Source organism: Paraburkholderia sp. Tr-20389 (assembly GCF_017104565.1).
Lineage (GTDB): Bacteria > Pseudomonadota > Gammaproteobacteria > Burkholderiales > Burkholderiaceae > Paraburkholderia.
In genome coordinates this window covers 1-108,130 of record NZ_JAAGPD010000040.1, presented here as the reverse complement: position 1 = coordinate 108,130, position 108,130 = coordinate 1, and the positions used below count along the sequence as shown (strand labels likewise).

General features: G+C 61.4%; 138 protein-coding genes and 2 tRNA genes (1 of these 140 cut by a window edge). 55 read left to right on the top strand and 85 right to left on the bottom strand.

Features of this window, described 5'->3' with window-relative positions; all coding sequences use genetic code 11:
- From G3N95_RS30380 to G3N95_RS30350, 7 genes are all read right to left on the bottom strand, one after another.
- Positions 1-485, bottom strand: the 5' end (the start) of a protein-coding gene (locus G3N95_RS30380; RefSeq protein WP_241019035.1) for an AMP-binding protein. 1,318 nt of this gene lie to the left of the window's left edge; only the first 485 of its 1,803 coding nucleotides appear in the window; its start codon is at positions 483-485; its stop codon lies beyond the left edge, outside the window.
- Between the two features lie 84 nt (positions 486-569).
- Positions 570-1,898: an acetyl-CoA C-acetyltransferase gene (locus G3N95_RS30375; RefSeq protein WP_205973798.1), complete on the bottom strand. Its 1,329-nt coding sequence runs from the start codon at positions 1,896-1,898 to the stop codon at positions 570-572.
- Positions 1,899-2,035: 137 nt separating this feature from the next.
- Positions 2,036-2,953, bottom strand: coding sequence for a MaoC/PaaZ C-terminal domain-containing protein (locus G3N95_RS30370; protein WP_205973797.1), 918 nt, complete (start codon positions 2,951-2,953; stop codon positions 2,036-2,038).
- A 4-nt stretch (positions 2,954-2,957) separates the two neighbouring features.
- Positions 2,958-4,373, bottom strand: coding sequence for a 3-oxoacyl-ACP reductase (locus G3N95_RS30365; RefSeq protein ID WP_205973796.1), 1,416 nt, complete (start codon positions 4,371-4,373; stop codon positions 2,958-2,960).
- A 130-nt stretch (positions 4,374-4,503) separates the two neighbouring features.
- Complete coding sequence (locus G3N95_RS30360) at positions 4,504-7,002, bottom strand: acyl-CoA dehydrogenase (protein WP_205973795.1); 2,499 nt, start codon at positions 7,000-7,002, stop codon at positions 4,504-4,506.
- Between the two features lie 225 nt (positions 7,003-7,227).
- Positions 7,228-8,118, bottom strand: a complete 891-nt coding sequence (locus G3N95_RS30355; RefSeq protein WP_205973794.1) for a TetR/AcrR family transcriptional regulator — start codon at positions 8,116-8,118, stop codon at positions 7,228-7,230.
- A 283-nt stretch (positions 8,119-8,401) separates the two neighbouring features.
- Positions 8,402-9,625, bottom strand: a complete 1,224-nt coding sequence (locus G3N95_RS30350) for an MFS transporter (protein WP_205973793.1) — start codon at positions 9,623-9,625, stop codon at positions 8,402-8,404.
- A gap of 313 nt (positions 9,626-9,938) precedes the next feature.
- On the opposite strand from G3N95_RS30350, the gene G3N95_RS30345 reads away from it, so the two are divergent.
- Positions 9,939-10,445 carry a GNAT family N-acetyltransferase gene (locus G3N95_RS30345; protein WP_205973792.1) on the top strand — a complete coding sequence of 169 codons (507 nt, stop codon included), beginning with the start codon at positions 9,939-9,941 and terminating at the stop codon, positions 10,443-10,445.
- Between the two features lie 91 nt (positions 10,446-10,536).
- Here G3N95_RS30345 and G3N95_RS30340 read toward each other — a convergent pair.
- A tRNA-Leu gene (locus tag G3N95_RS30340) sits at positions 10,537-10,623 on the bottom strand.
- A 185-nt stretch (positions 10,624-10,808) separates the two neighbouring features.
- Positions 10,809-10,895 (bottom strand) — tRNA-Leu (locus G3N95_RS30335).
- A gap of 481 nt (positions 10,896-11,376) precedes the next feature.
- Here G3N95_RS30335 and G3N95_RS30330 point away from each other — a divergent pair.
- Entirely contained in the window at positions 11,377-11,868 is a 492-nt protein-coding gene (locus G3N95_RS30330; protein ID WP_205973791.1) for an AP2 domain-containing protein, read from the top strand.
- 120 nt (positions 11,869-11,988) lie between these two features.
- On the opposite strand, the gene G3N95_RS30325 is transcribed toward G3N95_RS30330, so the two are convergent.
- From G3N95_RS30325 to G3N95_RS30270, 12 genes are all read right to left on the bottom strand, one after another.
- Positions 11,989-12,720, bottom strand: a complete 732-nt coding sequence (locus G3N95_RS30325; RefSeq protein WP_205973790.1) for a hypothetical protein — start codon at positions 12,718-12,720, stop codon at positions 11,989-11,991.
- The gene (locus G3N95_RS30320; protein WP_205973789.1) at positions 12,720-13,163 is read right to left on the bottom strand and encodes a hypothetical protein; all 444 of its coding nucleotides are present in this window, start codon (positions 13,161-13,163) and stop codon (positions 12,720-12,722) included. The genes G3N95_RS30325 and G3N95_RS30320 overlap by 1 nt, the downstream gene beginning before the upstream one ends.
- Before the next feature lie 11 nt (positions 13,164-13,174).
- A complete protein-coding gene (locus G3N95_RS30315) occupies positions 13,175-13,480 on the bottom strand; it encodes a hypothetical protein (RefSeq protein ID WP_205973788.1) in 306 nt (101 codons plus the stop codon).
- Positions 13,477-13,686 (bottom strand): hypothetical protein, encoded by a 210-nt coding sequence (locus G3N95_RS30310; RefSeq protein WP_205973787.1) that lies wholly within the window; start codon positions 13,684-13,686, stop codon positions 13,477-13,479. Before G3N95_RS30310 ends, G3N95_RS30315 begins: the two co-directional genes overlap by 4 nt.
- Positions 13,687-13,725: 39 nt before the next feature.
- On the bottom strand, positions 13,726-14,376 hold the full coding sequence (locus tag G3N95_RS30305; protein ID WP_205973786.1) for a hypothetical protein: 651 nt from the start codon (positions 14,374-14,376) through the stop codon (positions 13,726-13,728).
- Positions 14,377-14,559: 183 nt separating this feature from the next.
- The gene (locus tag G3N95_RS30300; RefSeq protein WP_205973785.1) at positions 14,560-14,853 is read right to left on the bottom strand and encodes a hypothetical protein; all 294 of its coding nucleotides are present in this window, start codon (positions 14,851-14,853) and stop codon (positions 14,560-14,562) included.
- Positions 14,854-14,889: 36 nt separating this feature from the next.
- Positions 14,890-15,246: an HNH endonuclease gene (locus G3N95_RS30295; RefSeq protein ID WP_205973784.1), complete on the bottom strand. Its 357-nt coding sequence runs from the start codon at positions 15,244-15,246 to the stop codon at positions 14,890-14,892.
- Between the two features lie 53 nt (positions 15,247-15,299).
- Positions 15,300-16,676 (bottom strand): SGNH/GDSL hydrolase family protein, encoded by a 1,377-nt coding sequence (locus tag G3N95_RS30290; protein WP_205973783.1) that lies wholly within the window; start codon positions 16,674-16,676, stop codon positions 15,300-15,302.
- A gap of 7 nt (positions 16,677-16,683) precedes the next feature.
- Entirely contained in the window at positions 16,684-17,082 is a 399-nt protein-coding gene (locus G3N95_RS30285) for a hypothetical protein (RefSeq protein WP_205973782.1), read from the bottom strand.
- A 63-nt stretch (positions 17,083-17,145) separates the two neighbouring features.
- A complete protein-coding gene (locus G3N95_RS30280) occupies positions 17,146-17,775 on the bottom strand; it encodes a glycoside hydrolase family 19 protein (protein WP_205973781.1) in 630 nt (209 codons plus the stop codon).
- Complete coding sequence (locus G3N95_RS30275; protein WP_205973780.1) at positions 17,772-18,095, bottom strand: hypothetical protein; 324 nt, start codon at positions 18,093-18,095, stop codon at positions 17,772-17,774. The genes G3N95_RS30280 and G3N95_RS30275 overlap by 4 nt, the downstream gene beginning before the upstream one ends.
- A 93-nt stretch (positions 18,096-18,188) precedes the next feature.
- A complete protein-coding gene (locus G3N95_RS30270; RefSeq protein WP_205973779.1) occupies positions 18,189-18,641 on the bottom strand; it encodes an Arc family DNA-binding protein in 453 nt (150 codons plus the stop codon).
- 113 nt (positions 18,642-18,754) lie between these two features.
- Between G3N95_RS30270 and G3N95_RS30265 the strand changes: the two genes are divergently transcribed.
- From G3N95_RS30265 to G3N95_RS30250, 3 genes are all read left to right on the top strand, one after another.
- The gene (locus G3N95_RS30265) at positions 18,755-18,913 is read left to right on the top strand and encodes an Arc family DNA-binding protein (protein WP_205973778.1); all 159 of its coding nucleotides are present in this window, start codon (positions 18,755-18,757) and stop codon (positions 18,911-18,913) included.
- Between the two features lie 53 nt (positions 18,914-18,966).
- A complete protein-coding gene (locus G3N95_RS30260) occupies positions 18,967-19,734 on the top strand; it encodes a Bro-N domain-containing protein (RefSeq protein ID WP_205973777.1) in 768 nt (255 codons plus the stop codon).
- Between the two features lie 102 nt (positions 19,735-19,836).
- Positions 19,837-20,580, top strand: coding sequence for an SGNH/GDSL hydrolase family protein (locus tag G3N95_RS30250; RefSeq protein WP_241019034.1), 744 nt, complete (start codon positions 19,837-19,839; stop codon positions 20,578-20,580).
- Between the two features lie 189 nt (positions 20,581-20,769).
- Here the strand turns inward: G3N95_RS30250 and G3N95_RS30245 are convergent, their stop codons facing one another.
- The 9 genes from G3N95_RS30245 to G3N95_RS30205 all read right to left on the bottom strand — a co-directional run bounded on the left by G3N95_RS30245 (position 20,770) and on the right by G3N95_RS30205 (position 29,850).
- Positions 20,770-21,258, bottom strand: coding sequence for a hypothetical protein (locus G3N95_RS30245; protein ID WP_205973774.1), 489 nt, complete (start codon positions 21,256-21,258; stop codon positions 20,770-20,772).
- Between the two features lie 11 nt (positions 21,259-21,269).
- Entirely contained in the window at positions 21,270-23,042 is a 1,773-nt protein-coding gene (locus G3N95_RS30240) for a hypothetical protein (RefSeq protein ID WP_205973773.1), read from the bottom strand.
- 60 nt (positions 23,043-23,102) lie between these two features.
- Positions 23,103-23,771 (bottom strand): hypothetical protein, encoded by a 669-nt coding sequence (locus G3N95_RS30235; protein ID WP_205973772.1) that lies wholly within the window; start codon positions 23,769-23,771, stop codon positions 23,103-23,105.
- Positions 23,771-24,883, bottom strand: coding sequence for a baseplate J/gp47 family protein (locus G3N95_RS30230; RefSeq protein WP_205973771.1), 1,113 nt, complete (start codon positions 24,881-24,883; stop codon positions 23,771-23,773). Before G3N95_RS30230 ends, G3N95_RS30235 begins: the two co-directional genes overlap by 1 nt.
- On the bottom strand, positions 24,884-25,288 hold the full coding sequence (locus G3N95_RS30225) for a phage tail protein (RefSeq protein WP_205973770.1): 405 nt from the start codon (positions 25,286-25,288) through the stop codon (positions 24,884-24,886). It abuts the gene before it with no gap.
- A complete protein-coding gene (locus tag G3N95_RS30220; protein WP_205973769.1) occupies positions 25,285-25,956 on the bottom strand; it encodes a phage baseplate assembly protein V in 672 nt (223 codons plus the stop codon). Before G3N95_RS30220 ends, G3N95_RS30225 begins: the two co-directional genes overlap by 4 nt.
- A gap of 5 nt (positions 25,957-25,961) precedes the next feature.
- Positions 25,962-26,912, bottom strand: a complete 951-nt coding sequence (locus tag G3N95_RS30215; protein ID WP_346778424.1) for a hypothetical protein — start codon at positions 26,910-26,912, stop codon at positions 25,962-25,964.
- A gap of 164 nt (positions 26,913-27,076) precedes the next feature.
- The gene (locus tag G3N95_RS30210) at positions 27,077-28,048 is read right to left on the bottom strand and encodes a hypothetical protein (protein ID WP_205973767.1); all 972 of its coding nucleotides are present in this window, start codon (positions 28,046-28,048) and stop codon (positions 27,077-27,079) included.
- On the bottom strand, positions 28,045-29,850 hold the full coding sequence (locus G3N95_RS30205; RefSeq protein ID WP_205973766.1) for a hypothetical protein: 1,806 nt from the start codon (positions 29,848-29,850) through the stop codon (positions 28,045-28,047). Before G3N95_RS30205 ends, G3N95_RS30210 begins: the two co-directional genes overlap by 4 nt.
- Between G3N95_RS30205 and G3N95_RS30200 the strand changes: the two genes are divergently transcribed.
- Positions 29,849-30,085, top strand: a complete 237-nt coding sequence (locus G3N95_RS30200) for a hypothetical protein (RefSeq protein WP_205973765.1) — start codon at positions 29,849-29,851, stop codon at positions 30,083-30,085. The genes G3N95_RS30205 and G3N95_RS30200 overlap by 2 nt on opposite strands.
- On the opposite strand, the gene G3N95_RS30195 is transcribed toward G3N95_RS30200, so the two are convergent.
- From G3N95_RS30195 to G3N95_RS29990, 43 genes are all read right to left on the bottom strand, one after another.
- Complete coding sequence (locus G3N95_RS30195; protein ID WP_205973764.1) at positions 30,082-30,576, bottom strand: phage virion morphogenesis protein; 495 nt, start codon at positions 30,574-30,576, stop codon at positions 30,082-30,084. The two genes, G3N95_RS30200 and G3N95_RS30195, sit on opposite strands and share 4 nt — an antisense overlap.
- Before the next feature lie 184 nt (positions 30,577-30,760).
- Positions 30,761-31,165 (bottom strand): hypothetical protein, encoded by a 405-nt coding sequence (locus G3N95_RS30190; RefSeq protein WP_205973763.1) that lies wholly within the window; start codon positions 31,163-31,165, stop codon positions 30,761-30,763.
- Positions 31,166-31,173: 8 nt separating this feature from the next.
- A complete protein-coding gene (locus G3N95_RS30185) occupies positions 31,174-31,608 on the bottom strand; it encodes a hypothetical protein (RefSeq protein ID WP_205973762.1) in 435 nt (144 codons plus the stop codon).
- A gap of 46 nt (positions 31,609-31,654) precedes the next feature.
- A complete protein-coding gene (locus G3N95_RS30180) occupies positions 31,655-33,517 on the bottom strand; it encodes a hypothetical protein (RefSeq protein WP_205973761.1) in 1,863 nt (620 codons plus the stop codon).
- A 179-nt stretch (positions 33,518-33,696) separates the two neighbouring features.
- Positions 33,697-33,867 (bottom strand): hypothetical protein, encoded by a 171-nt coding sequence (locus tag G3N95_RS30175; RefSeq protein WP_205973760.1) that lies wholly within the window; start codon positions 33,865-33,867, stop codon positions 33,697-33,699.
- Positions 33,868-33,875: 8 nt separating this feature from the next.
- Positions 33,876-34,718 carry a hypothetical protein gene (locus G3N95_RS30170; RefSeq protein WP_205973759.1) on the bottom strand — a complete coding sequence of 281 codons (843 nt, stop codon included), beginning with the start codon at positions 34,716-34,718 and terminating at the stop codon, positions 33,876-33,878.
- A gap of 1 nt (position 34,719) precedes the next feature.
- On the bottom strand, positions 34,720-35,067 hold the full coding sequence (locus tag G3N95_RS30165) for a hypothetical protein (RefSeq protein WP_205973758.1): 348 nt from the start codon (positions 35,065-35,067) through the stop codon (positions 34,720-34,722).
- Positions 35,064-35,996: a hypothetical protein gene (locus tag G3N95_RS30160; RefSeq protein ID WP_205973757.1), complete on the bottom strand. Its 933-nt coding sequence runs from the start codon at positions 35,994-35,996 to the stop codon at positions 35,064-35,066. Before G3N95_RS30160 ends, G3N95_RS30165 begins: the two co-directional genes overlap by 4 nt.
- Position 35,997: 1 nt before the next feature.
- Positions 35,998-36,282: a hypothetical protein gene (locus G3N95_RS30155; RefSeq protein WP_205973756.1), complete on the bottom strand. Its 285-nt coding sequence runs from the start codon at positions 36,280-36,282 to the stop codon at positions 35,998-36,000.
- A complete protein-coding gene (locus G3N95_RS30150) occupies positions 36,279-36,503 on the bottom strand; it encodes a hypothetical protein (protein WP_205973755.1) in 225 nt (74 codons plus the stop codon). The genes G3N95_RS30155 and G3N95_RS30150 overlap by 4 nt, the downstream gene beginning before the upstream one ends.
- A gap of 62 nt (positions 36,504-36,565) precedes the next feature.
- Entirely contained in the window at positions 36,566-37,561 is a 996-nt protein-coding gene (locus tag G3N95_RS30145) for a hypothetical protein (protein WP_205973754.1), read from the bottom strand.
- 66 nt (positions 37,562-37,627) lie between these two features.
- The gene (locus tag G3N95_RS30140; RefSeq protein WP_205973753.1) at positions 37,628-39,031 is read right to left on the bottom strand and encodes a DUF6582 domain-containing protein; all 1,404 of its coding nucleotides are present in this window, start codon (positions 39,029-39,031) and stop codon (positions 37,628-37,630) included.
- A gap of 8 nt (positions 39,032-39,039) precedes the next feature.
- Positions 39,040-39,276: a hypothetical protein gene (locus tag G3N95_RS30135; RefSeq protein WP_205973752.1), complete on the bottom strand. Its 237-nt coding sequence runs from the start codon at positions 39,274-39,276 to the stop codon at positions 39,040-39,042.
- 1 nt (position 39,277) lies between these two features.
- Positions 39,278-39,496 carry a hypothetical protein gene (locus G3N95_RS30130; RefSeq protein ID WP_205973751.1) on the bottom strand — a complete coding sequence of 73 codons (219 nt, stop codon included), beginning with the start codon at positions 39,494-39,496 and terminating at the stop codon, positions 39,278-39,280.
- Positions 39,497-39,499: 3 nt separating this feature from the next.
- The gene (locus tag G3N95_RS30125; RefSeq protein ID WP_205973750.1) at positions 39,500-39,715 is read right to left on the bottom strand and encodes a hypothetical protein; all 216 of its coding nucleotides are present in this window, start codon (positions 39,713-39,715) and stop codon (positions 39,500-39,502) included.
- Positions 39,716-39,723: 8 nt separating this feature from the next.
- Complete coding sequence (locus G3N95_RS30120; RefSeq protein WP_241019033.1) at positions 39,724-40,035, bottom strand: hypothetical protein; 312 nt, start codon at positions 40,033-40,035, stop codon at positions 39,724-39,726.
- Between the two features lie 2 nt (positions 40,036-40,037).
- Entirely contained in the window at positions 40,038-41,288 is a 1,251-nt protein-coding gene (locus G3N95_RS30115; RefSeq protein WP_241019032.1) for a phage portal protein, read from the bottom strand.
- A 99-nt stretch (positions 41,289-41,387) separates the two neighbouring features.
- On the bottom strand, positions 41,388-42,629 hold the full coding sequence (locus G3N95_RS30110) for a phage terminase large subunit (RefSeq protein ID WP_205973748.1): 1,242 nt from the start codon (positions 42,627-42,629) through the stop codon (positions 41,388-41,390).
- Positions 42,622-43,152: an HGGxSTG domain-containing protein gene (locus G3N95_RS30105; protein ID WP_277398045.1), complete on the bottom strand. Its 531-nt coding sequence runs from the start codon at positions 43,150-43,152 to the stop codon at positions 42,622-42,624. Before G3N95_RS30105 ends, G3N95_RS30110 begins: the two co-directional genes overlap by 8 nt.
- 175 nt (positions 43,153-43,327) lie before the next feature.
- Positions 43,328-43,690: a hypothetical protein gene (locus tag G3N95_RS30100; RefSeq protein WP_205973746.1), complete on the bottom strand. Its 363-nt coding sequence runs from the start codon at positions 43,688-43,690 to the stop codon at positions 43,328-43,330.
- The gene (locus G3N95_RS30095; RefSeq protein ID WP_205973745.1) at positions 43,687-44,850 is read right to left on the bottom strand and encodes a LysR family transcriptional regulator; all 1,164 of its coding nucleotides are present in this window, start codon (positions 44,848-44,850) and stop codon (positions 43,687-43,689) included. The genes G3N95_RS30100 and G3N95_RS30095 overlap by 4 nt, the downstream gene beginning before the upstream one ends.
- An 825-nt stretch (positions 44,851-45,675) precedes the next feature.
- Positions 45,676-45,909, bottom strand: a complete 234-nt coding sequence (locus G3N95_RS30090; RefSeq protein WP_346778423.1) for a hypothetical protein — start codon at positions 45,907-45,909, stop codon at positions 45,676-45,678.
- Between the two features lie 45 nt (positions 45,910-45,954).
- Complete coding sequence (locus tag G3N95_RS30085) at positions 45,955-46,137, bottom strand: hypothetical protein (RefSeq protein ID WP_205973744.1); 183 nt, start codon at positions 46,135-46,137, stop codon at positions 45,955-45,957.
- Complete coding sequence (locus G3N95_RS30080; RefSeq protein WP_205973743.1) at positions 46,134-46,397, bottom strand: hypothetical protein; 264 nt, start codon at positions 46,395-46,397, stop codon at positions 46,134-46,136. The genes G3N95_RS30085 and G3N95_RS30080 overlap by 4 nt, the downstream gene beginning before the upstream one ends.
- A gap of 40 nt (positions 46,398-46,437) precedes the next feature.
- The gene (locus G3N95_RS30075) at positions 46,438-46,914 is read right to left on the bottom strand and encodes an HNH endonuclease (RefSeq protein WP_205973742.1); all 477 of its coding nucleotides are present in this window, start codon (positions 46,912-46,914) and stop codon (positions 46,438-46,440) included.
- Positions 46,911-47,309, bottom strand: a complete 399-nt coding sequence (locus tag G3N95_RS30070) for a hypothetical protein (protein WP_205973741.1) — start codon at positions 47,307-47,309, stop codon at positions 46,911-46,913. The genes G3N95_RS30075 and G3N95_RS30070 overlap by 4 nt, the downstream gene beginning before the upstream one ends.
- A gap of 298 nt (positions 47,310-47,607) precedes the next feature.
- Complete coding sequence (locus tag G3N95_RS30065) at positions 47,608-47,784, bottom strand: hypothetical protein (RefSeq protein WP_205973740.1); 177 nt, start codon at positions 47,782-47,784, stop codon at positions 47,608-47,610.
- Positions 47,781-47,978 carry a hypothetical protein gene (locus G3N95_RS30060; RefSeq protein ID WP_205973739.1) on the bottom strand — a complete coding sequence of 66 codons (198 nt, stop codon included), beginning with the start codon at positions 47,976-47,978 and terminating at the stop codon, positions 47,781-47,783. Before G3N95_RS30060 ends, G3N95_RS30065 begins: the two co-directional genes overlap by 4 nt.
- On the bottom strand, positions 47,975-49,246 hold the full coding sequence (locus tag G3N95_RS30055) for a DNA cytosine methyltransferase (protein ID WP_205973738.1): 1,272 nt from the start codon (positions 49,244-49,246) through the stop codon (positions 47,975-47,977). Before G3N95_RS30055 ends, G3N95_RS30060 begins: the two co-directional genes overlap by 4 nt.
- Positions 49,243-49,845: a recombination protein NinG gene (locus tag G3N95_RS30050; protein ID WP_205973737.1), complete on the bottom strand. Its 603-nt coding sequence runs from the start codon at positions 49,843-49,845 to the stop codon at positions 49,243-49,245. The genes G3N95_RS30055 and G3N95_RS30050 overlap by 4 nt, the downstream gene beginning before the upstream one ends.
- A complete protein-coding gene (locus G3N95_RS40930; RefSeq protein ID WP_277398044.1) occupies positions 49,842-49,973 on the bottom strand; it encodes a hypothetical protein in 132 nt (43 codons plus the stop codon). The genes G3N95_RS30050 and G3N95_RS40930 overlap by 4 nt, the downstream gene beginning before the upstream one ends.
- Entirely contained in the window at positions 49,970-50,383 is a 414-nt protein-coding gene (locus tag G3N95_RS30045) for a recombination protein NinB (protein WP_205973736.1), read from the bottom strand. The genes G3N95_RS40930 and G3N95_RS30045 overlap by 4 nt, the downstream gene beginning before the upstream one ends.
- Positions 50,380-50,874 carry a dATP/dGTP diphosphohydrolase domain-containing protein gene (locus G3N95_RS30040; RefSeq protein ID WP_205973735.1) on the bottom strand — a complete coding sequence of 165 codons (495 nt, stop codon included), beginning with the start codon at positions 50,872-50,874 and terminating at the stop codon, positions 50,380-50,382. The genes G3N95_RS30045 and G3N95_RS30040 overlap by 4 nt, the downstream gene beginning before the upstream one ends.
- Complete coding sequence (locus tag G3N95_RS30035; RefSeq protein WP_241019031.1) at positions 50,871-51,203, bottom strand: DUF4406 domain-containing protein; 333 nt, start codon at positions 51,201-51,203, stop codon at positions 50,871-50,873. Before G3N95_RS30035 ends, G3N95_RS30040 begins: the two co-directional genes overlap by 4 nt.
- Complete coding sequence (locus G3N95_RS30030; protein ID WP_205973734.1) at positions 51,200-51,409, bottom strand: hypothetical protein; 210 nt, start codon at positions 51,407-51,409, stop codon at positions 51,200-51,202. The genes G3N95_RS30035 and G3N95_RS30030 overlap by 4 nt, the downstream gene beginning before the upstream one ends.
- Positions 51,406-52,137, bottom strand: coding sequence for a hypothetical protein (locus tag G3N95_RS30025; RefSeq protein ID WP_205973733.1), 732 nt, complete (start codon positions 52,135-52,137; stop codon positions 51,406-51,408). Before G3N95_RS30025 ends, G3N95_RS30030 begins: the two co-directional genes overlap by 4 nt.
- A complete protein-coding gene (locus G3N95_RS30020; RefSeq protein ID WP_205973732.1) occupies positions 52,134-52,622 on the bottom strand; it encodes a hypothetical protein in 489 nt (162 codons plus the stop codon). Before G3N95_RS30020 ends, G3N95_RS30025 begins: the two co-directional genes overlap by 4 nt.
- A gap of 2 nt (positions 52,623-52,624) precedes the next feature.
- A complete protein-coding gene (locus tag G3N95_RS30015) occupies positions 52,625-53,347 on the bottom strand; it encodes a site-specific DNA-methyltransferase (protein WP_205973731.1) in 723 nt (240 codons plus the stop codon).
- 13 nt (positions 53,348-53,360) lie between these two features.
- Entirely contained in the window at positions 53,361-53,516 is a 156-nt protein-coding gene (locus G3N95_RS30010; protein ID WP_205973730.1) for a hypothetical protein, read from the bottom strand.
- Positions 53,513-53,785 carry a hypothetical protein gene (locus G3N95_RS30005; protein ID WP_205973729.1) on the bottom strand — a complete coding sequence of 91 codons (273 nt, stop codon included), beginning with the start codon at positions 53,783-53,785 and terminating at the stop codon, positions 53,513-53,515. The genes G3N95_RS30010 and G3N95_RS30005 overlap by 4 nt, the downstream gene beginning before the upstream one ends.
- Positions 53,782-54,444, bottom strand: a complete 663-nt coding sequence (locus G3N95_RS30000) for a replication protein P (protein WP_205973728.1) — start codon at positions 54,442-54,444, stop codon at positions 53,782-53,784. The genes G3N95_RS30005 and G3N95_RS30000 overlap by 4 nt, the downstream gene beginning before the upstream one ends.
- 46 nt (positions 54,445-54,490) lie before the next feature.
- Entirely contained in the window at positions 54,491-55,330 is an 840-nt protein-coding gene (locus G3N95_RS29995) for a hypothetical protein (RefSeq protein WP_205973727.1), read from the bottom strand.
- A gap of 443 nt (positions 55,331-55,773) precedes the next feature.
- A complete protein-coding gene (locus tag G3N95_RS29990) occupies positions 55,774-56,121 on the bottom strand; it encodes an XRE family transcriptional regulator (protein WP_205973726.1) in 348 nt (115 codons plus the stop codon).
- Positions 56,122-56,230: 109 nt separating this feature from the next.
- On the opposite strand from G3N95_RS29990, the gene G3N95_RS40710 reads away from it, so the two are divergent.
- From G3N95_RS40710 to G3N95_RS29830, 33 genes are all read left to right on the top strand, one after another.
- On the top strand, positions 56,231-56,692 hold the full coding sequence (locus G3N95_RS40710; RefSeq protein ID WP_241019030.1) for a hypothetical protein: 462 nt from the start codon (positions 56,231-56,233) through the stop codon (positions 56,690-56,692).
- A 35-nt stretch (positions 56,693-56,727) separates the two neighbouring features.
- Positions 56,728-57,492, top strand: coding sequence for a LexA family transcriptional regulator (locus G3N95_RS29980; protein ID WP_205973724.1), 765 nt, complete (start codon positions 56,728-56,730; stop codon positions 57,490-57,492).
- A gap of 330 nt (positions 57,493-57,822) precedes the next feature.
- On the top strand, positions 57,823-57,987 hold the full coding sequence (locus G3N95_RS29975) for a hypothetical protein (RefSeq protein WP_205973723.1): 165 nt from the start codon (positions 57,823-57,825) through the stop codon (positions 57,985-57,987).
- A gap of 497 nt (positions 57,988-58,484) precedes the next feature.
- Complete coding sequence (locus G3N95_RS29970) at positions 58,485-58,670, top strand: PASTA domain-containing protein (RefSeq protein ID WP_205973722.1); 186 nt, start codon at positions 58,485-58,487, stop codon at positions 58,668-58,670.
- A 63-nt stretch (positions 58,671-58,733) separates the two neighbouring features.
- A complete protein-coding gene (locus G3N95_RS29965; protein WP_205973721.1) occupies positions 58,734-59,297 on the top strand; it encodes a hypothetical protein in 564 nt (187 codons plus the stop codon).
- A 98-nt stretch (positions 59,298-59,395) separates the two neighbouring features.
- The gene (locus G3N95_RS29960; protein ID WP_205973720.1) at positions 59,396-59,536 is read left to right on the top strand and encodes a hypothetical protein; all 141 of its coding nucleotides are present in this window, start codon (positions 59,396-59,398) and stop codon (positions 59,534-59,536) included.
- A 2-nt stretch (positions 59,537-59,538) separates the two neighbouring features.
- Positions 59,539-59,670, top strand: a complete 132-nt coding sequence (locus G3N95_RS40925) for a hypothetical protein (protein WP_277398043.1) — start codon at positions 59,539-59,541, stop codon at positions 59,668-59,670.
- Positions 59,670-60,575: a hypothetical protein gene (locus tag G3N95_RS29955; protein ID WP_205973719.1), complete on the top strand. Its 906-nt coding sequence runs from the start codon at positions 59,670-59,672 to the stop codon at positions 60,573-60,575. The genes G3N95_RS40925 and G3N95_RS29955 overlap by 1 nt, the downstream gene beginning before the upstream one ends.
- A 339-nt stretch (positions 60,576-60,914) precedes the next feature.
- Positions 60,915-61,148 (top strand): hypothetical protein, encoded by a 234-nt coding sequence (locus G3N95_RS29950; protein ID WP_205973718.1) that lies wholly within the window; start codon positions 60,915-60,917, stop codon positions 61,146-61,148.
- 85 nt (positions 61,149-61,233) lie between these two features.
- Positions 61,234-61,416, top strand: a complete 183-nt coding sequence (locus G3N95_RS29945) for a hypothetical protein (RefSeq protein WP_205973717.1) — start codon at positions 61,234-61,236, stop codon at positions 61,414-61,416.
- 1 nt (position 61,417) lies between these two features.
- Positions 61,418-61,654, top strand: coding sequence for an acyl carrier protein (locus tag G3N95_RS29940; RefSeq protein ID WP_205973716.1), 237 nt, complete (start codon positions 61,418-61,420; stop codon positions 61,652-61,654).
- Between the two features lie 192 nt (positions 61,655-61,846).
- Positions 61,847-62,017 carry a hypothetical protein gene (locus G3N95_RS29935; protein ID WP_205973715.1) on the top strand — a complete coding sequence of 57 codons (171 nt, stop codon included), beginning with the start codon at positions 61,847-61,849 and terminating at the stop codon, positions 62,015-62,017.
- Positions 62,017-62,211 (top strand): hypothetical protein, encoded by a 195-nt coding sequence (locus G3N95_RS29930; RefSeq protein ID WP_205973714.1) that lies wholly within the window; start codon positions 62,017-62,019, stop codon positions 62,209-62,211. The genes G3N95_RS29935 and G3N95_RS29930 overlap by 1 nt, the downstream gene beginning before the upstream one ends.
- Positions 62,208-62,552 carry a hypothetical protein gene (locus tag G3N95_RS29925; protein ID WP_205973713.1) on the top strand — a complete coding sequence of 115 codons (345 nt, stop codon included), beginning with the start codon at positions 62,208-62,210 and terminating at the stop codon, positions 62,550-62,552. The genes G3N95_RS29930 and G3N95_RS29925 overlap by 4 nt, the downstream gene beginning before the upstream one ends.
- A complete protein-coding gene (locus G3N95_RS29920) occupies positions 62,552-62,827 on the top strand; it encodes a hypothetical protein (protein WP_205973712.1) in 276 nt (91 codons plus the stop codon). Before G3N95_RS29925 ends, G3N95_RS29920 begins: the two co-directional genes overlap by 1 nt.
- 11 nt (positions 62,828-62,838) lie before the next feature.
- Positions 62,839-63,159: a hypothetical protein gene (locus tag G3N95_RS29915; RefSeq protein ID WP_205973711.1), complete on the top strand. Its 321-nt coding sequence runs from the start codon at positions 62,839-62,841 to the stop codon at positions 63,157-63,159.
- Complete coding sequence (locus G3N95_RS29910) at positions 63,156-63,674, top strand: HNH endonuclease signature motif containing protein (protein WP_205973710.1); 519 nt, start codon at positions 63,156-63,158, stop codon at positions 63,672-63,674. The genes G3N95_RS29915 and G3N95_RS29910 overlap by 4 nt, the downstream gene beginning before the upstream one ends.
- 43 nt (positions 63,675-63,717) lie before the next feature.
- A complete protein-coding gene (locus tag G3N95_RS29905; RefSeq protein ID WP_205973709.1) occupies positions 63,718-64,230 on the top strand; it encodes a hypothetical protein in 513 nt (170 codons plus the stop codon).
- Positions 64,223-64,855: a hypothetical protein gene (locus tag G3N95_RS29900; RefSeq protein ID WP_205973708.1), complete on the top strand. Its 633-nt coding sequence runs from the start codon at positions 64,223-64,225 to the stop codon at positions 64,853-64,855. The genes G3N95_RS29905 and G3N95_RS29900 overlap by 8 nt, the downstream gene beginning before the upstream one ends.
- 157 nt (positions 64,856-65,012) lie before the next feature.
- Positions 65,013-65,852, top strand: coding sequence for a prohibitin family protein (locus G3N95_RS29895; RefSeq protein WP_205973707.1), 840 nt, complete (start codon positions 65,013-65,015; stop codon positions 65,850-65,852).
- The gene (locus G3N95_RS29890; protein WP_205973706.1) at positions 65,849-66,418 is read left to right on the top strand and encodes an HNH endonuclease; all 570 of its coding nucleotides are present in this window, start codon (positions 65,849-65,851) and stop codon (positions 66,416-66,418) included. Before G3N95_RS29895 ends, G3N95_RS29890 begins: the two co-directional genes overlap by 4 nt.
- Before the next feature lie 37 nt (positions 66,419-66,455).
- Entirely contained in the window at positions 66,456-67,619 is a 1,164-nt protein-coding gene (locus G3N95_RS29885; RefSeq protein WP_205973705.1) for a hypothetical protein, read from the top strand.
- Positions 67,616-67,933 carry a hypothetical protein gene (locus G3N95_RS29880; RefSeq protein ID WP_205973704.1) on the top strand — a complete coding sequence of 106 codons (318 nt, stop codon included), beginning with the start codon at positions 67,616-67,618 and terminating at the stop codon, positions 67,931-67,933. Before G3N95_RS29885 ends, G3N95_RS29880 begins: the two co-directional genes overlap by 4 nt.
- Positions 67,926-68,519: a hypothetical protein gene (locus G3N95_RS29875; protein ID WP_205973703.1), complete on the top strand. Its 594-nt coding sequence runs from the start codon at positions 67,926-67,928 to the stop codon at positions 68,517-68,519. Before G3N95_RS29880 ends, G3N95_RS29875 begins: the two co-directional genes overlap by 8 nt.
- A gap of 214 nt (positions 68,520-68,733) precedes the next feature.
- Positions 68,734-68,964 carry a hypothetical protein gene (locus G3N95_RS29865; RefSeq protein ID WP_205973701.1) on the top strand — a complete coding sequence of 77 codons (231 nt, stop codon included), beginning with the start codon at positions 68,734-68,736 and terminating at the stop codon, positions 68,962-68,964.
- The gene (locus G3N95_RS29860; protein ID WP_205973700.1) at positions 68,961-69,260 is read left to right on the top strand and encodes a hypothetical protein; all 300 of its coding nucleotides are present in this window, start codon (positions 68,961-68,963) and stop codon (positions 69,258-69,260) included. The genes G3N95_RS29865 and G3N95_RS29860 overlap by 4 nt, the downstream gene beginning before the upstream one ends.
- Positions 69,257-69,505 (top strand): hypothetical protein, encoded by a 249-nt coding sequence (locus tag G3N95_RS29855; protein WP_205973699.1) that lies wholly within the window; start codon positions 69,257-69,259, stop codon positions 69,503-69,505. The genes G3N95_RS29860 and G3N95_RS29855 overlap by 4 nt, the downstream gene beginning before the upstream one ends.
- Entirely contained in the window at positions 69,502-69,789 is a 288-nt protein-coding gene (locus G3N95_RS29850) for a hypothetical protein (protein ID WP_205973698.1), read from the top strand. The genes G3N95_RS29855 and G3N95_RS29850 overlap by 4 nt, the downstream gene beginning before the upstream one ends.
- Positions 69,786-69,935: a hypothetical protein gene (locus G3N95_RS29845; protein WP_205973697.1), complete on the top strand. Its 150-nt coding sequence runs from the start codon at positions 69,786-69,788 to the stop codon at positions 69,933-69,935. Before G3N95_RS29850 ends, G3N95_RS29845 begins: the two co-directional genes overlap by 4 nt.
- Positions 69,932-70,060 (top strand): hypothetical protein, encoded by a 129-nt coding sequence (locus tag G3N95_RS40920; protein WP_277398042.1) that lies wholly within the window; start codon positions 69,932-69,934, stop codon positions 70,058-70,060. Before G3N95_RS29845 ends, G3N95_RS40920 begins: the two co-directional genes overlap by 4 nt.
- A 41-nt stretch (positions 70,061-70,101) precedes the next feature.
- Positions 70,102-70,698 (top strand): hypothetical protein, encoded by a 597-nt coding sequence (locus G3N95_RS29840; RefSeq protein ID WP_205973696.1) that lies wholly within the window; start codon positions 70,102-70,104, stop codon positions 70,696-70,698.
- A 343-nt stretch (positions 70,699-71,041) separates the two neighbouring features.
- Positions 71,042-71,308, top strand: a complete 267-nt coding sequence (locus tag G3N95_RS29835) for a pyocin activator PrtN family protein (RefSeq protein WP_205973695.1) — start codon at positions 71,042-71,044, stop codon at positions 71,306-71,308.
- Positions 71,305-71,859 (top strand): HNH endonuclease, encoded by a 555-nt coding sequence (locus G3N95_RS29830; protein WP_205973694.1) that lies wholly within the window; start codon positions 71,305-71,307, stop codon positions 71,857-71,859. Before G3N95_RS29835 ends, G3N95_RS29830 begins: the two co-directional genes overlap by 4 nt.
- Here G3N95_RS29830 and G3N95_RS29825 read toward each other — a convergent pair.
- On the bottom strand, positions 71,802-72,878 hold the full coding sequence (locus G3N95_RS29825; protein ID WP_205973693.1) for a site-specific integrase: 1,077 nt from the start codon (positions 72,876-72,878) through the stop codon (positions 71,802-71,804). The genes G3N95_RS29830 and G3N95_RS29825 overlap by 58 nt on opposite strands.
- 143 nt (positions 72,879-73,021) lie before the next feature.
- On the opposite strand from G3N95_RS29825, the gene rnr reads away from it, so the two are divergent.
- The 5 genes from rnr to G3N95_RS29800 all read left to right on the top strand — a co-directional run bounded on the left by rnr (position 73,022) and on the right by G3N95_RS29800 (position 79,836).
- A complete protein-coding gene (gene rnr / locus G3N95_RS29820; RefSeq protein ID WP_205973692.1) occupies positions 73,022-75,529 on the top strand; it encodes a ribonuclease R in 2,508 nt (835 codons plus the stop codon).
- Between the two features lie 119 nt (positions 75,530-75,648).
- Positions 75,649-76,392 (top strand): 23S rRNA (guanosine(2251)-2'-O)-methyltransferase RlmB, encoded by a 744-nt coding sequence (gene rlmB, locus G3N95_RS29815; protein ID WP_205973691.1) that lies wholly within the window; start codon positions 75,649-75,651, stop codon positions 76,390-76,392.
- Positions 76,393-77,129: 737 nt separating this feature from the next.
- Positions 77,130-78,017, top strand: coding sequence for an N-acetylmuramoyl-L-alanine amidase (locus G3N95_RS29810; RefSeq protein ID WP_205973690.1), 888 nt, complete (start codon positions 77,130-77,132; stop codon positions 78,015-78,017).
- Between the two features lie 94 nt (positions 78,018-78,111).
- Positions 78,112-78,807: a ribose-5-phosphate isomerase RpiA gene (rpiA, locus tag G3N95_RS29805; protein WP_205973689.1), complete on the top strand. Its 696-nt coding sequence runs from the start codon at positions 78,112-78,114 to the stop codon at positions 78,805-78,807.
- A 297-nt stretch (positions 78,808-79,104) separates the two neighbouring features.
- On the top strand, positions 79,105-79,836 hold the full coding sequence (locus G3N95_RS29800; protein WP_205973688.1) for a class I SAM-dependent methyltransferase: 732 nt from the start codon (positions 79,105-79,107) through the stop codon (positions 79,834-79,836).
- Positions 79,837-79,934: 98 nt separating this feature from the next.
- On the opposite strand, the gene G3N95_RS29795 is transcribed toward G3N95_RS29800, so the two are convergent.
- The gene (locus G3N95_RS29795) at positions 79,935-81,203 is read right to left on the bottom strand and encodes a glycosyltransferase family 4 protein (RefSeq protein ID WP_205973687.1); all 1,269 of its coding nucleotides are present in this window, start codon (positions 81,201-81,203) and stop codon (positions 79,935-79,937) included.
- A 196-nt stretch (positions 81,204-81,399) separates the two neighbouring features.
- On the opposite strand from G3N95_RS29795, the gene G3N95_RS29790 reads away from it, so the two are divergent.
- Entirely contained in the window at positions 81,400-82,596 is a 1,197-nt protein-coding gene (locus G3N95_RS29790) for a glycosyltransferase family 4 protein (RefSeq protein WP_205973686.1), read from the top strand.
- Positions 82,597-82,916: 320 nt separating this feature from the next.
- Here the strand turns inward: G3N95_RS29790 and G3N95_RS29785 are convergent, their stop codons facing one another.
- Genes G3N95_RS29785 through G3N95_RS29765 form a run of 5 tightly spaced genes read right to left on the bottom strand, consistent with a single transcriptional unit; the run spans position 82,917 to position 89,704 of the window.
- Complete coding sequence (locus tag G3N95_RS29785; protein WP_241019029.1) at positions 82,917-85,286, bottom strand: polysaccharide biosynthesis tyrosine autokinase; 2,370 nt, start codon at positions 85,284-85,286, stop codon at positions 82,917-82,919.
- Between the two features lie 40 nt (positions 85,287-85,326).
- A complete protein-coding gene (locus G3N95_RS29780; protein WP_205973684.1) occupies positions 85,327-86,565 on the bottom strand; it encodes a polysaccharide biosynthesis/export family protein in 1,239 nt (412 codons plus the stop codon).
- Positions 86,566-86,606: 41 nt separating this feature from the next.
- Positions 86,607-87,545 carry a glycosyltransferase gene (locus tag G3N95_RS29775; protein ID WP_205973683.1) on the bottom strand — a complete coding sequence of 313 codons (939 nt, stop codon included), beginning with the start codon at positions 87,543-87,545 and terminating at the stop codon, positions 86,607-86,609.
- A gap of 15 nt (positions 87,546-87,560) precedes the next feature.
- Entirely contained in the window at positions 87,561-88,958 is a 1,398-nt protein-coding gene (locus G3N95_RS29770) for an undecaprenyl-phosphate glucose phosphotransferase (RefSeq protein ID WP_205973682.1), read from the bottom strand.
- Positions 88,959-88,972: 14 nt separating this feature from the next.
- Positions 88,973-89,704: a Crp/Fnr family transcriptional regulator gene (locus G3N95_RS29765; protein ID WP_205973681.1), complete on the bottom strand. Its 732-nt coding sequence runs from the start codon at positions 89,702-89,704 to the stop codon at positions 88,973-88,975.
- On the opposite strand from G3N95_RS29765, the gene G3N95_RS29760 reads away from it, so the two are divergent.
- A complete protein-coding gene (locus tag G3N95_RS29760) occupies positions 89,669-90,295 on the top strand; it encodes a hypothetical protein (RefSeq protein ID WP_205973680.1) in 627 nt (208 codons plus the stop codon). The two genes, G3N95_RS29765 and G3N95_RS29760, sit on opposite strands and share 36 nt — an antisense overlap.
- Positions 90,296-90,331: 36 nt before the next feature.
- Here G3N95_RS29760 and G3N95_RS29755 read toward each other — a convergent pair whose 3' ends face one another.
- The 5 genes from G3N95_RS29755 to G3N95_RS29735 form a co-directional block, all read right to left on the bottom strand.
- Positions 90,332-92,854 carry a glycoside hydrolase family 2 protein gene (locus tag G3N95_RS29755; RefSeq protein WP_241019037.1) on the bottom strand — a complete coding sequence of 841 codons (2,523 nt, stop codon included), beginning with the start codon at positions 92,852-92,854 and terminating at the stop codon, positions 90,332-90,334.
- 142 nt (positions 92,855-92,996) lie between these two features.
- Positions 92,997-93,950 carry a DUF1839 family protein gene (locus tag G3N95_RS29750; RefSeq protein ID WP_241019036.1) on the bottom strand — a complete coding sequence of 318 codons (954 nt, stop codon included), beginning with the start codon at positions 93,948-93,950 and terminating at the stop codon, positions 92,997-92,999.
- 71 nt (positions 93,951-94,021) lie between these two features.
- Positions 94,022-95,062 carry an amino acid--[acyl-carrier-protein] ligase gene (locus tag G3N95_RS29745; RefSeq protein WP_205973677.1) on the bottom strand — a complete coding sequence of 347 codons (1,041 nt, stop codon included), beginning with the start codon at positions 95,060-95,062 and terminating at the stop codon, positions 94,022-94,024.
- A gap of 1 nt (position 95,063) precedes the next feature.
- Positions 95,064-96,323, bottom strand: coding sequence for an acyl-CoA dehydrogenase family protein (locus tag G3N95_RS29740; RefSeq protein ID WP_205973676.1), 1,260 nt, complete (start codon positions 96,321-96,323; stop codon positions 95,064-95,066).
- Positions 96,320-96,571 (bottom strand): acyl carrier protein, encoded by a 252-nt coding sequence (locus G3N95_RS29735; RefSeq protein ID WP_205973675.1) that lies wholly within the window; start codon positions 96,569-96,571, stop codon positions 96,320-96,322. Before G3N95_RS29735 ends, G3N95_RS29740 begins: the two co-directional genes overlap by 4 nt.
- A 260-nt stretch (positions 96,572-96,831) precedes the next feature.
- Between G3N95_RS29735 and G3N95_RS29730 the strand changes: the two genes are divergently transcribed.
- From G3N95_RS29730 to G3N95_RS29690, 9 genes are all read left to right on the top strand, one after another.
- Positions 96,832-97,365: a GNAT family N-acetyltransferase gene (locus G3N95_RS29730; RefSeq protein WP_205973674.1), complete on the top strand. Its 534-nt coding sequence runs from the start codon at positions 96,832-96,834 to the stop codon at positions 97,363-97,365.
- 124 nt (positions 97,366-97,489) lie between these two features.
- Positions 97,490-99,076: a hypothetical protein gene (locus G3N95_RS29725; RefSeq protein ID WP_205973673.1), complete on the top strand. Its 1,587-nt coding sequence runs from the start codon at positions 97,490-97,492 to the stop codon at positions 99,074-99,076.
- A gap of 11 nt (positions 99,077-99,087) precedes the next feature.
- Positions 99,088-100,266, top strand: a complete 1,179-nt coding sequence (locus G3N95_RS29720) for a glycosyltransferase family 4 protein (protein ID WP_205973803.1) — start codon at positions 99,088-99,090, stop codon at positions 100,264-100,266.
- An 8-nt stretch (positions 100,267-100,274) separates the two neighbouring features.
- A complete protein-coding gene (locus G3N95_RS29715; protein ID WP_205973672.1) occupies positions 100,275-101,429 on the top strand; it encodes a glycosyltransferase family 4 protein in 1,155 nt (384 codons plus the stop codon).
- Between the two features lie 15 nt (positions 101,430-101,444).
- On the top strand, positions 101,445-103,874 hold the full coding sequence (locus G3N95_RS29710) for a hypothetical protein (RefSeq protein WP_205973671.1): 2,430 nt from the start codon (positions 101,445-101,447) through the stop codon (positions 103,872-103,874).
- The gene (locus G3N95_RS29705) at positions 103,871-104,998 is read left to right on the top strand and encodes a glycosyltransferase family 4 protein (RefSeq protein ID WP_205973670.1); all 1,128 of its coding nucleotides are present in this window, start codon (positions 103,871-103,873) and stop codon (positions 104,996-104,998) included. Before G3N95_RS29710 ends, G3N95_RS29705 begins: the two co-directional genes overlap by 4 nt.
- Positions 104,995-105,948 carry a glycosyltransferase gene (locus G3N95_RS29700; RefSeq protein WP_205973669.1) on the top strand — a complete coding sequence of 318 codons (954 nt, stop codon included), beginning with the start codon at positions 104,995-104,997 and terminating at the stop codon, positions 105,946-105,948. The genes G3N95_RS29705 and G3N95_RS29700 overlap by 4 nt, the downstream gene beginning before the upstream one ends.
- A 49-nt stretch (positions 105,949-105,997) precedes the next feature.
- Positions 105,998-107,155: a glycosyltransferase family 4 protein gene (locus G3N95_RS29695; RefSeq protein WP_205973668.1), complete on the top strand. Its 1,158-nt coding sequence runs from the start codon at positions 105,998-106,000 to the stop codon at positions 107,153-107,155.
- Between the two features lie 56 nt (positions 107,156-107,211).
- Positions 107,212-107,922: an FkbM family methyltransferase gene (locus tag G3N95_RS29690; protein ID WP_205973667.1), complete on the top strand. Its 711-nt coding sequence runs from the start codon at positions 107,212-107,214 to the stop codon at positions 107,920-107,922.
- Positions 107,923-108,130 lie beyond the last annotated feature (208 nt).

The following is a 108,130-nucleotide window of genomic DNA, read 5'->3' as shown; positions in this document are numbered from 1 at the left end:
TCGAACACGACGATGGTTTGCGCACCGCTGTCCTTCAGTTGATGCGACAGTTCGCGCACGGTGTAGAGCGGATTCACGTTGACGACGATCGCGCCCGTCTTCAACACGCCGAACAGCGCGATCGGGTACTGGAACGTGTTGGGCAGCATGATCGCGACGCGGTCGCCGGGCTTCACGCCGATGCTCTGCAGATACCCGGCGAACGCCGTCGCCTTGCGCGCCAGTTCGCCATACGTGAGGCTTTCGCCGACGCTCACATAGGCGACGCGCTCGCGAAACCGCGTCGTGCATTCGTCGAAGAACGCGACCACGGACGCGTACTGCGACGTGTCGATCTCGCGTGGCACGTCGGGTGCGTAGGACGCGTACCAGATGCCGTCGGTGTTGGGTGCGCGCTGCGGTTGTGTCTGCATCTGTGTTTGAGTTTGCGTCTGCTGCTGTGTTTGCGTTTGCGTCGCGGCGTGCGATGCAGTGGGCTCGGTCATCGTTTGTCTCCCTCTCCCAGCATTGTCGTTGTATGTGTCGTGTGCATGAATCGTGCAAAGTGCGATCTGCGATGGCGCGCGATTCTACCGTTCCAGTATCGCGACGACACCCTGGCCGCCCGCCGCGCAGATCGAAATCAGTCCGCGCGCGGTGCCTGCCGGCTTGTCGAGTTGCGCGAGCAGCTTCGCGAGCCCCGCGACGATGCGTCCGCCCGTCGCGGCAAACGGATGACCCGTCGCGAGCGATCCGCCGTTCACGTTCATCTTCGTACGGTCGATGCCGCCCAGCGCGCCTTCCAGTCCCAGTTGCGTGCGGCAGTACTCGTCGTCCTGCCAGGCCGCGAGCGTGCACAGCACCTGCGCCGCGAATGCCTCGTGAATCTCGTAGAAGTCGAAGTCCTGCAGCGTCAGCCCCGCGCGCGCCAGCATGCGCGGCACGGCGTACGCGGGCGCCATCAGCAAGCCTTCTTTTTTCTCGAAGAAATCGACGGCGGCCGTCTCGTGCCACGTCAGCCACGCGAGCACGGGCAGATTGCGCGCGGCCGCCCATTCCTCGCTTGCGAGCAGCACGGCCGATGCGCCGTCCGTCAAAGGCGTCGAGTTGCCGGCCGTCATCGTGCCCGCGTCGCGGTCGAACACGGGTTTCAGCGATGCGAGCTTGTCGAGCGTCAGATCGCTGCGCAGATTGTTGTCGCGCGACAGGCCGCGATAGGGCGTCATCAGGTCGTTGAGGAAGCCGCGCGCATACGCCTCCGTCAGCTTGCGATGGCTGTCGTACGCGAGCACGTCCTGAGCTTCGCGCGAAATCGCCCAGCGCTTGGCCATCAGTTCGCAATGCTCGCCCATCGACAGCCCCGTGCGCGGTTCGCTGTTGCGCGGCAGCAGCGGTTTGAAGAACATGCCGGGCCGCAGCTTCGCGAGCGCGCCGGCACGCTGTCCCGCCGACTTGCCGCGATTCGCTTCGAGCAGGATCTTGCGCAGTTTTTCGTTGACGCCGATGGGCGCATCCGACGTCGTATCGACGCCGCCCGCGATGCCCGCGTCGATCTGCCCGAGCGCGATCTTGTTCGCCACCAGAATGGCTGCTTCGAGGCCCGTGCCGCAGGCCTGCTGCACATCGTAGGCAGGCGTTTCCTTCGCGAGCGTGGTCGACAGCAGCGCTTCGCGCGTCAGGTTGTAGTCGCGCGAATGCTTGATGACGGCGCCCGCCGCGACTTCGCCGAGACGTTCGCCGTGCAGGTCGTAGCGGTCGATCAGTCCTTGCAGCGTGAACGTCAGCATGTCCTGGTTCGACGCCGTCGCGTACGCAGTATTCGAGCGCGCGAACGGGATGCGGTTGCCGCCCAGTATCGCGACGCGACGCACGACGGGCAGCGCTGTCGACTGTGCTTGTGACTGTGACGCATTAGGCATGGACGGGCTCCGTGTGGCGTGTTCCGTCTGTCGGACGGTTCGGGTGACGCATGCAAACGCCCACCTGCTTGAAACGGATCAGGCGGGGCATGGATTCCATTGTCGGGCTCGAGTCGTGCCGCGCGTCGCGCGCGGCGTCATTGCAGATTCCACTGGAAGCGGCCGCGCAGATGCGGTTTGCCGCCCGTCGGGTCGCGCACCTCGAACTCGCGCGATGTGGGCGAGGGCGACGCCGTCCACAGCGACGCTTCGCCAGGCAGCAGCATCGGCTGCCTGAATTCTCCCGCGAGCGTCGCGTCGGCGAGCCGCTTGGGCGGCTGCAACGCGGCGGCGGTGCGCGCAAGCGACCACATGCCGTGCGCGATCGCGCGCGGAAAGCCGAACGCTTTCGCGGAGAGCATCGTCAGATGGATCGGGTTGAAGTCGCCCGATACCTTCGCGTAGTCGCGGCCCAGTTGCGACGGCAGTTGCCAGCGCGCCGCGCGCACCAGCGTCTCGCCCGGCGTGTCCAGCGGCGCGAGGGGATCGCCGTCCGCCGGCACGCCGCGCTTCAGATAGACGCTGTCACCGTCCCACACGGCCTCGCCGCGCCGGTACACGCGTGTCTGCAGCACGAATGCCTGGCCCTTGTCGTGGCGCAGCCGCGCGCCGAATTCGACCTCGACGCGCAGCGTATCGTCGAATGAAAGCGGGCGGCGCATGTGCACGCTGTTCGCCAGATGCACGATGCCGGGCGCGGGCCACGGAAACGCCGGGTCGGTCAGCAACAGCAGGTGCAACGGAAACGCCAGCAGATGCGGAAACGTGAACGGAATACCCTGCTCGGGGAAGAAGCCGCACACACGCGCGTAGCGTTCGATCGCCACCGAATCGAGCGACACGGCGGGGCGCACGAGCCGCAGCGCGGGCAGGTCCGTCGGCCGGTTGCGCTGGAAGCCCTTGATGACGCCCGACAGCGCCCGCGCGTAGAGCTTCGCGGGCTTGGGCAGCTCCGGCAGCACGACCGTTTTCGGACGCGGCGCGCCGAACATCGGGCTGGAGTCGTAGAACGCCATGACTTCACGCTCCTATCAGGCTTTGTCCGCACACGCGCACGAGCTGGCCCGTCACACCCGCCGAGCCCGGATGCGCGAGCCATGCGACCGTCTGCGCGACGTCGGCGGGCTGGCCGCCCTGGCTCATCGAGTTCATCCGGCGGCCGGCTTCGCGCAGCGCCAGCGGCATCTTCGCGGTCATCTGTGTTTCGATGAAACCGGGCGCGACGGCGTTGATCGTGATGCGTCGTTGCGCGAGAAACGGCGCCATGCTCTGCACGCGTCCGATCACGCCCGCCTTCGAGGCCGCGTAGTTGGTCTGGCCGAGATTGCCCGCGATGCCGCTGATCGACGACACCGAGACGATGCGCCCGCCGTCGCGCAGCGTGCCTGCTTCGAGCAGCGCGTCGTCGATGCGCTCCTGCGCGGACAGATTGATGTCGATCACATCGCGCCAGGCCGCCGCGCTCATCTTCGCGATGGTCTTGTCTTTCGTGATGCCCGCGTTGTGCACGAACACGTCGACGCCGAGTTCGTCGAGGGCGGCCGCGATCTGCGCGGGCGTGTCGGGCACGGCGATGTCGAACGGGAGCGCGGTGCCGCCGATCTGACGCATCGTGGCGTCGAGGTCGTTGCCGGCGGACGGGATGTCGATGCCGGTCACGTGCGCGCCCTGTGCCGCGAGCACATTCGCAATGGCCGCGCCGATGCCGCGCGCCGCACCCGTGACGACGGCGCGCTGGCCCGCGAGCGGCCGGGTCCAGTCGAAGTCCGGCGCGGGCGAGAAGGGGGCGGTGCCGATCCGCACGGCCTGGCCCGACACGTAGGCCGAGCGCGGCGACAGGAAAAAGCGCAGCGTTGCTTCGATACCCGCTTCCGCGCCTTGCGCCACGTAGATCAGATTGGCCGCGATGCCGCGCCGCGCTTCCTTGCCGAGCGAACGCGTGACGCCTTCGAGCGCGCGTTGCGCCGTCCAGGCAAGCGGTGTCGCGCGCGATTCGGGCGGCCGGCCGAGCACGACGATCCGGCCGCATCGGTCGAGCGAGCGCAGCGCGTCGTGAAAGAACGTGTAGAGCGAGTCGAGCTGCGCGCTGCTGTCGATGCCGCTCGCGTCGAACACGAGCGCCCGCACGCGAGCCTGCGATCCGCCTGAGGGTTCGGCGGGCTCGAAGCGGCCCGTCATCAGTCCGTGCCGGTTGGCGAGCGGCACCCACAGGCCCGCGCCCGAATGGGCGACGCTGGTCATGCCGATGTGCGCGACCACATCGGCGAGGGCGTCCAGCAACTGGGGCGCGGGCCCCGCGCCGACGGCGACGATGCCGTCGAATTCGGGCGCATCGGCGCGATAGCGGCGCAGCACCTCGGGCTTCGGCAAACCGAGCGAACGCGCGACCCGCGCGCCCAGCGGCGAATTGACGAAGTTCAGGTAGGAATCGTTCATTCTTATTGGCTCCCGGCCGGACGCATGGCGTCAGTGTGCACGGAGCGCGTGACTTGCCGCAAGCTGCGTCCGCGTCCCCGTACCGGACGATGCGTTTCGCACGAATCGTGTGGCGCGGCCGAGCGCGCCGTCATGCGGCCAGGTCCATCGCCTTGTCGAGCGCTTCCTTGCGCCGCTGCAGGTCGGCGAGCAGCCCGAAATCGGCGGGGAAATCGTCGACCTTCACGACCTCCGCACCATAGCGCGCGTAGGCATCGAGCACCTTGCGCTCGTCCTCGTCGATCAGTCCGCGTTGCTGCGCCGCTTCGTTCCATTCGGCCAGATCGGCGAGGCTTTGCGGAACCGGCTCGATCCGGCCGGCCTTGACGGCTTCGCGCAGGCGCTGCTCGATCTGCGCGACGCGCGGCGACAGCTCGAAAGCCAGTTCGCCATAGCCGATCGGATCGACGTCGACGCGCGGCACGTATGAATCGGCGAGCAGGCGGTCGCGCGTGTCGCCAGGCGTCTGCATCAGCTGCGCGATCGCGCTGCCGAGCGCGTCGGACGGCGCGCGATGCGGCAAGCCGAACGGGAACGCCAGCAGGCGCACGAGGCCCGCGGCGAAGCGGTTCGGATAGTTGTGCAGCACGCCGTCGAGCGCCGTCTGCGCGCGATACAGCGCGTCTTCGACACCCCATTGCAGGAGCGGCAGGTCGCTTTCGTGACGGCCTTCGTCTTCGAAGCGCTTGAGCGTCGCGGAGATCAGATACAACTGCGACAGCACGTCGCCGAGCCGTCCCGAGATGCGCTCGCGCCGCTTCAGCTCGCCGCCGAGCACGAGCATCGACACGTCGGCGAGCAGCGCGAACACGGTCGAGACCCGCGTCGCCGCGCGGTAGTAGCGCGCAAGCGGCGCGTGCACGTGCCGTGGCGTCGCGATCAGCAGGCCACCCGTCACGCCGTGCACGAAACTGCGCGCCGCGTTCGACAGCGTGAAACTCATATGGCCGAAGAACGCGGCGTCGAACTCGCGCAGCGCTTTTGCGCGGTCGGCTTCGCGTGTCGCGGCCATTTCCTTCAGCACGTACGGATGACAGCGGATCGCGCCCTGGCCGAAGATGATCAGGCAGCGCGTGAGAATGTTCGCGCCTTCGACTGTGATCGAAATGGGCACCTGCTGGTACGCGCGTGCGAGAAAGTTCGACGGCCCCATGCAGATGCCTTTGCCCGCGACGACGTCCATGCCGTCGTCGATCACTTCGCGGTTGCGCTCGGTGATGTGGTACTTCGAGATCGCCGAAATCACCGACGGCTTCTCGCCGAGATCGACGGCCTGCGCGGACAGGCGGCGCGCGGCGTCCATCACGTACAGGTTGCCGCCCATGCGCCCGAGCGCTTCCTGCACGCCCTCGAACTTGCCGATCGCCGTGCGGAACTGCCGTCGCACCGCCGCATACGCGCCGACGCCGCGCACCGCGATCTTCGACATGCCCACGTTCGACGACGGCAGCGAAATCGCGCGGCCCGCCGCGAGGCATTCCATCAGCATGCGCCAGCCGTTGCCGACCTGCTCGCGGCCGCCGATCACCCAGTCGAGCGGTATGAACACGTCGTTGCCGGAGTTCGGCCCGTTCTGGAACACGGCGTTCAACGGCCAGTGCCGGCGGCCGATGTTCACGCCGGGATGGCGCGTCGGGATCAGCGCGCAGGTGATGCCGGGTTCGTCGTCGGCGCCGAGCAGATGGTCGGGGTCGAGCGCGCGGAAGGCGAGGCCGAGCACGGTCGCGATGGGACCGAGCGTGATGTAGCGCTTGTTCCACGTGACGCGGAAGCCGAGCGTCTCGCACCCTTCGAACGTGCCCTTGCAGACGATGCCGAGATCGGGAATCGACGCCGCGTCGGAGCCCGCATACGGACTCGTGAGCGCGAAGCAGGGGATGTCGTCACCGCGCGCGAGACGCGGCAGATAGTGGTTCTTCTGTGCCTCGGTGCCGTAATGCAGCAGCAGTTCGGCGGGGCCGAGCGAGTTCGGCACCATCACCGACACGGCGGCCGCCGAGCAGCGCGTCGCCAGCTTCATGATGACCTGCGAATGCGCATACGCGGAGAACGCCTTGCCGCCGTACTGCTTCGGAATGATCATCCCGAGAAAGCCGTTGTCCTTGACGAACTGCCACGCCTGCGGCGACAGATCCTGCCAGATGGTCGTCGTTTCCCAGTCGTTGGCGAGATCGCAGAGCGCTTCGCATTCGTTGTCGAGGAACGCCTGTTCTTCGGCCGTGAGCTTAGGCGGCCCGTAGCCGAGCAGGGTGTCCCAATGCGGACGTCCACTGAATAGCTCGGCATCCCACCAGACGGTGCCCGCTTCGATCGCGTCGCGCTCGGTCGGCGACATGTCGGGCAGGATCTTGCGGAACAGCCCGAGCATCGGTTGGCTCAGCACCGCGCGGCGCAACGGCGTGAGCGTCAGCACGAGCGCGGGAAGGATGAGCACGACGGCCAGCACGATCGATGCCGTCATGCCCGCTGCATGCGTCAGCGAGACGGCCGCGACCCACGCGGCGACGCACGCGAGCCACCACGCCGCCCGTGCCCGCACATAGACGAGCGCCCCGGCAACGACGAGCAGCGCAACGATGAACCACGTCATGGCAATCCCTCCTTTTCGATTTCGCAGGGCGAGCGCGACTCGCGGTGCACGGCCGGCTCGCGATTTCCCTTCGAGTCGTCCTGAGGCGGGACGCGCAGTGCCTGCATCGCCTTCATCGCGTCGCCGTCGTGTCCGCCGTCATCCGTCGCAGCCGGTGTGCCCGCCGCACCGAGAGGCGCGTCTAATGCGGGCTGCGGTCGTTCGTGTGCAGGACGTCGTTCGTCATCATCCGTGCGCCGCGAAGCGCGTGCCGGGCTCGGGTGTGTCGGATTGCGATTGCGCGGGCGTGGGTTCGGCGCGTGATCCGTCGGCGGCGTGTTGGGCGGCGCTCGTCGGCGGATCAGGCTGCGTTGCCTGATTTGCCTGCTGATCGGCCTGCGCCTGCCGCATGGCGTCGCACGCGATGTCGTCGCTGCCCGCATCGCCGAGCACCGATGCGAACACGGCCAACTGGCTCGCGTCGGGCAGCGGCGCCTTCAACGCGGACACGATCAGCGACGCGAGCCGCGCGATCAACTGCAGGTCGTTCATCGACTTGCCCTGCGAGAACTCGGTGATGAGGCTGTCGGTGTCGGCGCCCGCCAGCACGCCCGACAGCGCGCCGATCGCAAAGTGCAGCCGCCAGCCGAGTTCCTCGCGCGGCAGATGCGGCAGCGCGCGCTGGAATGCATCGAAAAAGCGGCCGGCGACGGACGCATAGTGCGCGCCCAGGAAGTCGCGAATGAAGGGCGAAGGATCCGTGTACGCACGGCCGAGCAGCCGCAGAAACGCCTTGCCGCCGATGCGCGTATCGCGCGACACGCGCAGCGCCGGAATGAACATCGCGCCCAGCACGTGCTCGCAGGTCAGACGCGGTCCGAGCAATGCGTCGAAGCGGTCGAGCAGCTTCAGGCGCTCCTGATTCAGCAGATCGAGGCGGCGCGACAGCATCGCGTGCATCAGCGATTCCTTGCTGCCGAAGTGATAGTTGACGGCGGCCAGATTGACCTCGGCCTTCGAGGTGATCTGCCGCAGCGACATCGCTTCATAACCGCATTCGATGAAGAGCGTCTCGGCCGCATCGAGGATGCGCGATTTCGTGTCGCCGGCGTGGCGGCCCGTCGTGCGTGTCGTCATGTCGTGTCTCTCCCTGTCGAGCCTGAGCCGCGCCTTCGTGACGGGTCTTGGGACTCCTGAAAACAGTCGATTCAAATTGGAATTTGAAACGTGCGTTCTTTTTCAGGATAAGAATGGCGCCGGGGATCGGGCAAGAGGGGAGTGTCGACACATTCCTCTAAAAAGCGCCTGACCGTCTGCCTTCGCGCAGATGGCGGGCGTGAAAAAGGCCGCTTCGAAACGGATCGGAGCGGCCTTTTTCTACTGCATGGGCGGGGCGCTGCGGCGCCCCTTGTGCCAGCGCTCAGTGAACCGTCGCCGTGACCTGTTCGGCGGATTGCGTCATGTCGATGCCGCGTCGTTCGCGGCTGAACAGGATGAACACCGCGATCACGATGGCCACGATGCCGATCACGACGGCCATCACGGTCGCGTAGTCGTTGCCGTGCGCTTCGGCGACGCCCGCCTGCAACGGCCCGTTCACCGACGCGATCAGATTGCCCAACTGGTACACGAGCCCTGGGAAGGTCGCGCGGATCTCATCGGGCGAGATCTCGTTCAGATGCACGGGAATCACGCCCCATGCGCCTTGCACCGAAATCTGCATCAGAAACGCGCCGGCGGCGAGCAGCACGGGCGTCGACGAGAACGCCCACAGCGGCAGCACGGGCAGCGCAATCAGCGCAGAGATGCAGATCGCGCGCCGGCGGCCGATCTTCTCCGACAGCGCGCCGAAGAACAGCCCGCCGACGATCGCGCCGACGTTCAGCGTGATCGTGATCCACTGCACCGCGTGCGCGTCGAAGTTGTGCTGGACGCGCAGGAAGGTCGGATACAGATCCTGCGAGCCGTGCGAGAAGAAATTGAACGCTGTCATCAGGATGATCGCGTAGACGGACAGCACCCAGTTCTGCTTGAGCGTCGCGACGAGGCCCGGGCGCGTGCGTTTTTCGAGCGTCTTGAACGCAGGCGATTCGGGCACGTGGGCGCGGATGTAGAGCACGAGCAGCGCGGGCAGCACGCCGACGAAGAACATCCCGCGCCAGCCGATGTACTGATACAGCTGGCCGAACACTAGCCCGGCGAGCAGATAGCCGCTCGGATAGCCCGCCTGCAACAGACCCGACACGAAGCCGCGCGCCTTGGGCGGCACGGTTTCCATCGTCAGCGCGCCGCCGACGCCCCATTCGCCGCCCATCGCGATGCCGAAGAGGGCGCGCAGTATCAGCAGCGTGGTGAGATTCGGCGAGAGGCCGGACAGCAGTTCGAGCAGCGAGAAGCACGCGATGTTGATCATCAGCGTGGGACGGCGGCCGAACTTGTCGGCAAGAAAGCCGAAGATGAGGGCGCCGACGGGCCGCATCATCAGGGTCAGCATGATGGCGAATGAAACGGCTTTGATATCGGTGCCGAATTCGCTCGCGATATCTTTCAGAACGAAAACCATCAGAAAGAAATCGAATGCGTCGAGCGTCCAGCCTAAATAGGCGGCGATCGTGACGTTTCTTTGTTCCCGAGTCCAGTTCATTTCAATTGTTCTCCTGTGATCCGGAGTCAGGATCACTGCCTGACTCCCGTCTCATGCGACTGGCTGCTGCTGTCTCCGATTAACCGTGCCGGCCATTCCGTTCGACGACACATGGCGCTGCACGCCGCGCCCCATAGCGGGAGGCTCGAAAGAGTGTACGCCGACGATTAAGCGGCTGCATGAAACAGCGCGCTTTATCAGTGCTAATCCTGGATAAGCGGAATCGAATGCGGAGTTAATGTCTGGTTAATGTAATCAATGTAGTATTTTTGATCGACACCGGTTTGTTATTCGTAATTATCGGGAATAACTTTTGCTGCCGTTTTTCGAATCGCCACGCCTGTATTTGCGGCCACGCACGCTCGCCGATCTCGATGATTGCATCGCGATGGATCGCGATCCCGAGGTCACGCGTTACGTCGATGGTCCGTGGCATGACGCGGATGCGCATCGGCGCTTCGTCGTCGATCGCATTACGCGTGCGTATCCGGATGGACTGGGCTACTGGTCGATCGTCGAGCGCGTTGCGCCGGCGCGCTTCGTCGGCTGGGTGCTGTTGATTCCCGAAGATGCACGCGGGCCGGAAATCGAAATTGGCTGGCGGCTCGTGCGCGATGCGTGGGGTCGAGGGATCGCAAGCGAAGCAGCGCGCATTGTCGTTGCGCATGCGTTCGGCACGGTGGGAGTGGAGTCCGTCATTGCGGGCATCGCCGAGGGAAACGGCGCGTCGCAACACGTGGCGGAGAAACTCGGGATGAAGCGGGAAGGGATGGCGAACGGCTATGTGCGGTTCCGCCTGTCACGCGACGACCTGTGTTGAAGCGCAGCAAAGGAGAAATAGAACCGGACGCCACAAACAAAAAACCCTGCAGGCGAATCGCTTTGCAGGGTGATTTGTTTGCTTAAGAGAGTGGTGCCCAGGAGAGGACTCGAACCTCCACGGTGTTGCCACCGCTAGGACCTGAACCTAGTGCGTCTACCAATTCCGCCACCTGGGCACGTCTCAAGCTAGACCGCTATTTTAGCGAGAAGATTCTGCGTGTCAATCGGTATTTCGAAAAACACTTCATCTTTTCGCCTGGTTGTTCGCGCATCAAATGACTCACGATCAACCGGTACTGCGTGACTGCAATTGCTCTCACTACAATGAAAAACCGCCCGAAGGCGGCTTTCATTTGAATCTTGGTGCCCAAGAGAGGACTCGAACCTCCACGGTGTTGCCACCGCTAGGACCTGAACCTAGTGCGTCTACCAATTCCGCCACCTGGGCAAGGTGCGTTTGAAGCAGAGACCGAGATTATAGCGGGTCGAAGAAGCGTGTCAAGCGTTTCGCGAAAACATTCTTGCGACACCCGCCACGGCCCCGAACGCGCGCCGCGCGCATCGCGCAATCGCCCGCCAGGCGGCGCGTGGCGGGCAGGACGGGTGTTAGAATCCTCCGGAGTAGCACGCATGCTGGCACGACGCATGGGCCTGTCGCACGGATGACGGGCCGTTGGTCGCACTCAACGCCGCATTACGGGCCGCGCGGTTGTCGTCAGCGAAAGAGCAGTTGCAGTCACGAGCGCAGTTGCAGTTCAAGTTCAGATAGAGCCGCGTCAACCACCCGCCGACGTCCACGCAACGAGAACAATCATCGATGGAATCAGTACCTCGGTAAAGCGCATTTGAAATCAACGGGTTAGGTTTTCTTTGTGGAGCCATGGCACCAAATTGGCACCGTGAGGAAACAATCACACCCGGAGAGACGCTTGAGAGAGATTCCTCTGACAAAAGGACTCGTCGCGCTGGTCGACGACGAGGATTTTGAATGGTTGTCACAGTTCAAATGGCACGCCGACCATGAAGGATATGCTTGCCGAAAAGCGGCGCATCCAATCAAGGTGGGAAAATCAACGACGATTTTCATGCACAGGGAATTGCTTGGTCTTGAATTCGGGGATTCGAGGAAGGGCGATCACAAGAACGGGTACCGAACAGATAATCGCCGCGAAAATATCCGCATCGCTACTGCTGGACAGAATCGGAGCAACAGTCGGTTGGCCGCCAATAATACTTCCGGATTCAAAGGGGTTTCGTGGAGCAAGGCCGACAAATGCTGGTACGCCCAAATCAGAATTGGCGGGAAAAGAAAATATCTAGGCGGATTCAAAGCGCCGGAAGAGGCGCACGCAGCGTACTGCAAGGCTGCACAGGAACTGAATGGGGAGTTTGCCAACTTCGGAGAGAAGAAGGCAGCATAGGCCGTCAGAGCGTAACGCTCCGAGGTATTCGGAGGGGATACAGTGCCGGGGCTGTTAAAGCAAAAAACAGCCTCGGCACTGTGAAACTGCGATGAGGTACGGAATTACCTGATTCAGGTATCAGGCAGCAGGCTTGATGTCCGACATGCACGCTATCTTTCCGATGCGGGCTTCATAGTTGTCCATGTCGTGGTCGCTGAACCGCCACCCACCCGGCCACTTGTTGCCGTCGATCATGGCAAACGTGCCGTGATCGTCCTTGAGCCATATGTGCTGGACCAATGGTCTAGCCTGCCAGCGTCGGTCAAACCAGGGCCACGAACACCATCCATCGGCCCCATTTACGACGCAGACCATGTTCGTCAACTGATGCGCATACGTCGCGTAATACCCGGCATCGGCAAACTTGGGCGCAGCGAACGAATGCAGAGTGCCGATCTGCGCAGAAGGGACAAACAGCGGAGCCAGGTGCGTCCTACTGGCCGCAAGGGAATGCCCGCAGATATTCAGCATGGTCCCGGCGGGGCACGTCGCAAGGGCCCATGCATATAACTCCTTGGCGCTATCGTGAGGACCGCGTGTGACGTTGGCGCCCTTGGCGACGCTGACTGGCGACAGGTCGATATCATCGACGATATCGCCGATCTGCAAATCCGATGCGCGCGTGCCGGCCAGGCTGAAATACGTCTTGCCATCCGGGCCGACAGACAGCACAGCCTGCGAGTCGTGATCCTTGAACTGGCTGATGAACGTATGCCCGAGCGCTTCGAACGCGGCCTTAGACTGCGCCGCATCCATGATGTACGCGGCCTGCGCGCGTCGAGCCGCGTCGAGAATCGGCCCGAAGTCCATTACTGCACCGCCGATGCTGCGACAGGTGCCGAGGCAGCGACTGTCGGCGCAAGGCTGATCGCGATATTGAACGCCAGCACGCCAGAATCAATCGCCGCGTCGGCCACGTTCTTCTTGTCCTGCGGCAGCGCTGATTCGTCGACGAACGACTTCACGAGCGGAAGCGTCGCATTGACGATCGTTTGCAGATCAGCTCTCGTGATCGTCGCGCCGACAGCACAGACCTTTTCGAGATCGGGTTGAACCGTCTTCGATAGCGTGTCGGCAGCGCCGCCAGTGAAAACGCCGTCAGCCTTGAGAATGGCAATTTCACCGTTTGCCGCGCCGCAAGCGATAGCGACTTGTTGCGGGAACGTGAGAGTGGGTGTCGACGGGCAGCCGGAGAGTACAACGACACAAGCGGACAGGGCTGCGCCTGCCAGCAAGGGCATGAATTTACGCATTGTGATGACCTTTAGGGAGCGAGTTTGATTGCGGCGGCAGCAGCGCTCGAGACTGCGCCAGCGACCGCGGTAGTGGCTTGCGATTGAGCGGTTATCGGGGCAGTGGCACCGACTCCGGTCTCGGAGAAGTCCAGCGTGTAGCCGTCAGCCGTCTTCTGGACGTGGACATTGACGCTCGAGATGTCCTTGCCGTTCGTGATCGAAGCGGCACAACACAGGACTTGCTTCGATGCTTCGTCGTAGAACGGACGGATGTCGTATGCGGCCTGCCCCGCACAGCCAGAGAGGGCAAGAGCCAGCAGGGCGGCGCGGATCATTCGCTCACAACCTGAGTCGGCGCGGGGCCATTTGCTGCAGGAGGCTGGGCTTTGTTCGATGCCACGGCGTGAATTGCTCCAAGCGCAGCCAAGGCGGCACCGATTGCTTCGATGAAGCCGCCTACATCGGTTTTGCCGCAGAAGGCGAATACGCCCCACACGCCCATGAGTGCCGCGTAGCACACGACCTTGAGATAGATATTCATGGTTACTCCAATAAAAAACCCCGCCGAAGCGGGGTTTGTTTAAGTGCGTTTATACCTGGGAGGCCTAGCTGGTTGGGAAAATGCTCGGTCAATTGGCCAGTTTCTCTTCAGGCGCTTTTCAATGATATTTTCATTGAGCCCGAGTTTTCTCGACCATTGTGCTAACGTCATAGACTCCCCTTGGTATTCGATCACGCGGTTGTTGCGGCGGTTGTTGCGCTGCGTCTCGTCGTCCGCCCACCGGCAATTACCGGGCTCGTAGTTACCATTGACATCCTCGCGATCCAGAGAAAGTCCATCCGGGCACTTCCCCATGTCTTCGAAGAATGCTTCAAAAGAAGTCATCCAACGCTCGCATACCCGAATTCCTCGGCCGCCATATTGCTCCCACCGCTGAGATGTGGGACGAGTGCACCGGGACTTCATGCTTATCCAGATGTCATACTCCCGCGAGTGAGCTCCGCGTTTGGCGTGACCATGCGTCTGATTGAATATCGCCGGAGCGAACTTTAGGCACCCACATGATTTCGTATTCCCGGTCTTGATGTCCCTAAGTGGAACGTCTTTGATAGTTCCGCAGTCGCATTGCACCGTCACCCGACGCGGCCTTCCGGGGATATACTCTGGCTCACCGACGATGGTGAGAAGGTTGAATTTTTCGCCAATGGGCGTAGGATTGCGATCAGCCATCGTTCATGCTCCTTACATGGATGGGGGTTAGAGGGCCGGCCCAGTGTTGACGCACTGACCGGCTCTCGCTATTTTACGCCTATTTAATCCGGATAACGAATTATTTCAATATGCGGACGTGGAAGGCCACTGGCACATCTGCCTTCACGCGCCGACGACAGAAGAACGCCAGCAGCCAGCGCATCACTGCACCGTCACGGAAACGGTCTGCGGAACGTCGACCATGACCGGAGCGGCGATGGTGAATTCAGCCGATACAGCAGCAGCGCCGAGCGGATTGCCATTCGCGTCGACAGCCTGAGCCGATGCCGTGTAAGTGCCAGGTGCGACATCGGAGAACGAAGCGGAGTAGGGCGCGGCAGAAATATGCTGAGGCGCGACGGATGCGCCGACGAGCGTGATAACGATGCCGGCTGCAGCGGTGCCAGCGGGGAAGGCCTGTTGTTGCGTTGCTACGGTGACAATGACGTTTGCCATGAAAACTCCAGAGGTGTTATCCCGTGATGGTCTTGGCTAGCTGTCCGAGAGCGGACGCTGCTTTATCTTTTGGCTCCAATGTGTGGCGTCCTCGCGAACGTCGACGTTGAAGCTCTTGTACGAGCCGAGATGTCCGAAGGCGAGATGGCAATTGATGCCGCCTTTCTTCGCTTCGCAGAGCGTGATGAGATTAGATGGATCGAGTTCGAGATCGGGATGCAGATGGAAAGGACGCACGTGATGCACCTCGAGGCCTTCCGAGCCGCCGCAAAGTTCGCAAACTGGGTGTAGTGCCAGGTGCTGCTTGCGGACGGTCGGCCAATGGCCCGAGCGAGCGTGCGTTACCGGATGCTTGCCTTGCGCAGCATCGACGAGGTGTTTGATGAGGGGCATTTCCGTAAACGAAAAAACCGCCCGAAGGCGGCTGAGTTCTAAGTGGGGATGCGTCAGACCGGCAGGAACGTCGCTGCGAGAGTTGCGATTGCCGCAGCGCCCTGGCCGTTCAGACCGCCTGGATGGATGCCATCTGACGTCCAGCCGTTGACGCTGCCGGTTGTCTTCCAGAGCCCAGAATCACGTACGGTTTCGACTGCATCGCCCATTTCAAAATAGCCTTTGAGCGGATGCATAGCCTGTCCTGCGACGACAGCGCCTGACGTGCCCACGGCAACGCCAACGCCATTCACCATCGGCGCGCCGGCGCGAATCCATGCGTTGAGTTGCGAGCGCGTCCCGCCCGGCTCGAAACCGGCGATCGGCGTCTGACCGCCCGGAGAACTCCAGCCATCGGTTGACGACGTGCGCGGCAGCAGCGTGCCTTGATAGACATCTGCGCCAGTGCCCGCCATCGCCCACCAGGACGCGATCAGATTGGCCTGCATCTGAACGAACGTCTGCGCGCGCGAGAAAATGTCGTTCGTGCCGTAGTTCGTGCAGATCACATCGGCGAATTTGTATCCACCACGACGCAAACCGTGATGCGGGATAAAGCCCGTCGTTGCGAGTTCGCCGCCGACGCCAAGGTTGACGTAGCTATGCGTAGTCGATTGACCACCGCCGAGCATCCGGATAGCCCAGCCTCCGTCTTGACCATCGCCAGTGCCGCGCGTGATGGAATCGCCGAGGAACGCAAACGACTTCACCGGCAGCAACGGAACGCCGATGATCGCAGTCGGCGAAGGCATATACGCGTTGGGCTGCGGATACGTGAACGATGCGTTATTCGATTGATTGCCCGTCGCGCCCGTGTCTTCGATATAGCCGCAACCGGTATCAGCCGCGTACATTGCATACGGGAACACGCCACCCGCAGGACACGTAATGAACAGGCGAAGGTTCGCAGATGCGCCAGGAGGCACAACGAGATTCGTCGCAGCGTCGCTGGTCACTTGCGCCGCGACAGCGATAGTTACCGACGTCGCGCCAGCCCACGTGATCTGCGTGAAGGTGCCAGCCGGATATTCCCAATAGCCCGAATACGTGATCGTGTTCGTGCCTGGCGCGGTTTCGCTGCCCCACGCATTCGACAGAACAACCTGCAGATCGGTCGCACCAGCAGGAATGGTCACGCCAATTTTGATGTTGCCTTGGGTCGGACCTTGAGCCTGACCGCTCGGTGCATCGAAGTAACAGCGCTGACCTGTGATACGTCGCGTGTCGCCGCGCGGCCCTTGAAGTCCTTGTGGGCCAGTCGCGCCTGTAGCGCCCGGAGCCCCATTCGTTCCATTGGTGCCGTTCGTGCCGGGCGCACCTTGCGGACCGGGAACGCCCTGTGCGCCCGGAGCCCCTTGCGGACCAGGCGTATTGACTACGACTACAGTCATAGAGTCCTCAGAAAGGATGTGTTACGCCGAGCTTCAGAACAACCTGGCCCGACAGGAAGGAGGTGATTTGTCCGCCCGGAAACTTCACGAGCAGATCGAAGACGCCAAATGTAGAAGTCGTCGGATCAAGCGTGGGTGAAAGCGGCATGCCGGCCTGGGGCTGAAACGTCGCAGTCTGGGTCGCTGGGATATTCCATGAAATCGTCGCAGTGGTTGCGTCGATTTGAAGCGAGTTCTCAGCGGTGGATAGGTCAAGGAGAACCGTCTGACTCTGAGACGTCGGCCGAACCTGCATATGCGCCTGACAGCCGGCGAGATTCAGCAGCGTTCCGTCGTCGTTCTTGAGCGTGATTTCCTTGTACCAGTCCGATCCGCCGTCTATCTGGAAAACGACTGTGTCGGCCATATGCATCCAGAAATGAAAAAGCCCGCTCGAGGCGGGCATAGCTGTTATTCGGGTAAACCGGCTTTATCCGTTTTGCGGCTGAATTCCCAGTGCGCGTTTCGCGGCGGAATACAGAGCAAGACGCTCCGAATACCCATTCAACCCACCGTTTATAGCGCGCGTGATGCCTTCGAACTTGCCAGCATCAGCCAGCTTGTTTAGATCGCGCGAGTCCCAATACCAGCCCGCAGCGAGCGCTGCATTGCACGGTTGTTCGAGCAATTCCGGGTGATCGGTGAGAGGTAATGCAATCGCCTTACCGCATGCGGCGTAGTTGTCTTTGAATGTCACTTGCAGCAAGCCGCGGCCACGAAATCTGAAACCGTCACCACTCGCCTCATTTCCATTGCCATAACGGTTCGCATAGACGCGATTCGCGATGCGTTGCGGCTGGCGTTCGTACTGCGCGGCTTCGACTGCGTTGAAGTACTTCGGGAACGTGGTGAGTAGGCCGGTCGCGCTGTAGTTCAGGTTCTCGGAGAGGGCAGTGAGGCGTGCGGATTCGACGCCACATTGCGCGAGGAAGGCAGCCACACGAAGCGGGGTATTGATGAAGTACTTGTCGCAGGTGGCTTGAAGCGGGCTGACCCACTGCGCCGAGCGCAGAAGCGTCGCACCGCAACCGGCAGCGACGATCTGCGCTGTCAGGTTCATAGCAAGACCTTCAGTAGCTTGTATCCGGATTCGAGCCAGTCAGGCATGTGGCCGTGGCTGGAGTAGTAGACCAGTGCGTAGATGAACGTCGCAGGCAGGCCAACCGGCACGACAACCTGTTTCAACAGAAACCGCCACGCCGCGGCGAGTCGACAGAAAAACCGCACCGTCGCGATGCCGTCTTTCCATGCCTCGCGCATGAATGCGGTGTCGGCAGCGATGCTCTTTGTGAGCGTTGTGTTTTCCTGAATCGCTGCATCCTGGGCGTTGAGTCGATCGACGACGTGCTTTCTGAAGTCGTCATCGGGCATGGAGATCATGTCTTGTTCCAAAAGTAGCCCCGGAGAAATGAAAAAACCGCCCGTAGGCGGTTGGTAGTGGTCGTAAAAAAGCCGCCTCTTTGGGCGGCTTCGTTATTCGTTTGCTGGTTTGATCGCGGCGATTTTTGAGGCTAGGTAGTACAGCGCTCTCAACTGGCCCTGTGCATCCGTGATGTCGCCCGCCTGCATTGCAGCGCCAACGGCGGCCAGCATATGCAAAACATTCAATAACTGGTGCTCATCATCGATTAGGGGCATCGCCTCACGACAGAGCAGATGCAGATCGCGCCCCATTGCACGAACAGCATCGTCACGCTCGTTGTCGTTTCGAGCCACCTCAGCAATCGTGTCCCGTAACCCTTTCAGGATGGCATTGATTTCGATTTGCCGATCGGAGTCTTCGCCGCCATCGAAGGATGCGCCGAGCCGGTAGACCATCTCCGTGTTCAAGGAGTGCCCGCGCTCTGACGCCGCGTCCGTAAGCTTCTGGTGAAGCTCGCGCGGTAGTCGGAGCGCCGTTTTCGTGTAGTCGTCTTGCTTTGCCATGGCGGCATTGTACCGCCTGCCTTCAAAAAAATGGCAAAAACTGCTTGCCTCAGATTTGATGGCACCCTATACTCACAACCACTGCCTCAGATTTGAGGGCAGAAGGAGCACCGATGAAGAACGAAGCAAAGATTCAAATGCGCATGCCTGGCGATCTCCGCGATTGGTTCAAAGAGTATTCGCAGCAGCGCAACAGGTCGATGAACGGCCAGTTGATTGAGCTGATAAAGGAAAAGCAGGCTGAAGAAAAAGGAAAGGCCCCGAGCGCTTGATCTTGGACGGATCACTCGGAGCCTTGACGTCGAAACCCAACTAAGGAAACAACGTGACGAATCTTATCATCCCTTTCAACTTCGAATCATTCGCCATCAGAATCCAAAAGGATGAGAGCGGCGAGCCGTGGTTTTGCGCCAACGACGTTTGCGCAGCGTTGGCGTATTCAAACGCTCGCGACGCAATCGCAAAACATGTCCATGAAGATGACGTCGCAAAACGCGACATCATCGACGCAATGGGCCGCGCTCAAGCCAGCAACCACATCAACGAGTCGGGTCTCTATGCGCTGATACTCGGAAGCACGAAGGACGAAGCGAGAAGATTTAAACGCTGGGTGACTAGCGAGGTTTTGCCAGCCATCCGTAAGACGGGCTCCTATTCCACGCCGAAGGCTGGCGAACTTCACGATGCAGTGAGGCTCTTTCAGCCGTTCTTCGAGATCGCGGTGCTGATTGGCTGTGACCGACAAGCTGCAGCGATCAGCGCGAACCAGGCGGTGCAAACCGTTTCGGGAGCGAACGTGCTTCAGCTAATGGGTCGCACGCACATTGAGGCGTCGAATCAGGAATCGCTCTACTTCACGCCGACCGAACTGGGCAGAAGATGCGGCACGTCGGCGCGGAATATGAATCTGTTGCTGTCTGAAGCTGGATTGCAGACGAAACCTGGCGACAAGTGGGAGCCGACAGAAGCAGGCAGAAGATTTTCACGGATCTTCGATACCGGCAAGAAGCACGGAAGCGGCGCGCCGGTCCCGCAAGTGAAGTGGTCGGCGGATGTGCTTGAAGCGCTCACGCCACCCAAGAAGGCGGCATGAAACTCAGAAGAAGGCGAATTTAGCAGGTGCGCTCACGATCGGCGGCAACCGATGTGGGTGCGGTGGCCCAGAGATCCAATAGCGACGAAGGAAGACCGAATCATGTTTAAGATTGCCACGATATTCTCATGTGCGATTTGCGCCATGATTCTTTCTGCATGCGGAGGGGGTGGCGGCTCAACCGCACAACCCCAAGCTGCTTCTGTCCAACCGGCTTCTACGGTTCCCGCCACTCCCAATGTGGTGACGATATCGGCGCAAGGCGATTCGACGATGGCTGGCTATGAAACTGTTAATGGCGTTGGCACCGTAACAGCGAACAGCGCACCAGCCATGCTGCAAGCACAATTGCGCGCGACGCTTGGCAATGACAGCATCACGGTCCAAAATAATGCGCTATCAGGCACGAACACGTATCAACTTTTGAATGGCCTGTCGCCTTACATCCGTACGCTCGCAGCCTTCCTGCCAATCGACAGCCAAGCGCAAATCTGGATCTGCAACTTCGCCATCAACGATGCGCGAAGCTACACGACGGATCAGTATGGGCAATATCTGACGCAATGGGTGGCTACGGTGCGCGCTGCTGGTCGAATCGCGATTCTGGAAGAGCCAAATCCGACGACGGATTCGTCTGTGCCAGATCTTCGGCCATACGTTGCGATGATGGACTATGTTGCAACGCAGATGAACGTACCCATCGTTCAGCAGTATAGTTATATCCAGTCGCTCCCGCTTTGGCAAACGATGCTTACTGATGGCATTCATCCGAACGACGCGCTATACGCGATAAAAGCGCAACGGGAGGCGGAAGTCTTAACCCCGATTGTGAGGTCGCTTCAATGAGATGGAATTCGGCTATCGAACAGCCGACCGCATTCAAGGTGTATGCCGTTATCTCAAACGGCGAGCTTCAACTCGCTGAGTTCAAGGAATTCTCGCGCGGCATCCGGGCGCCCCACTGGGGTGCGCCCGGCGTTACGCATTGGGTCGAACTGCCAGAGCAACCGTCAGACCGCGAGATAGGCCAGATTGCTATGCGATTGAAGCTGTGGGCGTCGGAAGGCGGCTCGAAGAACCAGCAGTGACTGCGCGAATCGCGTACACGAAGTCGCGCACAGCGGCCGCTAGGTCGGTGAAACTGGCTTCGCTGAACTCATGCGCCACGCCAGATGCATCCTGATATCCGAACGTCGTTGCGCCTCCCGGAAATCCCTTTCCTGCGTTCAAGCCAGTCTCGATCGCAATGATGTCAGACTGGCTCAACTGATCGACGGCATACGTTCCGTTCAGCGATGGCGTGCCCACGCTGGTGATTGTCAGTCCGCTAGTCAAGAGTTGCGCTGCCTTCTGCTGCAAGGACAGGGGTGGGTTCTGGACCGCGTCCACCTGATCGGCCGTCGCCACCATCCAATCCGGATCAGGAAGCGATAAGCCTTGAGCAACTGCATTTTCCTGATCTTGCGCCGACAGAAAATGGAGTCCACCCGATTTGTCAATGAAATATTGATCGGTATAAGACATACTTCACCCAATTAACGAAGTTCGAACCAGCCAGTAACGGTGGCTCCGCTATTATTCACGGAGCCGCCGACGAGCATATTTGACTGATATGGGCTACCAGGAGGGATAATCACATCAATCGAGCCAACGGTATTCGCGGCCGAGGAAGACGATCCTACTATTGTCAGTCCGCTCGTTATGACCGACGGACCTGCGTTGGTGCTGGTTGACTGAATGCTTACGTGTACGACGATCGGTTTTCCGGTCGTGTTGTAGTAGGTTGTGCCAAGCGATCTGCTTCCTGCGACGTTCTGCCACGCCTGCCCGTACCCGATACTGCTGAGCGCCGCCAGCGCTTGGCCGCCAATCCCCTGAACGGTCGTCGGAGCGGTTGCCCACGTTCCTGCCGTTGCTTCCGAGATGTCGCAGAATCCGACGACGCGAAACGGTGAGCTTGTGATCGCGCTGCTGGAATAGATTACATTCGCCGCAGTCGAGCCGGCACCGATCGAAGTCGTGCTGATCAGCGTCGTTTCGTCGAGGTTGACGCCGCCCGAGAGGTTCACGACACAGAGCGCCGGTGTGCCGCCGTTGTATGCGACCAGCCAGACGATACGCGCTGCCTGACCCGACACGGTGCCGAGCGTTGCTCCAGACGGCACGGTCAATGACAGATTCGATGCGATAAACGCCGAAACAGGAACTCCACTAGTCAACGTTGGATTTCGGAAAGACAGTGGCGTAGGCGCATTGAGCGTTCCCGTCAGAGCATTGGACGCAACAGTGGCCGTGACCGACTGAAGTGCTCCTACCTGCCCCATCTGCGGAGCATGCTGGCTCTGCGTGGCGGGGGAGACTTGGAGGGCGCCGCCGCTTTGGCCGATGACGACGACTTGGCCCAAGTTCTGGCGATAGACTGCCTCATAGAACTTGCCAGCGACGATTTCACCACCCTGGAATGCGCCGTTTGCGCCGGTCAACGAGACGCTACCGCCGCCAGCGTTGATCGTGCATGCGCCGGTGTTCGTGTTTGCAGCCTGAAAGTTGATCGGCTGGCCGTCCGCATAGGACGTGATGGGCGGCGTTAGTGAGACCGTGACAGTGTTGGCGCTCGCGCTTGAGTCGATAGCGTACGAGGACGAGCCCGTCTGCATCATCTGCAGGAGGCTCGAGACTTGCGGGACGCCAGCGGGGATTGCGATGTTGCCCGAGGTCACCGTCGACTGGCCGTTCGCTACCGTCACGGTAGCGAGTGCGGTCCAGCCGGCATCGACTGAAGGCGCTACTTGCGTTCCGGTAGGCGCAGCGACGCCTGCCTTCGCCTGGATCGAGACGAGACCTTGGCGTTGCGTCGCTTGAGGTTGACCATTGCCACCCTGGCCGTTCAGCGGAACTTGAGGATTCGCGCTGTTGTAGTAAGGCAAGACAGCGCTGTTGGTGTCGGACTGAACGAATTGCGCTTCGATCAGATAGACGATGCTGTAACCGCTGGTAGCGGGAGCGGGGGTCGAGATCGTCTGGGCTGACATGTTCAGCCCTTGCTGGATGATCGTGTCCGTCGTATCGGCAGGCAGCGAACCCCATGCAGTCCCGTCAACAGTGGTCAGCGTGTAGATCTCGCCAATGCCAACGAGCACGTTGAGTGCTGCGGGGGAGTTCGCAGTCACGGCGAGGCCGCGGACGATGGTGTTGCTGCCCAATGCAGCTTGAGCCAACTTGCCTAGGCCAATCATCGTGGCGCGTTGAGCGAACAGAAAGTCAACGCTTCGGCCCTGTTCACCCGTATAGATGGTGCTGCGGTCCATTCAGACTCCGTAAACGAAAAAACCGCCCGAAGGCGGTTTGTAGATGTGCGATGGATGAGGTCAGGGCGTCACTGGTCCGTTGGTGATTCGTAGCCAGACCACGGTTCCAACGGCTCGAGTGGATTCGACGGCGGCAATGATTGCGGCGTCAGTGACTGACGTAACGGGAGAATCGGACCACGCGCCGTACGTGTCGAACGACCATCGGAATGAATCGAGTTCGCCAAGCGACAGGGCGCTTGTCGCTGGCCTATATGCTGTTACCAGACTCTGATATGGCATCGGCGCGCCCCATCTACCGACGCCGGAGTCCCAGTAAAAGCCGCCATCCCACCCGCCGGAATCCGTGGTGTTGCTCGGCTCGAAGATGTCGGGCTTGCGGCCCGTAATCAGCGTGAGAACCGCCGACATGTCGCCACGCGTAGGGCCCTTCACAAAGAGATTCGCCAGAATGCGCGCGCGAAATGCACCGTCCGATTCGTTCTGCAGGCGAGGAAGTGCCGTTCCAAAAAAATCGTTGGATATGAGATCGAGCCAGCCGCCCGTCGCAGTCGCTATACGAGTTTGCAGCGCGGCGAATGTCAGCAGCGCGTACTGCGTGGACAAACCCCACGCAGCACCTTGGAGAACCGCGTTGATGTTCGGTGCGTTGTTGAAATCACCAAACCATCCGCGCGGCAAATACTGCTGGAGTCGGACAACGATGTCGCTTTGAGATCCCGTGGTCATCAATTCACCGTGAGCGTTCCGGCTACGATCGCCTGAGAGGAGGTTGCGACAAGATCAGACGTTCCGCTGTTGATTTGCAGAAGGGTCGCTTCCTGCACGCCAGCGACGGCGTAGATAACCGAGTAGAGTTGCGACCAGTACAGCGTCTGGCCGATCTGAAGTGTCGCGATGAACGATTGCAGCGCCGATTGCACAGCCGTCGCGATTGCCGAGTGCGTGTAGCCCGACGATACCGTGACGGTGACGGAAATATTCGCCGTCAGATTTGTTGCCCCGTACACAGCGAAAGTCACGCTGAGCGGTCGAATGGCGTCGATCGCTGCATACACCTGGTTTTGCAGGGTAGTGCTGAAGGGCGAGATGACGACATAGAAGAACCCGTACTGAGTTGCGCCTCCCAGCGTCTGGTTCTCGGTCAGCGTGTACTCAATCCCTTGCTGAAGCCCGGCGATCGCCGATGCTACGGCAGACTTGGTGCCTTGCCGCAGACCTTGAATGTAGAGCGCAAAGCGAGACTTGAGGGCGGCGTCTGATTCGGCGTTGACACCACTGGTGAAGGCATTTGCATTGCTGACGTAGTCGATACCTGGAATCGCAGTGCCGAGTGCCGTGATAGTGCCGGCGCTGACGTTGCCCTGAATGCCGGCGTTTTGCGCCTGTACAGTCACAATTCCCGACGTTATGCCCGCAGGGATGACGTATGCGTTGGCCGATGCATTCCAGTAAGCCTGAGTCGTATCGGCAATAACGGAGAACGGCTGCGTCCCGTCAGCCGATTGCACCACCGATCCAAGGGGAATGGTGGCGGCGTTGGTCGGGGTGAACCGAGAAAACGTTACTTGCCCGACCGCAGCAACAGCCGCTTCGCGAGTCAGCCCGAAGTCGGCGACGAACGTGTCGACATCGTTCCCGCTGGAAGTGGAAAGGCGAGTTGTCGACAGCAGTTGAAGAATCAGCCCCTGAATCCACAGGCAGACGCCCGCGACAGCCTCCGCAATCGCCCGCAACACTGAGCCAATCGTGAAGTCGACCAGTTGCGACGCAGCACCTTGCACGGCTGTCGCGAAGTTCGTGACGATCGCGCCGAACGACTGGGTATTGATGTTCGCCATTTAGGTCGATAGGTCAAAGGAGACGAATTGCGTGGTCGCCGTGTTGGCGTCGGTGTACTTGATCGATGCGCTGACGGCGTTGTTGACTTGCGTCAGGACGATCTGGGGCGCAGGCTGACGAGCGACTGCACTCTCGATCAGCATCTGGCCTTTGATGAGTGCCCTGGTCGCCGGAACATTGCCCGGAGAGCCGACCTTGCGCGGAATGCCGGCACCGTAATTCGGATGCCAGGTGTAGTCGGGCGATGCGATCGGGTTGCCGGCCGTGTCAGACAGAGAGGGATTGGTCAGCAATCGTCGATAGACGCGCTGCGTGCCGGTTTTCGATTGGTTCGCCAGCGCAATATCGCCAGACGGCGAGACGTTCAAATCCTGGCCGTAATAGTGGTCGCAATCGATGGTCATTCGGCTTGAACGATGGAGGTTTGCCCCGCAGCGGGAGGCGACGTAGTCGGAGCGCCGGTATTTGCGCCGCCGTTACCGTTCGAATGGACATGTGTCGATGCCCACTGCGAGAACAGGCTATTGAGCAGAGAGAGCAGCGCCGAGCCGGAGCTTTGCAACTTGATCGAAGCCGCTTTCAGCGTGGCACTACCTGATGCGGTGATGTTCGCGTTGCCCGTGACTGTCGAAGTCATGTTGCCGCCCACCGTCGCAGTCAGGTTTCCCGCTGCGTTCACCTTGATATCGCCATTGGTGACGAGCTTGACGAAAGAGCCAGTCGAATGCAGCGCCCAGATCTCGCCAGACGGCACGGCAGGCGCCTGCTGCGCCACAGAGAAGTAGCGCCCGACGATCGAGCCCGACGAGAAGTCGCCGTTTTCATAGACGACCATCACCTGATCGCCGATCTGCGGGCCGACAGCGACGCCCCAGCCGTTGCCAATCCCGATCGCGCCGAGTGGCATCCAGTTCGATTCCTGCTCGCCGATTTCGGGATCGATGGGCTGCAAGATGACCTTGACGGCGTGATTCGATGCGTCGTAGCTGCTGATCGTCGCGTGCCGCGGCAGGGCGTAGTCGTTCTGCGACATGCGCGCCTGCTGGCGGATCGCATTCGCAAGTGCGCTCATGCCTCTCATACGATTACCGTGGAATCTGGAGCGTGGTTTTTGGCTGCGATGGTCATGCCGTAACCGCCATCGAACGAAATGCGCCGGCTGATGTTGTCCGGGAAGTACTGCTGATCGAATGCAGTCCCGGTCCCGCCAAATTCGATGATCGACGTGATATCGAGATCGTTGTCACCGGGCATTTCGAGGTCTTCCAGTCGCATTTCATGGGCGACGAGTTGCCCGTACCACTTCTGCGCGTACTGCAGCGCTTGGTCTTGCGTCAGGTTCGGGATGGTCTTCGAATAGATCTGTCCGCCAGCGCCAACCGACGATTGTCCGACCTTGATCGTCTTCACATTCGACGGGTAAGAGACCGAGAAGCCCTTCGCATACTTCTTGTTCCAGCTGCGAATCTTCACCTGAATGCCGCGGGAGACCGTGAGCGCACGCTTCATCTTCAGGCGCTCGAAATTGGCTTTCGGGCCTGAGTCCGTCGTTGCCACCTGATAGACGATCGAGTAGGGCGTCGTCTTCGTGGGATCAGGAGCGGGCTGGAAGTACAGCGACTGTCCACGCACCCATACCTTGAACCCCTCCAGATCGGCCAGATAGTTGAGGATGTCCCACTCCGACCGCTCGTCAGCCATGTTGACGTGGTCGATCTCGTAGTACTTGCCGACCGTCGTCTTCGTAGCCGTGACGACGGGAGTTAGGCCGTGCTTCTGCGCCAGCATCGTCGCGATCTGGCTAGACGTCTGGTTCGGCCACTTCTGCGTCGTCTTTTCGTCAATGAAGACGCGCGTCAGGTCTCGTCCATCAACCTCGATCGTATTCGTGATCGGGTCGATGTCGATGTGATCGACCTGACCGTAAATCCAGCTTTGCAGATCGGAGGGCGAGAAGTTCGTCGGGTCTTGCGGGAAGCCGATGAACAACTCGACAAACATGTCCTGCTGCTCGCTGAACCAGATCACATTCCTGTCATCCGGAAGCATCGCGCCAGCGAAAGAGCAGCGGAACGTGTCGGCAGAGAAATAGGCGTTGTTCGACAGTTCGAACTCTATCCATCCCTTTATCAACTCCCCATTTACCTTGACCGCTCCGCGAGGTTGCCGCCCGATCGGTGCAAGGAATGCCGTCATGAGGATAGAACGCCGCCGCTGGTGCCGTTGTTATACGGCGGGATAATGAGAGTCGTAACGCCCGCAAGCGTCGGGTCTGAGAGCTTGTTAGCCTGCGCGATTTGCGTCCACGCAGAAGCGTTGCCGTATTCCTTTGCGGCGATGTCGAACAGGTTTCCGCCGCCGACCGTGATAACGCGGCCACTGGAGTTGATCTGGTTCAGATTCGTCTGCATCCGGCCCAGCAGGAAACCTATCTGCGTGTACTGAACCTGCAACGTGGTCGCATTGACGATCGACGAGAACACGCCGACGTTCTGTAGAACCGGAATAGAAGGGAGCACGCCCGCCGGCACGCCGACACTCGCCAGAATGTTGTCGACGGTGCCGATGGTCGATGTCACATACGAAACCGCTTGGTGGATCGGCTGGAGAACCGATGCAACCGTGCTCAGCGATGCACCGACGAACGTTTTCACATTCGAGACTGCTGTCGACACCGAATTCATCAACCCAGACAGGGTTGAGTCGCCAGTTGCCGCCGTCAGTGTGTTGGCCGAATTCAGATCGCCGTTGATGAGATCGTCCGCATCCGGCTCATCGCTAATGTCATCCGGCAGCGTGAGATCCTGAAGAACCTCACACGAGATGCGGTACGGAATCCGCGCAAAGCGGTAGTCCGGCTCAAACACCCGGATAAGGACATTCAGCAGCAGCCGGTCCCAACTCAGAAGCACCGGCTGGCCAGCTATCTTCATCGACTGGATGCTTTCGGCGCGATCGAGCGGGGTTTCGCCGTCCTGCGTCGGGAAGAACACGCCCGACCATTCAATCGGGCGGTAATCAATACCCATCGCGTCGATGACGCGGACACCACCGAGCAGTTTCTTGACCGACAGAGCCTGAGCGCCACCGAACCCGATGACTTCCGGGACTTCCATGTCCTGAAACGTGAAGTCACCGAGGACGAGAGTGATATCGTTGCTCATTTAAGGCCGGGCATGGGGAGGGCAAGATTGTTGTCAACGCCACTGGTGCCCATTGAGCGTCCAGTTTCGAAAGCGATGTAGGGCGATACGGCTGTTGCGACCTTGCGTCCATCAATGTGGATTGTCGTGTGGACGTTGCCGCCGCCTTGATGCTTGGCAACTGGTCCGACCGTATCGAGTTCACCGCGATCAATACGGGCTTGTGCGCCTGGACTGAGCTTTACGCCGCCGTCCGTCTTCGCCGCGTCGATCTCTTTCTGGCTTAGCGGACTGAATGCGTATGCTGCGGCCGCCAGCGCTCCGAGAGCGAGAACGGCAATCTCGATTGGCCCAGCGAGGCCGGCAATGGCAGTGCCGAGGCTTCCAGCGCCAGCTACGCCCATAACTGCTGACAGAGCGGGAACGACCGAACGCAGAACAGTTATCGCGACTCCCAAGCCACCAAACCCGGCACGGAGAAGCATCAAGGTGCCACCGAACGTCATCGCGGCCGACAGACCAATGAACCCGACCGTCATGGCTTTGATGAGGCCGGGGTACTGATTGATGGTCTGCATGAACCACGTCAGGTCGCGGATCATCGGCGTCAGCACAGGCAATACACCTTCGCCGATCGTCAGTTTCAGATCTTCGAGAGCCTTATTGAACTGCTGAATCCGCATCGCGGGCGAATTCTTGTTGTCATCAACCGTCTGCCCGATGCCGCGCGATTTGTCGTAAGACTCCAGCGACCGCTGAATCACCGGCAACTGCTTCATCAGCAGATTGAAGAATCGCGCACCCGTACGACCGAACAGAATTTCGTTCTCGCGTGCAACGTCTGCGTCTTGCGTGATGCCGGCCGTCTTGTACTTCGCCAGCATTGCCGCAGCGAACCCCGGAAGGTCGTGCGACATCAGATCCTTCATCTGCGCGTTGAGTGGGTCGCCCTTGTTGAAGCGGGCGGCGCCGCCGCGCGTCAATTCGACCTTATCGCTATCCCACAGACCGAGTTTCGTTGCTTCCTGCACCAACAGATGCGGCGCCAGCGACATGATGCCGTTGAGGCGGTTGAAAGCGGTCTGGAAACCCGTACCCGCAGTTGAGCCGCCCATTTCGCCGATGATCGGCTCGAGACCACCGAACAGCATGCGGTCGCTGAGGCCAGCCGACGCCGTCATGGCGTACGTCTTGAACAGGCGCAATTGGCGGGCATCCACCATGCCGCCGCTCGACATCGAGGCGCGGAATACGGCATCTGCAATCGCTGCGGCGCGCTTCGAATCGTTCAGGCCGCCCATCTGCTCAACAATCTTGTTGAGGTTGAGTTCGTCCTGTTCGCTTGTTTCTTTGCCGAGTACCTTGCGTGCTGTGACGTAGTTCGCCAGCACGGGCATCATCGTCTTCGCAGCGTCGAGCGCAGCTTCACCGCTCATGCCGCTTTCACGGAATGCGCCCTGCGCCTCGGCGAACAAACGTGCACGTTCCTGAATCGACGTGCCGATGATCCGGTTTGACTCGACAAACTGACGGGCTTCGGCGATCTGGGCAGTTCCGAGGCCCATCTGACGAAGCCGCGCCCATGTCGTTTCGTATTGCGCAGCGGCTTTGCCAAGCTTTTCCGCCATCACCAACGCGCCGACGCCGACGCCAGCCAGAACACCGCCGGCCGCGGCGATTTTACCGAGCCGTTGGAGCCGGTTTTCGAGTTCGGATACACTCTCTCCGGACTGCTTGATTTGCTTGGAGAAGGCCGACAGAAACGGCGTCACCTTGTCTACAATAGACAGGTGCACTGCCACCTTATAGGCATCAAAGATCATGAAAAAACTCTTTTTACATTGCCGTGAGTGGCTGGCGGATCATTCCGGCGCGCAATACCCGAAACCAAAATTACGTCCGGTTCTTAAGCCGACGCCGGAATTCCGCTTCTCTGATTTCGTGATCGCGATGAAAGGCTTGACGCTTGCTGCTGTCTGCCTGCTTGTCGCCATCCCGCTACTGGGCCTGTGCTTTCTGATGTTCTGGTCAGTCGGCATCGCGATCTTCCATCGCTAACTGATGTCCTGGTCGTACCCGAGAGACGCTGCGGCACGTTGACCGCCCGACACTCCGATCGCCACCGCCGCACCGAGAATCTTTGCGATTCGCTCGCTGTTATTGAACAGCGCCGGCCCCATGAACGGACGGGGCGGAATCTTGTCCGTGCCAAACTCCTGGTAGGCTGCGATGTCACTTTCGCTGCCGATCACGGCCTCAAATTCAGAGACTTCATGCTTGATGCTGCTGCGCAGATCGCCAGTGCGAAGCAACGGTTCGTCTTCTGAGAATCCTTTCGCTACCCGATCGGCCTTTGTCGATTCGGCCAGTTCAGCCCACGCTGGAAACGCGCCGGCAGCAGGCTGATACTCACCAATTTCCCGTTTCGCCGTCTTCTCGATGAGTTGCGCGCTCCTTGCCAGCCCGTGGCGCATTTCACCCAGCAACGCAACAGGCAACGCGAGCGCAGTGAACGCGCTGAAATCGGCGAGAGACTTGAATTCCTTCATTTCGGCTTCTTCCAGGAGCGGGTATCGAAATCAAACTCGCTGCCCTCTATCTCAGAGAATACTATCGACATCGCCATGCGCTCGAACTTGTCGAGCCTCACGGGCTGATCGTCTCGTCCAAGAGCAACATGCATCGGAACCCCGTTTTTCACGAGCCAGCAAAACTCGCGAAATTCGAGGTTCCTTACGAGTTTTTTAGTGCGTTCATCTCCGCGGCGACGGCTGCATCGTCGGAGGGACGGACGGCTTCCAGCGCGGCCTTGATCTTCGCTTCGTCGTATGAGAGAACGGCAGTGTTACCCTCGCGCCCAAGCCGTTTGATCGCAGCGTCAATCTGCTGGATGTTCGACGGGTAGGGAACTTTCACGTCATCGATCTGCACAACACGAACGGCCGGCATCACGTAGCCCAGCACGTACCCGGCATTCGATGACGCCTCACCAAGTGCTCGCATGATGCGGCTCTCAGTCAGGAAGTCAGGATCTTCGATGACTAGTCGGCGACCTTTCCCGTCAATGATGACGTTGTCCGGAAGCGCTTCGTCGGGGATGTTCGGCTTTGCGTCCGGATTGACTGTTATGTTGGTCATCTTCTATCTCAGAGCGGGATCTTCTTCGACGCCTTCCAGCCGACCTTCGGGTTGACCTTGTCGAGACCCTTCCATGCGCCGGCATCCGTCAGGTTCAACTGAACGCCGATGTACTGGAATTGCGTGATCGAGCCGTCGAGTTCGTTGATGGTCTGCGTGATCGTGCAGACGGGCGGGGGAAGTTGAGCGTAGAAATTCGCTTCCCACTGCGCGAAGTACGATTCGACGCTCGAGTCCTGACGATCAAACTCAAACGTGCCTTCATGCCCGTTCGGGACGAAGCGGAAGATCGTGTTGCCGGTGATCGTCTCCGACTCGAGTTCCTTCGTGCGGGATTTCGAGTCGAAAGAGATTGTGCCGTTGAACGTAACCTGGCCGGCGAGCGAGTCGAATACAGTCAACTGCGACCCGTCGCGGCCAATATTGAAACTATTAGCACCCATGCAGGGCTCCTAGGAAAAAGAAAAGCCCCTTTCGGGGCGTGACGGGTTAGGCCGGGTTGACCGTGATGCTGACAGTCGAGCCGCCCTGCAGCGAGATCACGAATTCGCGGACGATCGACAGGTACTTGACCTTGACGAGCGTCTGCATGAGGCCGAGGGCGACTTGAGAGCCGGGGTTGTTCGCCGCATTGGTCTGCACCGAGAACGGAACCTGCGTCGGCGCATTCACATCGCCGATGTAGCCGAGGTTCTGCCACAGGTTCATCAGGAAACCCGTGATCGCGTCGTTCACTTCACGACGCAGATCCGTCGTCTGCGGATTGCCCACGACCCAGCCGAAGTTCGACGCCAGAGTCAGCGCGAGGAAGTTCGTCATCGTCGTGTACGCTTCCGAGTTCGTCGCTGCGAACGTCGAGCAGTTCATGTCCGTCTGGAAGGCGAAATAGTTGCCTCCCGGCGCCGGATTGGCGAGGTAGTCGAGACGCGCCTGAACCGCTTGCAACGCTTCCGCATCTGCGTACAGCAGGTTTTGCGTCGATCGCTGCGTGCCAACCAGACCGTTGACCGGCTTGTTCAGCGTCGACTGGTTCGGCGCGAGGTTCGCACGCATCGGTGCCCAGAAAGTAGCCGGAGCAAGCAGGCGCTGCGCGTTGTTGACCGTATCCTGCCAGTACACCCAGTCACCGACGAGCGTCTTGAATGAGTAGTTGTCGACGCCAGCCGAATTCAGCAGGCTCGAAACCGTCGAGATCGACTGACCAGCAGAACCCTGACCCGCACCGAAGATGCCGTACAACTGGCAGAAGGCGGCGATCGTGTTCCACTGCGACGACGTCGAGTGGTCGACGAGGTTCATCGTCAGCACGCCTGCGTTCTGCAGTGCGTACATGCCGGTCGGCGGCGTCGTGTTCGTGCCGACGAGCGTCGCATCCGTCACACCAGCCGAGCCGTCCGTACCGCCTGAGAACGTCGACGTCACCAGCGAAGGTGCCGCAACCGAGGTGCCGATCGTCGCAATGACGAGTTGCGAAGGGCCGCGAACGCCAGACTGGCCGTTGTTGATCGCGCTGACGAGGTTCGTCCAGCAGCCGGTGCCAAGCGTGTACGAGCCGCCAGTGCCGCCGCCACCGCCCGTCAGGGTTGCTGTAGCAGACGTGTAGCCCGAGCCCGGATTTGTGATGTTGATCGCGCCCAGACCCCAGGTGAGGTTGAACGTCGCGCCCGTACCTGCGCCGGTCGTGCTGATCTGCGCAACCGGGTTCGTCGGGATAGCGCCGCCACCGAGCGAACCGGCGTTTTGTACCGTTGCCGTAGTGACGGCGCCAGTGCCTACGGTGACCTTCAGGATGACGCCATTCGACAGCGTGATCAGGTCATTGACGGCATAACCGGAGCCGCCAGATGCGACCGTATCGGACAGCACGGCCAGCGTCGCGTTACCGGTTGCCTGAACGCCGCCAGACGTCTGCGGAGCGCTGATCGACAGCGCAGGGACCGACGTGTAGCCAGTGCCAGCAGTCGTCGAACCCGGCATCACACCAACTGCGAGGTTGTCGTAGATCTCGGACAGATAGCCCGGCAGCGCAATCGTGCACTTGAACGTGTTCGGCTTCGTGCCGTTCGCCATCGTGGCCTGAAGCGTGTTGCCGACGACGCCGGTATAGAAACCCGTCAGCGTGGCACCCGTCGTCGACGAGCCATCCTTCAGCGCGCACGTTGCAGCCGTGTCCGTGCCATCCGTCACGCGGACAGCCGTGTTGTTCGTCTGGCCCATGCCGAACGCAATCGCCATCGCTGTAGCGAGGTCATACTTGCGGTTCGTCACAGGGCCGAGGTACAAACCGGCCTGTTGCGGCGAGCCGATGACATAGGCGCTGTTGACCGGACCCCACGAGGCGACACCGACCATACCAAGGCCATTGGTCGCGATACCCTGAACCACAGGCGGAGGCGCTACAACTTGGACGTATGCGCCAGGCGCAAGTTGACCGGCCAAATTGATAGCGCCGTTTTGGTAGATCGGCATTTACGGTGCTCCAAAAGAAAAAGGCACCCGAAGGTGCCTCTGCGAAAGCGGGAAAAAGGGGATTACTGCGGAAATACGCGCGTCAGGCTGCGGGAATTTTCGCCAGCCAACAAAGCGGCGATCTCAGCAGCGTCGGTTACCTTGTCGCCGCGGGCGTAGTCGCCGAACGGATGCACGACCACAAGGTGGAAATCAGGTTTCGCCGGCACAGCCGGTTGCTTCTCGTCAGCCATGTCGGCTCCTAATAAGTGCGGGTGATGATGGGCGTGCCATCCTGCGTTTCAAACGTGACCTTGGTTGCAACCACCGTTGCGATGGTCTGCGTCACCGTCGTGGCGTACTCGACTTCGTAGAAGAAATCACGCCGGTAGATGTGCGGCTTCTGCGCGTCGTCTGAGTAGCGATTCCCTTTGTAGAGAATCCGCGCGCCATAGCCATCAGGCATCGTCAGGAACGCGATCTGCGAAAGCGCGACCTTGATGGCATTGCCGATCGTCGCTCGCGTCGTCGGATCGGGTGCCCAGACCGTTATCTGCATCAACTGCTGCTGACGCTCCCATTCCGTCGTCACGGTGCCCGTCGTGCCAACTCGCGCAACAATCGGAACCGTGTTCGCTGGCAGCGTGATAACCGGCCCGCTGGACGTCGTGCCTGGAAACGCGGCCGCGAGAAGCGTTGCCAGCCCCGTCGCGATCGATGTCAGCGTGTCCGTCGCCTGAACCGGGTAGATGAACGGCTGTTTGTTGACGAGTAGCGCCAGGTTGTGCGCCGTGAAGGGTGACGGCATTGCGCCGCCGACCGTGACGACATTGCCACTCGCCGTCAGAGTTAGCGTCGGCGTCGTAACCGACATGACCTTTTGCTGCGGTCGATACCGAGTTGTATTGCGCTCAGTCGACGTCGGGAAGATGCTGATATCCGCGATGCCCTGCGGCATGTCGCTGTCGATCTGATCCGGCAGCGGCCAGCCAGGGAATATGTTGATCGCTTGCCCGGAAACTGACGCTTGACCTGTGCCGTTGGGGTATACAAACCCACCTATCTGCGATGCCAGCGTGTTCAGAACGTCCTGTAGATCGGCCATATCAAGCCTCCAGGCGTTCGCACAACAGGTTATGCCCCAGAGAATTCCAGTACATGCCCAGCACCTGATACCGCGCGCTCAGATCGTCAGTGACGATGTCGCGTGACTGGATCAGGCCGAGCGGGGCGTACCCCAAAGGAATGAAGACTCTCCAAAGCGTTTTCGAGGAATCGGCGGGCAGATTCGCTTCAGTCTTGCCGCGCTCCTTGTCCAACTGGATCGAAGCTGGCAATCCGGCGGCCACTGGCGTTTCTTGCGCCGGCTGCATCCCGGAATAGCTCTTGACACCGCCACCCGTAACTGGCGTCTGCCTGCCGATGGAGATGGTGCGCGGATAGAGGAAACTCATGCCCACGCCCTCGCTTGCCACGGCCTGAGCATTTGCTTGACGTCTTCACTCAGGTTCGACGCAGCGAAGCGCTCGAGCTTCGTGTCGCCAGCCTGAGCTGACTTGAAATTGCCGATGCCGGGATCGTTAGCCAGCGCCGTGATGAGTTGCGCGCACGCCATCTTGATTTCAGGCGGCAGGTTCGAATACTGGAAACCCGCCACGTAGCGAACTTTCACTTCCGAGTAGTAGACGAGCATGATGCCGGCTGGCACCCACAGTTCGCCCGTCTGGACATCAATGCCTGCTGCCGTGTTCGCCGGCCAGATTTCCCACGCGGGAGGGCCGCCGAACTTGTTGATCGACGCCAGCAGGTTGTAGTTGTCGGCGTTGTACGCGCCTGCGTCGCCGCGGCGCCCATACGCATATCGACCCGTTCCGCCAATCACCCGCATGACGGGCGTCTGCGACAGCATGACGGTGCTGCGCTGCTTCGGCAGATAGCGCTGCTCTTGCAGCACCAGACCGAACTCCATCACGCAGCCCGCCGAATGGGCAAACTGGACACCTTGCGGTGCGTTCGCCGCTGTCGTGCCGAGCGTCACCTGATTGCCGCTGAGGGACGTTATCTGCACCGCCTCCATCAGCGTGGGATTCGCAACGCGGTCAAGCACAACCACGTCACCGACCTGAAGCATCTGCACCGGGCCGTTGACCTGCGCCTGAATGCCATTGCCGGGTCCGAAACCCGATACGCTGGTCAGCGACAGGGACGCGTTGAGCCCAGTCATGTACGCGGGGTTGCCGTTCGCGTCAGCAGCCCACAGCAGCCCAGCCGGACGACGCAGGAACGCGTCGATCAGCATGCTTGCCTGCGTCACCTGCGCGGTGGTCGCAAAGGGCACGCCGAACGTTGCGAAGTCGGCAGACTGGAGATACTGACTGGGCATGTTAGAAGCCGATCAGGGCGTAAGTGGTTGCCGCACCGCTGCCGATGCCATACAGCGCATTAGCGAGACCGAAGGGCAGCGTGATCGAGGCGCCAGCCGCAAGCGTGTAATCGCTTGTCGTGGCGGGGCTCGTGAATGACAGCGACAGTTTTTGTGTCGCGTGCGTGTTCTGAATCGTCACCCATGCGGCGTAAGTGCCAGCCGGAACGACAACCGCGCTCGATGCGCCGACGTTGCTATTCGAACTGACGCCGGCCGCAGGATTGGAGCCGATACCGACGCTCATGCTGCTACCTCAAGAATGATGGGGGAGCGAGCGGCCAGACCCTGATCGATCATGTACTTCGCCAGATGATCTGGCAGATCGTCGGTCTCGCCTTCGCGGAATTCGACAGCGAACATGCGAGGCTTGCCAGCATCGTCCATCCAGTCGGAGACCGGATAGTGCGCGCCGGGCTGAACAAACGTGATCTTCTTGCCGCGCTCGCCAGGGTGATAAACCTTCATGTCGCCTCTGAAAAAGACAAAGGGCCGCCCGAAAGCGACCCTTTTCACTTGCTACCGTCCAGTTACGGACGCTGAACCTGCACCACGGCGTGAGCGTACGAAGCGCCCTTGAAGATCACCGTGTCGAACTTCACGCCGACGAACTGGCCGGCCAGGTTGCCAACGAGGCCGAGCTGGAACAGACGGGGCAGCGGGTTGTCTTCCTTGCCGCTGATGTACGGAATCTCGATTTCCGATTCCATCAGGATCGCAGCGTAGTATCCCTTGATGCCCGAGGGCGTTGCCGAGAAGCCGTATTGAGCCGTCGAGGCTGCCGTCGTCGGCATGAACGGATCGCCGATCAGGGGAAGCTTGCCAACTTGCGTCGAGATTGCCGACACCGTCACGCCCGCGACGACTTCCATCTCGTCCAGCGTGATGCGCGAAGCCTTCGCTTCCTGGTCGATGTAATCAGCCAGCAGCGGGTTCAGGTAGATCGCGCTCGGACGCACAACGTACGTCGCGTTCGCCACCATTGCCGCCACGGCGGACTTCAGACCGTCGATGATCGACGCGCCGTTCGCAACCGTGAATTGCTGCGTGATCTGCGACAGGCCGCCCATCCACTCGAGCGTCGTCGGTGCCGACATGCTCGTGTCCGTGCCCGCCCAGAACATGCCGGCGCGCTTGAGTTCCACTGCGCTGATAACGTCGTCGACGTCCTTCGCGACCACCGATGCAAACTGGCCTTGCTGCTCCGTCACGTCCTTGTCGAACAGCGACAGGTTCGATTGAGCCGTCACAGCCTTGATGAAGGCGGGACGCTCAACGCGGGTCGGGCCGCTCGGCGTTGCCGAGAGGTTGCGCGGATCGACAGCCGCAGCCGTTGCCAGCGCGGTCTGTTCGAAGTAGCGGTGCGGGTGGCCCGTCGCACGGCTCGGCGTAATACGTTGGAGGGGGATGGACGAACGACGCAGGACGTCCATGATCTCGCGTTCAAACTCCGGAACTTCGATCGCGCCAGTACCGAGATAGTCGGCTGCCGCGTCGAGGCTCATCACTTTTGCATCAACACCCATGTTCTTTGCTCCAGAAATGAAAAACCCCGCCGTAGCGGGGTTGCGGGTGATTCGGGAATGTTTGGATCAGCGCTGGCCGACGACCATCAGGCCTTCGTGACGCATCTTGAGCTTGGCTTCGATGCGCTTTTGACCGGTGAGGCCTGCCGCGTCGAGAACCTTGTCGACTTCGGCAACGCTCAGCTTCTTGCCATCCGACATGTCTTCGACCTTCACACCACCCTTCGCGAGCAGCGTCATGATCTGCGGCGACAGCGTCGCGCGGGCCGGCTGCTCCGAGCGGTTGAACGCAGCCGCTTCCAGATCCTTCACTTTCGTGTTCGCGGCTTCGAGTTGCTCCGTCACCGGCTTGAGAGCGGCAGCGACAGCATCGGCGATCGCCTTGTCGGTCTTCGCGGCGCCGGCTTCCACCGATGCATTCGGCAGGTAGTCGTGGTCGCGATAGACTTGCGGCACGTTGCCCGACACAGCAGCAGCAGCCATGTGCGCAGCAACACGGCGGACGACGCCAACGTGGCCAGCCGTTGCGTGCGTACCCACGCCAGCCTTTTCCATTGCGTCAGCAGCAGCGTTGAGCGCGTCAACGTGCGGCTTCACCTGGTCGATGATCGGGCCGCCGAGCGATGCGCCCTTGGCTTCGAGTTCGCTGACCTTCGTGGTCAGTGCTGCGATGGCATCAGCCGTGGGCTTGTTGGCCTCGGCCAGAATGGCCAGCATTTCTTCCTTGGTCATTTCCAGTTCCTGTACGGCCTGAGCGGCCAGTGATGTGGTGGTGTAGGCCGCTAGGTGCTTGTAGAGCACGGCCGCGCCGGTAAATACGCAGTGGCTTAAAGTCCAGACGTCGGCTTCTGTGTCCTGGATGCGAGCGTCGCACTCGTAGCTAAACCCGAGGGCGCTCTTTTCAGCACAGATGGCAGCGACTTCACTGGGGAAGTCCTTTGCGTAGAAAAATCCTTCGATCTCGATCCCGTTGCCGACGATCTCGGCGCCCGTAATCAGACCAATCTTGCTTCTTCGGTCGTGCCCATCGAAATCAGGCGTGTAGTCAACCGCCATGCCAAGCAGCGACGGCAGCGCCGACTCGGCGACGTCTTTAGGGATCAGTGTGCGCTTTCCGTTTGCGCCGCCAGGCGGTGCATCTGAGGGCTGGTCGATGCGCGTCAGCACGCCGCGGAAGGGCTTGCGGTTCGGATGCCCGTCGACGGTCGGCATCTCCAGCGCCATCGCCTCGAACGCGATGCTTGCCGTCACATGCCAGTCGTCCGTGCTGATGCCTAACTCGTGCGCCCGTCGCTTGATGCGCTCCTTGGCGACGCGTCGCTCGTCCGGGCTCAATCCTTCCGTCCTGTCGACCTGCGTCCACGCCAGTCGCGTGTGGTGCGCATCAGGGATAGGCAACTTGCGCTTGCCGGGGACGGCGAAATGCTCGTCTGGCAGGGCATCTCGCGCCGCTTTGTCGAGATTCGCCATGAATGTCCTCAGAGAGCGGCTTTGAGTTGGTCAACGATCGCCCGCGCGTCTTCGGGCAATGCGCCTTCGACCATCGCGATCTTGTTCTTCAGTTCGATCATCGACGTTTCGATGGCGAGCAGTGCACCGTGCGCTGCGTGATCGCCAGCCAGTCGCGTTGTAGCGGCGGCTTCGACGATCTGTGCGTACAGGCTTTGCGGCTCTGCTGCCGGTTCCGCTGCCGGCTCAGCTTTGGTTCGCGCCATGTCAGAGGTTCGCAACAAGAGTGGCAAGCGCCGCTGCTGCGTTCGCGTCAACGATGCCGCCAGCGGCATTGATGCGCGCCACGGCGATCTTCAGGTCAGCGATCTTCGCTTCGAGCTCCGCGAGTCGGCCCAATTGGGCATGATTCGCTGCGGTCGGTGCAGTGTTGATCGCTTTTTCGGCCGCAATCCGGGCCGTTTTTACGTCTGCGTGCTGTGTCATGGCTTAACTCAGGGTCGTGACGAGCGTCGAGAGGGCCGTCTTGTTGGCGCCACTCGGCAGAATCAAGATCAGATAGTTCGCGTTCTTGATGATCTCGTTCAGATCCGCAACCATCGCCGACTGAAGACCGACGAGATCAACAACGGCGGGAGCCGTCTGCGATGCGGAGATTTCACCTGCTACCCAGGTAATGCCGGAAAGGGGAGTAACGGCGGCCATGTGCGTCCTTAAGCGAAGAGGAACCAGTCAACCGTGCCCGATGCCAGCGTGTTCGCTGCCAGGCGCGGCGTGAGCGTGATCGTGAAGCCCGTCGACGTCTTGCTGGCGACGAACCACGTTGCGTCCTGGCCGGGGTTGACGAGCACGCCGAAGTTCGACGGCAGACCCTTCAAGCCAGAAACGACAACCGTCACGGCCGTGCCAGCGCCACCGCCGGCAGCGTTCGCCACGCCGAGACCAGATGCGATCATCGCGCGGCCCTTCTGGTTGAAGCCATACCCGCCATCGGGCACTTCAAGAGTGTGGAGGTCAAAAGGCATTGCTATTCCTTGGAGGTCAGTTTCGGGTTGACTTGCTTGGCGCCCATCGCGCCCTTGATGGCGATTTCGACATCGGCGAAAGGCATGTCAGCCCAGTCGCTATCCATCGGCGGCATGCCCTTGCGCGCCCGATATTCATTCGGTGTGGAGGCGTTGTTCTTGTACTCAGTCTCGAAGACCTGCGCGAGATTGAGTTCGTCGTCGCGGTCCAGGCCAAGGAAGCGGAACTCGATCTGCGAGAAGCCGAGCCGCGCTTCGATTGCCTCACGCGTCAGATGCGAAGCGAAGTTCGTTGCAGCAGGGATGATTGCGCCGTCCCAGTCCCGATCGTCGGCAACCTCAGACGTGTTGCGATTGACGTCAGCCTCAACGCCCAGATTCTGCGGACTCAGTTCGAACGCCGTTGCGATCTCACGCTGTAGCATCTCCTGATACTTCAGGTAGAGCGCGCTGTCGTCCGTGCCGCGGAGCTTGTGAACCTTGACTTCTTCGCCACCGAGGATAGGCGTCATGCCTTGGCCCTCGATCTCGTTGCGCCACCATTCGCGAACGCGATCAAGCTGCGTGGGATCGAGTTGCAGGAACTGCAGCAGGTTTTCTGGCTGGCTGTTGCTGGCGAGGTTGCCCGCATAGTCAGCCACGCCGAGCAGCCGGTTGATCGAAGCGAACGCGACTTCGAGGCAGCCGTAACCGAACGGGTTCTCCGTCGTCGGGTCTTTGCGGATGTAGATCAGCTGCTCATTCGTGAGCGCAATGCCTTGCTGGCCGCCGACATTGCCATAGCCGAGCGTCTGGAAGTATCGCGCCTCGTCTTTACCGCCTTGCCAGCCAGCAAACACCTGGATCGATAGCGAATCAACCGGCCACATCCACAGCGGCCGGCTTTTGTCGCCGCCAGTTTCCTGCTCGATCGCGCCAGCACCAGCGACCAGATAATCTTCGACAGCCTGCTCGATCAGCGTGCGGAACGAATCATCGTTGTTCGGGCGCTGAAAGCACATCGTTGCGACGTCAATCTGACGCTGCAATTCGCTGTTGAGATCCACCCCAGCCTTGGGGCCGATCTCCCAGTCGAGCATCGCAATCGCACCCTTGATGCGGTTGATTGCGCGGCGGGCATAGACCGTCTTCGAGAACATCCGCAGGTTCGAAGGCGTGGCTTTGAACAGCGGCCGATCCTTCTGGTAACGGATGCTGCCCAGATTCATCAGGCGGGCGTACGCCGTGGTCTCGCGCCCTGGCGCTTTGCGCATGCGCCCCGCCCAGATAGCGGTCGCCACTCTATCGCCAGCCCAGTTCGCGAGTCGCTGGCGCAGAGGTAGTTTCCGAACCGCCATATTGGTTGATATCTCTCAAAATACCCAGGACGGGCGGTGTAGCGGCCACATTTCAGCGATGAAATAGCCCACTGCGTCAGGCGCGTGATCCTTGCCAGCCGTTTTATCGGGATCGCCGTTCTTGTCAAACACCTGCTGTTCGAAGCATTCGGTCATCACCGGACACTTGTTTGTGTTGATCTGCAGATGACGGATGCCGTCGCCATTCAGGATCTGTGCGTTCACCGCATTCACGCGATCTTTCACGCTCGGATTCTTGCTGTTCACCCGAACCGTGATACCGGCGTTACGCAGGATCTGCAGGTCGGACAGCGACGCGTCGACAGACTTGTGACTGCGGCCACTCGCATCCGGGTAAGCCGTAATGTGATGACCCGGGAAGCGCTCAATCAGTGCGCTCGCAAGTGCTGGCGTATCCCGCACGCCCGTCAATTCATCCAAAATGATCGGGAAATCCCCGCGGTCGACGCACACGATGCCTGTGCAGTTGTAGACGTTGAAGTCCACGCCCACATGCAACGGTTCGCCCGGCAGGATGATCGAATCCGTGTGATGCAGATGTCGATCGAAGTCTGGATAGACCGCGCCACTCGTCAGATTGACGAACAACCCTTCGAGGTACGCATCCAGCAGGTTCGCCGGATAGATCGCCCGCAACTGGTCGATGTAGCCGTCAGGCAGGAACGGATTACTCGATGTCGGCGCGCGGTAGAGCTTGTAGCCTTCCTTCGGGTCTTTGTGCCACCGCTCGTAGACGTAGCGGAACCCTTCCGGCGTCGTCGCAATAGCAAGTGTGTTCCGCTCACCATCGGGCTTTTTCTTCCGGCAGCGGGCAATGCACTTGTTCCACGCATTCGCCGCTTTCTTCGGATCGAGAATGTCGAACTCGTCGATCCCGCCGTCCGATATCTCGAAACCGACGATGCGGTTCGGATTATCCAGCGTGCGAAAGATGACGCTGCCACCCGTCGACAGTTTCAGTTCCTTGTCGGCCTTGTTCAGCTTGCTGCGAATCTTCATCGCATCGAGCCGTTCTTCAAATTTCGGCCACGCAATGAGACTGATCAGGTCGTACGTCGGCGCGAAGTAGCCCACGTTGAACTGCGGATACGCCAGCTTCTTCATCATCAGGCGCGTCACCAACGCGTCTGATTTCCCGGCACCAAATCCGCCCACGAATGCAGGGAACTGCCACTCGGAGAATACGAAGTCTTCCTGCGGCTCAGTCAGCGCCAGTTCGACTTCGAGTTCACTCATCCTTTTTTGCTCTGCGCACAGTAATGCGGATCGACTCAGGCGCGTCCCCATCCTCGTCGCTCATCAGATCCTTGCGCGCGAGTTCGAGTTTTCGTATCAGGTCGATCTGCCGGATGATCAGATCGGCGTAGTCGGGGGCTGCGGCCTTGAGTTCTTTCTTGTCGTACGGCTGCATGGACTGCGTGGCGCGGTCGTATTCCTCGCCGATCTTGCGCGTGACTTCCAGCGCGCCGTCGATCATGTCCATTAGTTCGAGCGAGCCGGACAGGCGCACGAAGCGATGCAGCTTCACCCGAGCCAGTCGGATCTCGTCGTCGAGACCACCAACGTCCGCGCGCTCATAGAGCAACCGTTCTTCGGGCAACAGGGCGTCGGAGTAGAAGCCGTGCTTGACGGCATTGCTATTGCCCTTGGGCGCACCAGTGCTAGCGCCGCCGTGAAGTTTGCAGCGCGTCTTGCCTTCCATTGGAGCCCGCTTGCACGGCGCTCCGCTCCGTGTTCGAGCACCGCATGTATCTGCCATGCGTGGCCTCGTCCATGGGGTTGTTTCAGTAATCTGCTCAGAATTGAGCTAAAGGAGGAATTTCTTTGCTTTCGGGGTCGCAGCGCCTCGGAGGAATTTACTCACTGGCGCGGCGGAATCAGCACAATCGCAAAGAGGAGCACCGTGTAGGCGATTCCGAGCGTTTCGGAGGAGATCATGGCAGCATCAGAGAGAGAATTCGCTCCATTGCGACGCGGTATGCCTTTGTCATCAGGCGACCGTGCTCGTCTTTGCCCAGTGCGTCATCGTCCTGCATGTCGTCGAGGAATGACGTCACAGCGGCGCGAAGGCATTCCGATTCAGCGCTCGTCAAGACGCGACCGTTGATCATGATGTCGGCCGGTTGCCACGGACGTTTCGCGGGCTTCACTGCTGGCATCGGCGGCGGCTCATTCCTTACTGGCGGCAGACCTTCAAGTGCCGCCTTCTCGCGAGCGCAAACCCGGCAGATGGCTGGACCACCGCATTTCGCCACCGAACCATCAGCGTTAGGCGTTACCCATCCGTGCCCGCTCATGCCGCCGCCTCGAACATCTCCGGGCACACGATATTGCGTGCGACTTGACCGAACTTGTCGTGGTAGGTAATGATCGACGCCGCTCGCTCAGAGATCCATCCTCCACGCGCCGCGTAAGCATCGCGAGCCGCGAGGGTGGGGTGCTGCACAACCGTCATGCCGGCGTACTCCTTCTCGTCGACATGGTGCCTGTGTCCGCAATGGGCGAATCGCTTGGTCGTCGCGCCCCAGACCTTCGGGAACTGTGCGGCGAACAGCATCGGCAATTGCTCGTTCTTCACCTTGTGTCCGTGGTGGAAGGCAAGCATCGTCTCGCCGTGCTGGTAGACGTAGAACGGCAATTCGGAGTCGTTCACCGTCAGGCGCGGCTCATTCTCATAGAGCGCGCGGAACATGTGCCGCATCCAGACCGAGCCCGACTCGTCGTGATTGCCCTCGCAGACGATCAGATGCACCCGCTCATGCCGAGCCAGCGCGTGATCGATCAGCCGGCGAATCACCCGGACAGCAGCGCCGACGATCTTCGAGAATCGCCCATCGGCGTCTAAAACATGGTGATGAGCCGGGGTAACGGGCAAAAGTGAGTCGACGTGTAACTGGTCCCCTTGAAGGCACAGCACACACGTCTTAGCTTTCGGAGCCGATTCAATCATGTGGATGAAGCTCGCCAGCAACAGATTCTCGGCGATCTTCAGATCCCAGTTTGCGCCGCCTTCGCGCTCCCAGGCGAGCATACCAATATGGTAGTCGCTGAAAACGGCGAGATTGCAGAGTGCGGCGTCCGTCTTTGCGGGGCGGGCAGCAGGCTTCACGCGCGGCAGGCTTTCGGCCATTGCCTCGCATGCAGCCCGGAAAATCTCTTCCTGCTTCGACGGGTCGATTTCGCTCTTTACCCACTGAGCGGAGATACCGTCTTCTGTGTACAGCGTCGACACGCCGCGGACTCGAAACCCTTCCGGAACCGTGCGCGTCATGTCATGGACCGGAGACCAGCCCATCTTTGCCGCTTTCGCGCTCAGCGACGAAATCGCATTGCCAATCGTGCCGCGAGACACATTCAGCGCTTCAGCGGCTGCCCGGTGCGAACCGTGTTCTTCAATGGCATCCAAAAACTGGAGTTGGCGCTCTGTAGCGAATTCTCGAAGCTTTGGATGATCCACGGTTTCCCCTTTACGAATTTAGATAGGCGCCGAATTCTCCGCACCAATGGTCGGCATCGACCAGGGGATGCGTTACAGCCGTGCAACCACTTGATGGGTCGTACACGAACTGAGGCGGGAATCTTCGGCACTGGATTTCTTCGCCGCGCTTTACCGATGCGTGGCGACAGTTCTTGCATATCTCCGCGCGCTCAGCGACGACCTTGACTGTCTTGCGAGCTGCCATTCAGAGATCCAGATGTAAAAACGCCCGCCGAAGCGGGCAATCAGACGCTCAAGGGGGAAGCGGCCTGAGAGGAGGATTGGGTGAGAACTACTGGTGTCACGTCCGCATGGGCACTTACCCTGCTATCGCAGCGCGCGACGTTCTATGTTCGCCCTCGTGAATGACCACGCTGCTTGCAAGTCGCCCTCCGGGTTCTCCCAGATCGACCAGCATGGTCATACATGAAAGCGCTATTGTTCCGCCTTTCTCAGGAACTATCGCCGCGACTACCCGCTAAACGGCAAATGTTCTGGGTTTTGCGGAATTATTCTTCCGGCTCCAGCGTCTCGGCCAGGTCGAGCAGGGTTTGCGTCGTTCCCATGCTGATCGTGGCGAGGAGCATCAGCCATGCTGCAAAAGGATTCCAGCCCATCAGAGCATCCGCCTCAAAGCGTCTAACCGTGCGACCAAGGAAGCCAGCAGAGCCGGGTCCAGGTTCCGAAGACGCTGGAGGTCTTGCTCGATGCTGTCTATCAGTGCTTGAGATTCAGTCATATTGCGTGTTCGTCCGGGGTTGCTCTCCCGGCAGAGCGGCGTTGCGCCACGGCGGGACAAACGGGCTACTGGGAAGCAGCCGCGGGGAAATCGAAAAGAGCCTCGGCGGCTTTCCGCGCTTCGCTCCATCCGGCTTTCACCGTGAGCGTGCGGCGCGGCTGCGATTCGGCTTTGCGTTTCTCTCTGGCTTCTGCGGCTTGCTTCTGCTCAAGTACGCGCATTGGATCGCCGTACTGGTAGGAGGGCAAGGCAGTCGATCGCATGGCAAGCAGAAATGAAAAAGCCCGACTGGTTTTCACCGAGTCGGGCTGATTTTGGGCGCAGTGCCCCTACCCCGCATTCAATCACAAAGTTCTCGGGTATACAACCCCTTTGAATAAAATATTTTCAGCGCTCGACAAAAGCTCTCGCGTCTCGGCAGTGAAGCGCTCCAAGTCGCCGATCGCCTTTATCAGTGCCGCTCCTTCTGGCGTCGCCGCAAATCGCTCTTCTTCGCGACGCTCTTTTCTGCGCTGGCGGCTATTCATTTCGTTTCCCGGTCGTCGTCTGCGTATGGATCGAGCGGTACATTCACCAGCGGGCTCCACGACTGGTGGATGTGATCGACGCCTTCACCACACTCAGGGCATTCCATCGCGCTATGGTCGCCGCAGGTATCGCATCCGACAGATCCTGCCGTCCAGTTAGCCAGCGGAGACCAGGTTTTGCACTCCGGACATTTAACTTGATCGTCGTCGCGCACCGGCTCTCGCTTGAACGTCCACAGATAGCAGTCTTTCGCTTTCACGCTGCCGCCTCCATCCGAATGAGATGCCGAGCCATTAGCATCATGATTGCACCCGATTCTGCCCACGCACGATACGTAGAATGTGTGCGCTGCCCACTCCGAATTTCTCTGCCAGCACTTTCGATCCATACCCACGCTGACCTTTGATATACAAAGATCGGATTTCGGCTACTTGGCTGTCAGTCAGCTTTGCCCTTCCGTTATCCGACCCATAATGCGCAGTCTTGCTGGCCGGAGCATGACGATTCCGGTCGATGGCATCTTGGTTGTTTTCTTCAAGCGTGCCGATTTCCAGGTGCGCGGGATTGACGCACCCCCGGTTATCGCAAGAGTGGCGCACCACCAGCCCGGGAGGTATTGCCCCATTGACCATTTGATAGCTAATGCGGTGCGCGTATTCAACCCTTCCGTCGAGGCCCATTTGACCGTAGCCATTGCGTCGGCTTGCAGTCCACTCCCAGCAATCCCCAGACTTATCGACTTTCGCCCAGAATCGTTGCGCGTCTTTTTCGTTCATGCCGGAATCTCCTCACCAATCAGACCGCGCCGTTTTAGCATGGGCAACAGGTCTTCTTTTGCTTGTTGATACGTTTCATGCGCGGAACCAGCGCGCACCGATCTCCACACCATGGCATCGCTCGCTTTGTTCCTCATGGTTGTCGAAATCGCTGCGCGTTGCTCGATTGTTAGATCGTCCACGCAAAGCTGCACCTGCTCGGACTGAAGGCTATCCGCCCATTCATAAGCCGCCTCGTCGTCCTCTTCGCACGTTCTGTTGGTGATGGACTGACGCCCCATCGAATCAGCGGGACGGTAGTACATCTTCGCGTGCATGGCGATCGACTGGCGACACTGCCATTCGAACCAGTCTCTCAACAGGTGTTCGACTTCATCGGATTGGTCTTGCGTCATAGCGAAACCCCGTGCGTTTTTGATTCGAATAATCATAGCATAAATTAGGTATCCTCTCTTACGCAAATGTGCTATACGCGCGAGATGATGTTGCTTTTCTACTCTTCGAGCCCAGTCATGCCCAGATGCTCATACCGAATCCCACACTCCCGATCCACCTCTACTACGGCGTCGCGATATTTCCTGCGTGCGTGGAGAGTAGGTGAGGGCGGCGGCTTGTGTGCCAGCATCAGAATCGCCAGCATCCCAAACGCACTAGCACCAAGCAGGAAACCGGCTGCGAATAGGAGGAAGTTGGTCACGGCATAACCCTCCAGAGCCACATTGCGACGCCCGCAATCGCCAGCACGAAGCCAATGAGCGTCACGAGAGCGCAAACATCCCTGCCGCGGCCTTGCCAGCCAAACGGCAGGCCGTCGCACACCCCGAACAGGTAGCCGAATGTGAGCATCAATGCGAATCCGATTGCGGTCATTTGGCACCTCGCGCGGCTTCGCTGCTCACCAAGTCTTTCGATACCACAGAAGATAGGGCGGCGTACATTTCAGGCGTGATATACACCATGTTTTCGCCGCTGCCGCCAAGGTGCTTTGGCTTCGCACTCTTACCCGCTTCAATGATGCTCTGGAGAACAGCGCGTTGGCTCCAGCAAGGTCGAACGTTGCTCATGCTGCCTCCGATTCATTCGTTTGAGAGTAGGGTGAATGCTGCTCGACCATCTGAATTCGCTCGCCGATCCAACGCATCACCGGCACCGCCATGCTGTTACCCAATGCCTTGTATCGCGGACCATCAGCGGCCGGTTTGCCTCGCACCATGATTCGCGTGTAGTCGTCCTCAAATCCCTGAAGGCGCTCGCACTCACGCGGCGTCAAGCGTCGGACGGCAGCGCCTTGCATGGCGTATGTCTGTTGCTTTGCGCCCGGCTCGGCAGCAAGAGCTCCAGCCACGTTCATTAGCCGCACCTCGTCGCGTTGATTTTGAGCGAATGCCACAGACTGAACCTCCGCACGCGCCTCCAATGTGTACGCAATATCTGTTTGGACGCCCACACCATCCGGGCCGCTTTCTGGGTTCTCGCGCGTTGCGCCGGCCTGGATTGCATAAGAGACCGGGATCAGAGGAGTTCCACGCCCGGTCCCGTCTTCGCTCGCATCGAATCCCTCTCCGCGAAGCGAATGGGTAACAAGCAAAGTTTCGGTTTCGGCGTCGATACGCTGATTGCTGGTCGTCAAAGCTCGCGCGACAGCCGGCAATTGATGCCCGCCGCCCGTAGGCGAACCCTTCAGCAGTGGGCCAGTTGGCTCTCCGCAGTCGTGTCCGTTGCCCTCATAGTCAATGCCGCCGATAACGCCCGAGGCAGCGTCTTTCCGCGCTTCTCGGCGCGGCGCAGAATGCCCGAGCAAGCTTTGGCGCTCAAAAAGTACTGCGGCGGCAGGTCTCCAGTCTCCAAGATATCCGACAACGAACACACGTCGGCGGCGCTGGGGAACTCCGAAGAACTGAGCGTCCAAAACTCGGTAGGCGAACCCATACCCGAGTTCTGCCAGCCCGGCAAGGAAGGTTCCAAAGTCCCTTCCTCCGTTTGACGACAACACACCGGGGACATTTTCCCAACACAGCCAGCGGGGAGCGAATCGCTCAGCAATTGCAAGATAGGTGAGCATGAGGTTGCCACGCGGATCAGCCAGTCCCTTTCGTAGTCCGGCGACGCTGAAACTTTGGCAAGGGGTTCCTCCGACGAGAAGATCGATAGCTGCATCAGGCCATTCCTTAAACTTTGTCATGTCGCCCCGATTGGGGACGTTTGGATAGTGGTGAGCCAGCACGGCAGACGGAAACGGCTCAATCTCACTGAGGAAGTCAGCACGCCACCCGAGCGGATGCCAAGCACAGCTTGCAGCTTCGATGCCACTGCATACAGAACCGAACCTCATGCCGCCTCCTTTCGTTGTTCAATCCGCTTCTCCAGCCTGCGGGCTTTCTTTTGCATAACCTTCTTCAGTCGCTGCAAGTACTCGACCGACCATTTTGCTGTCCACTGCATTGACTCGATTTCCTCTACGCGTTCGATGGTGATTCGCTCGATGAGGCCGACACGGTAGTCCGAATGCATGCCGCCCCTGTCACGGTTGCACCGCTTGCACTGCAGGTGAATGTTCGGCAGGTAGAAGCGCATGTGTTCTGCGCTCCCTACACTCCTGAAATGGCCGGCATCGACTGCGCCGCCGAACCTCTCATGTGGCTTCGCGCCACATGAGATGCATCCGTGACCAGCAAGGATGTCCCGTAGGCGTGCCACCTTATTCACGACTGCTTGCGCCTCACGTTTCCAGTCGGAGCGCGTCTTGAGCTTGGCTTTGCGCTCTGCCAGTGACTTCCGTTCGGCTCGATTGGCTCGGGCTGCTTTCTGGGCGGCAACTTTTGCGGCCCAGTCGGCGGCGCATTTCGGGCTGCACACCTTCTGAAGCGAGCGGGCCGGTTCGAACACCGCCTTGCAAGCCGCGCACTTCTTTTTTCTGGGGAGACGGTTCAACCCTCCCTCCATGCCGCAATGAAGCCAAGAAGGATGGCGATCGGCCCGGCGAAAGATGCGAACTCGAGGGTGATGAAAGGGGCGCTAATCACGACTGCGCTCAGGTACATCAGTTGGCTGGTTTTCATTCGAATTCGATCCCGAGTTCGCCCGTAGCGTGGGCTTGGATTCGGTTTAGATACTCGCTGAACTCCCCAACACTCATCTGCGTTGTCGACTTCCGGCGCGTGATGATTTCGCCATCGGGCAGAATCAGTTCGTCCAGCACGCCGTACTTGCGGGCGAAGTACTCATGCCAGGTGTCTTTGTCGAACTGCTTGCCATCGATCCACGCCTGTTCTGCTATCTGCTTGAGCACGGCGCCCCAGTAGAATTTATTTTGCTGGGCGTTACGCTGGCGTTCCTCGGCAGTCACAATCAGGCGCAGCGGCTCGCCCTTGTCGGCGAACGTCGGGGCGTTGGCCTTGATGAAGGCGACAACGGCATTCCAGACGCCGCCGTTGCGAAGCGTGAATTCTCTGTACAACGCCGTTGTCACGCTGCCTCCTGATTCGAGTCCGCAATCCGTCTCGCGTCATCCTCGCGTGCGGCGTGTTCGGTCATGGCGAGACTGTCGGCGATGGTGTAGTGGCGAGGATTCTTGTCGGTATGACGATCCAGAATCGCTCCAGCAGCCGTGTTGAGTGCCGCGTAGAAGTCACGCGAGCAGGGCGCGCGATCGTCCGTCAACTTGCCTTGGATCATCGCGTCACGAAGTACGAACAGCGATGCAATGGCCTTCGTGATGTGCGACATGCCAGAGTCCGGGTCGATGTTCTCGCCCTCCCACCAGGAAAAAAGGTGGCGAAGCGTCGCGTCGTAATAGACCGATGCACGCACGCCTACGGCGCGATAGTTGTGCCGGCCGTACTTCGCTGCGCCTTCGAGCATCGCGACGCCGACTTCAGCCATCACGGCAGCCGATACGGTCGACATGGGAGCCTTGCGCGTGCCGACGATGTCTTTGGGATTGCTGGGCTTGCTCGTCATGCCGCCTCCAGCGTCACGAGGTCTTCGACATTCAGGACAGCCAGCCCAAGGCGCTGCGCAGCAAGATGTTCGATCTTGGCGCCGAACGAGTCGTGCCAGTTCGGAAGCAGGGCGATGCCGTCGCACGTTGCCAGATAGTCGAGATCGACCTTGATGCATGAAAGCCACTCGGCTTCCGGGTCATCGTTGATTTCGACAGGGTTGACGACCTCATAACCGATCGCGCGGAGCTGCGCCGCAACGCGATTGAACAGGCCGAAGCCGAGATCGGGCAGGCCGGACATCTTCCCCGAGAGGTACAGCTTCTTCACTTCTTTGAGCATCGTCATGCTGCTTTCTCCGTGTGGTTTTCAATCTTCGTCATCGCCTGATCGGCCAACGCGATCGATTCGAATGCTCGTTGCTGGGCCCACTGAAGCACGCGCCGGAACTTGTCGACACTGCAGAAGATCCCGGCGTCGCTCATCACGTTGATCATTTCCCGGTGCGTGATGTTTTCGAGCAAGCTGCTCGGTTCTTTCGGTTGCGTGCTCATGCGGCCAACTCCTCATCATCCTTGATGGACATAGATTGTTGATAGACTCGACCGCGAACGCTGTTGTCGATTTCGACCACGTTGCTCACGCCAATCTGAGACATAAGCACTGCAAACGGATTGCGTGAGTTCTTACGTGTTTGCTTCGCGCGCCATGCTTTGCACTCGTCAGATTTGGTTTGTGGTTCCGGGCGCGCTTCATCGGCACATTTGCCGTGAGCCCAAACCATCACGCGGGCGTGATCGACCATCCGCCACGAGTCGATGTGAAACTTCTTTCCTTTGCCTCGCTTGAGCATCACGCGGACTTGACGAGGAGACGCGCCAGTGTGATCAGCTATCTCGTTCGCAGTGAATGCGCCGCCCTTCTCAAGGAATTGCGTAACCAGGTTGTCGACCCACGACAGGTATTGGTCGTTTCCGTGCGCGCCAGAAGGTAGGCCGATTCTTTTCGCCTGTTCGCTGATCGCGTAATAAGTTCGATTTGGCAGCTTGCGGGACAGCGATTTGATGCTGCCGCTCTGTTTCCAGATTTTTTTGAGAATCTTGATCTCCGCGTCCGTCCACGACTTTGCCTCGTAACGGCGCACGCCGAGTCGGTAGGCGCGAGTCTTCACCGCATCCCATGACCGGCCAGGCAGTCGATCGAGGCCGCACTTGATCGGCTTGCCGGTTGAATAGATCTCGCGGACGATTGCGTCCTCTTCGGCGGTCCATACTGGTCTCATGCTGCCTCCAGGTGTTCTGCGTACATGTCGCCGTTCTCAACGCGAGCAACGATCGACCTTGCTGCCTTCCTGAGTTCACTCCGATCGACGACTCGCAACTGTTCGTCGTGCAGCTCCAGAACCGTCCGAATCGCCTTGATTGCGTCCGCATCAAGTGCGAGTGATCCCGTTCGGTCGGCGCGATAGCGGGCGCGCATCATGCCGACCATCGCGGCCTTGATCTCGTCGATGTACTCGGAGCCGTGGCCCATCTCCGCCAACACGAGGCACATGTTCAGGTTGCCGCAGAGGTCGTACCATTGGGCGTCGTCGGGGCAGCGCAACAGCGCCTCAAACGACAGGTGATGCCCCAGCGCGATCTCGTTCTGGCGCGTTTCGGTGAGTGGCTTCGCGTCCATCCGGCGCTCGTTTTCGGCGATGGCGCGGTTGAGCCAACGGTTCGGATCGTATTTGCGCGATCCTTTGCGCTTTTTGCTGACTGCCATGATTAAGCAACCTCCGATCCGAAAAGTGCCGTCTGTTCCGCCTTCGGCGCTTCTGGCTCGAATAGCGATTCTTGACGCTGGGCGTCTTCGATTCGGCGGCAGGCGATGTCGAAGTACTTGGGCTCGCGCTCGATGCCGATGAACTTACGGCCCATCTGGATAGCGGCTACACCAGTACTGCCAGAGCCCATAAAGGGATCAAGAATTACCGCCGCATCGCCAACGCGATCAACGCACCACTTCATCAAGGGAAGTGGCTTCTGGGTCGGGTGATGTTTTCCCTCGGTCGCAAGTTGACCGTGCGAGTAGTCGAATGCGTCGACGGGGCGGTCAAGATTCGTCCACGCCAGTTCGCAAACGCTCGTCGAAAAGTTGCGGATGATCTTGTTCCAGACAAGCCATGCGCGACTCGGCGGCAACTCGAAAAAGTTTCCGCCCCAAATGATTGCCTTGTCTGCCTTTAGAAGAAGCTCCACAACTTCCTGCGGCGCTTCCTGATCCCAACTGAAGCCGCCTTTTTCGACGTACAACTTTTTCCATCGTCCCGAACCAGAGCCGGACAGCTTGTCGCCCATGCCATACGGCGGATCAGTAATCACCGCATCCACGCGCGGCAGCGTCGGCAGGATCTCCCGGCAATCACCCAGATACAGCGTCGCATCGCCAATCTGGCACCTGTCAATCCAATGAGGACTACTACTCGCCTGAATCGTTCTTTCATTCATTTTCCCAATCCTCCTATCCCTTCTGCCGCCAAATGGCAGTCAACTGTTCCTTCACCCGTACCGCCGCCTCTTCATCCGACTTCTGGAGATCGGTGAGGTAAGCGCGCCTCGTTTCCAGATCCATCGCCGCCAGTTCTTCGGCTACGTCTTTTGCTTCGGTGGGGGTCATGCAATCCTCCGCGCACATTTCTGCATCGCTAAAAGCGTCTCAGCGGCTTTGAAGACCGGCGGGGTTATCTCGGTATTCGCCAAGGTCCACGGAGCCGACAGGCGCGCTCCTTCACCCCTCAGAATCGATCCGCGTGCGAACAGTCTTTCCATCGTCTGGTTTGCGCTCTCGTCAGTCGTCTCCAGAAAGCCGGCAATCTCGCGTGTCGTTGCGCCGAGAGGGCGGGCTTTCAGGAATTCGATGATCGCGTTGAAGTTGGAAAAGCTCATACCTGCTTTCCCGTTGCGTTGAAGATGGCATCGCGTGCGATGGTTAGCTTGTTGTGCGGCGTGGGGACGCCGGCTTTACTCTCTGCGATGATCCGATGAGCCCAGCCCAATCCGGGGCCGCGCGGCTCGCGCTTGAGAACTTCCGTCGCGCCGAGTTCTTCCAAGCGCTGTGCGCCGTACTCGCGTGTCGACTCAGCAGCAGTCGGAGCGGGAAGGGCCGGCACTCTTTCGGGAACAGGCAAAACCTCGCCAGCAAGTACGGCCTTCAGCGCAGCTTCGAAACGCGGCTTGAGGCTCGAAATCGACTGGCTGATGATGTCGAACTCGCCGACCTTCGCAGCGGCCCAGTAGATCGCCGGGTGGCTCCACTTGTCCTTGCCACGTTGCCGAGCGCGCATCTGGTCGATCGCTTCGTAGATCGCGGCGTCGACGTTGATCTGCGGCTTGCATGCCTTGATGAACTCCGTGATCGACGGCGGCCAGTCGTAAGTCTTGCGGCACGTCTTCAGACCGTCCGAAATCATCTGCGGCGTCAGACCTTCCTCGTCGAAGGCTTCAGCCCACGATTCGCGCCAGTTCGAAATCGCCTGTTCGCTGGCAAATGCTGCGCGCCAACGGTTCGGATAGGCACCGTCGAAACGGTTGAACAGGTGGTCCATGAGCGAGATCCCCAGCTTGGGATGCTGCTCAAGCCACGCGCTTTGCTTAAACGTCGATGTAGTCGCCGGGGCGTTCATGGTTCTCACTCACTCGGTTACGATTCACGAATTCCACTGGGTCAAACTTGTCTGGACGTCTTCGTGGTGGCGAAGCGGCCTTCGGTTTCAGCAGATCGGCAATGATCGGCATCAGGTAGTTCGGGCCGGGCATTCTCGCGAGGTTGCCCGATGACACTCGCGAGGCAACAACCGAAAGCGCCGCATCCAGAATCTCGTTTGTCACTCTCACGTCATCGCCCCATGCCGAAATGTTCGGGTTCGCAGAGTTCGAACCGACGATGCCCCGTTGTCTCAGGTACACGGCGATTTCGACCGATCTGCTCGCAGGAGAGGCGACGTTAGGCTTTTCCTCGGGCTCCGGCGTTTGAATTACTACCGGCTTCTCTTCTTCAGAGAATCCGCAATCAGAGAATCTGTCTATCAGACAATCAGGGCCAAGTGCTTGCGGCTCCGGTTCGTTGTCCTCATTGCCTTGGTCAAAACTAGATTCGTCGTTGGTCGTAACAACTTCAGCCATTGGTCGAAGTTCTTCAGCCATTTTCGGAATCACGCTCGGAACCTCGTTCTTGTGCGGCTTCTGGTGCTTGTCGAACGTGTTGATCTGGATATACTTGTTGCCGTCTACTGCGTATCGCGTGATGAACCCGGTGTTGTGCAGGTCTTGCAGCATCGAATCCACGTCAGCCGACAGGTCGTAAGGGAGTGCCTTCGCCTTGATTCTCATCGGGCGATCTTCGAAGCGTCCCTCGCGGTCTGCCAGCATCCATGTGTAGATGAATAAAAGACGGTGCAACGGTGGAAGCGAGGCTAGATCCTCGTTTTCCATCGTTCCCGGCTTAATGTTTCTGGCTCTTGCCACGGATTACTCCAGATCAAACCTGATCGTCTTCTGCAATCGCGTCCACCCACCAACTGGTGTCTTCGAGCCACTTTTGCATCTCCGTAACCAGCAGTCGCATCTGGTCGGGAGAGAGGCATATGATTGACTCGTCGCCAATCCCGTCAAGTTGTTTGATGGAGAAATGACCCCCTTGAGACAGATATGTTTCCGTCTCGTACGTCGCCCTGATTTTCATTACCAAACCCTCATAGCCGAACTCCACTGAATAAGATCGATGGCCGTCACCGCGACCAGCACGCACATCAGTGCGACCATCGACACGAAAATGAAAACTTTCACATTCCCTCCAAATCGGGATTCAGAGTAGGGCGCGACGGACGTACAACACAAGTCAACGTCCGTCAACCTGACGCAACTAGAAGCAATCTTCACGCTGCCGACCTCTCCGCTATCACTTCCTCAAGAATCGTCAAGCGAGACTGGCGGTTAAGCCACTGCTGGACGCCCCAGTTACCTACTGCCCCGCAGAACGCGCTTACCTTGTCCGCTGGCAGGCTGCGGCGCGCTGGCTTGTCGTCTGGGTGCAGGTAATCCGACACATGCGACGGATAGCACTCAGTGCGCTCTGCCAGGCTCCGCTGGGTCATCGCTTTGATTCTGCGATGGGCCCATGCCGCCCTTACTGCCTCGCGGTACGTACGGCATTCCGCGATAACATCAGCCGGAAGGAACTCCGGCGCCCTGATAACACCGCCAAACAGATGCAGATCGTCCATTTCCTGACTCCAAAGCGAAAATTCATCGGTACACGGTTGCGTAACCGCTTGAGTAAGAGCCAAAATTTTTTGCACCAGACATCGATGCAAAGAATTCGAAGACTCTCAGATGAAAAATCACCCCCAGCTCCTGGTGTCACGATTGTTTTCTGCACCCCTCACGCGGAGGGGCGACGGCCATTTACTTTTTGTGCATCCTTTTATTGATGCTTCTTTGCGACCTCCCGCCGACCGGCTGGACATCGTCCGCCGAATCCAGCGACCTGCGAGCTCGAGCAGCGGATACACTCTGAAGATCAACCCAGTTCAGATCGGGTCGAAGTTCCTCACAGCGCACTCCTGTAAGATTCTCGATAACCAGGCATTTTTCTTTCGGGGTTCCGCGAGAAACCCAGTTCGCAATCGCCTGGGGCTTAACCCCAAGCGCTTCGGCGAGTCGGAGCGCTCCGCCGTACTGCTTGATGGCGGTACGCAGCGCTTCGGCTCCGGTGTGTGGTTTCGATGTCTTCATGCTCACAGTATTTCACACGCTGTGAGTCTAGACAAGATTTTTCGTGAGTTATTTCTGTGAGCCACGGACTGTGAGTGATGGGGTAAATTCCGCGCATGGAAAAAGCTAATATCCCGTGGGATCTGATAGAGCAGTTGTTGGCGCTACAGGGGAAAAAGCCGGCATGGCTGGCCCAGCAACTGAATACCGGAACCAACACGGTTTCAAACTGGAAGAAGAGGGGCGGGGCGCCGTTGGATCGGGCCCCAGAGATAGCTGCTGCCCTGAAATGCTCAACAGATCATCTACTTGTGAGCATGTCAGGTGACAAGCATATTTCAGTGGCCACTGGTAAGTCGAAAAAAGGACAAATTTCAGGCATGATTGCGCCTTCGATCAACGCCCCGGAGCCTAGTATTGCTCCGACGATTGAATCGAATGTCGGCGAAAAACTGAAATTAAGGTCTGGGAGGGCTGTTGCCGTGGTCGGGGAAGTGCAAGGCGGGCCAGATGGCTTTATCAGCATTGATGACTATCCGGTCGGGCACGGATATGCCGAGTTGCCAGAAGTACGGTCGAGGGACATCAGCGCCTACGGATTGAGGGTCCGTGGCGATAGTATGCGTCCTCGTATAAAGGCGGGCGAATACATCGTTTGTGAACCCAATTCCGAAGCCCAGCCAGGCGACGATGTGGTTGTGAAGTTCACGGACGGTAGCGCTGTTGTGAAGGAGCTTCTTTGGGTTCGGGATGGCGACGTTTGTTTGGGGTCCATCAACAACCACATTCAGCCCATCACGCGCCCACTATCTGAAATAGCCTATATACATAGGGTCGCGGCGATCATGCCTCGTGGATCAGCGATCGAGATTGACAATTAACACTTAGTCGCATTCGCACAACAAAGCCCGCCTAGCGCGGGCTTTTTTTCGTCCATACATCGCGTCCTACATATTTTCCCGAAGAAAAAACTCACAAAAACGCACAGAAAAGCTTTGACAAACTCACAACGCGTGACGATAATGACTCACATACCACGCAACACCAGCAACACCCAACGTTGCCCGGGTATTCGCACCACCACTCAGCAGCCGAGCTGCACTAGGGGAGATAGGGAAATGACCTGCAACTGCGTACGTGACAACGAAGCCCGACTTGCTGAGCACTATTCCAAGCAACTTGGCGCGCCCGCCAAGGCAGAAGCAAAGAACGTGGCAATCGTATTCGGAAGCGGCGTCAGCGAGCGCGCATACCTTCCGTACACGATCAAGGCCGACAAGCCTGGGTTCAAAAGCGCGAAGGGCAAGGAAGTCAGCATGTTCTTCAACTTCTGTCCGTTTTGCGGCGTCTCGACGGAAGAAGCAAAGGCAGCATAACTGTCCTCAGCAGCTTGGCCCATTGCCAAGCTAGTGCGGATAGCACGAAGTACCCGCGCCTGACAGAGTCAGGGCCGCGAATGGATCTTTAACAATTGAGCCGTGCGTCACGTAAGGCCAGTTCACCGGAGATATCTGACGCGCCGTAGTCCTCATGGTGGACTCGTGAAAGCAGAGTATCGCAACCATTCCCGAAAGGGCACCGAACAAAGCAGCCGCTGGTGTAGAAAGCGGAGCGCCCGCAGCGGTCATCGGAACAGGATTCGGGTGATCGCGGCGGAAGGCGTGCGGTAGCTGGAGCCGACTATGTCGGGTGTAGCCAGCGCCGCACGTAGCAGCAGCTTTCACGAAAGCGTTCTGCATTCCCTGCATAGCTGAGTATCGCGAAACCGATCGCCGTAAGGCCGTTACCCTCACAAGGGACGGTTGGCCAGTATGGTCTAGCCCATAGGCTCCCTGCATAGCGCAGAACGCCTCCGTGAACACTGGAGGATCACATGGCTAACGAATCTGTTGTCGGCATGACCAAAGAGAAAGCAATCGCGAAGCTGAAGCGCCAAGGTCTAAGCGTTCGAATTAGTCGCGAAGAAGGAAAGTCCTTCATGGTCACAGCCGACATGCGATGGGACCGGATGAATTTGGTTATCGAAGGCGGCAAGGTCATCAAGGCCAGCATCGGCTAATTCAACCACACCCGCGCCCCTTATCGCGGCGCACCAATTAAGTACTGCGAACAGGAGAAGACGATGGGCCTTGATATCACTGCATACAGAAATCTGACGAAGCTTGATGTTGTGTTCGACGCCGATGGCGAGCCGGTCGACCCGCAGACGCGCGAATCGCTGGACTACGACTCATATGACCTGCGGTGCTACTTCAATCCGGACTACGCCTCGCGGGCAGAAGGCCTTGAGGACAAGGCGGTCTACAAAGCAGAAGACAGCATTGGGTTCCGCGCAGGCTCCTACGGCGGATACAACGCGTGGCGAGAAGAACTCGCGAGGCTGGCCGGATACCCGGCTGTGCAAGTGGACCGATACAACACTGGCAGCATCCAACTTCGTCACGACTACGGCGCATGGGCCGCGACTGAAGGCCCGTTCTGGGAATTGATCCACTTCAGCGATTGCGAGGGCGTGATTGGCCCTGTAGTCGCCGCCAAACTCGCCAAGGAATTCGCTGAATGGGATGAGCGAGCCAAAGCGCACAGCAACACAGTTGATCGAGGCGACTGGTTCTATCCGCTCTATCAGGAATGGCGACAAGCCTTCGAGATGGCTGCGCAGAACGGCGCGGTCGATTTCCACTGAGCGCCCACCATGCTCATCCTCAGATACTTCGAACTAGCCCACATCATCCCTCTGATAGCGATAGTTGCTATTGAGGTGGTGGATGGATGGAGAAAGTCATGAAATCTGGCTACCGCTTCACCTTCGCCCCTCTTCAATACGGTCTTTCCATACTCGTCGAATACATCTGCCGCGACGGCCACCGCATTGTGTGCCGGAAGGTGGAGATGGATTGGCAGGCTAACTTTTGCTGGCAGTGATCATGAACCAACTCTACTCGATGGCCTGGCACGCCCTCTTCATCCTCTACGTAGGCCGTCCGCTTGATGCGGAAGCGATTCTTTCTGTGATGCCTGGAACGATAGTCGGCGCACCAAATATCGGAGGTTGCTGATGAGTGACGCGACGAACAACCTTTGCAAATGCAAGCTCATCGGCGATTTCGACGGCTCGCATCATCCACTTTGCGATGAGGTTTATTCCCGTACTGGCCGCTGCAGGTTTTGCGGAATCGTCACTGGTGCGCCGTGTGCTGTGGCTCCCACGGCCAGGTGCGGGCAAGACCTAAATGCATCATCGGCCTATCGCGCTGAACCGGTACACGATCGGGTTGCGTGTTCGCTGGTCAATGGTCGAGGCACGAAATGCACATGCGATGCATCCGAGGTGCCTCGCAAATCACTGGTCAATTACGTCACCGACCTGAACGAACGCCTGATCGCAGCAATTGAGGGCGAATGCGACGGACTGGCGATCACTGACGAACAGGCGTCGAACATTCTGGCCTACCTGCAATACGGTTCGCCGATGGGGACCGAAGATGGTGATCGCGCCGAAGCCCACATGTTGATGGATATGGCGATCGGTATTGCCGAAGAGTGGGAGCCAGATACGGCGGGTGGCGATCTGCGGATCATGACGCTGCGGCTGGATTACGCGAAGAAGGTGCGCAATGCCTTGGCTGTCGGCGCCACTTTCGAATTTGATGAAGCAGGTCGCACGATGACCGTCTACGGCGACAACGAATCGATAAAGGCCCTTCTAAGGTGGCGCAAGCGGCAAGGGGAAATCACGGAAACCGCACTTTCTAGGATCGCCGAACTGTCTGTCCCGCCGCCTAAGTTGACGGAGGAGCAAGCCGAGAAGATCGCTCGCGAGTTGTTGGCGCAGGAATACGAAGAGCACATCGGCGAAGGTCCATATATCAGCTACGCCAAGGTCGCCCGTAGTGGCGAAGGTGATTTCACGCGCTGCTCTATTCGAGCCATAGTTCGCGCTCTTATGAAGGTGCCGAAATGACCGCGCCCGACTACTACTGCATAGGTGTCGGCTGCATGAGGTACTGCGACGACTGCAAATGGCGAGCGCGATGGGATGAGGTCGGCGAGTTCCCGCGAAATGAGCGCGAGGTTCGCTGGCCCAATCTGATCCGCCTTTCGAATGAGACGTGCCAGCTAACGAGCGGCAAATATTTCGCCCTGAAGGAGCAACCATGCACACCATCCTGAAAGCGCTAGAAATCTACGCCCTTGCCGCTCCGCTAGTCGGCTGCATTGCATGGGCACTCTGTCACGGCGGGGCGCGAGTCGAGAAGCGCGATTCTCGCAAGATGCAGGAAGTAGCAGAAGCGGAGGGAGTATGAGCAACTTTACCGAAGAACAGTTGCGCGAGCTGGAAGTCGCGTTCGGCCTGAAGCGTCAAGACTCGCTGCCGGTTAAAGACGGGCGAGTGACACGAGATACGTTGGTGTGGTGGCGATGCGTGGATGGCCCAACGCATGAGCCAGCAGGGCTGCATTGGGAGAACATCGAACGCTGCCCGCAGTTTTATTCGATTGCGGAGCCCGTGTATCGAATCGAATACATGGACTGAGCACTACGGCTGGAGCCTAGCGAACTAGACGCGACGCCAGATGAGGGGAGATCAGCCGCCCTCGACCTAACAAGTGGGGATGGGAATGAAGATCACGTTTCACTGCGACAACGGCGCTAACATTCACAGCGAGTACAAGGCCGAGATCAATCTCAGCGAGGTTGGACTCACCGAAGACGAATGGCGAGCTTTGGACGACGATGGGAAAAACGAGGTCGTCAAAGAGTGGGCGCTTGAACGATACGAATACTGGTTCCAGGAGGAGTGACATGCAAACGAACATCGAAGAACGCGTCAGAACGATTCTGGCAGCGCAGTTCTGCGTAGATGACGAGGAGATCGACCTGACGGCGAACCTGAAAGACGCCTACGAAGGCGACTCGCTGGATCAGGTGGAAATCGTAATGTGCGCCGAGGACGAGTTTGGGTGCGAGATTCCGGACGACGAGATGTTTTCGATCGTGACCGGCCAGCAATTGATTGATCTTGTGACGGCGCGGGTTTGAGCATTCGAAGCGACGGCCGCTGTCGTTTTTTCTAGAAGCCGGTGCCGTGAGAGACGGACGCTAGCCCGCGTAAGGGCTGCCCTGACGGACGGGTTACTCCCACTGTAAGAACGCTGGATAACCGGGACCAGCACCCGTCCGTGAGGGTTAAACACCATTCAACCAGTTTCGTAGTCCTATCGGGAGAGAACCGTGGGCAAACATTTCACCGCCGAGGTCTATCGGCAATTCAAGCCTCTGCGCACAGCACCTGAGCACTGGGAAGCGCCGGAGGATCGTGTGTACCTCACCGATGCGGAGCGCCGTCAGCAAGAAGAGTGGCATCGCGACCGTATGCGGGATGAAGCAGAGTGGAGGTTTTGATGAGCCTGACATACGAAGACCACGGCGGGATCGTCGTGACCATTAGCGACGAAGGAATGCGACGCCTCGCCGCCGAATCCGCAACCAACGCACAGACTGCGCGACGCAATGAGATCACGACTGCGGTTGTGGCTGCGGCAGCGACGATCTTTGCCCTCTACGAACTGATTACGCAAGCTGGGAGTCTGACATGAGCCTCTTTCACCGCCTTTTCGCCCGCAACGACCGCCGCCGCGCCCGCGACACATTGCAACAGTGCTGCGACGACTTGTTCAACGCACGCCGCTCCGTAGACGAAGCTCGGCGCATGGCCGACCGCGCTTTGCGTGAGGCTGTTGAACTGGACCGCGAGCAATTCCGCCAGTCGTTCTTTGGCCACCTCAATCCGGTCCACGCCGGTTACATGGAAGGATCGGCAAAGTTGTTCGGGATCAAGAAGGCCGAACGTCCTGTCGTGAATGCGCGGACGCTCGCCGAAATCGGCCCGACGAAATACTACCGGCCGGAATTGATGGCGGTTAAGGAGGCGGCGTAATGCCAACAATTTTCCATCCTATCGAGTTAGCTGACGAACACGGCTTCGTAACCGACGCCGAGCTTCGCATCAGTTTCGATTACACGCCATACGAAGCGCCGACTCGCGATTGTCCAGGTAGCCCGGAAGAGATCGACGTACATGCAGCAAGCGTCTGGTGTTGCGGGCAACCGCTTGGCGATCACACGGCACCGCTCAAGACGTGGGAGCCGATCGTATGGGCGTACATCGTCGCAGAACGAACAGAGGCGGCGCTGAGCGCTGCGGGTCTATAAGGGGAATGAATATGAAAGTGCAGATGAAAGGTTTCGTGATGGCCCACAAGCATCAGCGATACAGCGTCGAGAAGGATGCGTATGTGGACGATATGTATTTCACGTTTTCCCACTACGACACGTCGCAATACAGCAGTGACGCGGTGCCGGTTCGCGATTTTTCGTTCGAGGTAGAAGTGCCTGACAACTTCGACCCGCGCGATGGCCTGGTCGCCAATCTGGAGCGCGAGAAGACGAAAGCCGCTGCGGAGTATCAGAAGCGCGTCACGGAACTGAACGCGCAGATTCAATCGTTGCTGGCGATTGAGAACAATCCGAGCGAGGTCGTATGAGCAATGCCCTACAAGTTATCACTCAAGAGAGATTGAAGGATCTGCTTTCATATGACCCGGAGACCGGCATCTTCACATGGCGGCACGATCACTTCTCCGCGACGGCTGGAATGGTCGCGGGGAGTCGAGCCGGGAAGCAATACATCAGGGTTCGGGTCGATGGTCGCGGCTACTACGCACACCGACTCGCGGTTCTTTACATGACCGGCGAACTGCCGCCTCGATCCGTGGACGTGGATCACATCGATCTAAATGGGCGCAATAACCGTTGGCTAAACCTGAGGTGCGTCCCGCATGCGACGAACCTGCAAAACCAGCGAGAGAAGGGCGCAAATCGGAAGAATCCTAGCAGCCGTCTTCTGGGCGTGTCGTGGAAGAGGGATAAGGCCAAATGGGTAGCGGTTATCACCGTGAACGGCACGCAAAAGCACCTTGGATATTTCGATGACGAGCAGGTGGCGCACAAGGCTTACATAACTGCAAAGCGCAACTTGCACCCCGGAAACACGCTGTAAGGCCAAATCAACCTAATGTCGGAACTGCGGCTAAGGAGCCGAAATGGACACCCAACAAAGCAAGACTCACTGGAAGCGTTTGATCAATCCCGATTACATCGGCGCATACGCTCTCAACCCTGACGAAGACATGACCGTCACGATTGACTACGTGCGACGCGAGCAGATCGTCGGCGCGGACGGGAAGAAGGAGGAAGCGACGGTTGCCCACCTGAAGGGGCATAAACCGCTGATCCTCAACGTCACCAATTCCAAGTCAATCGCCAAGCTGTACGGCCCATACATCGAAGAATGGTCCGGTAAGGAAATCACTCTGTACGCGAGCATGACGAAAGCATTCGGCGATGTGGTTGAATGTCTTCGGATTCGGCCGAATGTGGCAAAAAAACGCAAGCCGCCGATCACGGCTGATCGTCTGAAGCGTGCGATTGCCTCGATCATCGCGCAGCAGTACACGACCGAAAAACTTCATGCTCAGTTCGAGTTGACGAACGAGCAGACCAAGGAAGTAGCAGACGCCATCAAATCCGCCATGGAGGGCACTCAAGATGCTTAAGATTCGTTGCTCGTCACTGGGCAAGATCATGACTGAACCGAAGTCGAAGAGCGAAAAACTGTCGGTCGGTGCCAAGACGTACATTGAAGAACTGGCGAAGGAGTTCGTCTACGGCTTTCAGCGCGTCATCACGTCGAAGGAAATGGAAAAGGGCACGCTGGTAGAGAATCATTCGATCCAGCTCATCAACGATGTGTTCTTCACGAACTACACGAAGAACACGGAGCGCCGGGAAAATGAGTGGTTGACCGGCGAGTGTGACATTTACGTGCCTGGCGTCAAGATCATCGACGTCAAATCGCCGTGGTCTCTGGCGACGTTTCCCGCCACCGTGTTCGCAGGTCAGGATCGCGACTACGAATGGCAACTTCGCGGGTATTGCATGCTCTGGGACGTTCCACTCGGCGAAATCAACTATGCGATGGTCAACACGCCCGACGAACTGATCCGTTTCGAAGACCCGTCCATCCATTACGTCGATCACATCGACCCGTCGCTTCGCATCACGCGCGTTCCGTATGAGCGGGATCGAAGCCTTGAGGACAAGATCAAGGAAAAGGTCGAAGCGGCACGCGAATACTTCACGCAGATCACCGAAATGATCGCGCTGGAGCATGCAGCGTAACGATTACCGCCGCAGCACCGCACGGATTGGCCTTCGAGCGTTTCCCGGTAAGTCGGTGCAGCGGCAACCCATCTCCACTCCGTACCGCTGATCCCGGTGCGGCGCTTCGAGGGCGGCTTCGGCTGCCCTCTCTTTTTCAACCTCAGAAGGAAAACAAATGGTCGCTACGACAAGAGAAGTTCCGCAGGGCGGTATCAAGCTGATCGTCGGCGCAGTCATCGCAGTTGTGGTGCTGATCGCGCTTTTCATCCTCTGGCCGTTCGCATCCGTGCCAGCCGGTTACGTGGGCGTGATGACCACTTTCGGTGCGCCATCGGCCACGGTGTATGAGCCTGGAATCCACTTCCGCATGCCGATCTCGCAGTCGATGCACAACGTCTACGTCGGCGTGTACAAGGCTCAGTCTGATGTTGCTGGCGCGTCGAAAGACCTGCAACAGGTCGACGCCAAGGTATCGGTCAATTTCAACATCGCACCTGCCGCCGCCGTCAACGTCTATGCGAATCTCGGCGGCGATCCGTGGACGCAGGTGATGGACCCGGCAGTGCATGACGTGGTGAAGGCTGTCGCGGCACGATACGAAGCGACAGACCTGATCCAGAAGCGCGACCAGGTGAGTCAGGAAATCCGAGAGGCGCTACTCACCCGATTCAAGAACATCGGCGTGAACGTGTCAGCGGTAAACATCGTCGACTTCGCTTTCAGCAAGCAATTCAACGACGCCATCGAATCGAAGATCACGGCCCAGCAGAACGCACTGCGCGTAGAGAACGAAATTGCCCAGACGAAGTGGGAGGCGCAGAAGCGTGTCGTCGAATCGGAGGCGGCGCTCAAGGTTGCGGAGAACAACGCCAAGGCTAACGAGTTGACGGGCAAGTCGCTGGAGGCAAACCCGGCGCTGATCGAAAAGCTCAAGGTGGAGCGCTGGGACGGCCATTTTCCTCAATATGTAATGGGCGGAACGGTCCCATTGATTCAACTTCCGGGTGCGAAATGACTGCAATGGACGACGGCGGATTCGTCGCACATCTGCGGAGCGTGCTTGATTACTCGATCGTGTCGGGGCGCTTCTATTGGAAAGTGTCCCCGTCAACACAAATTAAGGCCGGATCGCGGGCTGGTGGTCCCGATAAAAAGGGATATCAAGTCATCCGCATCAAAGGTCGAGGGTATTTCGCACATCGTCTTGCTTGGGTTTGGCTGCTCGGTGAATGGCCGAATGGATTCGTTGACCACGAAAACGGTGCGCCATCGGCGAACGGCTGGCATAACCTCCGCGAGGCGACTAATGCGGAAAACCAGCAGAATCAAAAACCCCGTCCAAGCAAGACCGGCATCAAAGGCGTGTGCATAAACATGAAGCGTGGCGCACCGCATGTGCTTGCATATCTGGACGCAAACGGCCAGCACCTACAGAAGTACTTTGGCCGCGACACGCCAGAAAACAGGGCAGCAGCCGAATCGTGGGTCCGCGAAAAGCGTGCCGAATTGCACGGCGAGTTCGCGCATCACGGCGCACACATGATGGGCGGCGCAATGCCGATGATCCAACTCAGCAAGTAAGCCTGCGGCCCGCTTCGGCGGGCTGATTGGAGAGAACATGAACCCCACACCCGAACAAATCACCTCAGCAGCGCGAGCACTCGCCGATCACAACGCCGATGTTTGCGGCGTGAATCGCGAGGATAACTGGAACATCTACGGCGACAGTTTCCGCGAGTTGGCGGAGATTGCGCTGGGTGCCGCACTCCGTCCTGCCGCGCCAGAGCCGATCAATACCGGCGACCGCCTGACCGACATGAAGGCGAACGACATCGTCAAGCGCGATGGCTACAAGTGGACCGGCGTCGTGCTGGAGAAAGACGGCGCGCGCTGCATTGTGGAACTGAGCGCTGTTCGATGGTTGACGAATGATGAAATGTGGAACGTGATGCATCCTGCCGCGCCAGAGAAGACTGACGGAGAGGCACGTGGCACGTTCGACCTCAGCCAAGAGACGGTCGACAAGCTCACGGCGACGCCGGATGCGCCCGTCAATCCGGGTGTCACTTTGAGCGCCGCTCAGCTTCTGGAGGCGCTCGACTTCATCGCGCCCGATCGGGCGACCGACCCCGAGCAACTGGAAAGCGAAGTCACGATCCAGTACGGCGACGGTCACAGCGGCAAGGCGCATTACGTGTGGTGCGCCGAGTATCCCGAAGAAGGCGCATTCGTGCTCGACGGCAGCACCGCCCGCGCGGCTCTCCACCCTACCGAAGCGGCGGCAGAGACGTTGTCGATCATGCGTAAAGCGTTTCGCGTCACTGAAACAGAAGGCAATCCGGACCCGGATAAGCAGCGTTTTCATATGCGCTTCACCTTCCGCTCGATGGAAGAGTTACACGCTGCCGACGATCAATGGCGAACGTTCGCGGCGGCTACCGAAGCGGTGGCAGAGCCGGTCCTGAAGTCGATTGATGCGGATATTGCACGCATAGTCGATGAAGAGTTCTGGAATCTTACAGATGCCGCCCACCCCGCCAGCGAGCCTCAATCGGAAGCGGGGGCGAAGTGCAACGACGATTTCCACGATCACCTGTGCGGGTGCAATGACGCCAGCGAGCCGAAAGCGCTGACAGATGAGGGGGTCATGTACCACGCCTCGCTGATCGCTAACAAATTGCTCGGACAAGCGCTCGAAGAAGACATCAACGAAGTGGCAGACCATCTCCGCGCCCTTCTCGCCAACCGCGCTAACGCCCCGTCAAGCGAGGAGAAATCGTGAAACGCGAATACCCACTCGAAATTGAGAACGTCGGCGAAGACACCTATATCGTCATGTCGCGCGGCCACCACGATCCTGATGAGTTCATGCGCAAGGTTCGCGAGGAAGGATTCGACTGGCCTCTCGGCATGCCGACACACCATTGGGTGAAGCGAACACCAGCCAATGACGGAGACCATACCTGCTGGTTCAACTTCGTCGACAAGGGCACGCGCGGCGCCTTCCCCGCCACCTACGCGCACGAAGCATATGGTGAAGACCGCTACGAGGCTATCCGCGCTCTCGCAGCAAGTGAAGGGGGTAAAGGTGAGTGACATCAAAATTTCGGCCGAGCAGTTGAGGAAGTGGATCGCCGACGTATGCGGCATGGACCAGATGTTTGTTCGCCTGACGGTCAAAGAGGCTGAAGCATTCGCCGACCTGATCGAGCAGCAAGCCGCGCGCATCGCCGAACTGGAGCAAATCAACTTCGATCACGCGTTGTCTATTGACGCGGATAAGGCTCGCCTCGTCGAACTCGAAGCGGACGCCGCCAGTTGGCAGAGGGCAGCCGAAGCGAGCGCCGCGGAAGTGAGCCGGCTTCGCATTGCTGTCAATGGCTCGGAGCCGGTGACAAGGGATTGGCGAGTCGGCTTGTTCAAGTCATCGTCGAACCCTGGAAAGCAGGTTCGCGTTCTTGCGGACGGCGCAGCACAGATCGCCGAGCACGAGAAACATCACAGTTTCGTTCGCTGGATTGACGAGCAATCGGGCGCGGCGGCCAAGTCAGATCTAACCGAACAGCATTTCGAAGCGTTGGATCTAGCAATACGTGTAACGCGTGCGGCGGGACGAATCTTCAGCGCCGATCGAATCGAACACATTCGCGACATCCTGCTGGATCTGGAGCAACCGAAATGAGTGAATGGATCAGCACAGCCGAGCGCATGCCCGACCGAAACCAGACGGTCGTCATCACTGGCTGGTCGCGGTGCCGAGGCGAAGTAACCAATGTTTGATTCACAGTGCTTGCCTACCACATCGACGGCACGTTCTACAACGATGAGACAGGCGATGACTTCTATCCGCCGACGCATTGGATGCCACTGCCGCCACCACCTATGGAGCAATCGACGTGAGCCAAATCATCAAATCGACCACGAAGGTCTATTTCAAAACCGATCGCGGCTATGAGTCGGACGGCGGCAGCACGAATCAAGATGGCATTGGTGCGTTGCTTTGGGCGCTAGACGAGATCGGTCGAGTTATGACAATCGACGGACAGGAGGACGCTGCGCGCGATGCGCTGGAGGCAGCAATCCGGCGCACAGAGGCCGACCTTAACAAGGGAGATGACCGGCTATGACCCTATACGCAGTCCACATACAAGGCCCCGACGACATTATCGCGGCGCCGGGCGAGCGCGAGGCGCAAACCCTTGCGAAGAAGCTAAACGCGTTCTTCATGGAGACGCTTAAGCAGAGCACGCCAGCGACACCGATGATCGAAGCGGTCGTCATCAAATGGCCGTATGCGCCGACAGCGCACGCAGAAGAACTTGCGAAAGATTGGGCCGATCACGCGAAGTTCATTGGGCCGATTGAGCCAGTCGATGAGCGGGATACGCGGACGATCGACATGTTCAGCGAGCAGGCGTCATGAGAAAGACCGATTGGTATCCGCCGAACGTCGACCCGCTCCGAGTTGGCAACTACGAGATGCTCAACACCTCGACGGGCGTGATTTTCCCTGTCTTCTACAGCGGCTCGCGATGGTTTCATGATCGCAAGGGGCCAGCGGTTCCGCTTGTGCGGGTGTGGCCGTGGCGTGGCCTGTCAGGGAATCCGGACGCGCCAAGTTGGCCCTTCAACAGCAAGATGCAAAACGTCGCTAAGGGTGGACGATGACTGAACACACGCGCAGCAAAACATACAGCCTGTCCATGAACATCGACGGCTTCACGCGCAATAACCGTTATCCGCGCGGCTACCGAAACATGTTCAGCGAGGATGGCAAGACGCTGACTCCAGCCGAGGCGCGAACCTATCTCGCACTGGAAAAGGCGAAGGGCCGCGTCGTTATCCCATGCTCGTCGGAGTGCGGCAATCCTTGCCAGCACGAGGACAACGGATGCAGCGGGTTTGATTATGCGGGCGGTGGGTGTCCGGGGCGATATACGGAGGGGAAATGAGCACCACGGCAGCACTCAATCTCAAACTCGTCGCCGCGATGGCCGAGAAGATGGCGCGCGACGTCGAGCAGCACAAATTGTGGCCCGGCGAACTGGACAAGGCAGTCGCGCAGATGCGGGCGTGGCTCTCGGAGGTGAGGGAATGACCGACTTCGAAGCATTAAAAGCTGAGTTGCAATGGGCGCTGGAGAACAATGGCGACCGTCCACGGACTGAGGCGGCGATTTTGCAAGCGTTGGAACTGATTGAGGAACTGGAGGTGAAGGCGTGACCTGTGACCAACAACGATTCGAGCGCGACGTCGCCGACCATGTGATGACGATTCACCGTGACGACGGCGTGGACCGGCATATCACGTTCAAGACGCCCGGCACAAGTTGCTACTGGTTTGAGATCCTGACGTGGCCGGGTGCGCTCTGCATCCGTGGCGACTGCGGAACATACGTGTTCTCGCGGCTGACGGATATGTTTGAGTTCTTCCGCAGCGATGACCGCGGCGACCCTCAGACCCTCTACATCAACGAGGGTTACTGGCGAGAAAAGCTTCAGGCCGTCAATAACTGCGGCTACGGCAAAGGATCGGTCGTCAAGTTCTCGCAGGAAGACTTTGAGCAGCACGTGATGGAGCGCGTCGAAGGCTATCTGGAAGGGTATGCAATCACCGACGAGCGCCGCGCCGAACTCATGGAGCGCATTCAGGATGAAGTGCTGGGCAACTCGCATGACGGCGAGGTTCGGGCCTTCGATGCGCTCAACGAGTTCCATGATGAGGAATTCCCGCGTCTTTTCGAAGACTGTTGGGAGTGGCGCTGCGAAGAGTACGACTTCAGCTTTCTTTGGAACGCGTATGCCATTGCATGGGCTATCCGCAAGTACGACGCGGCGAAAGCGGAGAAGCGCGCGGCATGATTGAAGCAGCACAGCGGGTCATCGAGGCGACCCGCCAACACTGGGAGTCAACAATGGAGCGACGAGAAGTAGTCGACCTGTTCGGCGAGACGGTCGTGATCGAGATCAGCGAGTCGAAGGCAGTTCGCAAGCCGACTAGGCCGAACGGGTATGCGGCGCCGCCGGGGACTGGGCCAGCGGGGGAGACTTGTCGGTCATGCGAACACGCGGTGAGGGTGAGCGCCAACACAGCTGGAACGTATCGCAAGTGCAAGTTGAACGAGCACAACTGGACGGGTGGACCGGGTAGCGACATTCTGTTCAGGTCGCCGGCTTGTAGATTGTGGGAACGGGAGAAGGGTGAATGAATACGGTCTTTATTCTGATGGCAGAGTTCGGGGCGCGCGCAGTGATCCCGATCGACGAGGTGCGGAAGGCGTACTTCTCGCATCTGGAACTTGACAAACTGCTGCGCAAGATCGCGCTGGGCGAGATAGGTCTGCCGCTTGTCCGCATCGAGAAAAGCGCGAAGTCAGCCAAGGGCGTCTATGTGCAGGACTTGGCCGACTACATCGACGCCCAGCGCGCGGCGGCGGTGAAGGAACGGAATCAGATGCGGGAGGCCGCGTGACGAAATCACACATCACGACCGAGCGTCTGAGGGAAGTTCTCAACTACGACCCGGAGACTGGCGTGTTCACCAACAAACGCGCGGGGAAGGGATTCCCTAGGCAAGGAAAGGTCGCCGGCTGCATTGATCCTTCGACCGGCTATCGGCGGATCCGCATTGACCGAGTTCTCTATTACGCGCAGCGGCTGGCTTGGCAATACGTCACCGGAGAAATCCCGCCGTTTGAAGTCGACCATAAGAATGGTCGTCGGGACGAAAATTGGTTCGAAAATCTTCGCCCGGCAACACGGCTGGAGAACAGTCATAACATCCGGGCGACCAAGACGAACAAGTCCGGGCGCCGCGGCGTTTCATGGCACAAGGAAAAGGGATTGTGGCGAGCCACGATCAAACACGATGGGAGGTGGTTCCATCTCGGATATTTCGACGACCCGAACGAGGCCGCCGAAGTGCGAGACCTGGCTACGGAGATGCTGCACGGCGAGTTTGCGTATCATTTTTTGCATACTCGGTCCAGCCAGTCCCAATCTGCCCACTTGTCACCAACTTGACGCACGTGAGTGTATCGCTTGAGGGTTTGCCAGCTACGATGCCCTGAAACGGACGCCACACGCTGGACGGTCCAGCCCATTTCTGACAGACGGCTCGCGCCTTCGTGGCGCAAATCATTCAGCACGAGGTCATCAATTCCGAGCGCCTGAACGGCATTGGTGAACGCCATGCTGGCAGACTTCTCAGCATATGGGAATATTCGCGGCTCGCCTTGCACTTTGGGCTGCGCCTGAATCACGCGCAACGCCTCAGGCGTCAGATAGCACCAGGTGTCGTTTCCCTGTTTCTCTTCTGGGTGTTTCAGGTCGCGGACCATTACCCGGCATCCATCGACGTCCAAATCGTTCCAGGTGATATTGCATATTTCGATTGCCCGACGAAGTGAATACATCGTCATCAGGCAAATCGACGTCATTGGCACCGTATCGCCTCGCGTGCTTTTCGACTTGCTGAAATGATCCATCAGCCGGTTCATTTCATCGCGAGTTGGGCGCCTGTCACGTTTATTCGAGCGGGCAATTGTGCCCATTCGTTTCATCACGACTCGCGCATCCTCAATCGCCTGATTATCGACGGGATATCCCCACGCAGGACGGGCGATTTTCAGGACGGATGAAAGGTGGGAGAAATAATTGTCGGCGGTCGAAGGCGATACGTTAAGGGCACCAACAAATTTCACCAAAGCGGCGCTGTCAATATGAGAACAGCGGGTTTCGGCGAAATCGTGTGCCTCAATCATTTTCAGAACGTTGAGCTTTGACCGGCTCATTTTCCGTTTTGTCTCGCGCCGAGCCCGGTCAATCACATCTTTGATCGGCGGATCTTCGGCAAGCGCCTTTTTTAGGCCGGTCGGATCGGCCAGCTCGGCCTCGCGTTTCTTGACCCACGCCTTGGCCGCAGCCTCTCGCGCGAAGGTCTGGGTTTCCTGGTGCAGAACCTTGCCGCCCTTGCGAATCCGTACCTGGGCTTTGTAGGATGTGCTACCGTCCTTGTTCGTTCTCGGTGTGATTGCGCCCATTTGTCGTGTCCTGTGGTGCCATGAGTTTCGCGGCACCGATTTTGGCACCATGGCACCACAAAAACAAGCAACGATAAGGGTAAACGAGGTACAATGGTACAGATACAAACGAGCCGTAAACCCTTGATCGACAACGAAACCCAATGAAATCAAGGCTCTTAACCGACAACTCGAAACCCATCATCGACAAGCCCTTGAGCAAATATCCGTATCCGATTCCAAGCCGCGAAGAAATCCTCGGCGTGCTGCGCACGAGTGAAACGCCGCTTGCAGCGAACGACATCGCCGAAGCACTGTCGATCAAGCGCCAGGAGCGCGAAGGGTTTTTCAAGCGCCTCGCCGCCATGGAGCGCGATGGCCAGATCAGACTCGATCAGCGCGGGCATTATCAACTGACTCATCCGTCGAACTTCGTCGCGGGCCGCGTGCAGGGCCATCGCGACGGCTACGGTTTTCTGATCCGCGACGACGGTCAGGACGATCTGTTCCTGCCGACGGGCGAAATGCAGAAGGTCATGCACAACGACCGCGTGCTTGCGCGCATCGTCGGCTATGACCGGCGCGGCCGGCCCGAAGGCCACATCGTCGAGGTCACGGACCGCGCGAACAAGCGCGTGATCGGGCGTCTGTTGAACGAGAACGGTGCGCTGATCGTCGTGCCCGAAGAGAAGCGCATTGGTCACGACATCCTGATCACGCAGAACACGAAGAAGGCGAAGGTCGGGCAGGTGGTCGTCGTCGAGCTGACGGATTTTCCGAGCCGTCATTCGCAGCCGCTGGGACGGGTCGTCGAAGTGCTCGGCGATATCGACGATCCGGGCATGGAGATCGAAATCGCGGTGCGCAAGTACGGCGTGCCGCACGAGTTCAGCCAGGCCGCGCTCGATGCCGCCGCGAAGCTGCCCGACGAAGTACGCCCCGTCGACATCAAGCATCGCGTCGATCTGCGCGACGTGCCGCTCGTCACGATCGACGGCGAGGACGCGCGCGATTTCGACGACGCGGTGTACTGCGAGCCGATCAAGGTCGGGCGCGGCGAGGGCTTCCGCCTGATCGTCGCGATCGCCGACGTGTCGCATTACGTGCTGCCCGACGGCGGTCTCGATGTCGATGCGATCGAACGCAGCACGTCGGTGTATTTCCCGCGCCGCGTGATTCCGATGCTGCCGGAGAAGCTGTCGAACGGTCTCTGCTCGCTCAATCCGCAAGTGGACCGCTGCGTGCTGGTGTGCGACATGGTCATCACCGCACGCGGCGAGATCAAGGCGTATCAGTTCTATCCCGGCGTCATGCACTCGGCCGCGCGTCTCACGTACACGGAAGTCGCGGCCGTGCTGACCAACACGAAGGGTCCGGAAGCGACGCGCCGCGCGGCGCTGCTGCCGCAACTGCAGAATCTGTATGGCGTCTACAAGTCCCTGTTCGCCGCGCGCCAGAAGCGCGGCGCGATCGACTTCGATACGACTGAGACCTACATTGTCTGCAACGCGCAGGGCAAGATCGAGCAGATCGTGCCGCGTCACCGCAACGACGCGCACAAGCTGATCGAGGAATGCATGCTGGCCGCGAATGTGTGCGCGGCCGACTTCATGAAGCGCAACAAGCATCCGGGCCTGTATCGCGTGCACGCAGGGCCGACGACTGAGCGCCTCGAAAATCTGCGCACGTTCCTGCGTGGAATGGGCCTCACGCTCGGCGGCGGCGACACGCCGCACGCGAGCGATTACGCCGCGCTGATGGCGCACATCCGCGACCGTCCCGACGCGCAGATGCTGCAGACCATGTTGCTGCGCTCGATGCAGCAGGCCGTCTACAGCCCGGACAACATCGGCCACTTCGGTCTCGCGTACGAGGCGTATGCGCACTTCACGAGCCCGATCCGCCGCTATCCGGACCTGCTCACGCACCGCGCGATCTACGCGATCCTGCAAGGCCGCAAGTACGAGCCGAAGGCGCCGCATGGCGTCGAGCTGAACACGGCGCTGTCGCCGCGTGCGCGTGCGCTGCAGGCCGAAGACGAAAAGCGTGGCAACCGCGGTCGTCCGAACACGGCGATCTGGGAAGAGCTCGGTTTGCACTGCTCGGCGAACGAGCGCCGCGCGGATGAAGCATCGCGCGACGTCGAGGCCTGGCTGAAGTGCTACTTCATGCGCGACAAGCTCGGCGAAGAGTATGGCGGCATGGTGAGCGGCGTGACGTCGTTCGGCATCTTCGTGCAGCTCGATGCGCTCTTTATCGAAGGGCTCGTGCACGTGACGGAACTCGGCTCCGACTATTTCCAGTACGACGAGATCAAGAACGAACTGCGCGGCGAGCGCACGGGCATCCGTTACCGCTTGTCGGATCGCGTGCGCGTGCAGGTAAGCCGTGTCGATCTCGATGCGCGCAAGATCGATTTCCGTCTGGTGCGTGACATGCCTGTGAAGTCGCAGGCGCATCGCGCGACCACCTCGGAGAAAGCGAGCGATCTCGGCGGCCCGCGTGTGCGTTCGGTCGAGCGTGCGCCGCAGGTCGAAGGCGGCCGGCGCAAGAAGGCACCGCCTGCGCAGACGGCGGCGGTGAAGGAAGCGCGCGCGGCGCGCAAGGCGGCGGCTTCGAAGAAGCGGGCGGCGTCGAAGTCGTCCGCGAAGCCGGCGCACAAGAAACGTTGATTCCGCAGTTGATCCGGTAGTAACGCCGCGCCTGTGCGCGGCGCTCATTCTCATCGGGCGCGCCGCGACCGGACCAGTCGAGTCGGTCGCAGCGCGCTCATTCAAAGGTTGTTTCAGTCATGTCACGTCTCAAGGTTCTCTACGGTTTTCACGCGGTGACGGCCCGTTTGCGTCACGATCCTTCGTCGGTTGAAGAAATCTATTACGACCAGACGCGCCGCGACCGCCGGATGAACGAGTTTCTGGCCGTGGCGAAAGAGGCGGGTGTACGCCTCATTGCTGCTGACGAAACGCGTCTGTGGGGGCTTGCGCACACGGAGCGGCATCAGGGCGTCGTTGCGCGTGCGGGTGACGTGCCGCTGGCGCAGAATCTGGCCGAACTGCTCGACGGGATTCAGGGGCCGGCGTTGCTGCTGGTGCTCGATGGCATTACCGATCCGCACAATCTCGGCGCGTGTCTGCGCGTCGCCGACGCGGCGGGGGCGCACGCCGTGATTGCGCCGCGCGACCGGGCGGTCGGTCTGAATGCGACCGCGGCGAAAGTCGCGAGCGGGGCGGCCGATACGGTGCCGTACATTACCGTCACCAACCTGGCGCGCGCGTTGCGCGAGTTGAAGGATGCGGGCGTGTGGGTTGTCGGGACGGCGGGCGAGGCGACGGCATCGTTGTATGAGACGAAACTGGATGGTCCAGTTGCCCTTGTGATGGGTGCCGAGGGCGAGGGGATGAGAAGGCTCACGCGGGATACGTGTGACGAGGTGATGCAGATTCCGATGGCGGGGTCGGTGGAGAGTCTTAACGTTTCCGTGGCGTCTGGGGTTTGTTTGTTTGAAGCCGTGCGGCAGCGGGCTGTCAAGAAGTAGGTTTTTTGTCTGCGACGCAGTGGGGCCTGCGAGGCGCGGGCGTTGCCATTGGGGTTTCTCTGGCATCCGCGTGATGTCGTCGTACTTCGTGCGTTGCCCCTGTGCGGGGCGGCACCTACTTTTCTTTGCAGCGGCAAAGAAAAGTAGGCAAAAGAAAGCCGCTCACCCCGCCAGCCCTTGTTTTTGCCTGCGGGCCCCCAACGGGTCCCGCACTCCACGCGGCATCGAGCTAATCCATGCTAGTTGCCAACGTTCTCAGACTCGCATCACCCACTTCACAATCCCGCGTCACGGCCTGCGTTACAAGGAGTCCACCGCCGCCCAGGTGGCAAACTGTGTGTAGGCCATCGCGACGGAAGTGCACCACTCCGGAATGAAAAGCGGGATCGGTGTCGTAGGATCGCTAACCATACGGTGCGACAACCTACACACAGTTTGCCACCTGGGCGGCGTGGACGATTCGCTGCCGCTGGCTGCCTGCGGGTGATTGGAGTGGGTGATGCGCCGGTTCAAGGCGCTGGCAACGGGCGGAAAGAAGTGTGTTGCCGTGTGGAGTGCGGGACCCGTTGGGGGCCCGCAGGCAAGAACAAGGGCTGGCGGGGTGAGCCCGCTTTCTTTGCTTACTTTCTTTGCGGCGGCAAAGAAAGTAAGTGCCGCCCCGCACAGGGGCAACGCATGAACTACGACGGCAAAACGCGGATGCCAGCGATGCGATACAGAGTACAGGTCCAACTGCAATGAAAATCCCCAGGCACCTTAGAAAATCGCTAGCGCTCGCAGCGCTAATCACAGCGACAGCCTGCACAACGACAACAACAACGACAACGCTGACAAACAAAGGCACCTACTACACAGACACATCCCGCGAAGCGCAATACAAAGACACCCGAATCCGTTTCCTGGTAATGCACTACACGGAAATCGAAGAAGAGGAATCGTTGAACGTGCTGACCCAGCAACAGGTCAGCGCCCACTACGTCGTCCCCGACCACCCCCGTGAGAAAAACGGCGAACCCATCGTCTGGCAACTCGTCCCCGAATCGCAGCGCGCCTGGCATGCAGGCTTGAGCTACTGGCAGGGCACGACGGAACTGAACGCGGCATCGATCGGTATCGAGAACGTCAACCTCGGACCGATCGACACGCCGCAAGGCCGCACCTGGCAACCCTATCCGCCCGCGCAGGTCGACGCGATGATCCGGCTCGCGAAAGACATCGTCACGCGCTACGGCATTCCGCCGACACGCGTCGTCGGCCACAGCGATATCGCGCCGCAACGCAAGATCGACCCCGGTCCGCTCTTTCCGTGGAAACAGCTCTACGATGCCGGCATCGGCGCATGGCCCGACGATCAAACCGTCACGCAAGAACTCGCAGGCCGGGATCCGCACGCGAGCGTCGACGTGCGCACGCTTCAGCAAAAGCTCGCACGCTATGGCTACGAAGTCGCGACGGACGGCGTGCTCGACGACAAAACCCGCCGCGTGTTCGCCGCGTTCCAGATGCATTTCCGTCCCGCCGATTACTCGGGTACGCCCGATGCGCAGACGGACGCGATCGCTCAGGCGCTGCTCGACAAGTACATGCCCGTTGCAACGCAGGAACCGTCGAAGAGCGCGCCATGAACGCGTGCCAACGGACCACTGCGCAATAAATCCAGCCTGGCTCGCGGACTCCGGTAAACTTACCGTTTTCCGCCTGCCTCAAGCATTTCCCATCATGACTCAAGACGAACTCAAGCAACTGGTCGGCCGCGCCGCCGCCGACTACGTGATCGCGAACGTACCCGAGGGCGCCGTGATCGGCGTCGGCACGGGCTCGACTGCGAACTGCTTCATCGACGCGCTCGCCGCTCACAAGTCGCGCTATCGCGGCGCCGTGTCCAGTTCGGTTGCCACCACGGCACGCCTGCAATCGCATGGCATCCAGGTGTTCGACCTGAACGAAGTCGAATCGCTGCAAGTGTACGTCGACGGCGCCGACGAAATCGACGCCAGCGGCGCGATGATCAAGGGCGGCGGTGGCGCGCTCACGCGCGAGAAAATCGTCGCGTCGGTGTCGGAAACGTTCGTGTGCATCGCGGACGCGACGAAGCGCGTCGACCTGCTCGGCCAGTTCCCGCTCCCCATCGAAATCGTGCCGATGGCGCGCACCGCGATCGGCCGCCGCGTCACGGCGCTGGGCGGCGTCCCCGTCCTGCGTGTGGCAAAGGACGGCACGCCGTTCATCACCGACAACGGCAACGAGATCATCGACGTGAAGGGGCTGCGCATCGCCGATCCCCGCGCGCTCGAAGCCAGCATCAACGCATGGCCCGGCGTGGTGACGGTGGGCCTGTTCGCGAGCCGCGGCGCCGATCTGTGCCTGCTCGGCAGCGAGACGGGCGTCGAAGAGATCCGCTACAGCAAGCGCTGAACATCGAAGGTTGCACGCGCGTAACACGGCGCCGCACTGCGTTTCGCAGGCGGCGCTTTTTTTTCGCCCGCGCGCTGCGCGCACGAAACACCCTGGCGCCCAGGCCCACGCCCACGCCCAGGCACCTGCGCGCATTGCTGCCGCGAATGACGCCGCTGCGTGGGCGCGCGTACAGAGTTCCCGCGAGGGGCTGCGAATAATGCTTCGACCGAACATCCGTCGTGCGGGCTGCCCGCGTTCATCGCGAGGACGCCCGATCAAGCATGTATTCCATGCAGTCCGCTTCAGGAGAACCAGATGCAACAGGCTCAGGAGTTTTGGGACGGTGTTTTCCAGACCCGCGGCAATGACGCCAACCGGCTCGTCGACGTTCCAGATCCGAAGAATCCCGTGTACATGCGCGCGCTCCAGCACTTCGGCGACGTGCGCGGCAAAACCCTGGTCGATCTCGGCTGCGGGGCGGGTGCGTCGTCGCTGTTTTTTGCGTCGATGGGCGCGAACGTGGTGAGCATCGACCTGAGTTCGATGGCCATCGACAACCTGAAGCGCTACTGCGCGCAGCAAGGCATCGACAACATCTCGGCGCGCGTGCTGTCGGCGCAGGACATCGGCCTGATCGAGCCGGCCGATTTCGTGTTCGGTGCGATGATCCTGCATCACATCGAGCCGTTTTCGCAGTTCGCCGCGTCGCTGCGCAAGGCGATCAAGCCAGGCGGCCGCGCGTTCTTCTGGGAGAACAACGCGACCAGCAACACGATGATGTGGTTCCGCAATCACGTGATCGGCAAACTATGGATCCCGAAGCATGGCGATCCCGACGAATCGCCGCTCGCGCCGTACGAGGTCGATCATCTGCGCAAACACTTCAGCGTGACGACGGAATATCCGGAGATGGTCTTCGCGCTGATGGCGTCGCGCTATCTGTTGCGCGGCCGTCTCGACGGACACGCCGTGAAGGTCGACAAATTCCTGTATCGCTATCCGCCCATCCGCAAGTACAGCTACCGGCAGTTCGTCTGTCTGAAGTGATGTGACGCGGTGACATGAAGTTACGCCCGTATGCGCCGTGAACGCGGCGCATACGGGCATCGAGCCATCTCCAGACACCCGGCATCAGCCAGGGCGCCTCAAGGCGCCATGCGCGCGATAGTCCGGCTCATCTGCTGCAAGTAGCTGTCGAGCGAGAAGTGGAGCTGCACATCGGCATAAGCCTGCTCGGCGAGTTGCTGGGCGAGCGCAGGCGTATCGCGCAGCGTCTCGATGGCATTCACGAGGCCTGCGACGTCGCCCGGTTGCACGAGCCAGCCGTTCTCGCGATGCCGCACGATCTCCAGCACGCCGCCTGCCGCTGCCGCCACCACGGGGCGTCCCGCCGCCATGCCTTCGATGATCACGCGGCCGAACGGCTCGGGTTCCGTCGACGTATGCAGGATCACGTCCATTGCCTTCATCCACGCGGGCATGTCGTCGCGAAACCCGGCGAAGTGCACGCGGTCGGCGACACCGAGTTCCTCGGCCTGCCGATGCAATTGCTGCGCGTACGCGTCCTCGCCGAACAATGCCGCGCCGACCAGCACGAGATGCGCGCCGGGCAGTTTCGCGAGCGCCTCGATGGCGATGTGCTGGCCTTTCCACGGCGCAAGCCGTCCGAACAGTCCCGCGAGCCACGCGTCTTCGGGCAGTCCGAGGCGGCGGCGCAGCGCGTGGATATCGCTGGCATCCGTCTGCGCAAACGCGGATGCGTCGATGCCGTTGTGAACCACGGGCACGGCGTCGGCGGCGAGGCCCGTGAGCGCGGTCAGCGCATCGGCGCTTGCGCGCGAGTTCGCGACGACGAGATCGACGGCATGCCGCACGAGCCAGCGCACGATGCGCAGCTGCACCTGTCCGAAGTGATCGCGCGACATGATGTCCCGCACATGCCAGATCACGGGCCGCCGATGCAGCGGCTTGCCGAGCGCGCCGAGCACCAGCGCCTTCTGTGTATTCAGGAACAGCACGTCGAACTGCTTCGCCTGCGTGGCGATGGTCCGCACCTGCGCGAGGATGCCAGGCACGGCGCGCAGCCAGTTGAGCCGCAGCGCCTCGCGCTTGATGGCGGCGACTTTCGCGTTGCTGGTCACGCGCACGCGTACGCCGAGCGCTTCGAGGCGCGCGCGAAACGGGCCGTCGGACAGCAGCAGCACTTCGCTGCGCGCGGCGCAGCGCGCAGCGAGCGGCAGCAGCGACAGCTCGGCGCCGCCGAGCTGGCCGCTCTGATCGACGAACAGCACCGTCGGTGACGCAGTGGAGTCGGGAACGGGTGCATCGGTTGTCAAAACCGTTTCGAGCGCAACGGTCCCGGCTGCGGCAAGCTCGACGGGTGGAAAACGATGCGGGAGTTCGGGTGCATTCATTGGTTCGTCACCGGAGGGCGAGCAAAGACGCGCAGTGCGTGAATCCGTCAGTCGAAACGCGATCGCGGATGCAACGGGCGAGCACTCATTATTCGCGCTCCGTTGGCCGTCCAGTGTGGGCGTGCGCACGCTCTGCAAGCGATGCGCACCGTACACTTGGCATGACGGCCTTTGAACAATTCAAAGTGGGGAAATCATGAAAGTGGCGATCGTGCACGACTGGCTTGTCGCGCCCGGCGGTGCGGAGAAAGTGCTGGAGCAGATCATTCAGTGCTTCCCCGATGCCGACCTGTTCAGCCTCGTCGATTTCATGGTGGACCGCGCACCCGTCTGCGGCAAAACCGTCACCACGTCCTTCATCCAGCATCTGCCGTTCGCGCGGCGGCGTCATCGCGGATACTTGCCGCTGATGCCGCTCGCCGTCGAGCAGTTCGATCTGTCCAGCTACGATCTGATCATTACGAGTTCGTATGCGGTCGCCAAGGGCGTGCTGGTCGGCCCCGATCAGACGCACGTCAGCTACGTGCATTCGCCGATGCGCTACGCGTGGGATCTGCAGCATCAGTATCTGCGCGAGGCGAAGCTCACGCGCGGGCTGCGTTCGTGGGCGACGCGCGCGTTGCTGCACTACCTGCGCAGCTGGGATTCGCGCTCGGCGAACGGCGTCGACCGGCTGATCGCGAATTCGCAGTTCGTCGCGCGCCGCATGATGAAGACCTATCGGCGCGATGCCGCCGTGATCCCGCCGCCCGTCGACGTCGACCGCTTCGAGCTGTGCACGCAGAAAGACGGCTTCTATCTGACGGCGTCGCGCATGGTCCCGTACAAGCGCATCGACCTGATCGTCGAGACGTTTTCGTCGATGCCGGACCGCAAGCTGGTGGTGATCGGCGAGGGTCCGCAGATGGATATGATCCGCGCCAAAGCGGGCCCCAACGTGTCGATCCTCGGCTATCAGCCGTTCGCCGTCCTGAAAGATCACATGCAGCGCGCGAAGGCATTCGTGTTCGCCGCCGAGGAAGACTTCGGCATTGCCGTGGTCGAGGCGCAGGCGTGCGGCACACCCGTGATCGCCTATGGCAAGGGCGGCGCGCTGGAAACAGTGGTGCCGCTCGGCGAGCCGCAACCGACGGGTCTGTTCTTCCGGCAGCAGAGCGTCACGGCCTTGCGGGATGCCGTGGAGCGCTTCGAACGCCAGCAGGCGATGATTTCGCCCGTCGCCTGCCGGATCAACGCCGAACAGTTCTCCGCCACGCATTTCCGGCGTGCCTTCATGAACGAAGTGACGCGCACGATCGCCGCGGCAGGCGACCGCCAGCGCGAAGATCCGTCCGTCAACCACGTGACGTCGTGGCCCGGCGACACGGCGGCGGGCGGCATGTGGGGGCGGTGAGTTTTTACCCCTGTTTTTGCAGGCGTTCTTGCATGTGAGTGCGCGGTTCGTGCCGCACACTTTCGCTTCTTCTCAAGCCGGTTTCCACGCCGGTTCCCACTGACGACAAACGCAAGAGGGTTCGCCTCACGAATCCTCGCGCCGTCGCGTGCCCGGCGGTGAACATCGCGAAGCCGCTCGTCACGCGTTTCGATTCCCGCGCCGACAGGTTGCGTTGAACCGGCAGCGACAATCGTTGCATCCGTGTATCAAAGGAAAAAGGCCGCGCCGGAAAACCGGCGCGGCCCGATCTGATTCGCCGCTAGCTGTGCGAAGCGCTGCTAGCGCTTCGTCGTCTCGCCGCCCGTCGGATCGCCCGCCGTGTACGTGTACGCATACGCGTAGTCGTACGTGCCGTAGCGTCCGCCGCTCTTCAGCGGCACCGCGTTCATCACGCCGCCGATCAGTCGTGCGCGGGCGCGGCGCAGTTTCTTCAGCGATTCGTTGATGTTGCGTTCCGTATGCGCGCCGGCCCGCATCACGAGCACCGTCGAGCCGGCGATGTTCGCGATGATCGCGGCATCGGCTACGGCCAGCAGCGGCGGCGTATCCACGATCACCAGATCGAACTCCTGTTCGAAGCGCGCGAGAATTTCCGCGAAACGGTGCGACGTCAGGATTTCCGACGGGTTCGGCGGATAGGCGCCCGCCGCGATGAAGTGCAGGCCCTTGACGCCCGTTGCACGCGCGGCCACTTCGAGATCGACCTGATCCGTCAGCAGTTCCGTCAGACCACCGTTCGGCGAACGTCCGAGGTATTGCGCGAGGCGCCCGCGCCGCAGGTCCGCGTCGATCAGCAGCACGCGCTTGCCCGTTTCCGCGAGCAGCGCGGCCAGGTTCGCACACAGGAAGCTCTTGCCGTCCGACGGCGCCGGGCTCGTGAACGCGACCACCCGATTGGGCGCATCGACCAGTCCGAACTGCAGCGTCGCGCGCAGGCCGCGCAACCCTTCGACGGAGGTATCGAACGGATGGGTCTTCACCAGCAGCGGTCGCACGGGCGCCTGGGCGGGCGGCACGATGGTCTGCGTGCCGCGCGGAACGGCAGCCGGCGTGGCCGTGCGCGGCCGCATCAGACGCGCGATGCCCGTGGCGGGCGCCACGGCGGTGCTCGTGTGCGCGCCCTTGGCGTGCAGCGCGCGGCTGTTGTTCATCGCGAGACGGTCGCTGCGCGCCTGTTCGGGGCTGAACGAAATCGAACCGAAGATGGGCATGTTGAAGCGGCGTTCGACGAACTCGGGATCGGCGACACCCGTGAAGAATGTCCGGCGGCAGAACGCGAACAGCACGCCGCCGATGATGCCGAGCACCGTGCCCGCCGAAATGATCAGCGCCGACTTCGGCCGCACGGGCGAGGAGGGCAGCAGCGCTTCGTCGATGATGTGCACGTTGCCGATCGTTCCGGCTCGCGTGATCGACAGCTCCTGGATCTTGTTGAGCAGCGCGACGTAGATTTCTTCCGCGACCTTGGCATCGCGTTGCAGCGACATCGCTTCGCGTTCGGAGCCCGGCAGCGTCTTGAAGTGATCTTCGAAGCGCGCCTTTTCGTTCGCCATCGACGCAAGTTGCGCATCGACGGTCTTCACCTCGGGCGCATCCGCCGTGAAGCGCGTCAGCAACTGCGCGCGTGCGATCCGCAATGCGGCGATCTGCTTTTCGTATTCGAGACCGCCCGACAGATACACGCCGGCTTCCTGGGTCGGCTGGAACGATCCGCTGCGCGACTGATACTCGGACAGCGCCGTTTCCGCGCGACGCACTTCGTCGCGCAGGCGCGGCATTTCGCTGTTCAGGAACGACAGCATGCGGCTCGCTTCTTCCTGCGCGCGTTCCTGGCGATGCTTCAGATACGAAGCCGCCACCGCGTTGATGATCGCGGTGATCGCGTGCGGATCGGTGCCCATGTACGACAGTTGCACGACGCCTGTTTCGCGGCCTTTTTCGGCGACCTGCAGGCCGCCCGCGAGACCCGCGACGGCGTCGAGCTGGTTGAAGCGCGTCACGAAGAAATCGGTGCCGGCGCGTGCGACCAGCGTATTGACGAGGAGCGAGACGCCGCTGCCCGTCGCGCGTTCGCCGGCGACGCCCGTCAGAAGCAGCCGGCCGAACGGGTCGAACAGTTCGTAGCGGCCGTTGCCCTTCGCGCGCAGCGTGAGTTGCGCGCCTTCGAGATCCTTCGGCACGGTGATCGAGTCGACCGAAAACTGTTCGCCACCCCAGGCATACGAACGCATGCCGAACAGCGCGCCGAGAGGATGACCCGAACGCGCGAACAGCGACGTGATGCGGCCGATATACGGCATCGTCTTCGGCGATGCGCCGAAGTTCAGCTTGAACTGCTCGACCACGGGTTCGACGACGGCGCGGCTCTTGATGATTTCGATTTCCGCGTCGGTATGCATCGCGCCCGACGGCACGAGCGACGCCAGCGCCTGCGAAGTCGAGCTGTTGTTCTGGTTACCCGCTTCGACCTGGATCAGCGCGTCGGCGGAGTAGACGGGCGTGGCGATCTTCGTATAGACCGTCGCGGCGAGTATCACGCACGCTGCGATCCCGATCACCCACCAGATCTGCTCGAAGATCAGCCTCACCAGGTCCCGCATCACCGCATCCTCGTCGCCGCCGCCGTACGAAGGAGCAGTTTCTTTCATGTCATAGGCACTCATTGTCAACTCCGTCGCGAGGCGTGCGTCAGCGAGCCAGTTCTCTGGTGAAAAACAGCGTTTGCAGGGCAGGCAGAACCTGCGCGAGCGTGCGGTTGAAGCGGGCGGAATTCGCCACCTGCACGTACACGACGTCCTTCGGCTGCAGGTCGAATTTCGTCATCAGCATGATCGCGTCGACCTGCGTCATGTCGAGCCGGAAGATGCTCGGATCGAGCGACTTGTCCGCGCCGCGGATCACGTAGATGGAGCGCGGGTCGCCCGTTGCGATGTCGAGGCTGTTCGCGCCGGTGATCGCATCGGCGAGCGTGAGGCGGCCGCGGTTCATCGGCAGCGAGGTGGGCTTGCCGACTTCGCCGAGCACGAAGACGCGGCTGTTCGAGCGGTCCGGCACGTCGATGAAGTCGCCGTCCTTGAGAATCACGTTCTGGTTCGGGTCGCCCGTTTCGAGCAGTGCGGCGACGTCGATGGTGTAGCGCTTGCCGTCGCGCGTCACGCCGACGTTCTGCAGATCGGCGTCGGCCAGCGCGCCGCCCGCGCGGTTGATTGCGTCGAGCACGCTGAGGGGCTGGTCGGTCAGCGCTTCCGGGGTCGGCGCGCGCACGTTGCCCGTGACCTGGATCGACTGGCTGTTGAAGCCGGCCACGCGCACGTCGACCTGCGGATCGCGGATCGTCTTGGCCAGCCCCTTTGCGATGAGACGCTGGATTTCCTGTGCAGTCATGTTCGGCGTGCCGGGCATGCTCGCAACCTTGACGCGTCCGACGCGCGGGAAAAAGATGGTGCCGTCGTTCGCGACCCGCACGACCAGGCCGCTATCGGCGCCGCCCGCCGACGCGCCGCCTGTCGCCGGCGCGGCGCTGGGTGCGGTGCTGCCCGTCATGGGCACGCCGTTCGGGCCGGTGCCCGTGTTGCCTTGCAGGGTCGGCAAGGGGGCGGTGCCGCCCGCGGCGAGCGGACTGCCCGTCAGTTCCGGATGGTCCCAGACGATGATCGCGAGCTGGTCGCCGATGCCGACGCGGTATTCGGGAGGGTGGCTGCGCAGTGTCGGCGTGAGACACGTCAGCTGGCACACCGACGGCACGGCCGCCGCGCGCTGCTCCTGAAACCATGACACATCGATGGGCCGCACCGCGTAGGTCGGCGCGGACATGGTGGCCTGCTGCGTCTGGTCGAGACGCTTGGTGTCGAGATACGGCCCCGGCGCTATCGAACACGCACATAGCGCTGTCGTCGCCAGCAAGGCGAGCAGTCTTTTGATATTCATGGTCTCTGGTCCTTTGTGTGACAAAAATGCGCCGGATGTTCTCAGCGCATGGCCTCCTGCCAGGCTCCGCGCATCGCGCGCAAGCCGACCCGCCATTTGCGAAGCGCGAGCGTTATACCGTCACCGTTGATCGCCAGCAGCAGCGCGCGCACAAGCCCCGGATCTGCGCGACTGCCGAACAGCGTCGAATAGGTGACGAACGCCCACCTGCCAGGAGTCGACAGGTGCTCGCACATGATGAGACGAAGGTTGAATGACGCGTTGTAGAACGCCGCGTCGTTGAACACATGACGCTGGTCTTCGTCGCTGCGCTGCGCCGGATAATGATCGACGAGCAGCGTCGGGTCGTAGACCAGCGTCCAGCCCCGACGCCCCACGTCGAGACTGAATGCCAGTTCGCAATGCACCTGCGCGCCGCTGCCGCGCAGTCTTTCGTCGAAACGCAGCGTGCCGACGGCATCGCTGCGAAACGCCATATTCACGCCCTTCAGCACATCGACTTCACGCGGTCCCCCGTGGCCGATGTGGTGATTGCCGATCAGGCGTCCATACCAGCGCACGAGTCCCACGATGGGCTTTTGCCCCTGCAGGATGCCGCCGCCCTGATGCACGATGTCGCGCCCGCCCAGGCCGCCGAGCGCCGCATCTTGTTCGAACGCGCGCGCGATGCGGGCGATCCAGTCGGGATGCGGCGCGGCGTCGTCGTCGGTGAAACAGATGACGTCGCCCGTGGCCGTCTCGATGCCTCGGTTATAAGCAGCGACCACGCCGGGCCGGCCAACCAGCGCGATGCGCAGTTGTGCATCGGGCCGCAGCGCCGAACGTTGCGTGAGCCAGTCGATCGTCGGACGGTCGTCGTTGCGCGCGATCACGATCACCTCGTCGGCGCGCCGCTGCTGTGCATCGAGTGCCTCGATGCAACGCGCGAGATCGACGGTTCGCCGGTAGGTCGGCACGATCACGGAAACTTTCACGAACATTCCCCGAAAACCAGCTCAATATGCGTTGCGGCCGACAAAGCCCTTGAAGATCGTGATCAGCACGATCCTCATGTCGAAGCAGAACGACCAGTTGTGGATATAGAACAGATCGAACTTCACCCGCGTTTCCATCTTTTCGACTTTCGTCGTGGTGCCGCGGTATCCGTTCACCTGTGCCCAGCCCGTGATGCCCGGCTTGATGCGATAGCGATACATGTAGCCGTACACGAGATCCTTGTAGAGGTCGTCGTGTTCGACGGCATGCGGCCGCGGACCGACCACCGACATCTGTCCGAGCAGCACGTTGAAGAACTGCGGCAGCTCGTCGAGACTCGTGCGTCGGATGAACGCGCCGACTTTCGTCACACGCGCATCGACGCGCGCGGCGGGCGTCACCTTGCCGTGTTCTTCGCGGTGCACGGTCATCGAGCGGAACTTGTAGATGCGAAACGGCTGCCCGTCGATGCCCTTGCGCTCCTGCGTGAAGAACACGGGCCCCGGCGAGCTGAGCTTGATCGCCACGGCCAGCGCGGCGAACACGGGCGACAGCGCAACCAGTGCGACAAGCGCGAACAGCCGGTCGAAGATCAGCTTCGGCCACATCTGCACGGGCGAAATCGGCGTGGCGTTCAGACTGATCGTCGAAAGACCGATCACGTCGACGATCGCGTGGTTGAACAGCGAGAGGCTGCGCACGTCGGGAATGAAACGCAGGTTCACGAAGTCGTGCTGGAACGCGCGCTTGAAGCGGTAAATGGTGTGCTCTTCCGACAGCGGCAGCGCCAGCCACACTTCGTTGATGTGTTCTTCGCGCACCTTCGCGGCAAACGCCTCGATGTCCGTGAGCACGGGAAAGCGGCCCACGCGCGCCTCTTGCGGCTCGTCGAAGGTCTCGGACAACTCCGCATGCGTGTCGAACAGGCACACCGGCTTGAAGCCCGCCTGCGGCTCGCGTTCGAGATGGGCGAGCAGCATGCGCGAGAAGCCCGGCGCGCCGACGATCGCCACCGTACGGAAGTTGAGCCCGCGACGGCGCGCGCTGCGCAGCGCGAGATGCGCGGCGAGCTTGGTCGAGACGATCAGGACACCCGAGATCAGCGTCGAGTAGCCGAACCACAGGCGCGACACGGCGTCCATCCGGTGCAGCGTGAACGACATCACGAGTCCCGTCGCGACGACGACGAGCCACGCCGTCGTCACGCGCCCGAGCATGTCGGACAACGATTTGCCGCGCCACGTCTGATAGACCCCGAAGCCGGGGAACAGCAGCAGCACGAGCACGCAGTTGAAGGCGATCAGCAACCGTTCGTTGTCCGCGAGTTCCTGGCCGTTCGGAAAGCGCATCCAGTGAGCGATCAGAGCGCCCGCAATCACGAAGATCGCGTCGAGGCAACGCGCAACGTTCTTGAACATGATGGAGCCTTAGCTCACGCGGTTTCCGTTTGTTGCAGACGCGGCAGAAGACGGTCGAACTCGCGTTTCACGAGGCCGTAGCATTCGCAGGCGCGGGCTTCGAGACCTTTGCGGTCCAGCACGCGGATATGGCCGCGGCTGTGATGAATGAGGCCGTCGTTGTGCAGCTTGCCTGCCGCTTCCGTGATGCCTTCGCGGCGCACGCCGAGCATGTCGGCGATCAGCTGTTGCGTGACGGACAGATCATCCGACGCGACGCGGTCGACTTCGATCAGCAGCCAGCGGCACAGTTGCTTGTTCAACGAATGATGACGGTTGCAGGCGGCCGTCTGCGCGACCTGCGTGAGCAGCGCGTGCATGTAGAGCAGCATCAGGCGGCGCAGGAAGTCCGAACGCGCGAATTGCTGGCGCAGCGCCTGGGCCGACATGCGGTACGCGAAGCCGGAGCATTGCACCTGCACGCGGTTCGGCATGGTTTCGCCGCCCGTGAGGACGGGCACGCCCGTCATGCCTTCGCGGCCGACTGCGGCGATCTCGACCGAGCCGCCGTCTTCCATCGTCGACAGCATCGAGATGATCGCCGTGGTCGGAAAGTAGACGTGATGGATCCGTTGGCCCGAATCGCACAGCAGCTGTTCCGTGCGCAGATGAACGAGTTCGAGGTGAGGAGCAAGAGCCTGCCACTCATGGGAGGGCAGTGCGCCGAGCAAATGATTGCCGTGCAGGTCGGATTGAAGCGTAAGCATGATCGGTCCTCGCATGAAGTCGTGCACTGCACGACCCCCTTATTTTTTAACCCGGCGCTGCGCCTTCTATGTCTTGCCGCGTGGCTCGCGGCAAAAAGCGTACAGACCGGCCCCGTCAAACCAGCGTGGATGCGCTTGTTCAAGTTCTCTCATCCACGGTGGCTATCGCTGCGGCGGTTATTTAGCGAGGACTGTGCCAATCGGCCGCAAAATGAGTGCTGGTGCGGCGCAGCGTCGCGCGCCCATTTACACAACACGGCAAAACGACTGATTTTGTTTCAAATATGCACAACGCGATTTTTCAGACTATTCGAGAAACAATATGAAGAACCATTATCCAAGTGGTTGATTTTGTGCGGATCACGATTTTCTGCCCATGTGCCCGAAACCCTGAAACACGCCGAAAACCCCTTTCAACGATTGATTTTGCGATGTGCACGTTTTGATTCAGATGTGTTCCATCGCTTTGGTGTGCTGCCGCACGGAGTATCGGTTTTTGTCGAAGCCGAGTTAATCGCCGCGAGAATGTGTCGGACGAAAGCCAACGCCCGCCCCATAAGTGTTTGCGCGGGGCAGGCGTTGGTCTTATGAATAAACCGGAGTCGGAATCGCGCGAGACGAAAACGTTTAGCGGTAATAGACCGTTGCGGTCGAATTGATCGCGCGAACTTCGCCGTCGGGTGTCCGGTTTGTATCAACCGCGCGCAACGGGATCAGCGGCACGGTCACGGGACGGCCGGGCGCGAGATGGAACCAGTCGCGCTGCGCGCGGAAGTGCGCATCGGCGATATGGACGTAGCGCGCGAACCGCCGTGTCTCGATCACGAGCTGCCAGCCGTCCGGCGTCGCTTCGGGCCGCGCGCTGAGGCCGAGATCGTGGCGCTCCACTGCGCTGCGCTCCGGCAGGTGAAAAGCCTCGGACAGCACGGCGCCGCTCGCGGCGTCGCGCAGCGTCGCGATGGTCACGTCATGCGCGCGCGGACCGAAGCGGTACGCGTACGTGAAGTCGAAGAACTGGCCGAGCACGTCGGCGGCGGCAAGGCGCCGGACGCTGCGCGCCGCCAGCTCGACGGGCTGGGCCGCCTGCGCGACACTCACGGCGCCGTCGCGCAGGCAAAGAATCTCGAGCTGCGCGTTCAGCGTCCCGTCTGTCTCATTGATGAGATGCACGTCGAGGCCGTTCAGTCCTTCGTCGGTGATCACGGCCTGCACGGGCTGCAGCACGCCCGCGAGCGCGTGCCACGCGCTCTTTGGCCGTCCCGTCGCGTCGATCACGCCCCAGCCCGCGCCAGCGCGCAGATCCTGCATCTGCCAGACGATGCCGCCGCCGCACGGCGAGCCGGCGCGCCGCCATTCGGCGAACACGTCGGTGAACAGTTCGGCGACGACGGCGCGCGACAACGCCAGATAGCGCGGCGGATCCTCGTAGCGCAGCCGCGCCGGCTCGATGCCGTAGAGCGTGCGCAGGTAGTGGTCGCGCACGTCGTCGAAGTCCCAGCCCGCGCCGGGATCGCGCGGCACGGCGCGTTTCCAGCGCGGATCGTGCGCGTGGATCGTGCCCAGCGCGTCGTGCAGCGTCGCGTCGTCGGGGACGTTGGCGAACGCAAGGCACTCCGCGGCGAAGCGCACCTGCGAGCGGCGCACGTCGTCGAGCGGTCGCTGATACGCGCCCACGCCGTAGTAGTGCGTGACGCCCGTGCGCGTCGAGAAGGGCCATGCGCTGCCCGTCGGCGAATGCGCGACGTACGGCACGTCAGGCCGTTCGCGCGCGACGACGGCGGGCAGCTTTTCGGTGAAGAGCGGCTGCGCGCGCAGCGCGGGCGGCAAGCCGAACATGGCCGCCTGCTGGTCGATTTCGCTGCCGCCGCACAGCACGGCAAGCGACGCGGCATGGCGCGTTCGCGCGAGAAACTGTTCGGCTTCGCGCGTCACCGTCGCGGCGAAGGCGTCGTCGTTCGGGTAGTCGAAGTTGGCGAACGGGAAGTCCTGCCAGATCAGGATGCCGTATTCGTCGGCGAGCTGATAGAAGGCGTCGGATTCGAGCACCATCGTGCCGCCCACGCGCAACATGTTCATTCCTGCATCACGCGCGAGCGCGAACGCGTGGGCGAGCTGCTCGCGCGTGCCGCCGAGGCTCACGAGATCGGCACTCGTCCAGCATGCGCCGCGGCAGAACACGGGCACGCCGTTGACGTTCAGCGCGAAGCCTTCGCCGTCGTCGCCATGCGTGACGTCGAGCGTGCGGAAGCCGACCTTGCCCAGTTCGATGCGCGTCCCGTCGATTTCGACGGCGAGCGCGTGCAGCGCCGGTGTGCCGTGCGTATGCGGCCACCACCTCGATACCTTCGGAATGCGCAGCGAGCCCGTCAGCGTGCGTTTTGACGCGTCTGGCGACGTGTTTGCCGGCGCCGCGTCGTCTGCCTGCTGCAGCGGCGCTTCCACGCCGGCGCACAGCAGCGCCGCGCGCGCATGGGCCGGCTGCGGATGCACGAACGTGAGCGCCAGCGTGACGGTGCCGTCGTCGCCGTCGAGCCGTGTACGGATATCGACGCGATCGATTGCGAGCGGCGCATCGCCGAGCCGTTCGATCGGGCGCCACGGGCCGACGGGCTGCACCTGCGGACACCAGCCCGGCATATAGCCGAGCACGGTGGTGCGCACGTTGCGCAGGGTCGGCGGCGTGACGAGGCGCGGCCGCCAGCGCGCCCGCGAGCGTCGCGCTTCGAGTGCGGGCGTAAGCGAGCGGAAGCACAGCGTGAGCAGCGCGTCGCCGTGCAGTTCGAACGTGAGATCGTGCGCGACGAACATCGAATCCGAGTTCAGCAGACGCGCGTCGTCGAGCCAGACTTCGGCGAGCGTCGCGAGCCCGTGCAGGCGCAGACGCTGCACGCCGTCGCCCGTGACGGGCAGGCGATACCAGTGGTCGTCGAACGCGAAAGCAGGTGCATGCTCGATGTCGAGCCTGCCTGCCACGCGCCAGGCCGACGCGATCGTGCCCGGCACCTCGGCGGGCAGCCAGCCGCTTGCGGGCAGTCCGGCGGGTGTCGCGCAGGCGCCCGGCTTCGTCGTCACGCACTGCCAGCCCGCCGTGATCGGCTCGGGCCAGCAGGATGCGTGGGGTACGTCGGCAGCGGTTGCGGGACCGTCCAATGGCGCGGATGCAGATGAAGCGCTCGCGCACTCGGACGCGAGTCCTGGGAGATCGTTGGGCAGGGTGCGCACGGCGTGTTCCGTTGAAGCGGCGGACGTGCCCGTCGATGGGCACGTCGCCGCGCAGGCCGTTTTCTGGCCGTTAGAGGATCAGCGAAGCGAGGGGCGGGATGGTCTGCTCATAGGCGTCTTCGAGCACGTCGAAGCAGTCGTCGCAGGTATCGCGGCGCTGTCGCGCCATGGCCCGCACGAGCCGGAACTGCATGACCATCGCTTCCGAGGCGATCTTCTGCGCGGAAGCGGCAAGCGTCCCGGGCAACTCGAAACCCTGCGCCGACAGCCAGACCAGATACTTCGACAGGAACTCGAAATTCGCGCCGAGCTGCCGCATCAGGTTGAACGAGTACGGATGGAAGAACGGCTCGCCGCGTTCGAGCAGCGTGTCCAGATGCGCGGGAAACGCCTTGCGCCATTCGCCGATGGGATTGCGCAACGGCCGGCGCATCAGATGCGCGCGCAACAGATCCGCCGATGCCTCCGCGAGCGCGGTGCCTTCCAGCGCGGGCCGCACCTGTTTCGCGAATTCGACATACGGAAACAGATACTCGGGCTGTCCGGCGAACTGCGGCAGCTTGCGGAACACGCCGTCGTAGTCTTCGCCGCCCAGCGTGTGATAGCCCGTGTTGTGGAAGTAGCCGAGCTGCCTCGCCGCCGGGTCGATGTGATCGATGCCGACCGTCGTCTTCGGATGCTCGCGGCGATACGACGTGGCGCGCGTATTCGGCAGATAAAAGCCGTCCACTTCGACGAGCACCGTATGGCCGCGCTGCGTCTGCGCGAACACGCGGTCTTCGAGCGAATCGTAGATGGCCAGTTCCTGCACCTGCGTGCCGTACAGGCGTTCGATGTCTTCGAGCGGAAACTTGAAGAAGGTGAACTGGTCGCCTTCGAAGTCCTGGGTCACCGTGAACGCGAACGCGGCGCGCGGATCGAGGCCGAAGCCGTGCAGCAGCTCGATCCACAGGTCGATGTAGCAGTTGGTTTCCTGCCACACGCGGTCGCCCTGATGCAGCGCATGCGGAGCGTGCTGGCGCATGGGCGGCGGTTCGGACGCGTTCGCCTCGCCGCTCGCCTCGACGGTCGACAGCACGGACGTGACGGGTGGATTCATGCGCCGGCTCCTGCAAGACCGTGCGCGATGCGTGCCTTCGTGTCGCCCCACAGCAGCGCGCGGACGTCGTCGGGCCATGTGTTCACGTCGAGACCGTGATGACGGAACAGGGCGAGCGTGATGCGCTCCATGCCGAAACCGACGCAGCCCGTATGCGCGACGGAACCGTCTGCACATTCGATCTTCCAGATGCCGCCGAAATGATCCATGTGATAGTTGAACGACAGGCAGGCCGTCTTGCTGTCGGGATTCGCGACGGGAATCAGCAGCTCGAATTTCAACGCCTGCGCGCGCTGGCTGTCCGCGACGATCTTGCCGCCGCGTCCGAAGAACGGATCGTTCGCGAGATCGACGTCGACGGGCAGTTGCAGCAGTGATACCAGCAGCGAGCCGCGTTCGATCCACATCTGCCGGAACGCCATCACCTGTTCGGGGTCGCCGAGGCGCACGTATTCGCGCTGGCGGAACATCTGCATGCGCGCGGGATCGAGCGACGGCTCATGCCTGAAGCAATACGACAGCACGTCGATCGTGCGGCCGTTCGCGGGCAGCGGTCCGCGCCGCGCCATCACGGGATAGATCGGATAGCACGCGGCCGGCGTGAGCACGACGCGCGTCGGCGCCTGCTGCGACATCCATTCGGTGTCGCGGTCGTCGTCGCTGCGTTGCATCGCGTCGTCGAGACAGCGCAACAGGCGATGCTGCCCGGCCTCGTTGCCGCAGAACGAGTGAATCGTGCCTGCAAGGTCCGGGAAGTTCTTCAGATATTCGCTGTCTTCGAAGTCGGTGCGGCGCATCGCGGGCGGAAAGCGCAGCACTTCGGGATCCTGGTCGGCGCCGAGGTACGTGATCGCCGCATTCAGACGATCGACGACATCCTCGAATACCTGGCTGCGGCCATACAGGCCGTTTTCGCCCGTGTCGATCAGAATGCCTTTTTCCAGCAGGCGGTCGCGCAGCGTCGGGTCCGCGCCCACGGTGCCGGCATCGGCGGCATCGGCTGCGGCGAGGGCAGCCGTTTCGGTCATCGTGTTCATGTCAGGCTCTCCCCGGTGCGGCGGGACGCTGCGCGAGCAGCAGGCTCGCCGTGTTCATCGCGATCCGGTCGTTGTTGATCATCAGCGGCGCGGAATGCAGGTCGCGCAAATGCCGGCCGACGCTGTACTCGGTGCCGTTCTTGTAGCCCGCCATGCCGCAGATCAGCAGCACTTCCTGCACGACCTGCAGCGCCGTCATCGAAATGCTGGTCTTCAGCGTATTCATGTCGGACGCGAAGCTGAGCATGGCGGAGAGCGGCGCATCCGCCTGGCAGGTGCCGAGTTTCGCCTGATGCGCGGCGCGCGCGGCGTCGAGCGCAATTGCAAGACGTGCCTGCATCATCTGCAGCAGGCCGACGGCTTCGGCGAGACGCACGCCCGAGGGCGGCACGAAGCCCGGCTTGCCGCGCGCCTGGGCGCGGAAGAAGGCCTTCGCGCGATTCACCGCGTCGGCGGCAATGCCCGTCCACACGGCGGCCCACAGCGTATGCGAGACGGGCAGCATGGTCTGGTCGGCGATCTGCGCGAACGGCGTCGGCAGAATCTGCACGGCGAGACCCGTCGCGACGAGACGGAAGCCCTCGCTGCAGGTTCCGCGCATGCCCATCGAGTCCCAGCCGCCGCGCTTTTCCAGCTGCGTCTGGTCGCGCAGCGCGACGATCATCACCTGGTCCGAAGCGGCCGATTCCGCCGTGCGGCGCGCCGTCACGAGAATGCCGTCGGCATGCGCGCCATACGAAATGGTCGGCGCGAGCTTCTCGATACGGAACAGGTCACCGTCGATTTCGACGGCGCAGGCGCTCGTGCGCATGTTGCCGCCGATCGTTTCTTCAGATGTAGCCGACGCCAGCAGCCATTGGTTTTCGACGAGCTGGCCCAGCAGATCGCGATGCCACGCGACCTCGCTGCCGTGCTCTTCGATACACGCGACCTGGATCTGGTGCATCGCGTAGATCATCGCCGTCGACGCGCAGCCTTGCGCCAGGATCTCGCAGATAGCGGCGACATCCGCGAGCGACAGGCCCGCGCCGCCGAAGCGCGCGGGCACCATCGTCGAGAGCAGGCGTTCGCGCCGGATCGCGTCGAATGCTTCGACGGGAAAACGCGCTTGCTGGTCGACGCTGTCCGCATGTTGTGCGGCGATCTGCGCGACCCGCAGCGCGGCGGCGCGCCAGCCGGGTTCGGGTTCGATCGCGGTCAGGGGCGCCGTTTCCACGGCGCCGGGCGCCGCGCCGGCCGCCTGCATGAGCGGCGCGTTCATGCTGCCGCCTTTGCCTGCTGCAGTTCGGTGACGGCGGCCGCGAGCGAATCGATGCTCGAGAACAGGCGGCGCGTGAGCATCCGGTCCGGAATCTCGATGCCGAACTCGTCTTCGATCGCGAGCATCAGGTGCACGGTCGCGAGCGACGACAGTCCCGCCGCGTAAAGGTCTGCGTCGTCGGCAAGCGTGTCGGGCGGCACATCGAGCCGTGCCGATTCGGAAAGAATGCGTCGCAGTGCTGTTTTCATGGAAAGCGGCCCCCTCGTTGAGCTGTCACATAAGCGGTCACGTCATTGGATCCCCATGCACGGCCGCCGCTCTGGGCACTTCAGCCGCAGGCGGAGCCGGTCGGGTCCGGAGCGCGCATCGCGTTCCGGTTGTTCGCATTTAACGGATTGCGATGCTAGAGCGTCAGTGCGATTCCGCACGGAAACAGACCGGTCGCGGACGTAACGTGTCGCCATGTCAATGAAGCAGTCGCGGCTCACGAACTGTGCGGGGAGTGGTGATGAACTGGAAAACACTGGAATTCGAGCAGCTGACCGCGCGAGAGATCTATCTGATCCTGCGGGCGCGGAGCGCTGTGTTCGTCGTCGAACAGTCGCGCGTCTATCTCGATGCGGACGGACACGATGAACGGGCGCTGCATGTCTTCGCCGTCGAGGACATGTCGCGGCCGATGCCGGTGATGGCCTACGCACGCGTGCAGCCCGGCGATCTCGAAGATCCCGAAGTAGTGATCGACAAGGTGCTGACGAGCCCCGCACGGCGCGGCGACGGCACGGCGGAGATGCTGATCGAGCGGGTGCTGAAGGCGGTCGCGGAGCGCTGGCCGGGGCGCGTCGTGCGTGTGACGGCGCCCGTCGGACTGAAGAGCTTTTACGAGCAGTTCGGATTTCGCAAGACGGAAGGGCCGTACCTCGAATACGGCGTGCCGTTCATCGGTCTCACGCGTCACCAGCGCGGCGCCCAGGCGCTCGCGGGCGGCGCTCGCCGCGAGCGCGACGGACTCGCAGCGGTGAATACATACGAATTACTTTGACGGCGCATCGCGGCGCGACCTCAGCGCCGCGATCGACCGCTGACGGCCCGTTGTCCGCCACTCACCGTGCGCGGCAACGGGCAGCCAGTTATTTAGCGTGGCTGTTCTTGCCGGGGGCAAGTGCATGTTGAGTACACCATCGTCGCTATTGCCGTCACGGGACGCGCCTGCCGCGCGGCCGGACGACGCTCGCGCCGACGCAGCCGGCACGCCGCCGGGCTTGCGCCGGCCGCTGCGCATGCCGCTCGCACTGTTCGGCATCACGCTGCTGCTGATCATCGCGCATCAGGGGCGGCTCGTCGAAGTGTTCTATCCGATCGGCGCGCTCTATGTCGCGTTCTATTTCTACCGGCGTTCACCCGCGCATTACATCGGCTTCGTATGCTGGCTGTTCTTTCTTTCGCCCGAAGTGCGCCGCCTCGCGGACTTCATGAGCGGCTCGTTCAATCCGAAGAGCACGGTGATGATCGCGCCGATGCTCGCGGTCGCGCTGTCCGGCTTCTCGCTGATCACGCACGTCAGCGCGCTCGGCCAGCGCCGCTCCGCGCCGCTCGTGATGATCATCCTCGCGCTGTTCTATTCGTTCGTCGTCGGCATGGCGCAGGTCGGGCCGGCCGCCGCGCTGTACACGCTCGTCAACTGGCTCTTTCCCGTGCTGATCGGCTTCCGCCTCGTGGTCACGTGGCAGGACTATCCCGCCTATCACCGCGTCCTGTTGAAGACCTGCGTGTACGGCGGTCTCGTGATGGGCGTCTATGGCGTGATCCAGTACGTGCAGCCGCAACCATGGGATGTGTTCTGGCTGCTGCAGTCGCAGATGGAATCGGAAGGTCACCCCGTGCCGTTCGGGCTGCGCGTGATGAGTACGATGAATTCGTCGGGACCGTTCGCCGTGACCATCATGTACGTGCTGCTGATGTCGCTGGCGGCGGGCGGACGTCTGCGTATCCTGATGTGCGTGTTCGCGATTCCGGCGCTGATGTTCACGTCGGTGCGCAGCGGCTGGGGCGGTCTCGCGCTCGGTCTCGTGTATCCCCTCGCGATGCTCGACGGCAAGAGCCGTCTGCGGCTGGTCGGCGCGGTGGTCGCGATCGCCGCGCTGTGCGCGCCCGTGATGATGATCGATCAGGTGTCGGAGAACGTGCTCAAGCGCTTCAACACCGTGCAGGACATCGGCAACGACAACAGCTATCAGGTGCGCGCGCAGTTCTACAAGGAGTTCCTGTCCGTGGCGCTCACCGATATCGCGGGGCAGGGCCTCGGCACGACGGGTCTCGGCACCAAGCTCTCCGACGACGACACCACGCAGCTGAGCGTCGTGTTCGACAGCGGATTGATGGAGGTGCCGTTCGTGATGGGCTGGCCGGGCACGCTGCTGTACGCGAGCGGTATCGCGATCCTGATGTGGCGGGCGTTTCTTGCGAGCCGATTGCGGCCGCACGACCGCTTCGCGATCTGCGGCGTCGGCGTGGCGATCGCGATCTTCGCGATGATGGTGTTCGTCAACACGCTCACGGCGACGTCCGGGATGTTCTTCTTCATCGGCGTGCTGATGCCCGTGATCGGGCTGCGCTACGCCCGCGAAGCGCCGCGTCTTGCGGCGGAGCGCGCGGCGGCGAAGGCACGCGAGCCCGAGCCGGCGGGCATGGCCATCGCGCGCGCGAAGGACGCAGCGATGGCGTCCGCCAACGCCACGAGGGGACCGGCATGAACGGCAAACGCATGCGGATCCTGATCGTCACGCATGTCGTCGCGAAGAACGACGGCCAGGGGCGCGTCAACTACGAAATCGTGCGCGCCGCGTTGGCGGCGGGCCATACGGTCACGCTGCTGGCTTCGCGCGCGGCGCAGGAACTGCTGGAGCATCCGGGCGTGCGCTTCGTTCGCATCGAAGCGGGCCGACTGCCCACGCGTCTGCTGCAATACCAGCAGTTCGCATGGAAGAGCGGCATGTGGATCCGCGCGCACCGCGACGAGTTCGACATCGTGCATGTGAACGGCTTCATCGCGTGGGCGCGCGCCGACGTCAACACCGTGCATTTCGTGCACGACGGCTGGTATCGCTGCGGTTTCTATCCGTTCCGCTTCTTTCGCAACCTGTACCACGCGTATCAGGTGAGCTATACGCGTCTGAATGCGCATCTGGAGAAGTGGGCGTTCCAGCACACCGACGTGGTCGTGCCCGTGTCGGAGAAAGTGCGCGGCGAAGTGCGCGCGCTCGGCATCGATGCGGCACGTCTGCAGGTCATTCACAACGGCGTCGATATCGACGAGTTCGCGCCGGGCGTAGCGCAGCGCGAGCGTTTCGGTTTGCCGCAGGCGCCGTTTCTGCTGCTGTTCGCGGGCGATCTGCGGGTCGCGCGCAAGAATCTCGACACGGCGCTGCGTGCGCTCGCGCTGACGCCGCCGCATGTGCATCTGGTGGTGGCGGGGATCCTGCGCAACAGTCCGTATCCCGCGCTGGCCGCGTCGCTCGGGCTCGCGGAGCGCGTGCATTTCACGGATCTGGTGAAGGACATGCCCGCGCTGATGCGTTCCGTCGATGCGTTCGTGTTTCCTTCGCGCTACGAAGCGATGAGCCTCGTGCTGCTCGAAGCGCTCGCGGCCGCGCTGCCTGTCGTGACGGTGCAGACGGCGGGCGGCGCCGAGGTGATTCCACCCGAGTGCGGCATCGTGCTCGATCATCCCGACGACGCGCACGGTCTCGCGGACGCGATCGGACGACTGGCGAGCGACGGCGAGCGCGCGCGCAAGATGGGGCAGGCGGCGCGCGAACTCGCGGCGACGCTGGGCTGGCAGACGATGGCGCAACGCTACCTGTCGCTGTACGAGCAGGTCCGTGTGCGCCGCGCCATCGCCGCGAACCCGGCCGCGCATGCGCCGATGTCGGTCGAATCATGAGTGCGGGCATGAGCGATTCGATCGATTCGTTGCAAATCGGCATGCACTGGTTCGGCGAGCGGCCGGGCGGCCTGGACCGCATGTTCATGGCGCTCGTCAAGTCGCTGCCGGCGCAGGGCGTCAACGTGCGCGGACTGGTCGCGGGCAGTGCGAACGTGATCGAGGCGTCGGACGGCGCGGTGCAGGCGTTCGCGACCGCGCAGTCGCGGCTCGGCACGCGGCTGCTCGGTGCGCGCATGCATTCGAACCGGCTGCGGCGTGCGCGCATGCCCGATGTCGTCGCGACGCATTTCGCGCTCTATACCGCGCCGACCGCAGGCGTGTTCCACAGCGTGCCGCGCGTCGTGCACTTTCACGGGCCGTGGGCCGCCGAGTCGGGTTCGGAAGGGCGCGGGCGCATTTCGCGCGCGCTGCGCCATTCGCTCGAACGCTTCGTGTATCGCGGCGGCACGCGTCATATCGTGCTGTCGCACGCGTTCGGCCAGATCCTGCATCAGGACTACGGCGTGCGCGAAGACCGCATCCGCGTGGTGCCGGGCTGCGTCGACGTAGCGCGTTTCGATACGGGCCTCTCGAAGCGCGAAGCGCGCGAGCGGCTTGGACTGCCGCAGGACCGGCCGACCCTGTTTTGCGTGCGGCGTCTCGTATCGCGCATGGGGCTCGAAGATCTGATCGACGCGATGTTCGTCGTGAAGGCTGCCGTGCCCGATGTGCTGATGACGATCGCGGGCAAGGGGCCGCTCGAACAGCAGTTGCGCGCGCGTATCTCCGCACGCGGACTCGACAACCATGTGCAGCTCGCGGGCTTCGTGCCCGACGACGAACTGCCGCTCTGGTTTGGCTCCGCCGATGTGACCGTGGTGCCGACCGTCGCACTCGAAGGCTTCGGCCTCACGACGATCGAATCGCTTGCGGCGGGCACGCCCGTGCTGGTGACGCCCGTGGGTGGCTTGCCGGAAGCCGTGGCGCCGCTGTCGCCCGATCTGGTGCTCCCCTCGGGCGGCTTTCATGCGATCGGCAGCGGCATCGCCGACGCGCTGCGCGGCGAGCGCGTGCTGCCCGACGCCGATGCGTGCCGCACGTATGCACGCATGAACTTCGATCATCCCGTGGTGGCGGCGCAGGTTGCGCGCGTCTATCGCGAGGCGATCGATGTGTTCTGAGCGCGCAGACCGGCCATGACACCCGCGGGCCGCCGGACTTTCGAATGGCTCGTCTGCGGCGGCGTGCTGTCGCTGCCCGTGATCGCGCTGCTGCTCGCGCTCGGTTCCGGCAGCCCGCCGATCCACGCGGCCGTGACGTCCGAAGCGTCTTCGCATGAGACAGCCGCGGTACCTGCGCCGGCGTCGGACACGCTGCCCGCCGTCGCGCATCCCTCGCTGTCGTATCGCAATTCGTGGGTCGGCAACACCTGGGGCTATGCGAACGAGCGCTGGGTGCAGGGCGACGTGCAGGCGCTCGCGGTGACGCCCGAAGGCGATGTGTTCACCAACGCGCCGTGGGACGAAGGCGGCGGCGAGATCGGCCACTTTCGCGACGGCCAGCTGATCCGCTACGGCGGCGGCTCGCACGGCTGGGGGATGCTGGGCGGCGATGCCATCGCCGTCAACGACGACTATGTGTTCGCCGCGCAGATCGTCGTGAGCCTCGGCGACGAGATGGCCGCGCAGAAGCATCTGCCGAAGAAGGGCGTGGTGTGGTACGGCGTGTCGCGCCGCAGCCGCGCCGACATCCGCAAGGGCGTGCCGTTCGACGGCCAGGCGGACTGGCCGGGCAGCCCCGTGACGTTCCGCACCGTGACGACGGGCTCGGACAACGACGACGACGCGATCCGCGGACTTGCGGCCGATGCGAACCGGCTGTTCGTGTCGAACGTGCGCGACAACCGCATCGACATCTTCGATACGCATTCGATGCAGCCTGCCGGCAGCTTCTCCGTGCGCGGGCCGGGCCGCCTCGCGCTCGCGCCCGACGGCTCGTTGTGGATCATGGAGCGCAGCCGCACAGACGCCGTGGCGCGCGTCGTCCACCATGCGCGCAATGGCCCGGTGCTCGGTACGCTCGAGCTACCCGCGGACACGGTGCCGGCAGACCTCACGCTCGATGCGCGCGGTCGTCTGCTGATCGCCGATAACGGTCCGCGCCAGCAAATCCTGATTTTCACGGCTTCGCAGCGCGCGCCCGCCTACACGGAGCAAGGCACCGGCAGCGCGCCGAAGTCGAGCCCTTTCAGTCACGAGGACGTGCCCATGCAGCTGTCGGCAACGCTTGGCGAAGCACACGGCATCTATGCCGGCCGGGCCGGTGCGCCCGGCCCGCTGCGCTTCAACGGGCTGACGGGCGTGGGCGTCGATCGCGCGGGGAACGTCTACGTGTCGATGAACGGCGCGGGGCCGCGCGGATTCGACGGCGGTCCGGGCAATACCGATGGCGCCGTGATCGAGAGCTATACGCCCGATGGCAAGCGCCGTTTCAGCCTGCAAGGACTGCTGTTCGTCGATGGCGCGCAGTTCGTCGACGGCCAGCCGCCCTCCGTGTATAGCGGCACGAAGCGCTTCGCGCTGGATCTGTCGCGTCCCACGGGCGAGGAGTGGAGCTATGCGGGTTATACGGCCGACCGCTTCCGCTATCCGTACGACCCCTATCTGAACCTGAAACAAGGGCAGCGCGGCACGCCCCTCGTGCGCGATATCGACGGCCACCGGCTGTTGTACACGATCGACATGAACGCGACGTACCTGCGTATCTATCGCTTCGAGGCGGACCGCGAGACGGCGATTCCGTCGGGGCTGTTCGCCAATTCGCACATCGACGGCGCATGGCCGCGCAACCAGCCGGCGCGCGGCGAATGGATCTGGCGCGACACGGCGGGCAAGGGCCGCTTCGCGCCGTCCGACTTCAGCCAGAGCACGACGCAGACGGACGGGCCGCCCGTCGTCGGCTGGTGGGTCGACAGCCGCGGCGACATCTGGCAGGCCGCCGCGCAGCAGGGCTTGCGCCGTTTCCCGCTGCAGGGTTTCGACGCGACGGGCAACCCGGTGTACCGCTACGCGGCCATGCAGCGCTACGCGCCGCCCGCGCAGTTCAACCGGATCGCGCGCATCAGCTATTTCCCCGACAGCGACACGATGTACGTCAGCGGCTCGACGCCGCAGCGGCCATACCTCGACTTCAACTGGCGCGGTGCGGGCTCGATGCTCGCGCGCTACGACCACTGGAACAGCGGCCATCCCGTGCTGCGCTACACGATCGACCTGCCCGATCAGGGTCCCGCCGATCCGCAGTCGCTCAGCGGCTTTGCCGTCGCGGGCGATTACATCTTCGGGGTCGAGACCCGCACGGGCGTCGTGCGCGTCTACGACCGCGACACGGGCAAGGACGCCGGGCGTCTCGCGCCCGGTCCGGAAACGGGCGAGGCGAGCGGCCTGATCGACGTGACGATGCCCGTCACGGCGCACCGGCTCGCGACGGGCGAATACCTCGTGTTGGTCGAAGAGGACTGGCACGGCAAGGCGATGATGTACCGCTTCACGCCGCCGGCGCGCGCCGTCGAGGCGGCCGCGCTGCCATCGGAACGAGTACGCGCTGATCACCACGACACCCCATGAAAATCGTCCATCTCGCCAACCACGTGCGCAAGACCGGCAACGGCATCGTCAACATGATGGTGGACCTCGCATGCACGCAGGCGGCAGCCGGTCATGACGTGACGGTGGCGTCGTCGGGCGGCGCCTTCGAGCCGCTGCTCGCGCAGCATGGCGTGAAGCATGTGACGCTGGCGCAGTCGCGCAAGCCGTGGCGCGCGCCGTCGATGATGCTCGGCTTCAACCGTCTCATCGCGCGCTGCGATCCCGACATCGTGCACGCGCACATGATGACGGGCGCGCTGCTCGGCCGCTTCGCCACGATCAGGCGGCGCTACGCGCTCATCACGACCGTGCACAACGAATTCCAGAAGAGCGCGTCGCTGATGCGCGTCGGCGATCGCGTGGTGGCCGTCAGCAAGGCCGTGGCCGCGTCGATGGCGAAGCGCGGCGTGCGCGGCGAACGGCTCTGCGTGGTGCGCAACGGCACGATCGGCACGCCGCGTCTCGCGCCCGAGGCAATGCCGGTGTCGCCCGCGCTGTCACGGCCGAGCATCGTCACGGTGGCGGGCATGTACGAACGCAAGGGCATCCAGGACCTGCTGCGCGCGTTCGCGCAGGTGCGCGAGCGGCTGCCGGGCGCGGCGCTGTATCTCGTCGGCGACGGTCCGGACCGCGCGGCGATGGAAGCGCTCGCGCACGAACTCGGCATAGCGGAGCATGCGCACTTCACGGGCTTCGTCGCGAATCCGCGCGCGCATCTGGCCGAAGCCGACGTGTTCGTGCTCGCGTCGCATCGCGAGCCGGGCGGCCTCGTGCTGTGCGAAGCGCGTGAAGCGGGCTGCGCGATCGTCGCGACGCAAGTGGACGGCAACCCGGAAATGCTCGACGACGGCGAAGCGGGCCTGCTGGTGCCGCCCGCCAGTCCCGCCGCGCTCGCCGCCGCACTCGAGCGGCTGCTCACCGACGAGGCAGGGCGCGCGGCCTGGCGCGCGCGGGCCCGCCGCAATCTCGACACGTTCGGCGTGCAGCACGTCTGCGATGCCTACCTGTCGATCTACGAACGCACGCTCGACGAGGTCCAGCCGCGCGGCCGCGCGCGCTCGACGGACGCGCGCGTGCCGTCGCCCGATGGAGTGATGCGATGAATGCCGTGCCGAAACCCGTCGAATCCGCACGCCTGGATGCGCGTGTCGACCCATCCGCGACGCCCGCGTTCGCCGTCTGCATCACGACGATGAACCGCACGGCGACGCTCGCCGCGTGTCTCGACAATCTCGCGTCCGGCACGCCGCGCGCCGCCTGTATCGTGGTCAGCGACGACTCGCCCGATCCCACCGTGCGCGCGGCGAATGCGGCCGTGGTCGCGCAGCATCCGGGCGTGGTGTGGCTCGAAGGTCCGCGGCGCGGCGTCTGCGCGAATCGCAACAACGCGGTGCGCTATTGCCTCGCGCATGCGCCGCAGTGCCGCTACGTATCGTTCGTCGACGACGACGTGCAGATCGCCCACGACTTTTTCTCGGTGGCCCGCGCGAGGCTCGATGCGCTACCGCTCGAACGGCGGCAACGCGTGATGCTGACGGGTGGGTCGTCGAGCGGCGCGGCGCAGCCCGAATGCCATCCCGTGCGGCTGTCGTTCGCCGGCTATTTCATGGCAGCCGACGAGCCGCAATGCGTGAACATCCACGCGGCCGTTTTTCCGCTGGCGCTGTTCAGCACGGACAGCTGGGACGAGAACATTTTCTTCGGCGTCGAAGATGCGGAACTGTCGCTGCGCGCGCTGAAGAAGGGCTATTCGATCGAACTGGTGCCCGCGCTGCGTGCCGTCGACACGATGCCGGGCACGGGCGTGATCGACAACGCATCGCGCGGCGCGCGCGGCATCTCGGTGTACCGGCAGCATTGCGAAGCGGCGCGTCTGTATGTCGGCGTGAAGCGTTATCGGGTCATCGATCCGAGCCTCGTGAAGTACGTGGCGTTCATCACCACCTACTTCGCGCATCTGACGCTGTATCTCGCGAAGCGCCGTGCGCTGTCGTCACTCGTGCCGATCGTGCGGATGTCGAACGTGCGGCGCGCGGCGACGCTGCCGCGATAACCGCGATCACGGACTTTTTCTTCACGCTATTTCGAGAGCCGGCCACGCGATGAACATCCTGTTCACCATCCATCACACCCTGAGCCGCAACGCGGGCGCACCGGGGGTCACGCTGAAGCTCGCGCAGGCGCTGCGCGAGCGCGGCCACGAAGTGGTCATCTATTCGCACGACAACGTGAAGGGCATCGGCGGGCGGGCGCGCACGATGCTGTTTCCGTGGTTCGTGCTGTTCCATGTGATCGCGCATCCGCAATACGATGTGCTCGACATGTCGGCGGGCGACGGCTGGCTGGTCAACCTGTTGCGGCGCGCGTTCGGCTGGCGGCGCCGGCAGTTGTCCGTGACGCGCAGCCACGGGATGGAGCCGGTGGTGCACGAGGTGTTTCTCGAAGGCTGGCGCACGGGCAACGTCGAGAAGACGTGGAAGTACCACATCTATCACGGCGGGCTGCGGCTGTGGGAATGCACGAAGTCGTTCAAATGGGCCGACGTCGCGATGTTGCTGAACGATACCGAATGCGAATTCGCCGTCACGCGGCTGGGATTTCGCGAGCAGCAGGTCGTGCAGATCGGCAACGGCATCGACGAGACGTTCACGTCGATCGCTCAGGAAGCGCTGAAGGATGACGCCGCTGAAACGGACACGCCGTTGCACCTCGCGTTCATCGGCCGTGCGAACTACTGGAAGGGCATCGAGACGCTGACGCAAACCATTCCGATGCTGTTCGCGCGGCATCCGCACGTGACGCTGTCGCTGTTCGGCACGGGCGAGCCGGCCGAACGCACGCTCGCGCGTTTTCCGGAGCGCCTGCACGCGCGCATCAAGGCCGTGCCGACCTATCAGAACGAGCGGTTGCCCGAGATGCTCGCGGGCTGCCACATTCTCGCGTTTCCGTCGATTTACGAAGGCTTTCCGCTCTCGCCGCTCGAAGCGATGGCGTGCGGACTCGTGCCCGTGGTGACGGACATCGGCGGCTTGCGTGCGTTCGTACGCGACGGCGACAACGGCGTGATCGTGCCGCCGGGCGATGCGGCCGCGCTCGATGCCGCATTGCAGGCACTGCTCGACGATCCCGTGCGCTGGACGGCACTGCGTCGCCGGGCGCGCGAGACGGCGCTCGAATATTCGTGGGCGCGGATCGCGGACCACTTCGAACGGTTGTATGTGTCGCGCCTGCACCGCGGCTTCACGCCTGTTGCCGCGTGACGCGTGTCGATGGGTGCAGTGCTGCCCGGCGAATGAATGGGTTTCTGGAGAACGCGATGGATCGTGTAAGCGGACATACCTTTTTTCCGCGCTTTATCAGGCGTGACAGCACGGTGGTCGATCTGGGCGCGAACGTCGGCACGTTCTCGCGGCTGATGTCGGAGAAGTACGGCTGCGTGTGCTACGCGGTCGAGCCGAATCCCGACTGCTTCGCGCGGCTCGGCAACATGGCGCGCGTGAAGCCGTTCAATCTCGCCATCGCCGATCGCGACGGCACGATGAGCTTCTACGTCGCGGCGAATTCCGAAGCGTCGTCGTTCGTGCGCACGGGCGACGACGATCGCGAGATCCAGGTGCCGACCTCGCGGCTCGATGTGTTCGCCGAGCGGCAGGGCATCGGCGCGATCGATCTGCTGAAGATCGACATCGAAGGCGCCGAAGTGCCGTTGCTCGACTCGCTGCCGGATGCGTTCCTGCGCGGCATCGGCCAGATCGCGATCGAATTCCACGACTTCTGCGGGCTCGTCGAGCGCAAGGAAGTGGTGCGGCTCGAACAGCGGCTCGAAGCGCTCGGCTTCCGCTCGATCAATTTTTCGAAGGAATCGCACGGTCACGAGGATCATCTGTTCGTGAACCAGGCACGCTGTCCCGTCGGCTTCGTCGAGTATGCGACGACGCGCTATGTGACGAAGTATCTGCTGGGCGCCGTGCGGATCGTCGGGCGGTTGAAGCGCGGCAAGCGCAAGGCGGCGATGTTGCCGGCGTGAGGTGTGTCAATGCGCTTGCAATGACTTGCAATGACGCGGAGAGGGCGAACAAAGAGGCGGGCGGCGAGCCCGCCTTTTTTATGGGTGCGCCCGGCAGGGCGCACTTACCTGGAGGTGAAAGTCCTCTACCCACCCGGCAAGGGGAAGGGTTAGCTGAACGGCAAGGGTGTCGCGGGCGACCGCGAATCTGGAGGAAGCCGAAGGCAAA

Bases quoted from the DNA above. Each gene is read 5' to 3' on its own strand.
- G3N95_RS29860 (WP_205973700.1), top strand. From the start codon at position 68,961: ATGACCCTATACGCAGTCCACATACAAGGCCCCGACGACATTATCGCG.
- G3N95_RS29940 (WP_205973716.1), top strand. From the start codon at position 61,418: ATGCAAACGAACATCGAAGAACGCGTCAGAACGATTCTGGCAGCGCAG.
- G3N95_RS30065 (WP_205973740.1), bottom strand. From the start codon at position 47,784: ATGACCGCAATCGGATTCGCATTGATGCTCACATTCGGCTACCTGTTC.
- G3N95_RS29745 (WP_205973677.1), bottom strand. From the start codon at position 95,062: ATGAACACGATGACCGAAACGGCTGCCCTCGCCGCAGCCGATGCCGCC.
- rpiA (WP_205973689.1), top strand. From the start codon at position 78,112: ATGACTCAAGACGAACTCAAGCAACTGGTCGGCCGCGCCGCCGCCGAC.
- G3N95_RS30125 (WP_205973750.1), bottom strand. From the start codon at position 39,715: ATGGCCGCCGTTACTCCCCTTTCCGGCATTACCTGGGTAGCAGGTGAA.
- G3N95_RS30100 (WP_205973746.1), bottom strand. From the start codon at position 43,690: ATGAGCGGGCACGGATGGGTAACGCCTAACGCTGATGGTTCGGTGGCG.
- G3N95_RS30205 (WP_205973766.1), bottom strand. From the start codon at position 29,850: ATGATCTTTGATGCCTATAAGGTGGCAGTGCACCTGTCTATTGTAGAC.
- G3N95_RS30195 (WP_205973764.1), bottom strand. From the start codon at position 30,576: ATGAAGGAATTCAAGTCTCTCGCCGATTTCAGCGCGTTCACTGCGCTC.
- G3N95_RS30170 (WP_205973759.1), bottom strand. From the start codon at position 34,718: ATGGCCGATCTACAGGACGTTCTGAACACGCTGGCATCGCAGATAGGT.
- G3N95_RS29750 (WP_241019036.1), bottom strand. From the start codon at position 93,950: ATGCGCCAGCACGCTCCGCATGCGCTGCATCAGGGCGACCGCGTGTGG.
- G3N95_RS30290 (WP_205973783.1), bottom strand. From the start codon at position 16,676: ATGACTGTAGTCGTAGTCAATACGCCTGGTCCGCAAGGGGCTCCGGGC.
- G3N95_RS29845 (WP_205973697.1), top strand. From the start codon at position 69,786: ATGAGCACCACGGCAGCACTCAATCTCAAACTCGTCGCCGCGATGGCC.
- G3N95_RS29720 (WP_205973803.1), top strand. From the start codon at position 99,088: ATGCGGATCCTGATCGTCACGCATGTCGTCGCGAAGAACGACGGCCAG.
- G3N95_RS30165 (WP_205973758.1), bottom strand. From the start codon at position 35,067: ATGAGTTTCCTCTATCCGCGCACCATCTCCATCGGCAGGCAGACGCCA.
- G3N95_RS30360 (WP_205973795.1), bottom strand. From the start codon at position 7,002: ATGACGTGGTTCATCGTTGCGCTGCTCGTCGTTGCCGGGGCGCTCGTC.
- G3N95_RS30245 (WP_205973774.1), bottom strand. From the start codon at position 21,258: ATGTCTTATACCGATCAATATTTCATTGACAAATCGGGTGGACTCCAT.
- G3N95_RS30295 (WP_205973784.1), bottom strand. From the start codon at position 15,246: ATGCCCCTCATCAAACACCTCGTCGATGCTGCGCAAGGCAAGCATCCG.
- G3N95_RS30060 (WP_205973739.1), bottom strand. From the start codon at position 47,978: ATGAGCAACGTTCGACCTTGCTGGAGCCAACGCGCTGTTCTCCAGAGC.
- G3N95_RS30320 (WP_205973789.1), bottom strand. From the start codon at position 13,163: ATGCGTAAATTCATGCCCTTGCTGGCAGGCGCAGCCCTGTCCGCTTGT.
- G3N95_RS30300 (WP_205973785.1), bottom strand. From the start codon at position 14,853: ATGGCAAACGTCATTGTCACCGTAGCAACGCAACAACAGGCCTTCCCC.
- G3N95_RS40925 (WP_277398043.1), top strand. From the start codon at position 59,539: ATGAACCAACTCTACTCGATGGCCTGGCACGCCCTCTTCATCCTCTAC.
- G3N95_RS29715 (WP_205973672.1), top strand. From the start codon at position 100,275: ATGAGCGATTCGATCGATTCGTTGCAAATCGGCATGCACTGGTTCGGC.
- G3N95_RS29850 (WP_205973698.1), top strand. From the start codon at position 69,502: ATGACTGAACACACGCGCAGCAAAACATACAGCCTGTCCATGAACATC.
- G3N95_RS29960 (WP_205973720.1), top strand. From the start codon at position 59,396: ATGAAATCTGGCTACCGCTTCACCTTCGCCCCTCTTCAATACGGTCTT.
- G3N95_RS30175 (WP_205973760.1), bottom strand. From the start codon at position 33,867: ATGGCTGACGAGAAGCAACCGGCTGTGCCGGCGAAACCTGATTTCCAC.
- G3N95_RS30030 (WP_205973734.1), bottom strand. From the start codon at position 51,409: ATGAGCACGCAACCGAAAGAACCGAGCAGCTTGCTCGAAAACATCACG.
- G3N95_RS30115 (WP_241019032.1), bottom strand. From the start codon at position 41,288: ATGCGCAAAGCGCCAGGGCGCGAGACCACGGCGTACGCCCGCCTGATG.
- G3N95_RS29930 (WP_205973714.1), top strand. From the start codon at position 62,017: ATGAGCCTGACATACGAAGACCACGGCGGGATCGTCGTGACCATTAGC.
- G3N95_RS30160 (WP_205973757.1), bottom strand. From the start codon at position 35,996: ATGCCCAGTCAGTATCTCCAGTCTGCCGACTTCGCAACGTTCGGCGTG.
- G3N95_RS30185 (WP_205973762.1), bottom strand. From the start codon at position 31,608: ATGGGTGCTAATAGTTTCAATATTGGCCGCGACGGGTCGCAGTTGACT.
- rnr (WP_205973692.1), top strand. From the start codon at position 73,022: ATGAAATCAAGGCTCTTAACCGACAACTCGAAACCCATCATCGACAAG.
- G3N95_RS29905 (WP_205973709.1), top strand. From the start codon at position 63,718: ATGGACACCCAACAAAGCAAGACTCACTGGAAGCGTTTGATCAATCCC.
- G3N95_RS30135 (WP_205973752.1), bottom strand. From the start codon at position 39,276: ATGGCGCGAACCAAAGCTGAGCCGGCAGCGGAACCGGCAGCAGAGCCG.
- G3N95_RS29890 (WP_205973706.1), top strand. From the start codon at position 65,849: ATGACTGCAATGGACGACGGCGGATTCGTCGCACATCTGCGGAGCGTG.
- G3N95_RS29785 (WP_241019029.1), bottom strand. From the start codon at position 85,286: ATGAAAGAAACTGCTCCTTCGTACGGCGGCGGCGACGAGGATGCGGTG.
- G3N95_RS30285 (WP_205973782.1), bottom strand. From the start codon at position 17,082: ATGGCCGACACAGTCGTTTTCCAGATAGACGGCGGATCGGACTGGTAC.
- G3N95_RS30000 (WP_205973728.1), bottom strand. From the start codon at position 54,444: ATGGACCACCTGTTCAACCGTTTCGACGGTGCCTATCCGAACCGTTGG.
- G3N95_RS29920 (WP_205973712.1), top strand. From the start codon at position 62,552: ATGCCAACAATTTTCCATCCTATCGAGTTAGCTGACGAACACGGCTTC.
- G3N95_RS29740 (WP_205973676.1), bottom strand. From the start codon at position 96,323: ATGAACGCGCCGCTCATGCAGGCGGCCGGCGCGGCGCCCGGCGCCGTG.
- G3N95_RS30055 (WP_205973738.1), bottom strand. From the start codon at position 49,246: ATGAGGTTCGGTTCTGTATGCAGTGGCATCGAAGCTGCAAGCTGTGCT.
- G3N95_RS29735 (WP_205973675.1), bottom strand. From the start codon at position 96,571: ATGAAAACAGCACTGCGACGCATTCTTTCCGAATCGGCACGGCTCGAT.
- G3N95_RS29855 (WP_205973699.1), top strand. From the start codon at position 69,257: ATGAGAAAGACCGATTGGTATCCGCCGAACGTCGACCCGCTCCGAGTT.
- G3N95_RS29895 (WP_205973707.1), top strand. From the start codon at position 65,013: ATGGTCGCTACGACAAGAGAAGTTCCGCAGGGCGGTATCAAGCTGATC.
- G3N95_RS29925 (WP_205973713.1), top strand. From the start codon at position 62,208: ATGAGCCTCTTTCACCGCCTTTTCGCCCGCAACGACCGCCGCCGCGCC.
- G3N95_RS29810 (WP_205973690.1), top strand. From the start codon at position 77,130: ATGAAAATCCCCAGGCACCTTAGAAAATCGCTAGCGCTCGCAGCGCTA.
- G3N95_RS30010 (WP_205973730.1), bottom strand. From the start codon at position 53,516: ATGACCCCCACCGAAGCAAAAGACGTAGCCGAAGAACTGGCGGCGATG.
- G3N95_RS30280 (WP_205973781.1), bottom strand. From the start codon at position 17,775: ATGAACCTGACAGCGCAGATCGTCGCTGCCGGTTGCGGTGCGACGCTT.
- G3N95_RS29690 (WP_205973667.1), top strand. From the start codon at position 107,212: ATGGATCGTGTAAGCGGACATACCTTTTTTCCGCGCTTTATCAGGCGT.
- G3N95_RS30040 (WP_205973735.1), bottom strand. From the start codon at position 50,874: ATGACGAGCAAGCCCAGCAATCCCAAAGACATCGTCGGCACGCGCAAG.
- G3N95_RS30265 (WP_205973778.1), top strand. From the start codon at position 18,755: ATGAAGAACGAAGCAAAGATTCAAATGCGCATGCCTGGCGATCTCCGC.
- G3N95_RS29710 (WP_205973671.1), top strand. From the start codon at position 101,445: ATGACACCCGCGGGCCGCCGGACTTTCGAATGGCTCGTCTGCGGCGGC.
- G3N95_RS29790 (WP_205973686.1), top strand. From the start codon at position 81,400: ATGAAAGTGGCGATCGTGCACGACTGGCTTGTCGCGCCCGGCGGTGCG.
- G3N95_RS29695 (WP_205973668.1), top strand. From the start codon at position 105,998: ATGAACATCCTGTTCACCATCCATCACACCCTGAGCCGCAACGCGGGC.
- G3N95_RS29980 (WP_205973724.1), top strand. From the start codon at position 56,728: ATGGAAAAAGCTAATATCCCGTGGGATCTGATAGAGCAGTTGTTGGCG.
- G3N95_RS29900 (WP_205973708.1), top strand. From the start codon at position 64,223: ATGCTTAAGATTCGTTGCTCGTCACTGGGCAAGATCATGACTGAACCG.
- G3N95_RS29970 (WP_205973722.1), top strand. From the start codon at position 58,485: ATGGCTAACGAATCTGTTGTCGGCATGACCAAAGAGAAAGCAATCGCG.
- G3N95_RS30240 (WP_205973773.1), bottom strand. From the start codon at position 23,042: ATGGACCGCAGCACCATCTATACGGGTGAACAGGGCCGAAGCGTTGAC.
- G3N95_RS30270 (WP_205973779.1), bottom strand. From the start codon at position 18,641: ATGGCAAAGCAAGACGACTACACGAAAACGGCGCTCCGACTACCGCGC.
- G3N95_RS29915 (WP_205973711.1), top strand. From the start codon at position 62,839: ATGAAAGTGCAGATGAAAGGTTTCGTGATGGCCCACAAGCATCAGCGA.
- G3N95_RS40920 (WP_277398042.1), top strand. From the start codon at position 69,932: ATGACCGACTTCGAAGCATTAAAAGCTGAGTTGCAATGGGCGCTGGAG.
- G3N95_RS30180 (WP_205973761.1), bottom strand. From the start codon at position 33,517: ATGGTCGGTGTCGCCTCGTGGGGTCCGGTCAACAGCGCCTATGTCATC.
- G3N95_RS30235 (WP_205973772.1), bottom strand. From the start codon at position 23,771: ATGACCACGGGATCTCAAAGCGACATCGTTGTCCGACTCCAGCAGTAT.
- G3N95_RS30190 (WP_205973763.1), bottom strand. From the start codon at position 31,165: ATGACCAACATAACAGTCAATCCGGACGCAAAGCCGAACATCCCCGAC.
- G3N95_RS30275 (WP_205973780.1), bottom strand. From the start codon at position 18,095: ATGATCTCCATGCCCGATGACGACTTCAGAAAGCACGTCGTCGATCGA.
- G3N95_RS30155 (WP_205973756.1), bottom strand. From the start codon at position 36,282: ATGAGCGTCGGTATCGGCTCCAATCCTGCGGCCGGCGTCAGTTCGAAT.
- G3N95_RS29725 (WP_205973673.1), top strand. From the start codon at position 97,490: ATGTTGAGTACACCATCGTCGCTATTGCCGTCACGGGACGCGCCTGCC.
- G3N95_RS29885 (WP_205973705.1), top strand. From the start codon at position 66,456: ATGAACCCCACACCCGAACAAATCACCTCAGCAGCGCGAGCACTCGCC.
- G3N95_RS29835 (WP_205973695.1), top strand. From the start codon at position 71,042: ATGAATACGGTCTTTATTCTGATGGCAGAGTTCGGGGCGCGCGCAGTG.
- G3N95_RS30130 (WP_205973751.1), bottom strand. From the start codon at position 39,496: ATGACACAGCACGCAGACGTAAAAACGGCCCGGATTGCGGCCGAAAAA.
- G3N95_RS29990 (WP_205973726.1), bottom strand. From the start codon at position 56,121: ATGGACGATCTGCATCTGTTTGGCGGTGTTATCAGGGCGCCGGAGTTC.
- G3N95_RS30355 (WP_205973794.1), bottom strand. From the start codon at position 8,118: ATGACGACACGCACGACGGGCCGCCACGCCGGCGACACGAAATCGCGC.
- G3N95_RS30005 (WP_205973729.1), bottom strand. From the start codon at position 53,785: ATGAGCTTTTCCAACTTCAACGCGATCATCGAATTCCTGAAAGCCCGC.
- G3N95_RS30225 (WP_205973770.1), bottom strand. From the start codon at position 25,288: ATGACCATCGATTGCGACCACTATTACGGCCAGGATTTGAACGTCTCG.
- G3N95_RS29955 (WP_205973719.1), top strand. From the start codon at position 59,670: ATGAGTGACGCGACGAACAACCTTTGCAAATGCAAGCTCATCGGCGAT.
- G3N95_RS29800 (WP_205973688.1), top strand. From the start codon at position 79,105: ATGCAACAGGCTCAGGAGTTTTGGGACGGTGTTTTCCAGACCCGCGGC.
- G3N95_RS29775 (WP_205973683.1), bottom strand. From the start codon at position 87,545: ATGTTCGTGAAAGTTTCCGTGATCGTGCCGACCTACCGGCGAACCGTC.
- G3N95_RS30305 (WP_205973786.1), bottom strand. From the start codon at position 14,376: ATGGCTGATCGCAATCCTACGCCCATTGGCGAAAAATTCAACCTTCTC.
- G3N95_RS29965 (WP_205973721.1), top strand. From the start codon at position 58,734: ATGGGCCTTGATATCACTGCATACAGAAATCTGACGAAGCTTGATGTT.
- G3N95_RS30310 (WP_205973787.1), bottom strand. From the start codon at position 13,686: ATGAATATCTATCTCAAGGTCGTGTGCTACGCGGCACTCATGGGCGTG.
- G3N95_RS30230 (WP_205973771.1), bottom strand. From the start codon at position 24,883: ATGGCGAACATCAATACCCAGTCGTTCGGCGCGATCGTCACGAACTTC.
- G3N95_RS29700 (WP_205973669.1), top strand. From the start codon at position 104,995: ATGAATGCCGTGCCGAAACCCGTCGAATCCGCACGCCTGGATGCGCGT.
- G3N95_RS29995 (WP_205973727.1), bottom strand. From the start codon at position 55,330: ATGGAAAACGAGGATCTAGCCTCGCTTCCACCGTTGCACCGTCTTTTA.
- G3N95_RS30140 (WP_205973753.1), bottom strand. From the start codon at position 39,031: ATGGCGAATCTCGACAAAGCGGCGCGAGATGCCCTGCCAGACGAGCAT.
- G3N95_RS30220 (WP_205973769.1), bottom strand. From the start codon at position 25,956: ATGAGCGCACTTGCGAATGCGATCCGCCAGCAGGCGCGCATGTCGCAG.
- G3N95_RS29760 (WP_205973680.1), top strand. From the start codon at position 89,669: ATGATTGCCGTGCAGGTCGGATTGAAGCGTAAGCATGATCGGTCCTCG.
- G3N95_RS30120 (WP_241019033.1), bottom strand. From the start codon at position 40,035: ATGCCTTTTGACCTCCACACTCTTGAAGTGCCCGATGGCGGGTATGGC.
- rlmB (WP_205973691.1), top strand. From the start codon at position 75,649: ATGTCACGTCTCAAGGTTCTCTACGGTTTTCACGCGGTGACGGCCCGT.
- G3N95_RS30350 (WP_205973793.1), bottom strand. From the start codon at position 9,625: ATGAACTGGACTCGGGAACAAAGAAACGTCACGATCGCCGCCTATTTA.
- G3N95_RS30325 (WP_205973790.1), bottom strand. From the start codon at position 12,720: ATGGACTTCGGGCCGATTCTCGACGCGGCTCGACGCGCGCAGGCCGCG.
- G3N95_RS29780 (WP_205973684.1), bottom strand. From the start codon at position 86,565: ATGAATATCAAAAGACTGCTCGCCTTGCTGGCGACGACAGCGCTATGT.
- G3N95_RS30105 (WP_277398045.1), bottom strand. From the start codon at position 43,152: ATGGCAGATACATGCGGTGCTCGAACACGGAGCGGAGCGCCGTGCAAG.
- G3N95_RS40710 (WP_241019030.1), top strand. From the start codon at position 56,231: ATGAAAAATCACCCCCAGCTCCTGGTGTCACGATTGTTTTCTGCACCC.
- G3N95_RS30200 (WP_205973765.1), top strand. From the start codon at position 29,849: ATGAAAAAACTCTTTTTACATTGCCGTGAGTGGCTGGCGGATCATTCC.
- G3N95_RS30075 (WP_205973742.1), bottom strand. From the start codon at position 46,914: ATGAACGAAAAAGACGCGCAACGATTCTGGGCGAAAGTCGATAAGTCT.
- G3N95_RS30020 (WP_205973732.1), bottom strand. From the start codon at position 52,622: ATGGCAGTCAGCAAAAAGCGCAAAGGATCGCGCAAATACGATCCGAAC.
- G3N95_RS30375 (WP_205973798.1), bottom strand. From the start codon at position 1,898: ATGCCTAATGCGTCACAGTCACAAGCACAGTCGACAGCGCTGCCCGTC.
- G3N95_RS30035 (WP_241019031.1), bottom strand. From the start codon at position 51,203: ATGACGATGCTCAAAGAAGTGAAGAAGCTGTACCTCTCGGGGAAGATG.
- G3N95_RS29770 (WP_205973682.1), bottom strand. From the start codon at position 88,958: ATGTTCAAGAACGTTGCGCGTTGCCTCGACGCGATCTTCGTGATTGCG.
- G3N95_RS29825 (WP_205973693.1), bottom strand. From the start codon at position 72,878: ATGGGCGCAATCACACCGAGAACGAACAAGGACGGTAGCACATCCTAC.
- G3N95_RS29910 (WP_205973710.1), top strand. From the start codon at position 63,156: ATGAGCAATGCCCTACAAGTTATCACTCAAGAGAGATTGAAGGATCTG.
- G3N95_RS29730 (WP_205973674.1), top strand. From the start codon at position 96,832: ATGAACTGGAAAACACTGGAATTCGAGCAGCTGACCGCGCGAGAGATC.
- G3N95_RS30025 (WP_205973733.1), bottom strand. From the start codon at position 52,137: ATGAGACCAGTATGGACCGCCGAAGAGGACGCAATCGTCCGCGAGATC.
- G3N95_RS29795 (WP_205973687.1), bottom strand. From the start codon at position 81,203: ATGAATGCACCCGAACTCCCGCATCGTTTTCCACCCGTCGAGCTTGCC.
- G3N95_RS29705 (WP_205973670.1), top strand. From the start codon at position 103,871: ATGAAAATCGTCCATCTCGCCAACCACGTGCGCAAGACCGGCAACGGC.
- G3N95_RS29945 (WP_205973717.1), top strand. From the start codon at position 61,234: ATGAAGATCACGTTTCACTGCGACAACGGCGCTAACATTCACAGCGAG.
- G3N95_RS30015 (WP_205973731.1), bottom strand. From the start codon at position 53,347: ATGAATGAAAGAACGATTCAGGCGAGTAGTAGTCCTCATTGGATTGAC.
- G3N95_RS30365 (WP_205973796.1), bottom strand. From the start codon at position 4,373: ATGAACGATTCCTACCTGAACTTCGTCAATTCGCCGCTGGGCGCGCGG.
- G3N95_RS30085 (WP_205973744.1), bottom strand. From the start codon at position 46,137: ATGAATAGCCGCCAGCGCAGAAAAGAGCGTCGCGAAGAAGAGCGATTT.
- G3N95_RS30110 (WP_205973748.1), bottom strand. From the start codon at position 42,629: ATGAGTGAACTCGAAGTCGAACTGGCGCTGACTGAGCCGCAGGAAGAC.
- G3N95_RS30070 (WP_205973741.1), bottom strand. From the start codon at position 47,309: ATGACGCAAGACCAATCCGATGAAGTCGAACACCTGTTGAGAGACTGG.
- G3N95_RS30315 (WP_205973788.1), bottom strand. From the start codon at position 13,480: ATGATCCGCGCCGCCCTGCTGGCTCTTGCCCTCTCTGGCTGTGCGGGG.
- G3N95_RS29950 (WP_205973718.1), top strand. From the start codon at position 60,915: ATGAGCAACTTTACCGAAGAACAGTTGCGCGAGCTGGAAGTCGCGTTC.
- G3N95_RS40930 (WP_277398044.1), bottom strand. From the start codon at position 49,973: ATGAAAACCAGCCAACTGATGTACCTGAGCGCAGTCGTGATTAGCGCC.
- G3N95_RS30150 (WP_205973755.1), bottom strand. From the start codon at position 36,503: ATGAAGGTTTATCACCCTGGCGAGCGCGGCAAGAAGATCACGTTTGTT.
- G3N95_RS29765 (WP_205973681.1), bottom strand. From the start codon at position 89,704: ATGCTTACGCTTCAATCCGACCTGCACGGCAATCATTTGCTCGGCGCA.
- G3N95_RS30250 (WP_241019034.1), top strand. From the start codon at position 19,837: ATGTTTAAGATTGCCACGATATTCTCATGTGCGATTTGCGCCATGATT.
- G3N95_RS30210 (WP_205973767.1), bottom strand. From the start codon at position 28,048: ATGAGCAACGATATCACTCTCGTCCTCGGTGACTTCACGTTTCAGGAC.
- G3N95_RS30370 (WP_205973797.1), bottom strand. From the start codon at position 2,953: ATGGCGTTCTACGACTCCAGCCCGATGTTCGGCGCGCCGCGTCCGAAA.
- G3N95_RS30145 (WP_205973754.1), bottom strand. From the start codon at position 37,561: ATGGGTGTTGATGCAAAAGTGATGAGCCTCGACGCGGCAGCCGACTAT.